General features: G+C 58.6%; 107 protein-coding genes, 2 tRNA genes and 2 pseudogenes (2 of these 111 only partly in view). 38 read left to right on the top strand and 73 right to left on the bottom strand.

The features are described from left to right. The 11 genes from GOQ28_RS04335 to GOQ28_RS04285 form a co-directional block, all read right to left on the bottom strand. Nucleotides 1-679: the 5' portion of an amidase gene (locus tag GOQ28_RS04335; RefSeq protein ID WP_160355566.1), read on the bottom strand. The gene continues 638 nt to the left of window position 1, outside the view; only the first 679 of its 1,317 coding nucleotides appear in the window; it begins with the start codon at nt 677-679; its stop codon lies beyond the left edge, outside the window. Between the two features lie 45 nt (nt 680-724). Continuing rightward, the gene (locus GOQ28_RS04330; RefSeq protein WP_160355565.1) at nt 725-2,035 is read right to left on the bottom strand and encodes an amidase; all 1,311 of its coding nucleotides are present in this window, start codon (nt 2,033-2,035) and stop codon (nt 725-727) included. 11 nt (nt 2,036-2,046) lie between these two features. After that, nucleotides 2,047-2,247, bottom strand: coding sequence for a hypothetical protein (locus GOQ28_RS04325; protein WP_160348848.1), 201 nt, complete (start codon nt 2,245-2,247; stop codon nt 2,047-2,049). A gap of 46 nt (nt 2,248-2,293) precedes the next feature. Continuing rightward, complete coding sequence (locus tag GOQ28_RS04320) at nt 2,294-3,700, bottom strand: amidase (protein ID WP_160355564.1); 1,407 nt, start codon at nt 3,698-3,700, stop codon at nt 2,294-2,296. A 42-nt stretch (nt 3,701-3,742) separates the two neighbouring features. Next, complete coding sequence (locus tag GOQ28_RS04315) at nt 3,743-4,771, bottom strand: ABC transporter ATP-binding protein (RefSeq protein ID WP_160348846.1); 1,029 nt, start codon at nt 4,769-4,771, stop codon at nt 3,743-3,745. After that, nucleotides 4,768-5,778 (bottom strand): ABC transporter ATP-binding protein, encoded by a 1,011-nt coding sequence (locus GOQ28_RS04310; RefSeq protein WP_236844223.1) that lies wholly within the window; start codon nt 5,776-5,778, stop codon nt 4,768-4,770. The genes GOQ28_RS04315 and GOQ28_RS04310 overlap by 4 nt, the downstream gene beginning before the upstream one ends. A gap of 124 nt (nt 5,779-5,902) precedes the next feature. After that, on the bottom strand, nt 5,903-6,799 hold the full coding sequence (locus GOQ28_RS04305) for an ABC transporter permease (protein ID WP_160355563.1): 897 nt from the start codon (nt 6,797-6,799) through the stop codon (nt 5,903-5,905). A gap of 12 nt (nt 6,800-6,811) precedes the next feature. Next, complete coding sequence (locus tag GOQ28_RS04300) at nt 6,812-7,735, bottom strand: ABC transporter permease (protein ID WP_160355562.1); 924 nt, start codon at nt 7,733-7,735, stop codon at nt 6,812-6,814. Nucleotides 7,736-7,753: 18 nt separating this feature from the next. Next, nucleotides 7,754-9,355, bottom strand: a complete 1,602-nt coding sequence (locus tag GOQ28_RS04295) for an ABC transporter substrate-binding protein (RefSeq protein WP_236844213.1) — start codon at nt 9,353-9,355, stop codon at nt 7,754-7,756. A gap of 97 nt (nt 9,356-9,452) precedes the next feature. Continuing rightward, nucleotides 9,453-10,898 carry an amidase gene (locus GOQ28_RS04290; RefSeq protein WP_160355561.1) on the bottom strand — a complete coding sequence of 482 codons (1,446 nt, stop codon included), beginning with the start codon at nt 10,896-10,898 and terminating at the stop codon, nt 9,453-9,455. Further along, nucleotides 10,895-11,128, bottom strand: coding sequence for a hypothetical protein (locus GOQ28_RS04285; RefSeq protein ID WP_160348842.1), 234 nt, complete (start codon nt 11,126-11,128; stop codon nt 10,895-10,897). Before GOQ28_RS04285 ends, GOQ28_RS04290 begins: the two co-directional genes overlap by 4 nt. 234 nt (nt 11,129-11,362) lie before the next feature. Between GOQ28_RS04285 and GOQ28_RS04280 the strand changes: the two genes are divergently transcribed. Beyond that, nucleotides 11,363-12,073, top strand: coding sequence for a TetR family transcriptional regulator (locus GOQ28_RS04280; protein WP_160348841.1), 711 nt, complete (start codon nt 11,363-11,365; stop codon nt 12,071-12,073). Between the two features lie 40 nt (nt 12,074-12,113). On the opposite strand, the gene GOQ28_RS04275 is transcribed toward GOQ28_RS04280, so the two are convergent. The 4 genes from GOQ28_RS04275 to GOQ28_RS04260 are packed head-to-tail and all read right to left on the bottom strand — an operon-like array spanning nt 12,114 to nt 16,079. After that, nucleotides 12,114-13,481, bottom strand: a complete 1,368-nt coding sequence (locus GOQ28_RS04275; RefSeq protein ID WP_160355560.1) for an LLM class flavin-dependent oxidoreductase — start codon at nt 13,479-13,481, stop codon at nt 12,114-12,116. Nucleotides 13,482-13,491: 10 nt separating this feature from the next. Continuing rightward, a complete protein-coding gene (locus GOQ28_RS04270) occupies nt 13,492-14,220 on the bottom strand; it encodes an ATP-binding cassette domain-containing protein (protein WP_160355559.1) in 729 nt (242 codons plus the stop codon). Further along, complete coding sequence (locus GOQ28_RS04265; protein WP_160355558.1) at nt 14,217-15,074, bottom strand: ABC transporter permease; 858 nt, start codon at nt 15,072-15,074, stop codon at nt 14,217-14,219. Before GOQ28_RS04265 ends, GOQ28_RS04270 begins: the two co-directional genes overlap by 4 nt. Before the next feature lie 30 nt (nt 15,075-15,104). After that, nucleotides 15,105-16,079 carry an ABC transporter substrate-binding protein gene (locus GOQ28_RS04260; RefSeq protein ID WP_160355557.1) on the bottom strand — a complete coding sequence of 325 codons (975 nt, stop codon included), beginning with the start codon at nt 16,077-16,079 and terminating at the stop codon, nt 15,105-15,107. Nucleotides 16,080-16,453: 374 nt separating this feature from the next. Here GOQ28_RS04260 and GOQ28_RS04255 point away from each other — a divergent pair, with 374 nt between their 5' ends. Further along, nucleotides 16,454-17,527 carry an Ldh family oxidoreductase gene (locus GOQ28_RS04255; RefSeq protein WP_236844212.1) on the top strand — a complete coding sequence of 358 codons (1,074 nt, stop codon included), beginning with the start codon at nt 16,454-16,456 and terminating at the stop codon, nt 17,525-17,527. 80 nt (nt 17,528-17,607) lie between these two features. On the opposite strand, the gene GOQ28_RS04250 is transcribed toward GOQ28_RS04255, so the two are convergent. The 5 genes from GOQ28_RS04250 to GOQ28_RS04230 all read right to left on the bottom strand — a co-directional run bounded on the left by GOQ28_RS04250 (nt 17,608) and on the right by GOQ28_RS04230 (nt 23,239). After that, complete coding sequence (locus GOQ28_RS04250; RefSeq protein ID WP_202109617.1) at nt 17,608-18,327, bottom strand: cysteine hydrolase family protein; 720 nt, start codon at nt 18,325-18,327, stop codon at nt 17,608-17,610. A 21-nt stretch (nt 18,328-18,348) separates the two neighbouring features. Next, entirely contained in the window at nt 18,349-20,007 is a 1,659-nt protein-coding gene (locus GOQ28_RS04245) for an amidase (protein WP_160355556.1), read from the bottom strand. 45 nt (nt 20,008-20,052) lie between these two features. Then, entirely contained in the window at nt 20,053-21,045 is a 993-nt protein-coding gene (locus tag GOQ28_RS04240; protein ID WP_160348834.1) for a Bug family tripartite tricarboxylate transporter substrate binding protein, read from the bottom strand. Nucleotides 21,046-21,121: 76 nt separating this feature from the next. Beyond that, nucleotides 21,122-22,303 (bottom strand): CaiB/BaiF CoA transferase family protein, encoded by a 1,182-nt coding sequence (locus tag GOQ28_RS04235; protein ID WP_160355555.1) that lies wholly within the window; start codon nt 22,301-22,303, stop codon nt 21,122-21,124. Nucleotides 22,304-22,372: 69 nt separating this feature from the next. Continuing rightward, the gene (locus GOQ28_RS04230) at nt 22,373-23,239 is read right to left on the bottom strand and encodes an HpcH/HpaI aldolase/citrate lyase family protein (protein ID WP_160355554.1); all 867 of its coding nucleotides are present in this window, start codon (nt 23,237-23,239) and stop codon (nt 22,373-22,375) included. 95 nt (nt 23,240-23,334) lie between these two features. Between GOQ28_RS04230 and GOQ28_RS04225 the strand changes: the two genes are divergently transcribed. Continuing rightward, nucleotides 23,335-24,222 (top strand): LysR family transcriptional regulator, encoded by an 888-nt coding sequence (locus GOQ28_RS04225; RefSeq protein WP_160348831.1) that lies wholly within the window; start codon nt 23,335-23,337, stop codon nt 24,220-24,222. Between the two features lie 92 nt (nt 24,223-24,314). Here GOQ28_RS04225 and GOQ28_RS04220 read toward each other — a convergent pair whose 3' ends face one another. Further along, nucleotides 24,315-24,809: a GNAT family N-acetyltransferase gene (locus tag GOQ28_RS04220; protein WP_160355553.1), complete on the bottom strand. Its 495-nt coding sequence runs from the start codon at nt 24,807-24,809 to the stop codon at nt 24,315-24,317. Nucleotides 24,810-25,118: 309 nt separating this feature from the next. On the opposite strand from GOQ28_RS04220, the gene GOQ28_RS04215 reads away from it, so the two are divergent. Next, a complete protein-coding gene (locus GOQ28_RS04215) occupies nt 25,119-26,027 on the top strand; it encodes a Hint domain-containing protein (protein ID WP_160355552.1) in 909 nt (302 codons plus the stop codon). Nucleotides 26,028-26,051: 24 nt separating this feature from the next. Here the strand turns inward: GOQ28_RS04215 and GOQ28_RS04210 are convergent, their stop codons facing one another. The 4 genes from GOQ28_RS04210 to GOQ28_RS04195 all read right to left on the bottom strand — a co-directional run bounded on the left by GOQ28_RS04210 (nt 26,052) and on the right by GOQ28_RS04195 (nt 31,493). Further along, complete coding sequence (locus tag GOQ28_RS04210; RefSeq protein WP_160348828.1) at nt 26,052-27,323, bottom strand: M28 family peptidase; 1,272 nt, start codon at nt 27,321-27,323, stop codon at nt 26,052-26,054. A 35-nt stretch (nt 27,324-27,358) separates the two neighbouring features. Further along, the gene (locus tag GOQ28_RS04205) at nt 27,359-28,333 is read right to left on the bottom strand and encodes a Bug family tripartite tricarboxylate transporter substrate binding protein (RefSeq protein ID WP_160355551.1); all 975 of its coding nucleotides are present in this window, start codon (nt 28,331-28,333) and stop codon (nt 27,359-27,361) included. A gap of 559 nt (nt 28,334-28,892) precedes the next feature. Beyond that, nucleotides 28,893-29,813 carry a LysR substrate-binding domain-containing protein gene (locus GOQ28_RS04200; protein WP_160355550.1) on the bottom strand — a complete coding sequence of 307 codons (921 nt, stop codon included), beginning with the start codon at nt 29,811-29,813 and terminating at the stop codon, nt 28,893-28,895. 78 nt (nt 29,814-29,891) lie between these two features. Beyond that, nucleotides 29,892-31,493: a 4-hydroxyphenylacetate 3-hydroxylase family protein gene (locus GOQ28_RS04195; protein WP_160355549.1), complete on the bottom strand. Its 1,602-nt coding sequence runs from the start codon at nt 31,491-31,493 to the stop codon at nt 29,892-29,894. Nucleotides 31,494-31,891: 398 nt separating this feature from the next. Between GOQ28_RS04195 and GOQ28_RS04190 the strand changes: the two genes are divergently transcribed. The 6 genes from GOQ28_RS04190 to GOQ28_RS04165 all read left to right on the top strand — a co-directional run bounded on the left by GOQ28_RS04190 (nt 31,892) and on the right by GOQ28_RS04165 (nt 37,793). Then, nucleotides 31,892-33,250, top strand: a complete 1,359-nt coding sequence (locus tag GOQ28_RS04190; RefSeq protein WP_160355548.1) for an amidase — start codon at nt 31,892-31,894, stop codon at nt 33,248-33,250. Between the two features lie 73 nt (nt 33,251-33,323). After that, a complete protein-coding gene (locus tag GOQ28_RS04185) occupies nt 33,324-34,385 on the top strand; it encodes a TRAP transporter substrate-binding protein (protein ID WP_160355547.1) in 1,062 nt (353 codons plus the stop codon). Between the two features lie 71 nt (nt 34,386-34,456). After that, complete coding sequence (locus GOQ28_RS04180) at nt 34,457-35,020, top strand: TRAP transporter small permease subunit (RefSeq protein WP_160355546.1); 564 nt, start codon at nt 34,457-34,459, stop codon at nt 35,018-35,020. 11 nt (nt 35,021-35,031) lie between these two features. Continuing rightward, nucleotides 35,032-36,393 (top strand): TRAP transporter large permease, encoded by a 1,362-nt coding sequence (locus GOQ28_RS04175; protein ID WP_236844210.1) that lies wholly within the window; start codon nt 35,032-35,034, stop codon nt 36,391-36,393. 48 nt (nt 36,394-36,441) lie between these two features. Continuing rightward, nucleotides 36,442-37,146 (top strand): isochorismatase family protein, encoded by a 705-nt coding sequence (locus GOQ28_RS04170; protein ID WP_160355545.1) that lies wholly within the window; start codon nt 36,442-36,444, stop codon nt 37,144-37,146. Between the two features lie 62 nt (nt 37,147-37,208). Beyond that, complete coding sequence (locus GOQ28_RS04165) at nt 37,209-37,793, top strand: isochorismatase family protein (RefSeq protein ID WP_160355583.1); 585 nt, start codon at nt 37,209-37,211, stop codon at nt 37,791-37,793. A gap of 10 nt (nt 37,794-37,803) precedes the next feature. Here the strand turns inward: GOQ28_RS04165 and GOQ28_RS04160 are convergent, their stop codons facing one another. Further along, the gene (locus GOQ28_RS04160; protein WP_160355544.1) at nt 37,804-38,592 is read right to left on the bottom strand and encodes a GntR family transcriptional regulator; all 789 of its coding nucleotides are present in this window, start codon (nt 38,590-38,592) and stop codon (nt 37,804-37,806) included. Between the two features lie 177 nt (nt 38,593-38,769). Here GOQ28_RS04160 and GOQ28_RS04155 point away from each other — a divergent pair, with 177 nt between their 5' ends. The 4 genes and pseudogenes from GOQ28_RS04155 to GOQ28_RS18740 all read left to right on the top strand — a co-directional run bounded on the left by GOQ28_RS04155 (nt 38,770) and on the right by GOQ28_RS18740 (nt 43,172). Beyond that, nucleotides 38,770-39,648 carry an HpcH/HpaI aldolase/citrate lyase family protein gene (locus tag GOQ28_RS04155; protein ID WP_160355543.1) on the top strand — a complete coding sequence of 293 codons (879 nt, stop codon included), beginning with the start codon at nt 38,770-38,772 and terminating at the stop codon, nt 39,646-39,648. Between the two features lie 37 nt (nt 39,649-39,685). Next, nucleotides 39,686-40,885 carry a CaiB/BaiF CoA transferase family protein gene (locus GOQ28_RS04150; RefSeq protein ID WP_160355542.1) on the top strand — a complete coding sequence of 400 codons (1,200 nt, stop codon included), beginning with the start codon at nt 39,686-39,688 and terminating at the stop codon, nt 40,883-40,885. A gap of 159 nt (nt 40,886-41,044) precedes the next feature. Beyond that, nucleotides 41,045-42,154: pseudogene (locus GOQ28_RS18580) on the top strand (YjgN family protein). Then, nucleotides 42,138-43,172, top strand: coding sequence for a M48 family metalloprotease (locus GOQ28_RS18740; protein ID WP_160355539.1), 1,035 nt, complete (start codon nt 42,138-42,140; stop codon nt 43,170-43,172). The pseudogene GOQ28_RS18580 and the gene GOQ28_RS18740 overlap by 17 nt, the downstream one beginning before the upstream one ends. A gap of 104 nt (nt 43,173-43,276) precedes the next feature. On the opposite strand, the gene GOQ28_RS04130 is transcribed toward GOQ28_RS18740, so the two are convergent. The 9 genes from GOQ28_RS04130 to GOQ28_RS04090 form a co-directional block, all read right to left on the bottom strand. Further along, nucleotides 43,277-43,963, bottom strand: coding sequence for an HpcH/HpaI aldolase family protein (locus GOQ28_RS04130; RefSeq protein ID WP_160355538.1), 687 nt, complete (start codon nt 43,961-43,963; stop codon nt 43,277-43,279). Next, nucleotides 43,960-44,886: an NAD(P)-dependent oxidoreductase gene (locus GOQ28_RS04125; protein ID WP_160355537.1), complete on the bottom strand. Its 927-nt coding sequence runs from the start codon at nt 44,884-44,886 to the stop codon at nt 43,960-43,962. The genes GOQ28_RS04130 and GOQ28_RS04125 overlap by 4 nt, the downstream gene beginning before the upstream one ends. Nucleotides 44,887-44,892: 6 nt before the next feature. After that, a complete protein-coding gene (locus GOQ28_RS04120) occupies nt 44,893-45,879 on the bottom strand; it encodes a Bug family tripartite tricarboxylate transporter substrate binding protein (protein WP_160355536.1) in 987 nt (328 codons plus the stop codon). Nucleotides 45,880-45,931: 52 nt separating this feature from the next. Further along, nucleotides 45,932-47,161: a thiolase family protein gene (locus GOQ28_RS04115; protein WP_160355535.1), complete on the bottom strand. Its 1,230-nt coding sequence runs from the start codon at nt 47,159-47,161 to the stop codon at nt 45,932-45,934. Next, nucleotides 47,158-48,702 (bottom strand): class I adenylate-forming enzyme family protein, encoded by a 1,545-nt coding sequence (locus tag GOQ28_RS04110; protein WP_160355534.1) that lies wholly within the window; start codon nt 48,700-48,702, stop codon nt 47,158-47,160. Before GOQ28_RS04110 ends, GOQ28_RS04115 begins: the two co-directional genes overlap by 4 nt. A gap of 57 nt (nt 48,703-48,759) precedes the next feature. Continuing rightward, entirely contained in the window at nt 48,760-49,554 is a 795-nt protein-coding gene (locus GOQ28_RS04105) for an SDR family NAD(P)-dependent oxidoreductase (RefSeq protein WP_160355533.1), read from the bottom strand. Nucleotides 49,555-49,558: 4 nt separating this feature from the next. Then, entirely contained in the window at nt 49,559-50,539 is a 981-nt protein-coding gene (locus GOQ28_RS04100) for a Bug family tripartite tricarboxylate transporter substrate binding protein (RefSeq protein ID WP_160355532.1), read from the bottom strand. Between the two features lie 61 nt (nt 50,540-50,600). Next, complete coding sequence (locus tag GOQ28_RS04095; protein WP_160355531.1) at nt 50,601-52,328, bottom strand: thiamine pyrophosphate-binding protein; 1,728 nt, start codon at nt 52,326-52,328, stop codon at nt 50,601-50,603. An 8-nt stretch (nt 52,329-52,336) separates the two neighbouring features. Beyond that, a complete protein-coding gene (locus tag GOQ28_RS04090; protein ID WP_160355530.1) occupies nt 52,337-53,155 on the bottom strand; it encodes a hypothetical protein in 819 nt (272 codons plus the stop codon). A gap of 170 nt (nt 53,156-53,325) precedes the next feature. Here GOQ28_RS04090 and GOQ28_RS04085 point away from each other — a divergent pair, with 170 nt between their 5' ends. Together GOQ28_RS04085 and GOQ28_RS04080 are read left to right on the top strand one after the other, a co-directional pair. Then, nucleotides 53,326-54,075 (top strand): IclR family transcriptional regulator, encoded by a 750-nt coding sequence (locus tag GOQ28_RS04085; protein WP_336603735.1) that lies wholly within the window; start codon nt 53,326-53,328, stop codon nt 54,073-54,075. Nucleotides 54,076-54,218: 143 nt separating this feature from the next. Then, nucleotides 54,219-55,019 (top strand): IclR family transcriptional regulator, encoded by an 801-nt coding sequence (locus GOQ28_RS04080; protein ID WP_160348804.1) that lies wholly within the window; start codon nt 54,219-54,221, stop codon nt 55,017-55,019. 56 nt (nt 55,020-55,075) lie between these two features. Here GOQ28_RS04080 and GOQ28_RS04075 read toward each other — a convergent pair whose 3' ends face one another. The 9 genes and pseudogenes from GOQ28_RS04075 to GOQ28_RS04035 all read right to left on the bottom strand — a co-directional run bounded on the left by GOQ28_RS04075 (nt 55,076) and on the right by GOQ28_RS04035 (nt 66,016). After that, the gene (locus tag GOQ28_RS04075; protein WP_160348803.1) at nt 55,076-56,059 is read right to left on the bottom strand and encodes a Bug family tripartite tricarboxylate transporter substrate binding protein; all 984 of its coding nucleotides are present in this window, start codon (nt 56,057-56,059) and stop codon (nt 55,076-55,078) included. A gap of 47 nt (nt 56,060-56,106) precedes the next feature. Further along, the gene (locus tag GOQ28_RS04070; RefSeq protein WP_160355528.1) at nt 56,107-57,756 is read right to left on the bottom strand and encodes a class I adenylate-forming enzyme family protein; all 1,650 of its coding nucleotides are present in this window, start codon (nt 57,754-57,756) and stop codon (nt 56,107-56,109) included. A gap of 2 nt (nt 57,757-57,758) precedes the next feature. Then, on the bottom strand, nt 57,759-58,565 hold the full coding sequence (locus tag GOQ28_RS04065; RefSeq protein ID WP_160355527.1) for a citryl-CoA lyase: 807 nt from the start codon (nt 58,563-58,565) through the stop codon (nt 57,759-57,761). A 147-nt stretch (nt 58,566-58,712) separates the two neighbouring features. Continuing rightward, complete coding sequence (locus GOQ28_RS04060) at nt 58,713-59,966, bottom strand: DUF2254 domain-containing protein (RefSeq protein WP_160355526.1); 1,254 nt, start codon at nt 59,964-59,966, stop codon at nt 58,713-58,715. A gap of 145 nt (nt 59,967-60,111) precedes the next feature. Continuing rightward, entirely contained in the window at nt 60,112-61,239 is a 1,128-nt protein-coding gene (locus tag GOQ28_RS04055; RefSeq protein ID WP_160355525.1) for a Fic family protein, read from the bottom strand. Nucleotides 61,240-61,394: 155 nt separating this feature from the next. Next, nucleotides 61,395-61,616: pseudogene (locus GOQ28_RS04050) on the bottom strand (aldehyde dehydrogenase family protein); the annotation flags it as partial. Between the two features lie 406 nt (nt 61,617-62,022). Beyond that, entirely contained in the window at nt 62,023-63,642 is a 1,620-nt protein-coding gene (locus GOQ28_RS04045; protein WP_160355524.1) for a hypothetical protein, read from the bottom strand. Between the two features lie 45 nt (nt 63,643-63,687). Next, nucleotides 63,688-64,494: a hypothetical protein gene (locus GOQ28_RS04040; protein WP_160355523.1), complete on the bottom strand. Its 807-nt coding sequence runs from the start codon at nt 64,492-64,494 to the stop codon at nt 63,688-63,690. A gap of 79 nt (nt 64,495-64,573) precedes the next feature. Next, nucleotides 64,574-66,016, bottom strand: coding sequence for a hypothetical protein (locus tag GOQ28_RS04035; RefSeq protein WP_160355522.1), 1,443 nt, complete (start codon nt 66,014-66,016; stop codon nt 64,574-64,576). Nucleotides 66,017-66,646: 630 nt separating this feature from the next. Here GOQ28_RS04035 and GOQ28_RS04030 point away from each other — a divergent pair. The 10 genes from GOQ28_RS04030 to mobF all read left to right on the top strand — a co-directional run bounded on the left by GOQ28_RS04030 (nt 66,647) and on the right by mobF (nt 75,644). Then, nucleotides 66,647-67,024: a nucleotide pyrophosphohydrolase gene (locus GOQ28_RS04030; protein WP_160355521.1), complete on the top strand. Its 378-nt coding sequence runs from the start codon at nt 66,647-66,649 to the stop codon at nt 67,022-67,024. 3 nt (nt 67,025-67,027) lie between these two features. Next, nucleotides 67,028-68,023: an HNH endonuclease gene (locus GOQ28_RS04025; protein WP_236844209.1), complete on the top strand. Its 996-nt coding sequence runs from the start codon at nt 67,028-67,030 to the stop codon at nt 68,021-68,023. 5 nt (nt 68,024-68,028) lie between these two features. Continuing rightward, nucleotides 68,029-69,849, top strand: a complete 1,821-nt coding sequence (locus tag GOQ28_RS04020) for a DNA/RNA helicase domain-containing protein (RefSeq protein WP_160355520.1) — start codon at nt 68,029-68,031, stop codon at nt 69,847-69,849. Between the two features lie 8 nt (nt 69,850-69,857). Continuing rightward, on the top strand, nt 69,858-70,067 hold the full coding sequence (locus tag GOQ28_RS04015; protein ID WP_160355519.1) for a hypothetical protein: 210 nt from the start codon (nt 69,858-69,860) through the stop codon (nt 70,065-70,067). Between the two features lie 239 nt (nt 70,068-70,306). Beyond that, nucleotides 70,307-70,582, top strand: a complete 276-nt coding sequence (locus GOQ28_RS18785) for an EexN family lipoprotein (protein WP_160355518.1) — start codon at nt 70,307-70,309, stop codon at nt 70,580-70,582. A 6-nt stretch (nt 70,583-70,588) separates the two neighbouring features. Beyond that, a complete protein-coding gene (locus GOQ28_RS04005; RefSeq protein WP_160355517.1) occupies nt 70,589-71,611 on the top strand; it encodes a type IV secretion system protein in 1,023 nt (340 codons plus the stop codon). Between the two features lie 335 nt (nt 71,612-71,946). Next, nucleotides 71,947-72,285 (top strand): mobilization protein, encoded by a 339-nt coding sequence (locus GOQ28_RS04000; protein ID WP_160355516.1) that lies wholly within the window; start codon nt 71,947-71,949, stop codon nt 72,283-72,285. 16 nt (nt 72,286-72,301) lie between these two features. Beyond that, nucleotides 72,302-72,496 carry a hypothetical protein gene (locus GOQ28_RS03995; RefSeq protein WP_160355515.1) on the top strand — a complete coding sequence of 65 codons (195 nt, stop codon included), beginning with the start codon at nt 72,302-72,304 and terminating at the stop codon, nt 72,494-72,496. A gap of 11 nt (nt 72,497-72,507) precedes the next feature. Next, the gene (locus GOQ28_RS03990) at nt 72,508-72,783 is read left to right on the top strand and encodes a hypothetical protein (RefSeq protein WP_160355514.1); all 276 of its coding nucleotides are present in this window, start codon (nt 72,508-72,510) and stop codon (nt 72,781-72,783) included. After that, nucleotides 72,780-75,644 carry a MobF family relaxase gene (gene mobF, locus GOQ28_RS03985; protein WP_202109616.1) on the top strand — a complete coding sequence of 955 codons (2,865 nt, stop codon included), beginning with the start codon at nt 72,780-72,782 and terminating at the stop codon, nt 75,642-75,644. Before GOQ28_RS03990 ends, mobF begins: the two co-directional genes overlap by 4 nt. A 7-nt stretch (nt 75,645-75,651) precedes the next feature. Here the strand turns inward: mobF and GOQ28_RS03980 are convergent, their stop codons facing one another. The 7 genes from GOQ28_RS03980 to GOQ28_RS03950 all read right to left on the bottom strand — a co-directional run bounded on the left by GOQ28_RS03980 (nt 75,652) and on the right by GOQ28_RS03950 (nt 85,202). Further along, complete coding sequence (locus tag GOQ28_RS03980; RefSeq protein WP_160355513.1) at nt 75,652-75,963, bottom strand: hypothetical protein; 312 nt, start codon at nt 75,961-75,963, stop codon at nt 75,652-75,654. Nucleotides 75,964-76,015: 52 nt separating this feature from the next. Next, nucleotides 76,016-76,270: a hypothetical protein gene (locus tag GOQ28_RS03975; RefSeq protein ID WP_160355512.1), complete on the bottom strand. Its 255-nt coding sequence runs from the start codon at nt 76,268-76,270 to the stop codon at nt 76,016-76,018. Between the two features lie 103 nt (nt 76,271-76,373). Next, nucleotides 76,374-77,147: a helix-turn-helix domain-containing protein gene (locus tag GOQ28_RS03970; RefSeq protein WP_160355511.1), complete on the bottom strand. Its 774-nt coding sequence runs from the start codon at nt 77,145-77,147 to the stop codon at nt 76,374-76,376. 610 nt (nt 77,148-77,757) lie between these two features. Beyond that, nucleotides 77,758-78,159, bottom strand: a complete 402-nt coding sequence (locus GOQ28_RS03965) for a hypothetical protein (protein ID WP_160355510.1) — start codon at nt 78,157-78,159, stop codon at nt 77,758-77,760. Between the two features lie 168 nt (nt 78,160-78,327). Beyond that, nucleotides 78,328-81,939, bottom strand: a complete 3,612-nt coding sequence (locus GOQ28_RS03960) for a YobI family P-loop NTPase (RefSeq protein WP_160355509.1) — start codon at nt 81,937-81,939, stop codon at nt 78,328-78,330. Nucleotides 81,940-82,292: 353 nt separating this feature from the next. Continuing rightward, the gene (locus GOQ28_RS03955) at nt 82,293-83,993 is read right to left on the bottom strand and encodes a hypothetical protein (protein ID WP_160355508.1); all 1,701 of its coding nucleotides are present in this window, start codon (nt 83,991-83,993) and stop codon (nt 82,293-82,295) included. A gap of 33 nt (nt 83,994-84,026) precedes the next feature. Then, nucleotides 84,027-85,202, bottom strand: a complete 1,176-nt coding sequence (locus GOQ28_RS03950) for a dsDNA nuclease domain-containing protein (protein ID WP_160355507.1) — start codon at nt 85,200-85,202, stop codon at nt 84,027-84,029. Between the two features lie 150 nt (nt 85,203-85,352). Here GOQ28_RS03950 and GOQ28_RS03945 point away from each other — a divergent pair, with 150 nt between their 5' ends. Then, complete coding sequence (locus GOQ28_RS03945; RefSeq protein WP_160355506.1) at nt 85,353-85,916, top strand: hypothetical protein; 564 nt, start codon at nt 85,353-85,355, stop codon at nt 85,914-85,916. A gap of 116 nt (nt 85,917-86,032) precedes the next feature. Here the strand turns inward: GOQ28_RS03945 and GOQ28_RS03940 are convergent, their stop codons facing one another. Next, nucleotides 86,033-87,100: a site-specific integrase gene (locus GOQ28_RS03940; RefSeq protein ID WP_160355505.1), complete on the bottom strand. Its 1,068-nt coding sequence runs from the start codon at nt 87,098-87,100 to the stop codon at nt 86,033-86,035. Nucleotides 87,101-87,243: 143 nt separating this feature from the next. Beyond that, nucleotides 87,244-87,328: transfer RNA gene (locus GOQ28_RS03935), tRNA-Leu, on the bottom strand. A 312-nt stretch (nt 87,329-87,640) separates the two neighbouring features. On the opposite strand from GOQ28_RS03935, the gene GOQ28_RS03930 reads away from it, so the two are divergent. Next, nucleotides 87,641-88,078, top strand: coding sequence for a hypothetical protein (locus tag GOQ28_RS03930; RefSeq protein ID WP_160355504.1), 438 nt, complete (start codon nt 87,641-87,643; stop codon nt 88,076-88,078). A 4-nt stretch (nt 88,079-88,082) separates the two neighbouring features. Here the strand turns inward: GOQ28_RS03930 and GOQ28_RS03925 are convergent, their stop codons facing one another. Next, a complete protein-coding gene (locus tag GOQ28_RS03925) occupies nt 88,083-89,477 on the bottom strand; it encodes a uracil-xanthine permease family protein (RefSeq protein ID WP_160348781.1) in 1,395 nt (464 codons plus the stop codon). A gap of 213 nt (nt 89,478-89,690) precedes the next feature. On the opposite strand from GOQ28_RS03925, the gene htpG reads away from it, so the two are divergent. Further along, the gene (htpG, locus tag GOQ28_RS03920) at nt 89,691-91,595 is read left to right on the top strand and encodes a molecular chaperone HtpG (RefSeq protein WP_160355503.1); all 1,905 of its coding nucleotides are present in this window, start codon (nt 89,691-89,693) and stop codon (nt 91,593-91,595) included. Nucleotides 91,596-91,773: 178 nt separating this feature from the next. On the opposite strand, the gene GOQ28_RS03915 is transcribed toward htpG, so the two are convergent. From GOQ28_RS03915 to GOQ28_RS03905, 3 genes are all read right to left on the bottom strand, one after another. Continuing rightward, a complete protein-coding gene (locus GOQ28_RS03915) occupies nt 91,774-92,739 on the bottom strand; it encodes a Bug family tripartite tricarboxylate transporter substrate binding protein (protein ID WP_160355502.1) in 966 nt (321 codons plus the stop codon). 112 nt (nt 92,740-92,851) lie between these two features. After that, the gene (locus tag GOQ28_RS03910) at nt 92,852-93,322 is read right to left on the bottom strand and encodes a DUF3237 domain-containing protein (RefSeq protein ID WP_160355501.1); all 471 of its coding nucleotides are present in this window, start codon (nt 93,320-93,322) and stop codon (nt 92,852-92,854) included. Continuing rightward, nucleotides 93,319-94,581, bottom strand: a complete 1,263-nt coding sequence (locus tag GOQ28_RS03905; protein WP_160355500.1) for a flavin-dependent oxidoreductase — start codon at nt 94,579-94,581, stop codon at nt 93,319-93,321. Before GOQ28_RS03905 ends, GOQ28_RS03910 begins: the two co-directional genes overlap by 4 nt. Before the next feature lie 242 nt (nt 94,582-94,823). Here GOQ28_RS03905 and GOQ28_RS03900 point away from each other — a divergent pair, with 242 nt between their 5' ends. Then, nucleotides 94,824-95,240: a MarR family winged helix-turn-helix transcriptional regulator gene (locus GOQ28_RS03900; protein WP_442862075.1), complete on the top strand. Its 417-nt coding sequence runs from the start codon at nt 94,824-94,826 to the stop codon at nt 95,238-95,240. A gap of 19 nt (nt 95,241-95,259) precedes the next feature. On the opposite strand, the gene GOQ28_RS03895 is transcribed toward GOQ28_RS03900, so the two are convergent. The 4 genes from GOQ28_RS03895 to GOQ28_RS03880 form a co-directional block, all read right to left on the bottom strand. After that, nucleotides 95,260-95,880 carry a glutathione S-transferase family protein gene (locus GOQ28_RS03895; protein WP_160355498.1) on the bottom strand — a complete coding sequence of 207 codons (621 nt, stop codon included), beginning with the start codon at nt 95,878-95,880 and terminating at the stop codon, nt 95,260-95,262. 9 nt (nt 95,881-95,889) lie between these two features. Further along, nucleotides 95,890-96,471 carry a 1,6-anhydro-N-acetylmuramyl-L-alanine amidase AmpD gene (ampD, locus tag GOQ28_RS03890; protein WP_160355497.1) on the bottom strand — a complete coding sequence of 194 codons (582 nt, stop codon included), beginning with the start codon at nt 96,469-96,471 and terminating at the stop codon, nt 95,890-95,892. Nucleotides 96,472-96,551: 80 nt separating this feature from the next. After that, nucleotides 96,552-96,809, bottom strand: a complete 258-nt coding sequence (locus GOQ28_RS03885; protein WP_160355496.1) for a PP0621 family protein — start codon at nt 96,807-96,809, stop codon at nt 96,552-96,554. A 1-nt stretch (nt 96,810) separates the two neighbouring features. Continuing rightward, nucleotides 96,811-97,653 (bottom strand): cytochrome C assembly family protein, encoded by an 843-nt coding sequence (locus GOQ28_RS03880; protein ID WP_160348772.1) that lies wholly within the window; start codon nt 97,651-97,653, stop codon nt 96,811-96,813. Between the two features lie 177 nt (nt 97,654-97,830). Here GOQ28_RS03880 and ffh point away from each other — a divergent pair, with 177 nt between their 5' ends. Further along, nucleotides 97,831-99,240: a signal recognition particle protein gene (gene ffh, locus GOQ28_RS03875; RefSeq protein ID WP_160355495.1), complete on the top strand. Its 1,410-nt coding sequence runs from the start codon at nt 97,831-97,833 to the stop codon at nt 99,238-99,240. A gap of 196 nt (nt 99,241-99,436) precedes the next feature. Here ffh and lysM read toward each other — a convergent pair whose 3' ends face one another. The 5 genes from lysM to trmB all read right to left on the bottom strand — a co-directional run bounded on the left by lysM (nt 99,437) and on the right by trmB (nt 102,896). After that, a complete protein-coding gene (gene lysM / locus GOQ28_RS03870) occupies nt 99,437-99,883 on the bottom strand; it encodes a peptidoglycan-binding protein LysM (RefSeq protein WP_160355494.1) in 447 nt (148 codons plus the stop codon). 163 nt (nt 99,884-100,046) lie between these two features. Then, nucleotides 100,047-100,754 carry a class I SAM-dependent methyltransferase gene (locus GOQ28_RS03865; RefSeq protein WP_160348769.1) on the bottom strand — a complete coding sequence of 236 codons (708 nt, stop codon included), beginning with the start codon at nt 100,752-100,754 and terminating at the stop codon, nt 100,047-100,049. Between the two features lie 223 nt (nt 100,755-100,977). Further along, entirely contained in the window at nt 100,978-101,178 is a 201-nt protein-coding gene (gene thiS, locus GOQ28_RS03860) for a sulfur carrier protein ThiS (RefSeq protein ID WP_160348768.1), read from the bottom strand. Nucleotides 101,179-101,187: 9 nt separating this feature from the next. After that, on the bottom strand, nt 101,188-102,129 hold the full coding sequence (pip, locus tag GOQ28_RS03855; RefSeq protein WP_160348767.1) for a prolyl aminopeptidase: 942 nt from the start codon (nt 102,127-102,129) through the stop codon (nt 101,188-101,190). 2 nt (nt 102,130-102,131) lie between these two features. Continuing rightward, nucleotides 102,132-102,896: a tRNA (guanosine(46)-N7)-methyltransferase TrmB gene (gene trmB, locus GOQ28_RS03850; RefSeq protein WP_160348766.1), complete on the bottom strand. Its 765-nt coding sequence runs from the start codon at nt 102,894-102,896 to the stop codon at nt 102,132-102,134. Between the two features lie 75 nt (nt 102,897-102,971). Here trmB and GOQ28_RS03845 point away from each other — a divergent pair, with 75 nt between their 5' ends. Further along, nucleotides 102,972-103,874: a LysR family transcriptional regulator gene (locus GOQ28_RS03845; protein ID WP_160348765.1), complete on the top strand. Its 903-nt coding sequence runs from the start codon at nt 102,972-102,974 to the stop codon at nt 103,872-103,874. 3 nt (nt 103,875-103,877) lie between these two features. Here the strand turns inward: GOQ28_RS03845 and GOQ28_RS03840 are convergent, their stop codons facing one another. Continuing rightward, on the bottom strand, nt 103,878-104,540 hold the full coding sequence (locus GOQ28_RS03840; RefSeq protein ID WP_160355493.1) for a glutathione S-transferase: 663 nt from the start codon (nt 104,538-104,540) through the stop codon (nt 103,878-103,880). A gap of 259 nt (nt 104,541-104,799) precedes the next feature. On the opposite strand from GOQ28_RS03840, the gene GOQ28_RS03835 reads away from it, so the two are divergent. From GOQ28_RS03835 to GOQ28_RS03820, 4 genes are all read left to right on the top strand, one after another. Then, the gene (locus GOQ28_RS03835) at nt 104,800-105,993 is read left to right on the top strand and encodes a CaiB/BaiF CoA transferase family protein (protein ID WP_160355492.1); all 1,194 of its coding nucleotides are present in this window, start codon (nt 104,800-104,802) and stop codon (nt 105,991-105,993) included. Beyond that, the gene (locus GOQ28_RS03830; RefSeq protein ID WP_160355491.1) at nt 105,990-106,937 is read left to right on the top strand and encodes a hydroxymethylglutaryl-CoA lyase; all 948 of its coding nucleotides are present in this window, start codon (nt 105,990-105,992) and stop codon (nt 106,935-106,937) included. The genes GOQ28_RS03835 and GOQ28_RS03830 overlap by 4 nt, the downstream gene beginning before the upstream one ends. A gap of 111 nt (nt 106,938-107,048) precedes the next feature. After that, nucleotides 107,049-108,035: a Bug family tripartite tricarboxylate transporter substrate binding protein gene (locus GOQ28_RS03825; RefSeq protein ID WP_160355490.1), complete on the top strand. Its 987-nt coding sequence runs from the start codon at nt 107,049-107,051 to the stop codon at nt 108,033-108,035. Nucleotides 108,036-108,116: 81 nt separating this feature from the next. Further along, nucleotides 108,117-108,190 (top strand) — tRNA-Gly (locus tag GOQ28_RS03820). Nucleotides 108,191-108,271: 81 nt separating this feature from the next. On the opposite strand, the gene GOQ28_RS03815 is transcribed toward GOQ28_RS03820, so the two are convergent. After that, complete coding sequence (locus GOQ28_RS03815; RefSeq protein ID WP_160355489.1) at nt 108,272-109,819, bottom strand: hypothetical protein; 1,548 nt, start codon at nt 109,817-109,819, stop codon at nt 108,272-108,274. 338 nt (nt 109,820-110,157) lie between these two features. Between GOQ28_RS03815 and GOQ28_RS03810 the strand changes: the two genes are divergently transcribed. Together GOQ28_RS03810 and GOQ28_RS03805 are read left to right on the top strand one after the other, a co-directional pair. After that, on the top strand, nt 110,158-110,400 hold the full coding sequence (locus GOQ28_RS03810) for a hypothetical protein (protein WP_160355488.1): 243 nt from the start codon (nt 110,158-110,160) through the stop codon (nt 110,398-110,400). 135 nt (nt 110,401-110,535) lie between these two features. Beyond that, a complete protein-coding gene (locus GOQ28_RS03805) occupies nt 110,536-111,198 on the top strand; it encodes a GntR family transcriptional regulator (RefSeq protein ID WP_160348798.1) in 663 nt (220 codons plus the stop codon). Between the two features lie 120 nt (nt 111,199-111,318). Here the strand turns inward: GOQ28_RS03805 and GOQ28_RS03800 are convergent, their stop codons facing one another. The 5 genes in view from GOQ28_RS03800 to GOQ28_RS03780 are tightly spaced (at most 27 nt apart) and all read right to left on the bottom strand, a layout consistent with a single transcriptional unit that may run on beyond the window. Further along, nucleotides 111,319-112,242 carry an ornithine cyclodeaminase family protein gene (locus GOQ28_RS03800; RefSeq protein ID WP_160355487.1) on the bottom strand — a complete coding sequence of 308 codons (924 nt, stop codon included), beginning with the start codon at nt 112,240-112,242 and terminating at the stop codon, nt 111,319-111,321. Between the two features lie 27 nt (nt 112,243-112,269). Further along, nucleotides 112,270-113,022, bottom strand: a complete 753-nt coding sequence (locus tag GOQ28_RS03795) for a sulfite exporter TauE/SafE family protein (RefSeq protein WP_160355486.1) — start codon at nt 113,020-113,022, stop codon at nt 112,270-112,272. A 17-nt stretch (nt 113,023-113,039) separates the two neighbouring features. Next, a complete protein-coding gene (locus GOQ28_RS03790; protein ID WP_160348756.1) occupies nt 113,040-113,318 on the bottom strand; it encodes a 2Fe-2S iron-sulfur cluster-binding protein in 279 nt (92 codons plus the stop codon). 3 nt (nt 113,319-113,321) lie between these two features. After that, nucleotides 113,322-113,642 carry a ferredoxin gene (locus GOQ28_RS03785; protein ID WP_160355485.1) on the bottom strand — a complete coding sequence of 107 codons (321 nt, stop codon included), beginning with the start codon at nt 113,640-113,642 and terminating at the stop codon, nt 113,322-113,324. Between the two features lie 22 nt (nt 113,643-113,664). Continuing rightward, a protein-coding gene (locus GOQ28_RS03780; RefSeq protein WP_160355484.1) for a 2Fe-2S iron-sulfur cluster-binding protein crosses the window boundary here: on the bottom strand, nt 113,665-113,908 show its 3' portion. The gene runs 56 nt beyond the window's last position; 244 of the gene's 300 nt are visible here — the last part of the coding sequence; the start codon falls outside the window, past its right edge — the gene reads right to left on this strand; its stop codon occupies nt 113,665-113,667.

The raw sequence follows: 113,908 nt of genomic DNA, 5'->3' as shown, positions 1-113,908 counted from the left end.
CGCGGCCCAGCAACTGAAAGGCATCGGCCACCAACTGCAAGTCTTCCACGCAGCGGCCATACCAGCCAATGGTGTCCAACGTGGCGGAATAGAGTTTGGCGCCTTCGCGGCTCACGGCACCATGCGTTGGCTTGATGCCATAGATGCCGTTGTAGGCGGCCGGTCGGATATGCGAGCCGCCTGTCTGGGTGCCGAAGGCGAGTTGCACTTGCTTATCGCCCACAGCGGCGCCCGAGCCGGACGACGAGCCGCCGGGCGTATGGGCGAGGTTATGGGGATTGCGCGTGGCAGCCATGCGTCCACCTGAGGCGAACTCTACCGTGTCGGTCTTGCCCACCACCAGCGCGCCACTGTGTCGAACCACGGCGACGCAGGCGGCATCTTGGCCACTTTGATGCCCTTCGTATAAGGCTGAGTTCTGCTGTGTGGGCATGTCATAGGTTTCGATCACGTCCTTCACGCCGAACGTCAGCCCATGCAACGGACTGAGCGCGGGCGTCTTGTCGAGTTCCCGCGCACGCCGGATCACGAGGTCCTCATCAACATAGCTCCAGGCCTTCACGATGGGGTCGCGCTCGGCGATGCGGGCCAGGGTGGAACGCGCGAGCTCTTCGCAAGACAGTTCTTTAGCGGCAATCAGGGCGGAAGCTTCGGTGGCCGTCAGTTCGTAGGGTTGCATGCTGATTCCTTATCAGTCGGACAGGCGATGAGTGAAGGCGGTGCATCAAGAAAGCGTTATGGCGGCATTGCTGTCGAGCGCGGGCACACAGGCGCGGGCGATCTCCAACAGTCGGGCATCGCCGGTTCGCGGCCCGACGAGTTGCACGCCCAGAGGCAGGTTGCGCGGACTGCGGCCCACGGGCATGGCAACGCATGGTACATGCAATAGCGTCCACACGATATTGAAGGTGTAGTTGCCAGTAGAAGTAAACCCTTCCGGGGCTTCGCCGGGAGATGCTGGCGTCATCACCACATCGAGCTCGTCGTCGAACAAGGCGTCGAATTGCCGCCGGCACGCCGCCGCCAGATCGTAGGCGGCGGCAAGACCTTGGGGCGTGATGCCACGCGCGTTGGCCGCGATATCGCAAAAATGCCCGTGGAGCATGTGAGCTTTCGGACCCAGGGTTTCGGAAAAAAACGCGGCTCGGCCTTCCCCATACAACACGGTTTCGTGCGCGTTCGGCAGGTCGTTAAACGGCGCGGGCAAAGTCAGCTCCTTCACAATCGCGCCGGCCGACTCCAGCTGGAATGCGGTTTGCATCAGGGCAGCCTGCGCATACGGATCGGCGGCCGACCAGGAAGCGGTCATACATAGTCCGACACGCAATCCCTTTAGCGGGACCGGCATGCGTTGCGACATGCCCGGCAGCGCGAACGCCTCGGCCACCAACGCCAGATCATCGGCCGAGCGCCCATACCAGCCGATGGTGTCGAGCGAATGCGCGTATAGCTTGGCGCCCTCGCGGCTGACCACACCGTGCGTTGGCTTGATGCCATAGATACCGTTAAACGCCGCAGGGCGAATGTGAGACCCGGCCGTTTGTGTGCCGAACGCCAGCTGAACCTGATGGTCCGCCACGGCGGCGGCCGATCCGGACGAGGTTCCGCCTGGCGTGTGCGCCAGGTTGCTGGGATTGCGCGTGGCTGGCATGCGGCCACCGGCGGCGAACTCGACCGTTTCGGTCTTGCCCACCACCAGTGCACCGCTATGGCGTACGACCGCCACGCAGGCGGCGTCTTGCCCGCTTCGATGGTCGACATAAAGCGATGAGTTCTGCTGCGTGGGCATATCGGCCGTCTGAATCACGTCCTTGATGCCAAAGGTCAAGCCGTGCAGCGGGCTGACGGGCGCGGTCTTGTCGAGTTCTCGCGCGCGGCGCAGCACGCGGTCTTCGTCGATATAGGTCCAAGCTCGGACGATAGGGTCGCGTTCGGCGATGCGGGCCAGGGTGGAGCGCGCCAGTTCCTCGCATGACAGGTCGCGGCTGGCGATGAGCCGGGCGGCTTCGCTGGCGCTGAGCTCATAAGGTTCCATGGTGACGCCCCTTATTCTTTCGGCATAGCGAACGTCAACGCGGGCTCGTGATCCTTGCTCGGCATGCGGGGGATACCCATGCCAGTCGCGGAAACGGTCGTGGATAGCTCGTGCATGCGCAACAGCTGCGGTTCGGACAGCGTCAAGCCGAAACGTCGGCAATACGCCTTGACGTCATCGAGGGTCCATTGGGCTAAAGGTTCGGCATTCATGATGGTTGGATCTCAAGAAGTGCTGCGATAGGGGCGCGCGAGGGGCTTAAAGCGCGGGACGGCGGCTGCGCCAGTCGGTGGCGCGTTCGTACGCACGCGCCACCTTGTACACGGTGCTTTCATCAAAATAACGGCCGACGATCTGCGCATTCGTGGGCAGCCCTTGTTCATCAAAACCCGTGCAGACCGACATGCCAGGATGCCCTGACAAGTTAAACGGCGGCATCGCTGTATCAGAGGTGAACGCCTTGACTTTGTCGGGGTCGGCAAAAGGAGGGGCGACGTGAAAGGCGCCGGGCAACACCAGCGCGTCGACGCTATGGACGAGGGCATCCAGCGACTTTGTCAGTTCGCGGCGTCGCCGTTGCGCGGCAACGTAGTCGACCGCGCGCGTCATGAAGCCGGACATCATCTTTTCACGCAGCGCCTGGCCCATTTCGGCATTGCGCTGCATGAAGTCCTTTTCATGGATCGAAAGCGATTCGGTCCAGTTGATGACGGCCCCGGTCTGACGGTACTCGGCAATCGCCGAAGGCAGGGTGACTTCGACAATACGTGCGCCTTCGCGATGCAGGACCTCGATCATGGTTTCCATTGCCGAACGGTTGCTCGCATCGAGCAAGTTGTTGGCCTCGCCCAGATCGCGCACCACGCCGATCGTCATCCCGCGTATGCCCGCGTCTAGCCCCGCTACGAAGTCCGGCACCTCCGCGTGCGCGCTGCCCGGATCTTGGGGGTCATAGCCGGACATGGCGCGCAGCAGCAGAGCGCTATCTTCCACTGTCCAGGTCAGCGGCCCGGCGACGTCCAACGAATAGCAGTTTGGCAAAATGCCATGGCGGCTGACGCGGCCATAGGTGGGCTTCATGCCTTGCAATCCGCATGCGGCCGCGGGCAGGCGCACCGACCCGCCGGTGTCCGAACCCAGCGCCATCATCGCCGTACCCGCGGCAACCGAGGCGCCCGCACCGGTGGAAGAACCGCCGGTGAAGTGATCCACATTCCATGGGTTGCGTGCGGGCTCGAAGGGCAAGTCGAAGTACACGCCGCCATTGCCCGTCCCGTATTCCCAGGTATTGAGCTTGCCGAGCAGGATCGCGCCGGCCGCCTGCAGTTTGTCGATGGTGGTCGCGTTGTACTCGGGCACATGATCCATCAGCACGCGCGAGGCCCCGCACGTACGTACGCCCTGCGTGTAATAGTTGTCTTTCACCGCAAAAGGCAGCCCATGCAAGGGGCCTTTCCAACGGCCGGCCTGGATATCGGCCTCGGCCTGCCGGGCGGCCGCGCGCGCGGCGTCTGCCATCACCAGTAGATAACTATGGATTTTGTCGTCCACCGCCTCGATGCGTGCCAGATAGGCCTCGGTGAGTTCGACCGGAGACAGCTTGCGCGACTGAATGAGGCGGCTAGCTTCGCCCGCCGAGAGGAAGTACAGCTCGTTAGCAATCATGGAAAGGTAGCGCTCCGTAAAGTGAAACCTCGTCCGTGGGCGTCAGGCCGCGGGCGACAGGACCGACTCGGTGGCCACGCGGGTGGCGAGATCGGCGGGAAAAATGCAACGTGATTGATGGCCGGCATTGCCGAGCAGGGGAGGCACACCGATGTCGCACGCCGGGGTGTGCCGCGGGCATCGTGGCGCAAACGTGCAGCCGGGCGGCAACGCGGTCAGATCGGGCGGCGCACCGGGGATCGAGGCCAGGTCCTGATCGCGCAGGCTTTCCGAGACGGTCGAGTTCAACAGGCCTTGCGTATACGGATGGGCAGGGCGATCCATGATGTCCGTGATCGAGCCCGTTTCCACAAAGCGGCCCGCGTACATGACGGCCACCTGGTCCGCGACTTCGCACGCGACGCCCAGGTCATGCGTGACAAAGATAGTGGCCATGCCCAGTTCGCGCTGTAGTTCGCGCAACAACAGCAGCACCTGAATCTGCACGGTGGCATCCAGCGCGGTCGTCGGTTCGTCGGCAAGCAATAGTTTGGGCCGGCACGACAGCGCCAGCGCGATCATGGCGCGTTGACGCAAGCCACCCGACAATTCATGGGGATAGGCCGCCAGCCGACGCTTTGCCGAAGGCACCTGGACCAGCTCCAGCAGTTCCAACGCGCGGCGCATCGCATCGGCTTGGCTTATGCCCTCATGCTCGCGGACCGTCTCGCTGATCTGTTGCCCGATGGTGTAGACCGGATCCAGCGCGGTCAGCGGCTCTTGAAAGATCATCGAAATCAAGGGGCCGCGTATCCGACTGAGCTGATTGCGCGGCAGGTTGAGAACATCGATGCCGCCGACTTCGATCCTGCCGCCAAGTTGCGCGGTGGGGGGCAAGAGTCGCATCAGCGAGCGCATGGTGACGCTCTTGCCCGAACCCGATTCGCCTAACAGGCAAAGTACTTCGCCTTGTTGTAGCGAGAACGACACGCCATTGACCACGGGGACATTCATATCGCGCGAGATGAATCGCACGGACAGATCTTGGACCGTTGCCAAGGGAGCGGAAGTGTTTTGCGGGATTGAGGTCATTGCCGCGCTCCGCTAACAGGATGACTGGCCAGGCCAGGCTCATAGGTCAGGGGAAAGTGGCAGGCCGCGACATGGGACACATCGCTGGGTGCAGAGGCCAGCGCGGGCGCTTCTTGCGCGCACAGCGGTTGCGCCTGCGGGCAGCGCGTGCGAAAGCGGCAGCCGCTGGGGGGATTGATCGGGTTTGGCGGGTCTCCTGTCAATGGCGCAATCTCAATACGCTTACGCGGATCCATCGACGGACGCGAGGACAGCAGCGCGCGGGTGTAGGGATGTCGTGCCGCGGTATAGATCGCATCAACCGGTCCCGACTCCACGACCTGACCGAGATACATCACCAACACCCGATCGCTGATATAGCGCACCACATTGAGGTCGTGCGAGATAAAGATATAGGTCAACCCCAGTTCCCGCTTCAGTTTGCGCAATAGATTAAGCACCTGCGCTTCGACGGATTTATCCAGGGCCGATACGGATTCATCGAGGATCAGTACACGTGGCGCCATGGCCAAGGCACGGGCGATGTTTACGCGCTGGCGTTGCCCGCCGGATAGTTCATGAGGATATCGGTTCGCGAAGTTCGAGGGGTCCATGCCCACCATGTCTAGCAACGAGTCGCTGCGTGCACGCGCCTGCGCACGCGACAGTCCCGTTACGCGCGGACCATAGGCCACGCTTTCTCGGATGGTTAATCGCGGATTGAGCGATGCGTAGCTGTCTTGAAACACCATCTGCATATTGCGCCGCATGTCGCTCACGCTCATGCCGCGAATCGCGTTGACTTCTTCCCCATCAAAAATCAGCGATCCCGCATCCGGTTGAATCAAGTGCATCAAGAGCCGCGCGGTCGTTGACTTCCCACAGCCAGACTCGCCCACAATGCCTAGTGTTTCGCCTTTCGCCACGGTAAAGTCCACCCCGTCCACCGCGCGCACGACGGACCGCTCGCCGCCAAACGACTGGGCGCCGATATCGAAGTGTTTCTTCAGCCCCCGCACGATCAGCATGGGCTGAGCCGGACCGCCCCGATCGCGCGCTTCGCTATAGCCGCTATCCAACGGTTCGTCTTCGGTCTTGACCACAGATTGAGCCATGAACGCAGCGGGTCGCGTATAGATCATTGTTCTCTCCTTAAGCCTTGACGTCCATGGCGTTGCGCAAGCCGTCGCTCATCAAGCTAAAGCACATCGACGTGATGAAAATCATGATGCCGGGCAGAATGGCGGTGACAGGCGCCACATAAATGGCCTGGCGCAAGGTGTTGAGCATGAGCCCCCAATCCGCGTTCGGCGGAGTCACGCCCAATCCCAGAAAGCTCAACCCCGATGCGATCACGATGCTGACGCTGATAAGGCTCGAGGCATAGACCAGGATGGGCCCGAGCACGTTGGACAGCACATGGTTGAACAGGATGCTTAACGTCGATGCGCCGGTTGCGCGGGCGGCCTCGACATAGTCCTCGTTACGCACGCGTGTCGTGACGCTCTCGGCGATACGGGCCACGGCGGGGATAAAAACCAGCGTTAGCGACACAATGCTGTTGAGCTGTCCGGCGCCCAGTACTCCAGAGATCGCCACAGCCAGCAAAACGGACGGAAAGGCATAGAACACATCGATACATCGCATGATCACCATGTTCCATCGCCCGCCCAGAAAGCCCGCGATGATGCCCAGCGAACCGCCTATCAGCGTGGCCAGCACCACGGGCACGAAGCCCGTGAACAGCGACGAACGCCCACCATAGATGAGGCGCGACAACATATCCCGCCCGAGTTCGTCCGTGCCTAACAGATGCCCTTGAAAACCGAATGGCTTTAGCCGGCGCACCATGCTTTGCTTGAACGGATCGTCCAGCCCGAGCCAGGGGGCGAAGATCGCGGCCAGCACGATAATCAAGAGAATGCCGGCACAGGTGAGCGTGACGGGATCGCGCGTCAAGCGGCGTCCCACGGTTTGCCAGAATCCTTTACTGGGGCGGCGGAACCCCGAGGCCGGGATCATGCCCGCCGTAGCGACTGCTGTGCTCATGAGTCAGCTTCCTCAATGACGTTTTACGCGGGGATCAAACAGCATCTGCAAAATATCGACGAGCAGATTCATCATGACGAACAACATGGCGAGCACCAGAATCGTGCCCTGCAGAACGGGCAGGTCGCGCGAGAAGATCGCGGCATTCATCAAGAACCCGGTGCCCGGCCACGCGAACACGGTCTCGACGAGGATGGAGCCGCCCAACATCTGCGCGAACTGCAGGCCCATCACGGCCAGTACCGTCGGCGCTACGTTCTTGACCACGTGACGCAGCACCTTGGCGTCCGACAGACCCTTGGCGTACAAAGTCTGGATGAATTCCTGTTTGCGTATCTCGATCACCGAAGCCCGCACCGAGCGCGCAATAATCCCCATGGGAATCACCGCGAGCGCGGTGGCTGGCAAGATAATGTGCGACCAGTCCGGCGGGCCCATGCCAGAGGCTGGCAGCCAGTTCAAGCCGACCGAGAACACCACCACCAGCACCATCCCCAGCCAGTAATGCGGGATGGACACGCCCGCGATGGCTACGCTGGTGATCGCGCTGTCCACGGCCCGCGAACGTGCATACCCCGCGATCGCTCCCAGGCTGCTACCCACGATGAACGCCAGCGCGATCCCCGCCATTGCCAGAATCATCGAATTGACGAGGGCGGGGCCAAGCTCCTGTGTCACGGGTCGACCGGTCTTGATGGACTTGCCCAGATCGCCGACCATCACTCGGCCCAGCCATTTCAGATACTGCACGGGCAAGGGTTGATCCGCGCCGTAATCGGCCTTGATCTGGGCAATCGCCTCGGCCGACGCGCCCTCGGGAATGATCGAATCGATGGGGTCGCCCGGTGCGAGCTGCACCAGGGCGAAACACACGATAGACACGCCGAGCGCGATCGGCAGTGCATACAGCAGACGACGCAGGACATAGCGCAGCATGGCTTGGGCCCTCGATGATTACTCGACCGACACAGGCGTCAGGTCCTGGAACCAGCTTTGTGCTTGCACAAAGCCCTTTACCTTGGGACTCATGGCGCGTGGGTTGAGGTCATGCACGACCCATATCCACATGGCCTGGTCCACCATACGCTCATGCAGTTTGGCGAGGATCTGGTCCTGTTTGGCGGGATCGAACTCGTTGAACGCCGCCTCGACCAGCTTGTCGGCTTCAGGGTCCGAGAATCCGCCCCAGTTGTAGCCTTTGGGCGGGCGTTGCGTGGAGCCGGATGTCCCCATCAGCCCGATGAACGGATCCCAATATCCAAAGCTATTGTTGATCCCATGTATGCCTTTGTTCACCGGGTCATCGGAGCCCGCGCGTCGTTGCGAGCGCAGCGTTTCCCATTCGAGTACGACGAATTCCACGTCAAAGCCCACGGCCTTCAGGTTTTCCTGGATGAACTCGTTCATGGGTAGCGGCTGCATCTGGCCCGAGCCCGCGGTCGAGATCGCGAACTTGACTTTCAATGGGCGGTCGGGCCCATAGCCGGCCTCCTTCATCAACGCCAAGGCTTGCTCCGGGTCATACTTGATTTTGAAGTTGGGATTGCCGAACCAAGGATGATTGGGGTCGACCGCGCCTTGCGCGGGCATCGCCGTTCCTGCCAGGAATTCCACCAGCCCTTCACGGTCGATGGCGAGGTTGGCGGCCTTACGGATGCGCAAATCTCGGAAGGGTGAATCCGGCGAATAGCTCAGCTGATAGGGCCAAATATGCGGATAAATGTTGGTGACGATATTCATGCCCGCCGATTTCAGACGCGGAATGGTGTCCGGCGGCGGCGCTTCGATCCAATCTACTTGCCCGGATAACAAGGACGCCACTCGCGTGTTGGGATCGGGCATGGTGTAGACCACCAGGCGATCTGTCTTGGGAACGCGGGCGGGATCCCAGTAGTTCGGGTTACGCACCATCTCGATACGTTCGCGTGGCACCAGTTTGTCCATCATCCACGGGCCCGTGCCGGAAGGCTTGTTGGCAAATTTGGTCCAATCCTGCCCGACTTCCTTGAACCGCTCGGGGCTACTGATCATTACCCCGGCCATCATGTAGGGAAACACCGAATCCGCCTCTTTGGTGACGATCTCGACGGTCATCGGGTCCACCACGCGATAGGAGGCGACATTGAGCACATATTGGCTAGCCTGCGCGGCCTGGGCCTGATCGAATTGCACCGCGTCACGCTTGAGGACTTTGTCCAGGTTCCACACGACGGCTTGCGCATCGAAGGCTGAGCCATCATGGAACTTCACCCCAGGGCGTAGTTTGAACGTCCACACCTTATGTGTCTCGGGATCCGACTCCCAACTCAACGCGAGACCCGGCGCCAATTTGGCGGGCGCGTCGGCGCGTGACAGATCCCAGCGCACCAGCGGATCGTATAGCGTATAACCCACAAAGCGCTGGCCTTCGGCGCCCTGGCTCGGCTGCCCCGTGGTCAGCGGAACATCGGCGGTGGTCGATGCCACGCGCAACACTGACTCGGCATGCGAACCCGCCATCGGCAGGGCCATGACAAGCGCCGCGCATACGGAAAGGGTAAAGCGTTTGATCTTCAAGGTGGTTCTCCTGTGATCGGATCAGAAGGGCAATACTTTCCCGAGGCGCATGCGTGATGCGCCTGACTTGTAGCGAAGAAGGAATCAATACGTGGGTTTAAGCGGCTCGCGCCTGCTGTCGTGCTTGTTTGGCCTCGCGCGCCAACGCCTGCACATTCGGGCGCCGTTGTCGCCACGGCGTGGCCTTCTCGTACGCATCGCCGGCGCGCAGCACGGTGGCTTCGTCAAAGAGGCGGCCCACAATTTGCAGCGACAGCGGCATCCCGTCGCCATCAAATCCATTGCATACGGACAATGCCGGATTCCCGGACACGTTGAACGGCGCGGTATAGCTCAGCGATTCGAATAGCGACTCGGGGTTGCCTTCCTGCAGCAGGCCAGCGGGCTCATTGCAAGGCAACACCAACAGATCGACTTCGCGCAACACGTGTTGCGTGGCTGCCGTCAGGCGCGCTCGCATGCGCGTGGCCTGTACGTAGTCTTCCGCCCGCAGCAGCGCGCCGCCCATGATGCGATAGCGCAGGCTGCTGCCTAATAGATCCGGCCGCGAGCGTAACGTGGCTTGATGAATGGAGAACAGTTCCGTCATCGCGATGACGCGCTTGCTGTCGTTGAACTCGATGAGCGGCGGCAAGGTCACCGTACGCACGGTCGCGCCCAGGTCCTGCATCACGGCGAGTGCGTCTTGCAATGCCTGACGATTCGGCGTGCTGATCGGCGCTTCTTCATCGATCCATTGCCATGGTACGCCGACGACCAACCCGGCGAGGTCACCGCAAAGCGCGTCCCGATAGTCGGCGGGCACAGGCTCGCGTGCACTGCCGGGGTCCTGTGCGTCATAGCCCGAGATGAGGTTCATCAAAATCGCGAGATCTTCGCTGGTCCAGGCCAGTGGCCCGACGTGGTCGTGGCTAAAGCAGTTGGGCAGCACGCCGCGACGACTGACGCGACCATACGTGGGCTTGATGCCCGCGATACCGCAGGCGGCCGCGGGTTGACGTATCGAGCCGCCCGTATCCGAACCAATAGTGGCCAGACAAAGCCCTGCCGCCACCGCGGCGGCCGAACCCGATGAAGATCCGGCGGGATGACGGGAGGTATTCCAGGGGTTATGCGCGGGCGGACCGAGTACGTCCCACGACGGGCCGCCGTGGGCGAATTCCCACGTCGTGGTCTTGCCCAGCAGCACGCCGCCCGCCGCAGCCAGTGCGGTTTGCACCTGACAATCCGTGGCAGGCACATGATCGGCCAGCGAACGCGATTGCCCGGTCGTCCGGATGCCAGCCGTCTCGAAAATGTCCTTGAGCGTATAAGGAATCCCGTGCATCGCGCTACGCGGACCATCGCGCATGATCTGCGTTTCGGCCTCGCGCGCTTGTTGCAAGGCCAGATCCGGTGTGGGCGTGAGGAAACTGTGCAGTGCATCATCCACGGCGGCCTGGCGGTCCAGGCAAGCCTGCGTGAGCTCGACGGGGGAAAGCGCCTTGTTGGCGATCAGATCGCTGGCCTCGGCGATCGTGAGAAAAGTCAGGTCAGTGCTCATCGCGTTTCCCCCGATAGCTCGAAGGCGCGGGGATCAAACCGATGGGCGGGTTCTTCATCGTATCGGTAATCCCGATGAACCCTTGCGCTCATGCGTTTCACGAAGCGATATGCGTCGCGCAGTTCAGACAGGTACGGCTCGGTCAGCTCGAAATCCGCTTGCGCGAGCAAGACGGATAAACGATCCTGTCCAATCCGCTCTGTCTCGGAAGACGAGAGGAATTCAGACATGCTAGCCCCTTGTGCTGCCCGCGCGGCCGGTGGTCCGGCTCATCCATCGGGCAACTGTTGTGTGCACTGCCAAATTCAAACTGTTGTTTAATGCTATCCGCGTTTTGTGCGATGCACAAACTAGGGTTTGTACTGAAATTGTGAGAAGTTTGCGTAAAAACCGCGCTCGGCTGCGCTTTCGATCTCTGTTTATACTGATCGGATAAAACAACTGATTTAATCGTGGAGCGGCTCGTGACCACAGTTGCGGTAATGCATACCTCTCGGGAGGACCCCGCTGGCTTGCCGGCCGCCGAGCGTATCTTGCTGGCGGCCAAGGAACTCGTCGCGCGTAAAGGTCCGTTCGCCACCACCGTACGCGATATTTGCGAGGTGTCGAACGCCAATGTGGCGGCCGTGAACTATTACTTCGGTTCCAAGGACGCATTGGTGCGGCAGGTGCTGCTGGCAATCCTCGAGCCGGTCAACATCGAGCGCAGCAACCTGCTGCAGGCGGCGCGCGAACGGTATGACAAGTTGCCGATACCCGTGCCCGTCATTCTCGACGCGTTGTTGCGCCCGCTAGTGCAAGCAGAGCGATCCGCCGATGGCGGCCGACTGTTTCTCCGTATCGAGAACCATCTGCGTGCCATTCCCGACAGCGAATACACCTTGTTTGTCGGCGAGCAATTGAACCACTATGCACAGATCTTTCTAGATGCGATGGCCGAGGCGCTACCGCAATTCACGCGAGCGGAACTCATCTGGCGATACGAGTTCGTACGGGGCTCCGCCTTGCATCTGCTGTCGAACTGCGATCCGTTGTCGCAGAAGTTTCGCGTGCTCAAGCATGCGGGCGGCATGATCAATGTGCATAACGATGAGCTCGTGCTGCGCGAATTGATTCTGAGCGCGATGCTCGGTTTGAGCGCGCCGGCTGCGTGGACGGATCAGGATGTGAAATAGAACATGCGTCGTACGCACGGCGCATGTTCTGAATTGATAGTCAGGCGGCTGCGAGATCCTCGGCGGTCTGTGCATCGCGTTGTGATCCGCTATGCACCGGTCCCAACCCAAAGTGCGACCGCAGCGTATCGCCTTCATACTCGCTGCGAAAAACCCCTCGTTTGCGCAATAGCGGCACGACTTCCCACGTGAACAATTCAAATTGACTATGCAAGATCGGCGGCATCACGTTAAAGCCATCGGCTGCGCCCGTCTCGTACCAGTCGACAATAATGTCTGCGATCTCTTCCGGCGTCCCGGTAGCAGTAAAGTGGCCGCGCGCACCGGCCAGCCGTTTCAACAGTTGGCGCAGCGTCAGCCCTTCGCGCAACACCATATCCACGTAGCCCACCACACGGCTTTTGGATGCTTCCACTGCATTGGGGTCGGGGAAGTCCGTGCGAGTGAGCTTGCGATCTAGCGGGATGCCGGAGAAATCGTGTCCGCCAAAGCGATTCGACAAGCGTGTCAATCCCACCTCGGGGCTAGTGAGATCATTCAGCTCTTCCCACACCTGCTCAGCTTCATAACGTGTGGAACCGATAGCCGTGCTAATGCCGGGCAGGATGAGTATGTCTTCGGGTCTGCGCCCCAAAGCGGACGCCTGCGATTTGATGTCGCGATAGAAACCCTGTGCCGATTCCTTGTTCGTATGTGCGGTGAAAATCGCCTCGGCCCAGCGCGCGGCGAATGCGCGGCCGGTGTCGGATTGCCCTGCCTGGATATACACCGGCCGTCCCTGCGGGCTGCCCGCGATATTCAAGGGCCCACGCGTGCGTAGATACTCGCCTTCGAAATCGACGGGTTGAATCAACGACGCATCGTGGTAGACGCCCTTGGCGCGATCATCCAACACGGCGCGCGCAGGGTAGCTGTGCCACAGTCGGTCCACCGCTTGGAGAAACTCCTCGGCGATACGGTAGCGTTCCCCATGCTCGACATCCTGTGCCAATCCATAGTTTGCGCCAGCCTGTGGCGCCCAGGACGTCACGATATTCCACCCGGCGCGGCCTTTGGATATATGGTCCAGGGACGCGAACTGGCGCGCCAACGTGTAGGGATGACTATACGTCGTCGAAACGGTGCCGATCAGCCCTATGCGTTCGGTCAACGCGGCCAGCGCGGATAACAGCGTTAAAGGCTCCAGTCCATTTGACGGTGCGCTGCGCGCACCCGTCACGGCCACCAGCGAATCGGCGAGGAACACCGCATCGAACTTCGCTTCTTCGGCAATGCGCGCGGACTTGGCGTACAGCTGCAAATCCGTCAGCGCGAGCGCGGATGCGTCGGGGTGACGCCATGCGCTTTCGTGATGGCCGCGCGACATTAGAAAGAGGTTAAGGTGCAGTTGTCGTTTCTGACGAGTCATGGCGTACCTGTTAAATGACGGCGGTTTCGACACCCAGGCTGCGCAGCAGGGTCAGGCGCAAATGGGCGAAATCGGATTGGTGAGGCTGACGAGGATGCGACAGCGTGATTTGGTGGTCTTCTCGGATGCGTCCGTCCTTTAGCACCAGGATGCGGTCGGCCAGGAGCAGTGCCTCGTCCACATCGTGGGTGACCAGGATGACCGTGGGCCGGCGTTGTTCGACGAGTTCAAACAGCAGGGCCTGCATACGTAGTCGCGTCAAGGCATCCAGCGCGCCGAAGGGCTCGTCGGCCAGGAGCAACTCGGGTTCACGCAATAGCGATCGCGCCAACGCCGCCCGTTGCTTTTGCCCGCCCGACAGCGTGTTGGGCCATACGTCGGCCTTATCGCCCAGCCCCACGGCTTGCAGCATGCGTGGCACCGCCACAAGGCTATCGGTACGCCGCAATCCCAGGCTCAGGTTGTCGCCCACGCTCAGCCAAGGCAACAGGCGCGCGTCCTGAAAAAGTACGGATACGTTGTCCGGCGCGTTGATGGTTCCCGATCGCGTCGCATCCTGATCCAGGCCGGCGAGCGCGCGCAGCAAGGTCGTCTTACCCGAGCCCGACTCGCCCAACAGCGCCACAAACTGCCCCGGCTCGATGCGCAGTGAGACCCGATCGAGAATCGTGTTGCCATTGAATGCGCGCGACACATCGCGCAGCACGACCGGCGTGCGAGAAAGTTGTTGTGCGTTCACGATCCTAGGGTCTTCCGATAAGAGAGTACGCGGGACTCGATAAGCCGCATGACGGCATCCGAGGCCAGACCCAGAGAGGCATAGACAATGATGCCCACGACGATGATGTCGGTTTGTCCCCAATCGCGGGCGCGATTCATGAGATAGCCGATGCCGGTTTGAGTGTTGATCAGTTCCAGCACCACCAGCGCGGTCCAGCATAGGGCCACGGCCAAGCGCAGCGCGACAAAGAAGCCGGGCAGTGCCGCGGGCAGCGCGACCTTGCGGATGAACTCGCCACGCGTCAGGCCCAGCGTCATGGCGAGCTCTACATGTCCCATGTCGATGCCGCGCAATGCCGCATGCGTATTGATATAGATAGGCACCAGCACGGCGGTGAAAATCAGCGAGACCTTCATCGCTTCGCCAATGCCTAGCCAGATGATCGCCAGCGGAATCAGAGCCAGCGTCGGAATCGCGCGTTTAACCTGCACAATTCCGTCGATAAGGGCCTCGCCCGTACGCGTCAGGCCTGAAAGCAGCGCCAGCACGACGCCCACGATCACACCTAGTGCAAGGCCCGTATAAGCACGCGCGGCCGAAGCGAGAAAGTGCGCCGACAGTGTGCCATCGGCGAGCATTTCATACCCCGTGACCAGCGCGGTGGAAGGCGCAGTCAGGGTTTCCGGCGCCAATAGACCAAGACGCGAAGCGAGTTCCCACATGGCAAGCAACAGCAAGGGGCCGAGCAATCTCCAACCTGGCGGCAAACGTGCCGGCACCAGATTGGAGGGCCGAGGCGTTGGCTGGGCTTGTGCGCTACGCGGCGTGGAATGCGATGCATGGGGCAATTCACCGACGAGTGTCTGTGCCATGTTGGTTTCCTTCTAGCAATAGCTGCGGCTTTAACGCGAAGCCGTAATGATTTCGTCGTAGGTGTCCACAAACGATAGTCGCGCGTCGAAGCGCTCCTTGATGGCGCCGGCCTGATACAAAATATCGATGAGCTTCTGATGATGAGGAATGGCTTCCTCCGAGGTCTGTAGCACCAGCGGCGATTGGGACGCCAAAATGGTCTGCGTATCGTCAGGCGAGATGCGCTGGAACTTTATGTAGTAATGTTTGCCCCATTCCGCTTGATTCGCATTGCTCCAGGTGGCGGCGCGTGTGAACGCAGCAATGAACTCGCGTAAAGCCGCTGATTTTGCGGGGTCGGCCAGCACATCCGGGCGGGCGTAGAAATAGCTCGTCGAAGGCAAGATGTTGCGCTCTTGCGGATCACGCACAGGTGAGGCGCCGACCTGTTTCGCCAGGCGGGTCACATGCGGCTCTTGCAGCACCGCTACATCCACCGCGCCGGATCGGATCGCATCGGGCAGATCGGCGACGCGCAGATGAACCAGCTCGACGTCGGATAACCCCAGCCCCGCGCGATTAAGCGCCTCGATCAGATAGACCTGGCGGCCCGAGCCTTCGATATAGCTGAGCTTCTTGCCCTTTAAATCGGCGAGCTTGTCGATGGTCAGCCCTGGGCGCGTCGTGAGGATGTACTGTGCGCGATCGCGCGTGAAGCTGGCCACGATAGGCAGTAATGTCCCGGCGGCGCGTGCTTGTATCGGGGGTGTATCGCCCACATAGGCGGCATCGAGCGCGCCCGCGCGTATGGCTTCATAAATCGCCGGGCCGCCAGCGAAGTTCGGCAGCTCCAGATTTAATTTATCGCGCTCGCCACTGGCTTGAAGTAGATTGTGCACCAGTTCGCTTTGATCCGCGATGACAAGCTTGGTGCCGGCAGGTGTGTTCTTTGCCCGTGCGCTCGCCCACGGCAGCGCCGATCCGAGTCCGAGTAAAGACAAAGAAAGAAAGTTGCGTCGTTTCATTCGCTGCTGAATTCCATGTATCGCCCACGGGGGGCGGTGCAGTAGTGAATGAAATGATAGGAACGCGCGGCGCAAACAACAAAGTTCCATTCGCTATATGTATAAAGGAATATTGTTATGCGCATGGGCCGTCACTACGATGGCGGCTACAGGCTCGGATCGTTTAGTGAAACGAAACCGCGCCGGGCGACGCGGTTGGCGCGAATGCCGCTCTATTCGCGGCAGCTTGCCCGCCTCCCAGGAATATTATTATGGCGCCTTCGTTCTCGGCGGCATGTCGCGCGAGAGATTCGACAAACGCTTCCATACCGAACTGACACGGTCAAAGCAGTGCGTCGCCCACCGCGGTACCAAAATCAATACATGAAGTGAAGATGTCCATGCGATCCATGAGTGAACTGGCCAATACGCCGTTGTCCCCCGAGGCATTAAAAAGCTTCGCCACCGCAGTCTACGAACGGGCAGGCGTTCCTGCCAACGATGCCGATCTCGCGGCCGATGCCTTGGTACAAGCAGATTTATGGGGACATCAGTCGCATGGGCTGCTACGCCTGGGCTGGTATTACGCCAGGCTGAAATCCGGCGCCATGCGTGGAGTGACGCAACTGGACACGGTGACCGACGCGGCTGCGATGGCGGTCTTGGATGGCAATGATGGCGTCGGACCCGTAGTTGCCCAGCGCGCCACGGAAGAAGCAGTGCGCCGCGCCCGCGCGCATGGCGTGGGAGTGGTCTCCGTGCGCCATTCCAACCATTTCGGCACCTGCATGTATTTCACCCGCTGGGGTGCGCAACAGGGCTGTGCCATGCTGATGATGAGCAACGGCGGGCCGAACATGGCTCCTTGGGGCGGGCTGCAAAAGAAAATCGGTACGAATCCCTGGTCGCTCGCCGTGCCCGCCGGCCGCCATGCGCCCATGGTCATGGACATCGCCAACTCCGGCGTGGCGCGCGGCAAGATCTATCTCGCGAATAATCGCCAGGAACCCATCCCAGACCATTGGGCGGTGGATGCGCAAGGCAACCCCACCACAGATCCCAAGGAGGCGCTTAAAGGTTTCATCCTGCCCATGGCGGGTCATAAAGGCTATGCGATTGGCGTCATGGTGGATGTGATGTCCGGCGTCCTGTCCGGCAGCGGCTTTCAGGATCAAGTGCATGGCCCCTATGACCCCGTCAATCGCAGTATGGCCGGGCATTTCATCATGGCCATCGATATCGCACGCCTTCAACCCATGGCCGAGTTCAACGAGAGAATGGAGGCATACATCGCCTCGCTCAAAAGCGTGCCCGTGGCGCCGGGTCACGGAAAGTCTGCTACCCGGGCGAATTGGAGGCCGATGCCAACGAACGCAATCGGCGTGTCGGGCTGCTATTGCCCGCCGATACGCTTAGCGATCTGGCGCGTGTTGGGGCGGAAACTGGCGTGCCCTTTGAGGACTTCGTGAAAGCGATGTAGTGCTCAGGGGCTTGGGCAGTACGGCAGACGAGCGAGAGATCGCCTGCCTGCCGCTTGCGCAACAGCACCTTAAACGTGGCTGGCACGTCGTTCCCGGCGCTGCCCGATATCACGCAGATAGTCCAATACCTCCTCTACCGATACGACATCAGCAAACTGTCTATCCATGTCGAATAAGCTGATGGCGTGGGAGACAGGGATGCGGTCGAAGACCGCTTCCTGAGGCACAATGGTGCGGAAATTGTAGGAAGAGGCGTCGAACACCGTGGCGCGGATGCAGTTGCTGGTCGCGCCACCGACCACGATGACGGTGTCGATTTGACGGTCGACCAAGTAGCCCAGCAGCGGCGTACCGTGGAACCCGCTGGGTTTTTTCTTGACGAAGACGAGATCGCTTGCGCCGGGCGTGAGCTCTGGCGCCAATTGTGCCCCCGGCGTGTCGGCCAAACACCAGTGCGGGCTGTCGAGTAGGTCGCGTTTGCGACCATAGATACCAATATCTTTACCATTCGGGTCAAGCTGAAATAACGTAAAAAAGCAGGGAACGTTGTTCCCCTGTGCCGTTTCGACGACACGTTTAATCTGTTCTAAAGCAGTACGACCGACGGCCCCGCAGCTCGAGGGCCACTCTGAATCTTTACCTTCCTCCCCCACCATATAACGTTGTGCATCGATGACGATGATGGCGGGCCGCTCGCCATAACCCATGCGGCGGGCAAAGCGGCCACGTTCCAACACGGCCCTATCGGTTTCGCCTAAATACTGATCCCAGATCTTCATCGTCATCATCCAATAATCGTTAAACGCGGATCATGCCCGCGACATCTGATGTGCGAACGCCAATAGACGCGCCTCGCTGAGCGGGCGACCAATCACCTGCGCGCCTACTGGCATGCCATTGCGGTCTAAGCCGATAGGTATGCTGAGCACCGGCACTCCCAAATAGCTGAACGGCCGGGTCAGGCGCGTGATCTGCGGTACGACGCCAAACACACTGCCTTTTTTCTCCATATCGGCCTCGCTGCGCAAGGGCACGGGGATCGGCACGCTCGGGCACAGCAGGATGTCGTGGTCCGCCATGGGTCCGGCGAGGAACTCTTCCAACACGCGTGCTCGCACCAATAACGATTCGAGGTAGCGAACGGCAGAAACATGCAGGCCAGGTTCTGTGCGCGAATACACGGCCTGCGAATAAGCATCCGGTGAGCTGCGCATCCATTGGCCGTGCAGTGTCGCCGCCTCGACCTTGGAAATGATGTCACCCATCGCATAGCATGCCGCCAGCTGCGGAAAACTGACCTCGCGTACCGATCCGAAACTTCGCTCGGCGCGTTGTACGAAGTCGGTAAACACGGCGGCGATCTCCGGATGGCAGGCGTCTGCCTCGGACAAACCTATGACCGCGATACGGCTTTTCTCCGCGGCGCTATCAAGCAATGCGGAATAGGCCGGTACCGGCGCAGGCAAGGTCGATGGATCCTTTGCATCCCAGCCAGCCACCGCCTCTAGCACGATGGCGCAGTCTTCTGCCGTACGCGCCAGCGGCCCCGGGCAATCCAGCGAGAAGGCGCGCGGAAAGCAACCAGCGCGAGAAATGCGGCCATAGGTGGGCTTTAAACCATACAAGCCATGTACCGAGGCCGGCAGACGAATCGATCCACCCGTGTCGCTGCCCAAGGACCCAAACACCGCGCCCGAGGCGACCGCGGCGCCAGAGCCGCTGGACGATCCGCCGGAAATGCGTGAGGGGTCCAGCGCATTGCAGCAGTCGCCAAACGCCGGATTCTGTCCCGTGGGACCTGCCACCATTTCGTTTAGATTGAGTACGCCTAGCGTAATCGCACCGGCCTGGTTCAAGCACTGTATTGCATGCGCGTCGGTTGTTGCGGGCACAGCGGGCCGTGCACGTGAACCGATCGTTGCCGCATGACCTTGGATCTCAAAACAATCCTTGTGCGCCAGAGGGATACCATGCAATGGACCGCGCAGCTCACCGCGTGCGCGCTCGGCATCGGCCGCGTGCGCCTGGGCCAGGGCTTTATCCGCCCAGATCTCGATAAACGCATTCAGCGTCGGTTGACATTCGGTCGCGCGCGCCAGGGCCTGTTCGGTCAATTGCACCGCGCTCAGTTCGCCGCTGGCCATTCGACGTGCAGCCTCGGCTAACGACATAGGCTCACCCGCCGGGACATGCGTACGCGTGGCGACCGCTACCGCCTCGTTCGACGTATCCTGTTGCTGCAACAACGATTGCAGAAAGTCCGCAGGCTGGGCATACGGGCTGATGCTGCCGGCGCTCGCACGTACAGCACTGTTCAGACGGTCCAACTCGGCCGCCAAATCCTCGGGCTCGGTGCGCGACCGGATACCATGCAGCTCTGTAGTCGCCGCCGCGACAAACTGCGCGGCGGTCTCCTTAAACGCGTTCTGCGGTTCGTCGTGCGCGCGCACGGCAGGGGTAGGGCTCATTGTTACTCCTACAAGGCCGAACCTCGCCGGCCCTTATCGTTATTCTTATTCGACGCGGATGCCCGCTGCCTTGGCGGTTTCCGTCCATTGATCTACATCCGAGACCAACAGCTTTTGCAGCTCCTCAGGTGTCGAGGTAGTCGGATTCGCGCCCATGGACTTCAGAAACTGTGCGAACTCCGGCGTTGATACCGCTTTCTTGATCTCTTCATTGAGCCGGTTACGCGCGGTCTGGTCTACGCCCTTGGGCCCGAATACACCCCACCAGACGTTTACGTCATAGTCCAGCCCCGTGGCTTCTTTGACGGTGGGTACGTTGGGGAAATCCGGATTGCGCTGCGCGCTGGTGAAAGCCAGTTTGGGGAGCTGATCGGTCGGCGTGCCGGCGATGGACGCCATAGTGGTGATGATCATGTCCAGGCGTCCCGCCACCAGATCCATTTGCGCGGGCGAAATGCCTTTGTAGCCCACGGTCTGCATTTTCACGCCGGCCTTGTTGGCGAGCAGTTCAGTGGCCATCTGCGAGCTATCGCCCAGCCCTGCGCTGCCGAAATTGATGGCGCCGGGATTGTCCTTCGCGTACTGCAGCAACTCCTGCATATTCTTGGCGGGAAAGTCCTTGCGGGTCAGCACCACAAACGGCGCGCTGGCCACCAGGGACACCGCATCGAAAGCGGTCTTGGCGTCATACGGCGTTTTCTGCACGGCGGCCGAGGTGGCCAGCGAGCCGGAAATAAACAAGAACGTGTAGCCATCTGGTGCTGCCGAGGCGACATAACCCGCGCCCACGACACCGCCTGCCCCCGCGCGATTCTCGATAATGAACGTCTGCCCAGTGCTCTTGCTGATGCTGTCGGCCAGCTTGCGGGCGATCACATCATTACTGCCGCCGGGCGCGAAAGGAACGACCAGTCGCACAGGGCGCTCCGGCCATTGAGCCGCGGCTGCTGGACTGATGGTGGCGAGGTTAAGTGCGGTGCCCATCGAACCCAACAGCGTCAGGCAGGAGAGGACTTTGAGTGCTGCGCGTCTATACATGGTCATGCCCCTTTTTAGTATGTACCTCTGAACGAGGTGAATAAGTGTCCTGTCCCCGGAGCAGGACACATGTCCGCTAAGCCAGCACCCCTTTGTCGGCGATGGCTTTCTCTATTTCGGCCTCGGTGTAGCCCAGCTCGCGCATCAACTCGCGACTGTGTTGACCCAAGCCCGGCGCGCTGCGCAGCTGGCGTCGCGCGCCGGCCTGACCAAACGAAATTGGGTTCGCGATGGTCTTGTATCGACCAAACGCCGGATGCTCGTGCTCGCCGACTAGCCCCTGTTCCTGGACCTGCGCGTCCTCGAAAACATCCTCGACCTTACGCACGACCGAGCAGGGGACCTGATCGCCGAACAAGGCTTCCCATTGCGCGGCGCTCTTCGCTTGCAGGGCCTCGCGCAGCATGGGCACCAGCTCATCGACATGCGCGGCACGCTTTTTCACTGTGTCATAGCGCTCGTTCTCGGCGAGCTCCGATAGCCCGATCAGTTGACAGAGCGCGCGCCAGAAGTGCGGCGTATTGGCGGAGATATACAGATGGCCTTCGCGTGTCGGGTGGATGCCCGTAATGCCGCCCGAGCGCATATCGCGGTTGATATCGCGTGGTTCGTTCTCTGCCACGACCAGGCGCGCCGCCTGCATCGCGAGCGCACTGCTTAGCAAGGATACGCAGACGTGTTGGCCCGCGCCGGTTCGTTCTCTTTGAAACAGCGCGGCGGTGACGCCATTAGCCAACATGGCCGCGCCGTAGTAGTCCACCACCGAGCCATAAACAATCTGTGGCTGCTCAGGTGTGCCTTGCGATGCGCAGATCCCCGTGCGAGCCTGCAGCACCTGGTCATAACCCGCACGGCTGGCTAACGGTCCGCTTTGACCATAGCCAGTGAGCGAGCAATAGACCAGCCGGGGATTCAGTTCGCGCAGCGTGTCATAGTCAATGCGTAAACGCGGCGGCACCGAGGGACGGAAATTGTGCACGATGACATCGGCCTCGCGCGCCAGGCGGATGAATACCTCATAGCCCTGCTCGCTTTTCAGATCCAGGCAGATGCCTTGCTTGCCCCGGTTCACGCCCAGAAACGCCCGGCTTTCGTCGGGCAGGGTAGAGGGGTACTTGCGCAAGTTATCGCCTTCGGGAGGCTCGACTTTGATGACCTCCGCGCCCATATCGGCCAGCAGATTGCAGCCGTAAGGGCCAGCGATATAGGCGCTCAGGTCCAGGACCTTGATGCCGGATAAAGGAAAGTCGCCGCTCATGATGTTCGCTTAACTCGCAAGAAGAATCGGAGGGTGTTGGACACCGGCGTGTGTGATGCTGGGGTTAGCTCAGGAAGACGTCTGCGCCAAAATGGCGCGCGCGCGGGCGATGAAGGGTCCATCGATCATCTTCCCATCCAGCATATAAGCGCCATTCACGTCGTTTTGCTCTGCCGATTCCACGACCTTGCGTGCCCAATTGACTTCATCTTCCGTGGGGCTGAATACTTCGTTGGCCAGCGCCACTTGGCTGGGATGGATGCAAGTCTTGCCCAGGAATCCGAGCTGCCGGGCGCGCCAGGCTTCTTGCCGATAGCCCTCCGCATTGGCGACGTCGGTATAAGCCGTGTCGAAAGCAATCTTGCCTGCCGAGCCCGCGGCGAGGCGCATCGCCATCATGACGGCATGCACGTTCTGCGCATCGTGGCGCGCAATGCCCAGCGGCTCAAAGAGATCGCCCAGGCCCAGCTGCAAGCCCCAGACCTTCTCATGGGCTTGCGCGATCGCGGCCGCGTTCAGCATCGCGCGAGCGGTCTCGATATTGGCCAATACGCGCAGCTCAACCTGGGCTTGAGGCGTGCTCGCCTGCGCTTCCCGACCCTGCAGCAGGCCGATGAACTGCAGCAAATCCTCGACGGTTTCGGTTTTCGGGATGTTGACAATGTCCACGCCTGGGGCGCAAGCGGCGACCAGATCATTCTCGGTATGGCCGGTATCCAGCGCGTTGACGCGAACCAGAATGCTCTTGCGGCCTTCCTCGCGCAGATTGCGGAATTCATCGGATGCAAAAAATTTCGCCAGCTCATCGCGCGCGTACTGTTTGCGCGACTCCAGCACGGCGTCTTCCAGATCGAAGCAAATTGCGTCGGCTTGGCTACGCAAGGCTTTGACAAATAACTCGGGACGGGAGGCCGGTACGAATAGTTTGCTACGCATGGGGATCTCGACTCTGAAAGTTGGACTCATAGTACCGACCTGCGGCATGGCATGATCTGCTTGCGTATATGATCAGACGATAGTTATCCTATCGTATGAACACGCGTTTACTCCATACGTTATTGGCGGTGCACCAGCATGGCTCCATGGCTGGTGCCGCGCGACGGCTGAATCTGACGCATGGCGCGGTCGCACAGCAGATCCGTGCGTTGGAAAACGAGCTGGGCGTGAGCCTCGTGCGCCGTGCGGGCAAGGTCGTGCACCTGACGCAGGCGGCGCATCGCATCCTCGACACGTCGCAGCGCATTCTGGACGACATCGACGCGTTGGCGGCGTTGGCCAACACCAATGAACTGCGCGGAGAATTGCGGTTGGGCTCAGGCAATACCGCGTTGGTTGGCAAGATCCCGAACATCCTGGAAGTCCTTGCGGCGCAATACCCCGAGATTCACGTCAGCGTGGTCTCTGGCCAGTCCTCGGACTTTCATACCCAGGTCGAGCGCGGGGCTCTGGATGCCGCGATTGCCATGCAGCCCATGTTCACGCCCTCCAAGGGCCTGGGCTGGCATTTGCTATGGGAAGAGCCCTTTGTGCTTATCGCCTCGCGTCAGCACGAGGGAGTGGACCCGCATTTGCTGCTGGAGCGTGTGCCCTTTATTCGATATCACCGCGATAGTTGGGCCGGTCAGCAGATCGACGCCTACCTGAGGCAGAACAATCTAAGGCCGCGCGAAAGGTTCGAGCTCGCTTCGACCGAAACGATTACGCGGCTGGTGCATAAAAATCTTGGCGTGGCGATCGTTCCGACCGCCTGGAATCAATGGCAAAGCGGCTCGATTATCAGCATGCCGCTGAAGACCCCTTGCAAGCCTCGTTGTTTTGGCCTGATATGGCTGCGGTCTTCGCCGAGGTTGCAGTTGATCGAGGCGTTTCTGAAAGCGGCGGTCATGGCCCATCGCGCCGAGGAAACCGCCAACGCGTAATCTCGTCACCGCGCCACGTCCGCGGCGTGGCGCGGACAATAGGCGGGAACCAATGACACGATAGAAATTCTATGGGTTCATGACTCCGATACCTAGGGGTTGGCCCTCCGCATCATGTAGACAGCATCGGCACCATAGCTCGCCAACTTTACTGCGGCCACATCCGAACACGGTTCAAAGCCGAATTTGCTCCAGAAAGGCGCCGTGCCGTAGACGGAAATCAAGCCCATGGTCGCAAATCGGTCGGCCAGCCGCAGCAGTGTCTCAATGCCTTCTACCGCATAGCCACGGCCACGCAGAGAGGATGAAACGACAAAATCATGCAGGTATAACTCGTCGGCGTCGGCCGGCACCTGCTCCGGCGCAGTATTTAGCGCCGGCGGCGCGGCGTGCCGGATCGGGTGCGCGAATGCATAGCCCTGAATGTCGGTATCGTTGGTCAGCACTAGGCACCCTTCGGGATAAAGCCGCAAACGCCTTTCCTGCGTCTCGCGGCTTTCAGGCAAAGTGGGATGCACCACTTCGGAGAGCGCCATCACCGCATCCAGATTGTTGCGCTGCATCGGGCGCCAGATAAACGAATCCATGTCTTCAAATCCCTGAACTTGGGGTCATTGTCAGCCTTGTTGTTTTCACGCTGCAAGGCGTTTTTTGTGGGGTCTTACTTGCTAGAATCGCGCCACATTTACGGCTTGTCCTTCTATATCGGCAGAAAGCAACTGGCGTTAAGCATCATTGCCTGGCGAGGCCGGAAAAGGACATTTCACCACCCTTAATACGTACGCGGTGCTCAGGGGGGGCGGGTGACTGATACGAAGTCAGTCAACGCGCACCTATGCAGGTCGGTTCTTGCCTTCGCGCGAGTATTGTCGTGCACGACATATAGAAGGATATCTGTGGCAGTTTTCGAAACAACTGGGTGGTATGTCGTAGAGTACGACTACTCCGCCGAGCGGTACTTTATCCGTAGTGAATTCCAAGTGGATTCCACTTCTGTCACGAATTACTCTGTGGACAACGTTTTCGACGTAAATCAGTCTGTCTACGTAGTGTCTTCGGCTTATCAGCAAAATGAAACGATCGTCGCATTTACCAGCGACGGCATTGTTACCCGCAACATTGAGGGTGACTACACCCTCGTAACGTCTAACGTGTCGTATCGCGAGAATCTCCCTTTCGATACTAACACCGCGCCGTTCACGCCGGTCTGCTTCGTTAAAGGCACACTGATCGCAACCGCTCAAGGCCCCGTCGCTATTGAGTCACTAGCAATCGGCGACAAGGTCATTGGCAGCACCGGGCCGCGCACGGTGAAATGGATCGGCTGGCGGAACTATCACGCCGTGGCGTTACGCACCCCCGAGCAACGCACCAACTGTACGCCCGTGCGCATTCGCGCCGGTGCGTTGGCCGATAACCTACCCAGTCAAGATCTGCGCGTCTCGCCGTGGCATCACATCTATATCGATGGTGTGCTGGTCCGTGCAAAGGACCTGATCAATGGCAAAACGGTGGTGCAGGAAACCCAGGCACAAGAGTTCACCTACTACCACATTGAGCTGGATCAGTTCGACGTCGTCCAAGCGCATGGCGTGTACTCGGAATCGTGGGCGGACGGCGGCAATCGCGACTTCTTCCAGAACGTGGATGTGACCGCGCTGCGCCCCGAGGACAAAATGCGGCGCACCGCGCATCGCCCTGGATTCAAAGCCTTGAGGAAACCGGCCGAGATCGCTGTCATTCATGAGCGGATCGCGGCGCGGGCGGATATGTTGTCCGCCGCGCTGGATACACTCGCGGCCTGATGGCTTAGTGTCGAGCGGGAGGGGTCAATCGCGCGCAGCCAGGGCATCCAGCTGCGCATCGCTCATCCCCAACGCCACATCCGCCAGCGCGCAGGTGACCGCCAGCGCCTGCCGCAGTTCGCCTTCGGCAATGATGGCCGGCAAGTCGCCTGCCGACAGAATGTTGTTCACCCGGGAATCCGGCTTGCCAAAGCCCGCGGTCAGTCGCAAGGCGGGAATCCCGTTGCGCGCGAAATTGGCATGGTCCGAGTTCGGCATCAGCGGCAGCCATGTACTGACCGGGATGCCCGCCAGCGCTGCCGCCTGATTCACGACCGGCTCCAGAGCCGGGAAATCGCTGATCATCGCCGTGAGCGACAGATCGCCGGCCACCGTGTCCAGGTTGATATCAAACTTGATGCGAGCGCGCTCGGCCGGGTCCATGTCGGCCAGATAGCGGGCGGATCCCGCTAGCGCCCATTCTTCGGCACAGAAGAAACAGATACGCAGACTAGGCGTATCCGGACCGACCTTGGCCGCCAACGCCCGAGCGGCTGCCAACGCCGTGGCCACGCCGGTGGCATTGTCCAACGCGCTGACACCCAGATCGTGTCCGTCCATATGGGCGCTGATCACGATGACGCTGTCACGGCCACCCGGAATTTCGGCAATACCGACGCTGGCTTGCGAATCCAACAGCTCTTCGCCCTGGATGACCAGGTTCACCCGCGCGGCGCCCTGGGCGGCAGCCGCGATCAGACGCTGGGCGCTTTCATAATCGGTATATGCCGCCGGAATACCCACGCCATCACGAGGCCGCCCGGACGAACCGGATAGCAAGCCCTGGCCCGGCACGTTGTTGGCAATCAGAAAGCCGACCGCGCCCGCTTGCAGCGCCATGTCGTACTTGCGGCGCCGATGCACATGGTCGCCGGTGAACGGAAACTCATGGCTGACGAGCACGATCTTGCCGCGAACTGCATCGCCCACGCGTTCGAAATCGTCTGGGCGACCACGGCCAAGATCGATGACCTCGGCCTCCAAGCCCGCCTCGGGCGTATTCTGCGACCGCAGTAACGCACGCACGGGGAGGGATTCTCCTTGGAGCGTCAGACTGGCCTGAAGGCAGCGCCAGCCGTCGTATGGCACCTGGAGATGTTGTACGACCGGCGCGTAGGGACGCAACTGCTCCAGCGCCCACGCCATCGCGGCATCGTCTTGCCCGCTGCCGGACATGCGTCCTCCAAAAGCGCAGATCGATTCAAAGTCATTCATCAGAGCCGCATCAGCGGCGGCGGCTTGCTGCCAAGGTGTCATGTCGTGATCTCTTCTGGATGTGAACGCGTGTTGGATTATTCGAACTTGATATTGGCGCGTTTGATCACATCGTCCCAGCGGGCGAAGTCTTCAGTCACCATGCCAGAGAGGGCTTTGGCGCTCGAGTCCGCGGGTGCGCTCACGCCCAGACTGACCAGCCGTTGCTGCACCGCTTCCGACTGCATGACCGTTTTCATCGCGGCTTCCAGACGAGCCAGCGCGTCGGCGGGCGTGCCAGCAGGTGCCATCAGGCCCCACCAGCTTTGCACCGTCATATTGGGCACGTTGAGCTCCGCAAAGGTTGGCACATCGGGGGTGTCCTTCATGCGCTCGGGTGAGGACACGGCAATCGGCTTGATCTTGCCAGCCTGATACAAGGCCGCAGCCGTCGGCATGGTGGTAAAGCTGGCCTGAATCTGGCCACCGGCCAAGTCGTTCGCCGATGCCGAGGCTCCCTTGTATGGGATGTGGACCAGTTCGGCGCCGGTGTTCTGCATGAAGAGTTCGGCCATCAAGTGCGTCAACGAGCCGTTGCCGCCCGAGCCAATCGAAACCTTGTTGGAGGAATCTTTGGTGGCCGCTACCAAGGCGGGCACGGTCTGCGCCTCGAAACCCGGATTCACGAACAAATACAGTGGCGATACGCCCAGCAATGCCACCGGCGTAAAGTCCTTGCGTGCGTCGTATTTGACACGATCCGCGTAGAGCGCCGGGACGATGGTGAACGGCACGTCGGCCAGCAGCAAGGTGTAGCCATCGGGGGCTTCGTTAGCGACGTAGGAGGTGCCAATCATCGAGCCCGCACCCGCGCGGTTTTCGACCACCACGGGCTGACCTAGTTCTTTGGCAAGCTGATCGCCAATGCCGCGCGCGAGCACATCCGAGCTGCCGCCGGCCGCGTACGGCACGATGATGCGCACGGGCTTTTCCGGGTAGGCGGCTTGAGCCGGCGTCGCGGCGGCGAGCATGAGGGGGAAGAAGGAGCAGAGCAGGGATTTGAGCTTATTCATCTGAATGACTCGTAATGCGTGACTAGGTGCAGGTATTCTGGCGAGGCGCTCTGATCTGGGCAAAGGATATATGGGCAAGCGCTATTCCAGTATGGAATACCTTGGGGGCGGCTTCGGTTGGGTTCTTTAGGCGCGGGAGCCGGGCAGAAAAGGGGCACCGGCCCTGTCGCAGCGGCTCGGCCCACGAGCAGGGGCCTCGGTCCCCTTCGGGGACTTCCCGCCGCTCAACGGGCCGGTGCCCCTTTTCTGCCCGGCTCCCGCTTGCGTTAGCGTTAAGAGGACGAATTCAAATCCAAATTCATGTTGCGGTGGATGGAAGTGAGGCATGTGCTTCAGTGCGTATGCGTAACGGCATGCTTGAAGCGCGGGGTCATACCTCAGTGTGAGTCCGGGGGCGGTGTGCGTGGGCGGTGCCGGCCCGTAGAGCGACGGGAAGTCCCCGAAGGGGACCGAGGCCCCTGCTCGTGGGCCGAGCCGTTGCGACAGGGCCGGCACCGCCCACGCACACCGCTCCCGGACGGCTAAAGAACCCCACCTCTGCAGAGCAGACAGAGATAAATCAGGAGACCAACTCGCGAATTTCCCGATTCATCTGCCCAGCACGTTGCGTCAGCCATTCACAAAAGGCATCCACATACGCCCCACCCACGTTCGGCCGCGGTCTCATCAGGTAATAGCCATAGCGACTTTCCACCACTTCCCCTAACGGCCGCACCAGCGTGCCAGCCCGTAATTGCTCGCGCACCAGCACCATTGGCACAATCGCCGCGCCCAGTCCGTGCATCACGGCAGGCAGCAGGACAGAAAACCCTTCGTATTCGGGCGCCTCGCCCGCGCTCGGGCCCGGCCAAAGTGGCGCGATTTCGGCACGCCATTCGTCCCAGCTATAGCCGCGCTGCGCTCGCCGCAGGAGTGGCACCTGATTTAAGTCTTCAATCATGCGTATCGGGCAACGCGCCAGCAACTGTGGGGCGGCAACGAGCGTCATTTCGTGTCCGCACAGATACTCCGCCGACATCCCCGCCACATGGCCGGTGTGCAACTGGATCTCGGCATCGAAGCGTTCGACTTGATCGCGGCCGTAGAGCAAGCGCGGACGGATATTGACGCGCACACCCGGATGCAGCGCGAAAAACTCGGACAGCGTAGGAATCAGGCACGAATGCGCGAATGACGGAGAAACGGCGATATTGAGCGCGACGCGTGACATTGGATGCGCAACCAACGCGTCCGCTTCATCCAGCAGCCTTAACGCCGCGCTGACGCGTTCGTGATAAATCGCGCCCGCATGCGTCAGGCGCAGGCCATTGGGCAGGCGTTTAAACAGTGCGACGCCTAGCCGCGATTCCAACGCACCGATATGCTTGCTGACCGCGCTTTGTGTAATGTTGAGCTTGTCCGCGCAGCGGCTGAAATTCAAGGTGCGCGCCGCCGCCAGGAAAATGCGCAGCGTGACTAGAGAATGGCGCGAGCCCTTCATGGTGTAACGAATCCCGGGAATGCATGAGTCTTAGACCCTGATAAGGAATTGTACGCGGCGGGCCGGCTGCGCCCGCGCTCAACCTCGGAGCAATGGACGCATGATCGCTTGGCCGGGCGCCGAGCAACCCTGGTCACAGCAGCGCCCCGGCTGTTTGTTGCGGGTGATCGCGCGCTGCGGATCATCCTGATTCAATACGCCGCGATCGAGCAGGCGTTCGACTAGTTCGACTTTGCTGCCTATCGGGTAATTGCGATAGATCTCCTGCTTCATGGCCGCGGGTGATCCGCCTCCGTGCAGACTAATGATCGAATACCAGCCCGCTTGATATGAAGCGGTCAGGTCTTCCATGAAGCGGGCGACCTGAATTCGTTTGTCATAGGGGACGGCGGGATTGGCCTGCAACATATCGCTCAGGCGCCCGGCAGTCTCGGGATTGTGGTCTTCGTCGGGTCCTGGCAGGGCCACGATCAAGCCACCGGACACCTCGTGGGCAAGGCGATGCATGTCGTAGATCTGGGTAGCCAGCATCAGCTTGCCCACGTTGGCAAAGACCGTCTCCGGCATGAACGACTGACTGTAGGCGTCCTGGGTCCCGTAGACGCTGGCGGCCACGCCACACGCATAGAACCCCTCGACAATCTTGATCAGCTCCACCATGGGTTCTTGCAGGCTGGCTTTTTTCTCCGGGTCTAGTCCGTTGGCCTCGCACATCAACGCGCCCGCGCCGATCAGCAAGTCGCCGAACCCGGCTCGCGCGGCGATACAGCTGTGGCGATGGTGATTCGCATACGCATAGGTCATGGCGCCCGAATGTTCCCACTCGTTGGCGTAGAACACGCGCTCCCAGGGCACGGTGACGCGATCGAAAATCACCACCCCAGTGGATTGTCCGTACTTTCGGGAAAATAGCGCGTCACCGTGTTCGTTTTTCTCGCCTGGCCGACCGGCAGGGCGCGCCACGATGGTGATACCTGGGGCGTCGATAGGCACCGCACAGCACACCGCGAAATCGGTATCCGCCTGCGTCATGTTGCGGCACGGCATGACGAGTAATTCGTGCATATATGCCGCGCCCGTGACGATGGCTTTCGTTCCAGAAATCACGATGCCTTTGGCATTGCGTTCGACAATATGAACGTAAGTGTCTGGATTGCTCTGCTGATGGGGCCGGCGCGAACGGTCGCCTTTCGCGTCCGTCATCGCAACGCCAATGGCCAGGTCGTTATCGTGCACGTGATCCAGATAACTCTGGAACCGCGCACGATGTTCGGTGCTCCCTCGTGCGTCGTCGATACGAGCCGATACCTGCGCGATCGCGTTGAGCGCATCGTGGGTCAGATAGCGTTGGGCGCAGCCGGTCTCCTGACATAGCAATCGAACCGCTTCGAGCTTATTCAGCAGATCGCCGGCGGACTCGTTGATATGCAGCATGCGTGGCACCGTGCTGTCACCCTGGCGGGCCAGCATGAGCGGGGCCACCGCCGGATCGTGGGCCATATCGTAGGTCACGGCCAGTGCATTGACCCCCGGCGCTAGCGAGGGTTCGTCGGCCACCGATTCCACACGACGTCCGTCCACGTAGACGACCGGCTTATAGCGACGGAGGGATTCGCGATATTGATCTCCGGTCATTAGGCCCGAGGTACCAAGCGACGCATGATGGGCTGAGTCTTGCATGAGGTTGTCTCCAGAGTGGCGCGTGGGTGGCTGCGCCGGCTACCGCATTCTTATAGGTAATCCGTCTCTATGGTGCTGAGAGTAACGGTACAACGGGATAAATGAACGGACAAGGTATTTCGGGCCTAAGCGCCGCAAGCGCAGTCATGGTTACACGTCGTCCCGTCTTCGCCGTCTATCACTGCATGCCAGTCAAACCCTATAAAACCTGGGGTTTACCACTAGCAAATCCGTTTTGGGATAAAGACTTCGAAGACCGAGGCTTAGGGGTTTTCTCTAGTCTGGAGAGTATGTTCGACTTATGTTGTTGCCGCAAAAAATCTTTGCTGATAGGCTGAATGTACGTACAACCTGTCTTGCGCTGTTTTTCCCTTTTGACTTCCCTCGAGGCGAACTTCATGGTTCAGGTGAACATTCCGACAACGTCGGAAGCAGCGGTTAAACAATGTATTGAGAACATCGAGAGATGGAATCCCCACATCAACGCGATTGTCACGCTCGATGCGGAGACGGCGCTGGAGGCAGCACGCCGTGCGGACGCACTGACGCAATCCGGTCGAGCGAGCGGTCTGCTGCATGGCGTACCGATTCTCGTCAAAGACAACATTGACACTGCAGGTCTGCGCACCACGTATGCGTCTGGCTTTTTTAAGGACCACGTGCCTGACCGGGACGCTACCGTTGTGCGACGCTTGCGCGAGGCGGGTGCCATCATCCTGGGCAAAGTAACCCTGCATGAATTCGCATTCGGCGTACGCTCGAACAACCCAGTCATCGGTCAATGCCGCAATCCTTGGAACCCGGCGCGCATACCGGGTGGCTCCAGCGGCGGATCGGGGGCGGCGATCGCCGCTGGCATGGCGCCATTGGCCTTGGGCACCGATACCGGCGGATCGGTGCGGGTGCCCGCTTCGCTGAATGGCGTATGTGGTTTGCGCCCCACCGTGGGGCGAGTGTCGAATCATGGTTGCATGCCTGTCAGCGCCACGCACGACACCATCGGTCCTTTGGCGCGTACGGTGCCGGAGCTGGCCCGCCTGTTCTCCGTGATGGCAGGCTTCGATCCGCATGACCATGTCAGCGAACGCCAAGAAGTGGGCAATCTGCTCGTCGATATGCACGCGGGCATCAAGGGCCTGCGGATTGGCATTCCCAGCAATCATTACTTCGACGGCGTGGACAGCGAGGTCGCGTATGCCGTCCAAGAAGCCATGCGCGTGCTGGAATCGTTGGGTGCCATCATGGTCCCCATCACCGTAGACGGCGCGCAGACCGCGCATGCCTACGCCACCACCATGATCTACTCCGATGCCTGCGCCGTGCACGAGGAACGGCTTGCACAGCCCGACGAGCGCTGGTTACCCGCCACGCTGGAGCGCATGCAGATGGGGCTGCAATACACCGGTCGTGACTACGCACGCGCCCTGCGGGCTCGCGAGGCTTGGTGTCGGTCCCTGGAGGATGTCTTCAGTTCGGTCGACGTCATCCTCAGTCCCACCTCGCCCACGGTCGCGCCACCCATTGAAGACGGCCGCAGCCTTTTCGAAGCCACGCGCGCCGTGACGCAGAACACCTATGCAGGCGCGTTCGGCAAGCTACCGGGGCTATCGGTGCCATGTGGTTTTTCTTCTGATGGTATGCCGATCGGCCTGATGCTCGAAGCCGCGCCTTGGCGCGAGGCGACGCTTTTCAGGGCCGGCGTCGCTTATCAAAACCAAACCGACTGGCATCTGCGTCAGCCCGCTCTTCCTGCTTAACCCCATCCACCCGCTTGCTATCCGCGCGTCGCGCGTGCGCGGGCGCTTGTAGCTTTTCTTCAGGAGTTACAGTATGGCATTCGCTTTCCCCGGTATCAGCAAGCTCGCCGTTGCGGTGAGCACCGCCTTGGCCTTGCTCGCGACCACCCCAGTGCAGGCAAAAGACCCGACTGTGAATATCAAGGTCGCGGGCATGTTCGGTTCTAACTTCAAGCCCATCGGTGCTCATGTCAACGACATGGTCGCCAACGTGCGCGCGGCCACGGATGACACGGTCAAGATGCGCTTTTTCGAGCCCGGTGCGCTGGTGCCGGTGATGGGCATCTTCGACGCGGTATCTTCGGGTTCTGTGGATGCCGGTTTTGTCGGTATCGGCCTCTATATCAACAAAGAGCCGGGTCTGGCGCTCTATAACGCGGCGCCGTTCACACCCGAGTTGTCCCAGTTCCTTGCCTGGATCTACTACGGCGGCGGTCAGCAGGTGCTGGACGAAGTGCTTGAAAAGCACAATATGAAGGCCGTGTTCTGCGGACTGCTCGCACCGGAAGCAGGAGGCTGGTTCAATAAAGAAGTCAATTCCCTCGATGACTTCAAGGGCCTGAAAATGCGTATTGGCGGTCTGGGCGCCAATGTGCTGGAGAAGATCGGCGTATCGACGCAAGCGCTTGGCGGCGGCGATGTGTTCCCCGCGCTGGAACGCGGTGTCATTGATGCGGCGGAGTTCTCCAACCCAGGCATGGACGAATCCATGGGCTTCGATCAGGCCGCGAAATATTACTATTTCCCCGGGTGGCAAAACCCGGTCAGTCCGGAATGGCTCATCATCAACAAAGCGGTCTACAACAAGCTGACCGATAAACAGAAGAAAGCCATCGATGTGGCCTGCGGCAACGCAGTGGCCCGCAGTATCGCCGAAGGCGAAGTGCTCAGCATGCAGGCGGTCGAACGCCTGCGCGCCAAGGGCGTCGATATCCGTCAGTGGAAGCCCGAGGTCGTTCAACAGTTGAAAGATCTATGGGTGGAGGAAGCCAACCGCTTGGCTTCCACCGATCCCAACTTCAAGAAAATCTGGGAGTCTCAACAGAACTTCCGCCAGCAGCACGACAAGCTCATGCAGCTACAGAAACTGCCGTAACGGCGTAAGCCACACGAGCGGGAGCCGCGCGGCTCCCGCACCAAAGGGTTCTGTCCAGAGTAGGTGGGTGCATGGATTCTCCGATTGCCGGGAAGATTGACCGCTGCGTGACCTTCATCGGGATGGCCGCCGCCTGGCTGTTGTTCGCGCTGACAGCGGTGGTGTGCTTCGATGTGATTACCCGAAAGTTTTTCGTCTTTCAGTCCACGTTCTTGCAGGAGCTGGAATGGCATCTGCACACGGTCATCTTCTTCCTGGCCATTCCCATGGCCTATCTGCGTGGCATCCATGTGCGCATCGACATTCTCAGGGACCGCATGAGCGATCGCGGCCGGGCCAAGCTGGAGCTGATTGGGCTCTTCCTGCTGGCGATCCCATTCACCCTGTTCCTGCTGAAATACGGCATCGACTTCGTCGCGCAGTCATACGCGCAGAACGAAGGCTCGACCTCGATGCAGGGTATCCATCATCGCTGGATCATAAAATCTATCATTCCTATTGCGATGCTGCTGACGCTCTTGTCGTTGATCGCGACGGTGATACGCGGCGTGTTGTTCCTGGCGGGTAAAGGCCCCGTCCCAGAGGCATTCGCGCGAAAAGAAATCGCTGCCGTGGCGGTGGAGGAAATTCGATGATGGATTTCCTCATGTCGCATATCTCCATCCTGATGTTCGTCGTGCTGGCGGCGTTGTTCTTTTCCGGATTTCCGGTCGGCTTTGTGCTGGGCGGCGTGACGATATGGTTTGGCATGCTGGGCTGGGCGTTGGATATGTTCTCGCCCACCGAGTTCTTCAACTTCATGTATCGGATTTGGGGTGGGGCAGCGGACAATATCGTGTTGATCGGCGCGCCGCTTTTTATCTTCATGGGCATCTTGCTGGAAAAGAGCCAGATCGCCGCTGACCTGCTGCGGTGCCTGCAGATTCTGCTGCGCCGTGTCCCGGGCGGGCTGGCGCTGGGTGTGGCCATCATGGGCACCATCATGGCAGCGACCACGGGGATTATCGGCGCATCCGTGGTCATGCTTTCCATGTTGGCATTGCCCGCCATGCTCAAGCAAAAATACGATACTGGTTTGGCGACCGGTATCGTCAGCGCATCTGGCACCCTGGGTATTCTGATACCGCCGAGCATCATGCTGGTGATCATGGGCGACATGATGCAGATCTCCACGGGAAAGCTATTTCTCGGTGCGGTACTGCCCGGACTGATGCTATCGGCGTTCTATGTGATCTACATCATCGCGCTGGCCTGGTTCAAGCCGCATCTGGCGCCGCCCTTGACCGACGATGAATGGGAATCCGAGGGCGAGTCCTTGACAAGTCTGGTGCTTCGCGCCTTTGTGCCGCCGACGGTGCTGATCGGGCTGGTACTCGGTTCGATCTTCATGGGCTGGGCAACGCCGACCGAGGCGGCAGGCGTGGGCGCGGCCGGGGCCATCGTGCTGACCATTTTCTCCGGCCGCTTCAGTGTTCCGCTGATGACCGACGCGGTGCGCACTTCAGCGCTCACGATCGGGATGGTGTTTCTTATCATCATCGCCGCGGCGTGTTTCTCCTACGTGTTCCGTTCGTTGGGCGGCGACGACGTCATCCACGAGATGCTGGATTCTGCCGGGCTGGGACCTTGGGGCGTGCTGGCGCTGCTGCTGGTTGGGGTATTCCTGCTGGGGTTCTTCTTCGATTGGCTGGAGATCATCCTGATTGTCGTGCCGATCTTTGCGCCCATCATCGCTGGTCTGGACTTCGGCGATCATTTGCCGGGCAAGGTCGAGGCCATCTACTGGTTCGCCATCCTGATTGCGATCAATCTGCAGACCTCTTTCCTCACGCCGCCGTTTGGCTTTGCCTTGTTCTTCGTGAAAGGCGCCGCGCCGCCCTCCGTGCGCATGGAGCAAATCTATAAAGGCATCATTCCGTTCGTGATGCTGCAGGTATTGGCTCTGATTATTGTGGTCACGTATCCCGACGTGGCTCTTTGGCTACCGAGAACATTACTGGGCAATTGATCAGGACACTAAGACTAGCCGTTTCGAACTCGACAACTGGGTGATGCCATGATGAAGAAAGCTTGGGAAGACTATCTGACAGAAGAGGATCGCGCCACTTTGGCGCGCGGTAAATGGGGCCAACAGATCAAGCCGGGCACCCGGCCCGCGATCGTGGCTATCGATGTCCAGAACTATATGGTGGGCCCCAAGGAGGGCGGCGACGAGGCCTATCCCTACAGCTGCGGTCAGATCGGATGGGACGCTGTTAAAGCGTCTGGCGAAATCATCGCTGCTGCCCGCCGCGCCGGCGCGCCGGTCATCTTTACACGTTTCGCGCTGGACCCCTCTGGTAACGACGGCGGCCTTTTCGCGCAAAAGGTCGGCAAAGGCGAGGGCGAATACGCCTTCGTCGAGGGTACCTTTGGTTCCGAGTTCGTCGCCGAAGTCGCACCGCAGCCCGGCGATATTGCGTTCACCAAAAAGAAGATGAGCGCTTTCTTCGGCACCCCGCTGCAGGCTTATTTAACCGATTTAGGCGTAGACACCATCATCGTCCTCGGCGGATCGACCAGCAACTGCGTGCGCGCCACCGTCGTCGATGCGGCACAGTCGAACTACAAGGTGCTGGTGCCCAGAGAGGCCGTGTTCGATCGTCTGCCGCTTTCGCATGCGGTGTCCTTGTTCGACATGGACCGCAGCTGCGCCAATGTGATGAGCAAAGATGCAGTGATCAGCTACCTGGGTCAGCTGCCTGAAGCCCGCGACCGATAACCAGCCCTGCGCGCAACCTGTCTCGAAAAGGAATCGTCGTGGATATCTACGCCAAACAAGGGATGGGCCAGCGCATGGGCTTTGGCCACCGCCCGGCGCTGTTGATTATCGATTTTCAAAACGCGTTTGCCGATGAGAATTTCTTTGGTGGCTACAACATCGGTGATGCCATGGCCAATACAGAGCGTTTGCTCCAAACCTGCCGGCAAACGCAGACGCCCGTGGCTCATGTTCGATTTGCTACCTCCAACGACGGTTCCGATATCGGGCCATTCGGAATGAAGGTGCCACGGCTAAAGGACTTGGTCGATGGCGACCCCGCGGCCGACATTGTGGCTGCACTGACCCCGCTAAAAAACGAGTTTGTCTCCACCAAGCGTCATGGCTCCGCGTTTTTCGGGACGAATTTGCACACCTGGCTGACCTCCAAAGGCGTCGACACGCTTTTGATCAGCGGTTGTGCGACCAGCGGCTGCGTGCGCGCCAGCACCGTCGACGCATCGGCCTATGGGTATCGCCCGATGGTCGTGGTTGACTGTGTTGGTGACCGCGCCCAAGCCCCGCACGAAAGTAACTTGTTCGATATGGGGCAGAAGTACGCGGATCTCGTGTCGTTGGAAGAGGTGCAAGCCTATCTGGCAGGCTAGGGCGGCCGTTTTACTCGTCGAGCTTGCTGTGTATGCGCGTTGTCTGGGTATAGCGTCCGCTCGGGTAGTAACCCAGTGCGATCTGGACTAGCTCACCGCGGCTGTCGTAATAGTGACGAATGATGGACAGCGCAGCCTGTCCAGGCGTGGCGTCCACGAGTTCGGCGATATCGTGATCCAGGCTGTCGGCCGTGAGTTCCTGGCGGACTTCGGCGATACGCACACCATATTCGCGCTCGAGCACCGCGTAGATGGGCTCACGCATATGTTTAAGCTTTTTTAGCTTAGGCGCGTACTTCGGTTGTACGTAGACCTTCAGAAAACTCAGAGGACGCGGTTGATCGGGTAAACAGCGCAGGATCTCCATATGCAGCCATTTCGCTCCCAGCTCACACTTTATCATCTTGACCAGATGACGGTCGGCCGTCACCGTGGACGTGCTAAGGATATGCATCTCGGTTTCGGTAGCGAACTCCAGCAGGTCCACCAGCGAGTTCAAACCGCTCATCATCCAGATCTTGCCGGGCTGAGTACGGACAATTGTTCCGATGCCCGCGCGCGCTTGTATCAGCCCTTGATCCTTCAGCTCGCGCAGCGCCTGACGAATGGTATGGCGGCTGACCTGAAAGCGGTCTACCAGCATTTCCTCGGTCGGCAGAACACTGCCTACCGTGTACTTTCCTTGCTCGATTTCTTTCTGCAAGGTGTGCGCCACCACGACATAAAGCGGCTGACGTAATGCGAGATCCTGCTCAGATTTGGGGCTTGAGATGCTTGACTGTGCAGATGTTTTTTTCATTGGTAGCCCTTCTGGGTTGCTTCCGTGTGCTTGTCCTGTCAATGCGACGGGTCATCTCGTACCGGATGAGTTCGGCACATAGCTAAATACTAGCGTGTTTGCGTTGACGAGGTTCGACAATCCCCCTATATTGTCCGTACAAATCTTAAATGTACGCACAAACGCCGAGGAGACACGATGGCAATTTTCAGGACGTTCTTGTTTGCTCCCGCCAACCATCCCAGACGGGTAGAAAAGGCCTTTCAGCTGGGCGCGGATGCGGTGATTCTGGATCTGGAAGACGCTTGCGCCATCAGCGAAAAGGTGGCTAGCCGTAGCAAGGTGGTCGAAGCCATGCAGCGTTCGCGCTCGTGCCTGGGTTATGTGCGTGTTAATCCCCTGAGCACCGAGTTCGCGTTTGGCGATATCTATGAAGTCGTGCAGCCCGGGCTGGATGGCATCGTTTTGCCCAAAACCGAGTCGTCGCACGATATCAAGACCGCCGAGTGGATGATCAGCTGCCTGGAGAAAGAGCGGGGGCTTCCCGTAGGTAGCATCGATTTGATGCCCTTGATCGAGACCGGTCGCGGCATGGCCAAGATTGGCGAGATTTTGTCGTGCGAATCTCGCGTGCGGCGCGTTGCCTTCGGCGCGGGCGACTTTTGTCTGGATATGAATCTGCAATGGTCGCGCGACGAAGAGGAGCTGCAGGCTTATCGGAGCCAGGTGGTCCTCATGTCTCGTCAGGCGGGAAAGGAACCGCCCATCGATACGGTGTGGATCAATATCCAAGATACCGAGGGCTTTGCGCAGTCCTCCAGGCGCGCGCTACGCATGGGATTCCAAGGGAAATTGTGCATCTACCCTGACCAGGTAGCCGTCGTCAACGACGTGTTCTCCCCCACCGAAGAGCAAGTCGCTCGTGCCCGCAAAGTCGTCGCGGCCTTCGAGCAAGCGGAGAAGGAGGGCAGTTCTTCATTCCAGCTGGACGGTCAATTCATCGACTATCCCATTCTCTATGCCGCTCAAAAACTACTCGCCGTACACGAAAAAGTCGTGAGCCAGCGCGCGAAGTGATCTGACACCTACGGAGGACAATGTGGTTGCTACTGCTATGAATATCCAGCCCCTTGATGGTTTAAAGATCATCGACGTTTCAAGCTTTCTAGCCGGCCCGTTCTGCTCGACTCAGCTCGCTGAGTTCGGCGCTGACGTGATCAAGATCGAAATGCCCAAGATCGGGGACGCATTGCGTCGTTTCGGCAGCATCACGCCCGAGGGCGATTCGCTGCCCTGGCTTTCTGAATGCCGCAATAAGAAATCGGTGACCTTGGATCTGCGTACGCCCGAAGGTGCCGAGTTGCTTAAAGAGCTCGTGCGCGGCGCGGATGTGCTGGTGGAGAACTTTCAACCCGGTACGCTGGAGAAGTGGGGCCTGGGCTGGGACGTCATGAAGGAAGTGAATCCAAAGCTCATCATGGTCCGCATTTCTGGCTATGGCCAGACCGGGCCCTACAGCCCACGGCCCGGTTTCGGTCGGATCGGCAATGCGTTCGGCGGCCTGTCATTTCTGGCGGGGTATCCCGATCGCCCGCCCGTGACGCCGGGCTCGGCCACCATTCCTGATTATCTGGCGGGCCTGTATGGCGCGGTGGGGGTGCTGCTTTCTCTGCAGGCGCTGCAGAAAACGGGCAAGGGCCAATATATCGACATCGGCCTGTACGAGCCGATTTTCCGTATCCTGGACGAGATCGCGCCGTCCTATCATATGAAAGGCTATGTGCGTCAGCGCATGGGCCCGGGCACCGTCAACGTCGTCCCGCACAGTCATTACCCCACCAAAGACGAGAAGTGGATCGCCATAGCCTGCACGAGCGACAAGATCTTCGAACGCCTGGCGACCGCGATGGGCGTTCCGGAATTCGGTGGAGAAGGGAAGTGGGGCACCATCAAGCAGCGGGATGCCGATCGCGAGAACGTGGACAACTACGTCACCGAATGGACATTGAAGTTCAACCGTGACGAAGTGATTTCGATTTGCGAGCAGTTTCAGGTGCCTTGCGGTCCGGTTTATTCGATCGACGAGATTTTCGAAGACCCTCAGTACAAGGCGCGCGAGAACATTGTCTATATCAAAGACGCCCATGGGCGCGAGCACGCGGTGCCTAACGTCGTGCCGCGCTTGAGTGAAACGCCCGGAGGTATCAAGTCGTTGGGCCCGACGTTGGGTCAGCACAATGATGAGGTATTTCGCGAACGTTTGGGCTTGAGCGAGGAGCGTATTGCTGAACTCAAAGAGAAAGGGGTGATTTGATCCGGCGGGCGGCAGGGTCCATCGCGTCGTATGCGTCGCCTCGTGCATCGGCGCGATAGGGAGGTAGTCCTATTCCTTGTAATATCGAACCTGTCCCATAATCGTGGCGGAGCCTGCTAGCTAGAATCAGCGTTCCTTTTCCAGCCAAAAGGCGCGCAGATGAGTCCGTCAGGCTCCTCCAATTGCTCTACATCCGATTGGGATACATCAAGCGGATCACAGCCGTTGCCCATGCAGTTCCACGGCAAGGCAGTCGGCTTTTTCCGCATCTGGCTGGTGAATCTGCTGCTCACTATTGTGACCTTGGGGATCTGGTCTGCCTGGGCCAAGGTGCGCACGAACCAATGGTTTCTGCGTCATACCGTGGTCAATGGTCACGCTTTCGATTATCACGCCACTGGCCTGCAGATCTTCAAAGGGCGGTTGATGGCTCTGATCGCCATTGCCGCCTATTCCGCGCTGGTTTGGCTGTGGCCCTCGCTCGAGTGGGCCGCCTTTATCGCTTTGATGTTGGCGTTGCCCTGGGCGATCAATGCGGGCCTGAGCTTTAATGCCGCCATGACCTCATGGAGCAACGTCCGCTTTGGCTTTCGCGGCCGATATGGCGGCGCGGCGCTCGTTTTCCTAATCATGCCGATCGTCGCGGTATTCTCATGCGGGCTATTGGCTCCATTGTGTTCGCGCATGTCCGCGCGCTATCTGGCTAGCGGCTACGGCTATGGCAACCTCGCCTTTGCGACCGAGCCACGGCTGAGCGCCCTCTATGCCGCCTTGGGGCGTAGCGTGTAGGTGTTCATCGCCACTGTCTTCATGGGCATAGGTGTGGCGTTTCTGACGGGCTTGTTTCCGCCGGGAGCGATGGCGCACATCCATAGTCATTTCGATCCCGTCAATCTCATTCTGAGTTTTTGGTGGGTGATTCTCAGCGGCTACATCGCCCTCTTTGTCGCGGGGCTTTATTACGGCGCTAGCGTGCATAACGAGATCCTTAACGGTACGACAATCACGGGTGGCCATCGCCTGGAAAGCCGCCTGTCGCCCTTGCGCTATGTCTGGATCATTGTGTCGGGCTTGCTCGTCGCCTCTGCCGCGCTGACGCTCGCCTATCCATGGGCGCGCGTGCGCCAGTACCGTTATCTGATGCAGAACATAACGCTACTGGCTGCGCCTGGACTCGACGAAGCGGTATCGAATCAGCAGAACGCGCCGGGCAGTTTCGGCGGGGAGTTCAGCGAGCTTGAAGGCTTCGCCAGTGCAGCGCTCTACTGAGCCCTGCACGTTGCGAGGCCGGCTTTTCCGGCCCAACGCGGCTTCCTATCGTGCTGCCTCGATCACGCTTCAGCCAGGCGGCTCGTTGCTACTGGACGACGGTGAGACAACGCGCGACCTGCCGCCAGGATCATTGCGGTGGTCCAGCCGCATGGGCGAGACCGCCCGACGCGCCACGCTCCCGGACGGCTTCGTATTCGAGACGGACGACAACGATCATGTTGACACGTTGGAGCGTACGTTCGGGCGGCGCAGCGTCGGCTTGTGGCATCGGTTGGAAAACCTCGGTGCACCGCTGCTCGCTCTGGCCGTCCTGGGCGTACTTGGTTTTTTTATCGGATTGCGTTGGACCGTGCCGTGGTTTGCTGACGCCGCCTCGCGATTGGTTCCCCAGGCCGTAGAGGCCCGGCTCGGCGGTGCCGCAATGGATACGTTGGATAGCGTGGCCTTGCACCCTAGCGAATTGCCAGCCAAAAAACAGCGCGCCATCCTCGCCGTGTTCGATGAGCTCTCCAGCCACGCGGATACAAAGTCTGGCACGCTGAAGCTCGCCTTCCGGCGCGGTGACAAGCTGGTCGGTGCCAACGCGATAGCGCTCCTCGGTGGCCAGATCATCGTCACCGATGAACTGGCGGACCTGGCACAAACGCCAGACGCCCTGGCAGGGGTGCTTGCTCACGAGATTGCCCACGTTGAACTCCGACACGGCATACGCCGCCTGGCGCGTGTCGCTGGCCTGTCGGCCGTCGTGATGTTGATGACGGGCGACCTGTCGAGCATGACGCACGACATGGGCGTGCTAGGGGCGGGCTTGTTCGACCTGGGGTATTCGCGTGGGTTCGAGCGCGACGCTGACGCGCGTGGCGCGGCTTTGATGCGGCAGGCGAATCGCGATCCTGAAACATTGGCGGTGTTGCTGGAAAAGCTGTCGGAACGCAGCGCCAGCGGAGGGCCGAGCTGGTTATCGAGTCACCCGCGTACGGAGGAGCGCGTGCAATGGATCCGAGAAGGGCGCTGAAACAGAAGCAGTCTTAAATCGGAACCGTTGCCCTTTTCCCCATACTACGATGGATTTCATCCACGCATTTGAAATGAGTGCTGACCTATTCCCAACGGCACAACCTAAACCGGCAGTCCCGCAGCGAGACGCCAATGTCGCACGCCGAGCGACAAAAACTCATTCACGTGTGAATACAACATTGTGACTCCCTGAGACTGCCAGTAGGCCATATCGTTTTCCTTGACCAGAAAGCCCGCCGTGCGACCGCGGGCGACGATCCTGGACACGACGTCCTGTAGCTTAGCCTGCACGGCAGGTTGCGAATAATCACCGTCATACCCCATGCTCTTGGCAAGATCTACCGCGCCCACAAAGAAGCAATCGACCTCTGAAAGGCTCAGAAAATCATCGAGTTCCTGCACCGCCGGGACGGTCTCGATTTGAACGATGATTACTTTGCGTGCGAAGGTAGAGGGGGACGCGTATCGGATATCCGCGATGGCACGCTGGGCCTGATCCGCTGTATCCAGCCTGGGGATGACGAGCCCATCCACGCCTCGCATGATTGTGCGTTCGATGATCCATGGCTCAGGCGACGGAATGCGGGCGATAGCGCCTACCCCATTGGACTGCGCGGCGCGGCCCATGTACTCAACGTCAGCGTAACTGAGGTTGCCTTGTTCACAGTCGAACATGAATGCGTCGATCCCCAGACGCGATACCACATCAACGACGCCAAGACTTGGATGGTTCACGTTGATTAACGACACGGTATCGCCGTTCCTGAGTTTGTCTTTGAATGTGCTCATTGTTCATCCGAGAGTGCTCTGGCCGCCTGATAAAGGTCGAATAGTTCCGTATCACTATGAGGCCCCATGCCCGATTGCGCTGCACGGGCTAACACCGCGCGCGCGGCCCGCGAAACCGGGACGCTCGCGCCGAGAGATTGAGCCGACGCTAGCGCAATGTCGAGGTCTTTCAAAAACGTGTCGATGCTGGCGTGCACTTCATGGTCGCCTTGGGTCATGCGCGAGGCGCGATTCAAGAACATCTGTGACGCTCCGGAGCTGCACCCGACGACCTCAATCAGCTTGTCCAGCGCCACACCTGTTCGCGCGCCCAAAGCTAGCGCTTCCGCCGTCAGGACGACGTGACTGGCGGCCAGCAGGTTGTTGATGATCTTGATGGTGGATGCCACACCCGTCTCGCCGACGTGGTGTATTTGAGCCGCACACGCGGACAGGTAGGGCATGGCGCCTTCGAGCGCCGCCTGACTGCCCCCCGCGATAACCGTCAGCGTGCCGGCTTGTGCCTTGCGACGTCCACCGCTGACCGGGCCGTCCAGAGGCGTTAGCCCGTATTCGGAAAGACGCCTTGCACATTCGCGCATCACGTCTGCCGGTATAGTGCTCGCGATCCACACGACGCCTGCGCGCGGCATTGTGTGGACAATGCCCTCCGGTCCAAACAGCACCGCTCGCACTTGCGTGGCGTTGCTCACCATGATGATGGCACATTGCGCCGAGGCCGCCGCTACCGCAGGCGATGCGCACATCTGCGCCCCACGCATTGCGAGGGCGTTCGCCGCTTGCGGGTTGGGGTCCACCCCGCGCACATCGAAGCCGGCCCCGATGAGCCGGCAGGCCATCGCCTGCCCCATAATGCCCAGTCCGATGCAGGCAACGGTTTGGGGGTCGGCAGGGCATCCGCTGTCTTCCCTCGAGCTCATCATTGCGCCTTAATCCACTTTGGCGCCAGCGAGGTCGACGATCTCCTTCCAGCGTGGAATCTCGGTCGCGAGATGCTTGCGCAAGTCGTCGGGCCCCTCTACTTGCGGGTCCGCCCCGATCGCGACCATCCTGTCGTGCACGTCTTTCTGAGAAACCACTTTTTTGAGCTCTTCATAGATGCGCTGTGTGATCGCTTTCGGCGTCTTGGCGGGCGCCATCAGTACAAACCAGCCTCCGATCTGGTAGTCCTGCAACCCTTGCTCCTTCATTGTGGGCACGTCAGGCAGGATGGGGGATCGGGTCTCGCCCGTTGTCGCGATAGGCTTGACCATGCCAGCCTGAATTTGCCCCTGCATCGCGGTGATATTGTCGAACATCACCGCGACCCGCCCCGCCATGAGATCGTTCAAACCGGGGACGTTACTCTTGTAGGGGATGTGCGCGAGCGGAACGCCGGATTGCTTTACAAACAATGCGCCGGCCAGATGGCTGGTGGTGCCATTGCCGGAAGAAGCATAGGGATACTTTTCGGGATCGGCTTTGGTCAGCGTGATGAATTCCTGAAGGTTATTGGCCGGAAACTTTCCTGGCACTGCCATGACAAACTTGTTCGTGGCGATCAGCGCGATAGGCTCGAAATCGTTGATGGCGTCATAGGGGAGTTTCGAATACAGCACAGGGTTGATGCCATGTGTGGAACTGCTGCCCAGCAGGATGGTGTACCCGTCCGGGGTGGCCTTGGCCACATCTGCCGTGCCGACGCTGCCGCCCGCGCCGGGTTTGTTCTCGACGACGATCGGTTGGCCCAAACCCTCTGACATCTTCTGGGCCAGCATGCGTCCCAACACATCGGTGCCCCCGCCCGCGGCGAACGGAATCACCATCCGTATCGGACGTTCGGGCCATTTCTGTTCAGCCGATACGGCGGGCGCGGCGGAAAGGGCCCCCACCGTCATGGCGACCATCAGTGATGCTATGCGCAGATAATTTTGCATGTCTTCCTCCTGGCTATCATTGTGGTTGTGAGGTTGGGGAGCAGGCTGGCGTCTAAGCCGACTCCACGACCAAGGCATCGCTTTGTCCAAATCCTCCGCAGATCGCAGCGATGCCACGCTGCTTCTTGCCGGCCTTTTCAAAGCCCGACAGCAGTGTCATGACCAGGCGCGCACCGGACGCGCCCAGCGGATGGCCGATCGCCACGGCACCGCCCCACGGATTGGTCCGCGATCGGATCGTCGCCAGATCGGCCTGCGATCCCTGGCTGAGAACCTGCGTGCTGACCAATGCCGTAGCGGCATAAGCCTCGTTAATCTCTATCCGGTCGAAGTCCAGAATGTCGGCGCCTTCGATCGCCAACAGTCGTTCAATGGCCGTGGCGGGTAGCGATGTACCTGACGTGGGGCCGCCAGCGGCTTGCGCGTACGAGGTGATGTGGCCTAGTACAGGCCAGCCGCGTTGCGTGGCGAAGGCTCGGGTGCTCAGCACCAGGAACGCTGCGCCGTCGCTTAGGCCCGGGGCATTGCCGGCAGTGATCGTGGGGCTTCCATAGACGGTTTTTAACCGCGCGAGTTTGGATGGTGTCGTGTCGGGTCGCGGGCCTTCGTCGACCGTGACTCGTGTGAGTTCCGCGCCGTTAGCCACCTCGATGGGTACGATCTCGTTTGCAAAGGCGCCTTGCTCCAGTGCCTCGAAATAGCGTTGATGACTTTGGGCCGCCCAGGCGTCTTGTTGCGAACGATCAACGCCGAAGCGTTCGGCCTCTTCGCCGGAATACACGGCAATGGGCCGGTCCACTGCATCCCCCCCCAGAATCAATGGGTCTTTCAATTGGACAGAGCCGGGCCGGATGCTGCGTTGACGTGGCAGGTACATCGGCATGTTTGACAGGCTCTCCATGCCGCCGGCAATCGCCACGTCCTGTAGTCCCAGCATGATGTCTCGTGCGGCTTGCGCGATGGCGGTCATGCCCGAACAACACGCTCTGTCGATACCGACGGAAGGAAGCTCCTGAGCGAGCACGGATCGCAGCACGGTTTGGCGCGTGACCGTCAAGGCCGCTGCCCCAGCGAGCCCGATCCCGCAGTACGCAGCTCCGATATCCGCTGCCGGAATTCCGGATTTAGTTAATAGCGCATTGATGACTTGTGCTCCCAAGTCGGGCAGTGTCAGGGGGGACAACACGCCACCGAAACGCCCAAAAGGCGAACGCGCAAAGGCGCACACGACGACTTCGCGATCGGGACACCCTATACGAATTGCACCGCGGGTTTGTGTCATGCGACAGGCTCCTTGTTATCACCGGACTGCAAACTGTCGGCATAGTCGCGCTGCAGTCGTCGTTTATCGATTTTTCCGTTGTTGGTCTTAGGTAACTCAGCAACGAGCCGCCATGCACGCGGCGTTTTGATGCCTAGAATGGGCCGCATTGCGGCCGCCAGCGTATCGGCGGTCCATCGCTCGGGTTGATCCTGGACCACATAGGCCACTGCGATCTCACCCCACGATGCGTCAGGGTGCGCCACCACGGCAGCTTCGAGCACGCCGGGCAGGGCAGTCAGGTGCGATTCGACCTCGCTGGGATAGATGTTGAAGCCGCCGCAGATCAACATATCTTTGCGCCGGCCAACCAGCCGTATCAGACCGTCCTCGTCAGTGGTCGCCAGATCGCCCGTCCATAGCCATCCGTCTCGCACCGTCTCGGCGGTCAGGTCCGGCTGTTCCCAATAGCCTTGCATGACGTGTTCGCCGCGAATAGTCAGCTCGCCGATTTCTCCAGACGCCACCGGATCACCACGTTTGTCCCGTACGACCATCTCCACGAATGTGTAAGGTCGACCGATCGCGCCATGTCTGAACCTCAGCTCGCCGTCCGCATCGCGCAGGATATGGTCCTCGGGCGGCAGGTGCGCGCAGGTCATCATCGCTTCGGTCTGGCCGTAGTTCTGCCATAGGATGGGGCCAAAGACCTGCCATGCCCGTTCCAGCGTATTCGCGGGAATGGCTTCCGCTCCATAGCCGATAAAGCGCAAGCTTTTAAAGTCCCGGCTATCCAGGTCCGCCAGAGTCAAGAACCGGGTCAGGAAGGTGGGAACGCAGGTAAATGCCGTCACCCGCTCGCGTTCAATGGTATCGGCCAGATTCGCAGGCGTGGGCGGTGATACGATGATGTTGCGCGCGCCCCGCCAATACCATGGCGCCAGATAGGCGCCGCTGGAATGGGTCATCGGTCCGACATAGGCAACGACATCGTCGCGGGATAGCGGTCGGTCCACCAGCATATTGCGGTAGACCGCTGCCCAATTGCCGTGCGAGAGCATGACGCCTTTAGGATTGCCCGTCGTGCCCGAGGTGTAGTTGATGGTCGCAAGTGTATTCAGGCTCGCCCGATGGAGTTTGTCCGGGGCGATGCAATGGCTGATGAGTGACGCCCATTCGTCGGAGGTGATAGGTATGCGGTGCACGCTATCGTTGAGGCCGGCGGCGGCAACCGTCGCTGCGCATTCCGCGTCATGGACCAACGCCGCCGCATCACAATGTGCAGTCAATGTTGCTAGTTCGTGTGCGGTATAGCGGAAGTTGACCGGGACGCGAACCAGGCCCGCTCGTTCCAATGCGAACTGCAGCATCACGGCTTCCGCCCGGTTATGCATCATGACTGCCACACGTGAGCCCGGCTCGTACGCGTTGGCCAGCCCGCTGGCGAGGCGGTCGACCAAGGCCTCGAACTCCCGATATGTCCATTGCCGCGATCCGTCGATGATCGCGATGCGATCGCCGTGGCGGTGCGCGGCCTGAGACGTCCATAGCGAAAGATTCATAAAATGTGGTTCCTGCTTTGGATTTTCATTTCCGTGGACGAGGCTCGTATCTGTGTTTCATCGTCCCGCGCAACTCTTGCCGCCATCGACGGGCAGGCATACACCGGTGATGTATTTGGCCTCGTCCGACACCAGAAAGAGCGCGGCGTGTGCCACATCCCATGCATCGCCCATCCTTCCCATTGGCGAAGCCGAATTTCTTTTCTGCCGCATGGCTTCGATGCTGTTGAATTCGCCCGCGATCTGCCGGTAGATCATGGGGGTGTCCATGACGCCAGGCAAAACCGCATTGACCCGTATGCCTTGACTGGCATACTGCACCGCCATCGCGCGCGTCAGTTGATTCAATCCGGCCTTCGCGGCTGCGTACGACGGGTAAGGGTAGTGATTGACCTGAATGGAGGCGAGCGACGAGATGTTGACGATCGCGCCGCTATGCTGGGCTTGCATCACCGGCAAGACGTGTTTGCAAGTCAGGAACACCCCGGTTAGATTGGTGTCCAGGACGCTGCGCCAACTTTCCTCCGAGGCCTCCACGACGTCCCCCATCGCTGTGATGCCGACGTTGTTATGCAGAACGTCGATGCGGCCGTGATCGCGCAGCACGGTATCTACCACCGCCTTGATGTCACTGGACACGGTGATGTCAGCCCGCAGTGCGGCGCAGACGCCTCCCTCGTCAAGGATGATGTCGCGGGTGCGTTCGGCTGCCACGAGGTCCACATCGACGGCATAAACAAGCGCGCCCTCGCGGGCGTAGAGCGCGGCCGCCGCCTTGCCATTACTCCAGCCATCTTCGCGCGAGCCGGCGCCCATCACGATGGCTACTTTCGATGCCAGTCGTTGCATCATGAGGCTAGTCCAACGCGATGTTGCCGAACTCGGCGACTTTCTTCCACTTTGCCACGTCGTTGCGCACCATCTCGCCGAACTGCTCAGGTGTGTCAGCGATGACATAAGCGCCCAAGGCCTCGTAGCGGCGCTGTGTCTCGGGGTTCTTCAGCGCGCGCACGGCGGCGGCGTTCAATTTCTTCAGCACGTCATCGGGCAGTCCCGCAGGCGCCAGCAAGCCATTCCACATTTCCGCGTCGTAATTCGGCAAGCCGACTTCCGCTGCTGTCGGCACGTCCGGCAATTGCGCCAGCCGTGATTTGCCCGCCACCATGACTGGAATCAGATTGCCCGCCAGCATATGCGGCATGGAGGAAGCCGCCGTGTCCCAGATCATGTCGACCTGCCCGCCGATGACGTCATTCAATGCCGGCCCAGTGCCTCGATACGGCACGTGCGTGATATCGAGTCCTGTCAGGGATTTGTAGTATTCCATCGCCAGATGCGTGGCACCGCCGTTGCCCGATGAGGCATAGGTATGCTTCTTCGGTTCGGCCTTCAACGTCTCGACAAAAGATGGATAGTCCTTGCCCGCAAACTTCTTGTTCACCGCGATCACGCCCGGCACGCGGATGATCTGCGTGATGGGCGTAAAGTCTTTGTACGCGTCATACGGGAGATTGCGATAGACCGCCGAGTTCGTGCCGTTCGTGCTCGATGTGCCTAATAGCAGTGTGTATCCATCGGGCTTGGCGCTCGCTACAGCGCGCGCGCCGACCGTCCCACCCGCGCCCGCTTTGTTCTCTACCACGATGGTCTGGCCAAGCTCTTTCGACAGGGAGTCCGCCAATATGCGTCCCACCACATCGGACGTGCCGCCAGGCGGGAAGGGCACTATCAGGGTTAGTGGCTTATCCGGATAGCTGGTTTCGGCGGCCGTCGTGGTCAATGACGCGGTCATGGCGAGTACCGCGGACGTCATGGCAAACAGCGTTTTAGTTTTCATTGTCTATGTCTCCTTTGGGGCGGGTACTGCCGCTCGCCTGGGCGGCCAGCGGTGTTAAGCGTTATGCGATGCGGTCGCCGGGCTTGACCTTCGCTGCGCGGTTATCGACTCCGGGTAGCATCTTGGCCGGGTCCCGTGTGACGACGATATCGATCACGGTCGGGCGATCCGTGCATTGGGCGGCGGCATCCAGCGCGCTGCGCAGTTCTGCGGGATCTTCGACGCGGATACCCTGGCATCCCAGCGCGCTCGCCACGTTGGCGTAATTGGTGTCGTTCAGATCCGCTGATTGATAGGTATCGGCCCCGTACATCAGGTGTTGCAGCGCCTTGACGTAGCCAGACGCCGCGTTGTTGACGACGAGCAAGGTAAAAGGCAGCTTTAAACGCACCGCTGTTTCCAATTCACCGAGCGACATATTGCAGCCGCCATCGCCCGTCAGGCTGAGCACGGGCTTGCCGGGCGCGGCCAGGGCGGCACCAATCGCGCCCGGGATGCCGTACCCGATCGACGCGAAGCCGCGATCCGGCACGAAGTGTCGTCCCGGCTGCTTCGTGTCGAACAAGAGCCCGCCCCAGTGCGCGGCAAAGCCGCCGTCTGCAATCAGATACCCATCTGCGGGTAGCCAGGCATTAATCTCGTGCAGTAGCCGGGCCATGCCTACCGGCCGCTCATTGGACTCCAGTCTTTCTTTGACGGAGCTGCGCCATTCCACCATACGCTTGCGCGTCTCGATTGCCATATCGTCACGACGTTGGTCGTGACGCAAAGACAGCACCTGCGCTTGCAGCTCCGGCAGTGTCGCCTTGATATCGCCCCAGAGGCGTACTTGCGCCGGTGTCGTGCGTTCCAACTCTTCTGCCACGATGTCCAGATGAATCAGCGGCGTACCCGCCGGAATCAAATCAAATCGGCGTGTGGCGATTTCTCCCAGTTTGCAGCCGACGACAAACAGACAGTCCGCGGCGGCAATCAGGTCATTGGCAATCCGGCTATATCGGCCGAACAGGCCTGCATTCAAATCATGCGTGCATGCGATGGCGCCTTTGCCACTGAGCGTATGCGCGACAGGGACGTCCAAATTTTCCGCGAAGGCTTGCACGGTTTCGGCGGCACCGCTCAGGTGTACTCCGCCTCCACATAGCATCACCGGACGACGGGCGCGTGCCAGCAAGTTCGCAGCCTGCTGCAAAGTTTCCGCATCCGGCCGGATGCGTAGCGACGGCGTCTGATTGACGAAAGATCCTGCCGTAAATTCAGACATAGAAAACGTGTGCGTGGCATGCGCGATGTCCTCTGGCACATCCAGCACCACCGGCCCCGGACGGCCCTGTGTCGCCACCGCGAACGCGCGTCTCACCAGTTCGGGAATGCGTTCGATGCGTTCTACGCGGATCAGCTCCTTGCTGATGGGGCGTAATACCTCGATCTGACGCGTCTCCTGCGTCATGTTTTTCCAAGAGTGGGCGCGGTGCGAGTCGCCCACTTGCACGACGAGGGGTGTGCCGGCGTTCAGGGCTTCCACCAGCCCTGTTACCAGATTCGTAGCGCCAGGCCCCAGCGTTGCATCGCAGACGCCGACGCGGCCGGAGACCTTTGCATAGGCGTCCGCAGCAAAGATCCCACACCGTTCGTCGTTGATCAGATAGTGGGTCATGCCCAGCCGCCGCACGGCATCATAGAAGGGCAGCATCTGAAATCCACCCATCCCGAACATGGGGCCTACCCCGTGGGCGGCGTACATGCGTGCGATGGCTTCACCGCCGGTGATTTCAATGGTTTCGGACATTTTGGAATCTAGCTCCTGTGGGTGTGCCCGCCGAGTTGCAGCGATGCATAGAAAGACTTCAAAGAATCGCCAGGGCGCGCACCCAATTCACGGGCGGGCGCGTTGGCTCGCGAGATGATTCCCTCGTCGTAGCAGGATCGGGAATCGCCGATACGCGCACTGTCCGCGCTGACTGTCACGGCGGCGATGCCACGTGCTTCCAGGCGTGGCAAACGGCTGTATCCTGCGTCGTCCTTGCCTCCACCTGCGTCATGAAACGAGATCACCGGCACCTGCACACGCACGCTATCGGTGCCCGAACTGGCGAGCAGAGCGCCATGCGACGCTGTTACGACCAGTGCATTCGCATCGGCATCTTCCAGCAGCGAGACTGAATCGATACCGATGACTTTGCGGTGGCCTACGTTCGCCAGTTCATACCTGGCTTCTTCTGGCTTTACCGCATCCGCCACCGCAGCATGCGTTCCTTGCGCGAGCAGCGTAGCGGCATCCGTCACCGACATGCCTATCATGCAGCCACGCAGCCGGGCAGTCTCGTTGACGTGACTCAGTTTGCCGTGATCACGTGTATCCGCACCGTCCCCGATGCGTGCGGACCAGTGATCGACGGCGGCTGCGGGAATACCGCAGTGCTGCAGGTATTCCAGACCCGCAATCCCAGCAGCGTCCTTTCCCACGCCCGCGTTATTCAAAAAGATCGCGGTCACGCCGGCAGCGGCGGCGAGATACGCCGGGTAAACCCCGCCGTGCGAGGCCGCGATTACGACGTGGCCACGGTGATGCGCCGTCAGCTTGGTCGCACTATCCAGAACAGTTGTCTCAACCACATCAACTCCATTAGGTGGAGTACTCTTTATTGGAAAACTGCGGACTACTGGGATAGATTCTAGTAATCACCACCGGGTACGGCTATGCACAACTCCACCATATGGAAGTCACAAAGATGAAGAAAATGGGTGACCCAGTGTCGCCAAGGGGGCTGACAGGCGCGCAGAGCGTGTCCAGGGTCTTGCAACTGCTGAAGCAGGTGGCCGCCGCGCCGCCGCGCGGGGCGGGGCTGAGCGACCTGGCGACGGCCAGCGGATTGCCGCAGCCGACCGCGCACCGGATGCTGGCCGCATTGCAGGCCGAGGGATTCGTTTATCAGGATCCGGCGTTGCGAACCTATGGTTTGGGCAGAGAAGCGTACGTATTGGGCATCGCCGCCGCGCGTCGGCGTGGCATACGTGAATTCGCCGAGGCCGGACTGCAACGCATCGCGACCGAAACCGGCGACACCGCATATCTGTCCATGCGCTCTGGCGACGATGCAGTCTGCATTGATCGCAAGACCGGTGACTTCCCGATCAAGATCCTGACGCTAGAGCCAGGGCATCGCCGGCCGCTCGGGCTGGGCGCGGGCAGTCTCGCGCTGCTGGCGTTTCAGCCGGCAGAGGAGATCGACAGTATTCTCGGCAGAAATCATGCGGGCTTGCATCCAGCGTACCCCAGCCTGGATGTGCTGCGCGAGGACATCGCCACGACGCTGGAAAAAGGCTATGCGCTCAATCCTGGACGCATCATTCCCGAGATGGTGGGTGTAGCCGTACCGGTGTTGGATGCACAAGGTACAGTGATCGCTGCGTTAAGCGTGGCCGCAATACGATCCCGTCTGTCTGGCGCCAATCTGAAGCGCGTGATCGGCGTGCTGTCACGAGAAGCACGACAGCTTCGCGCGGATATGCAAGCGGGTGGGACGGTGTATTGACGATCGATGCCACCGTCACCCCCGGCTGACGTGGTGAGCCGGCTGAGCGCCGTCTTCAACAAGACCATGCGGACGCCCAAGCGCGGCCGCGTTGCGCGCTGTTCGACTACGTTCGCAGGCGCATCGCCTCGTATAATGCGTGCATGGCCCTCGATGACTCCCACCCCGATTTCGTTAGCGCCCTCGCACGCGGCATCAGTGTGCTTTTAGCGTTCACCAGCAACACCCCTGAAATGACGCTCAGCGAGGTGGCGGCCAAGACCGGGTTGACGGCGGCAACCGTGCGCAGGTCCCTTCTGACCTTGATGGCGCTGGGCTATGTTAAGCAAAACGGTCGCCGTTTTGTCTTGACGGCGCGGGTACTGCAACTGGGGGCCGCGTTTGTTGAATCCATGAACCTGAATCAGGTCGCGCAGATCTATCTGCAGGATATCGTGGACGTGTTTCACGACGCGTCGTCGCTGACCGTGTTGGATGGTAATGACGTCGTCTACGTCGTGCATATCCCTAGCAATCGGCCGGCGCGATTGCGCCAACATGTGGGCGCGCGTATGCCCGCGCATGGTGCCTCCACTGGCTACGTCCTGCTGGGTCACTTGCCCGACGAGGAGCTAGAGGCCTACCTGAGCGGAGCTCCGTTTCCTGCCTTTACCGATAAAACGCCCGTCACTCGTGACGAGGTACGCGCTCTGTGCATGGCGGCCCGCGAGAACGGCTATGCCATCGCCGAGGATGCCATAGGCCTGGGCACTATCGCGATTGCCGTGCCGATTCGGGATCAGCAGGGCCGCGTCGTTGCGGCCATCAACTGTTCCGCCGACTCGACCAAGGTCACGCGCGACAAACTCATCGAGACGCGGCTTGAACCATTACAGAGGGCGGCGCAGCACATCAGCGAACAACTGATCCGCTACCCCGCCCTGACGGTGTCCGTACTCGGTTAACACCGGCTCCCCGCATCGATACAGGCCTTCTGTACGATGCGGGTCAGCCTGTGGGCTTACTCGATCGAGATATCGGCCGACTGTGCGACCGCCTTCATGCGCTTGATCTCTTCCGTCATACGGGTCTCCATTTCCGCGGGCGTCATCTTCAGCGGAATCGTGCCCTGCGCGATCAGGCTTTTAGAGACTTCGGGGTTGTCCAGAATCTCGGCCAGCGCCGTGTTCAGCTTATCCACGATGGGCTTGGGCGTGCCGGCCGGCGCGAAGAAACCGTACCAGCTGCCAATGTTCAGGTCAGGGTAGCCGGCCTCCGTAAAGGTCGGCACGTCGGGCATCATCGACGAACGTTCTTCGCCGGAAATCGCCAGGACCTTGATCCGCTTGTCCTTCACGTGGCCCTGGATGGTGGCCAGCGCCGGGAACGTGAACAGAACCTGATTGCCCACCACGTCAACCACGGCGGGCGACGAACCCTTGTACGGCACGTGGGTCACGTCCGAGCCCGTGACGGTGTTGTAGATCTCGCCCATGAAGTGCGGGTGGCTGCCCACCCCGAAAGAACCATAGGCAAATTTCTTTGGATTGTTGTTGGTATAGGCCTGCAGTTCCTTCATGTTGTTGACCGGCGTATCGGCATTCACGGCCATACCCAGGTTCAAGTAGCACACCGTGCCGACCGGGGTCAGGTCTTCCAGCTTGTACGGCATGTTCTTGGCGACTGCAGGATTCAGCACGAATGTCGCATCGTTGGTAAACAACACCGTATAGCCATCCGGCGCGGAGCGCGCGACGGTGGCCGCGCCGATGCCGGTGTTGCCACCCGCGCGGTTCTCGACCACCACAGGCTGGCCGAGCTTTTCCGACAGGGCCTTGCCCACCAGACGCCCGATGATGTCAGTCGCGCCGCCCGGTGCGTACGGGACGATCATTTTGATGGGCTGCGATGGATAATTTTGCGCATACGCGCTGGGCGCGGCAAGCGCGAAAGTCGCCAATGCCAAACCGCTGAGTGCCTTATGCAGGGTGTGGATCTTGATCATGTCTTCCTCCGTGATGACTGTCGATGTATGAGGCAAAGGTGCGCGATTTACCGGACGGCATCACCGCGTCGTGTTGTATGTGGAACGATTTGAATCTTCGTTGCGCGTTTAAACAGCTGTGAATCTGCTTTAAGTTTGAACTTTTCTACCCGTTGCGTCGGTGTCTTGGGCAATGCCTCGACAAACGCCACATATCTCGGGATTTTGATGGGCGCGAGCTGCTGCGCGACCCATTGACCAATATCTTCTGCAGTGGGGTGCTTTTCCGGACGTGCAACCACCACAGCAAAGATGTCTTCCTCTCCCAACTCGGCGGGCACGCCGATGACAGCGGCTTCCAGAACATCGGGGTGGGCGCTGATGACGCGATCGAGTTCCGCGCCCGCGATGTTTTCTCCCCGGCAGCGGATCACATCGCGCTGGCGCGCGACAAACCAATAGAAGTCGTCCGCATCCCGCCACACCAGATCGCCCGTGATGAACCAGCCGTCATGGAAGGCGTCTGCCGTGCGTTCGGCATCGCGGTAATACCCCTGCATCACCGTAGGCGTACGAACCAGCAAAATGCCATGTTCGCCGATACCGACTTCTTCGAACCGCTCGTTCACCACTTTCAGTTGTGGCTGCGGATAGTCGGGCGACAGGTGCGGCGATATGCGTCCCATACTGCCCAGCTTGCGCGGGCCGGGGAACGGATTGGATATCGCGCCGGGAATTTCCGTCATGCCGTAGCATTCGATCAGATCACGCACGCCAAATTCATCGTTGAAAACCCGGACCAGGTTTTCATCCAACGGCGCGATGAACATCTTCGTCATGCAATGACCGGGCCGGAACTCGCTGCGATCACGCTTAATCAAAATCGATGCTGCAGCACCGATCAGATTGCACGTCGTGGCACGCGTTTCATGAACCACAGACCAAAATGTTGACGCCGAAAAACGGCTGCTCAACACCAACGTTGCCCCGGCGGCCAACGTCCCGCCAACCGAATAAAACAGCGCGTTGATATGAAACAGCGGCAGCACGCATAGCGCCCGCTCGTCCGGCTGCAGGTGCATCCGCACCACGAAGCCTTCGGCAGTCAGCACCACGCCCCGTTGCCCGTGCATCGCGGCCTTGGGCGAGCCCGTCGTCCCAGAGGTGTAGATGAACAAACAGGTCGCATCGCCGCTCGCCTCATCGGCGGGGATCGCGTCCGTCGGAGTAATCTCGTCGCCCATGGCAGGCACGCCGATAGCATTGTCCTCAGACTGATTCAGCACGATCCAAGGCTGCGGCGACATCTCGCGGCAAGCCTCCTGCGCACGCTGCCAGTTGCGGGGTGAACACACGATGCCCGAGACCTCGGCGTTCGACAGCGCATAGCGCGCTTCGGACACGCCAAAGTCCGGATTCAACGGCACCATGATGGCGCCGATCTTTGCCACCGCGAACAGCAGAATGACTGTCGTGGGGTGGTTTTGCGAAAATACCCCCAGTCTGTCGCCCGCTTTGAGGCCGCGCTTGCGCAACCAGGCCGCCGTCTGATCGACCGTCTGCCCGAATTCGGCATAGGTCCAGCGCTGATCCTCGTATTCCAGAAACGACTTGTCTGGTACGGCCGTGATACGGCTTTGCAGCAGCGACGATAAGGAATAATCGTGGGCAGGGTAGAGCGCCACGACCTCTTGCGGTGAAAGCTTATTCGCTGCCATGACTATTCCGCCGCCGTGTCGGTGTTTTCAGCCGGCTCGTAACGCACGCCGGCCTCGGCACGCGCAGCGAGCTTAAACCCCAAACGGGTCTCTTTTTCCTCATACAGATGTGCGATCAACGAGCCCGTGCGTGCCACCATCGGTATGCCTAGCAGCGCGTGCAGCGGAAAACCGGCATCCAGCAACACCGCAGGAATCGCAGCCGACACGTTCATCGGCAATGCACGCCCGTAAGCTGCCTCTAATGTTTCCTCCACCGCTAGCAAGGCATCCACATGTCGGCCTGCCGTGCCCAGTTCGCGCGCATACGCCAGCAAACGGGTCGAGCGCGGATCTTCTTCCCGATGAATGGGATGGCCGAAGCCAGGCACAGGCTGGCGCGCTGTTTTACGCTGGCGCAGCAGTGTCGCGGCGGCGTCTGTTAATGAGACGTTCTGCGAATCCGCATACGCCAGAATTTCCGCGAAGAACTCCCCCGCTTCCGATGATGCGCCCAGGATCACGGGGCCACACCCCAGCAGGCCCGCAGCCACGGCGCCTTGCATCGCGTTCGGAGCGGCGGCGTACGTCATCCGTGCCGCCTGGATAGACGGGACAAAGCCATGTTCCGCAATGGCGACCATAGTTGCGTCGGCCAACTTGACCAGTTCCGCCGAAGGCTCCTTGCCCGTCAAGAGGAAGAGGAAGTACGCCGTATAGGACATTTTGCCAATCAACTCACTGGCCAAGTCCTTGCCACGCACCGTGACGCGATCCGGTTCCACCTTTGAAATAGCGGTGACGCCTACCTCTTTATCCTGCCCAGCCATGCTGTCTCCTAGTGTTTTTCGGGATACGAAAAATAATTCGTATCCCGAAAATGAGTGTAGAGCAGTTGAGGCTTTTCGTAAATAGGGAGTAGGGTGCTCGAAAGCCCCGGCTAAGAACCGGGTGGTAGTCGCGGTGCCGGTCGCTCGTTAGCCCCCGGGCATATACAAGGCCCGCAGACGGGCCCGATCTGCCTCAAGCGTCAGAGCAGCCTCAGCCCGGTCACGCGCTTCGTGGGCCATTGCCAGCGCCGCAGCGCGGTAGGCGCTATCGCCCCAACGACTCAGCGCCAACAGCGATTTCTGTAAACGCAGCTGCACCTCGATGAGCCCGGCGCCATCCCGGCCCAACAACATGAAAGCATCTTCGAACAGGTCATCGGTGCGCAAAGCCGGTACATGCACGCGAGGATAGACAGGCTCGATATCCGCGGATTCGCAGGACGCCGCCCAGAGACTCATCAATCGAGTCATGCGACCAATGACATCGATAGCCGTGCCGGGGTCATTGGTGGCTGGCGACAAGGCCCGCGACCCGATTTCGCTCATCACCGACAGCGCGAAGCGGGGATCCTGGTCGAAGCTGCGCTCAGTGCCAATGGTGATCGCCTTGAGCAAACGTTCCTGTAATTCGGGGCTCTCTTCCTCAGTCGGTGCCTCGGCGAGCCACGCGACCGGCGTATCCGAATAGACAAACGTCCCGGGTAGAGCATCCACATAGATGTCCTGATCGATGTCTTCGGCAATGGTTTGCAGCGCGCCCACGTCGATGTGCTGTACGTACCCGATCACGGGAGCGGTAATCGGATATCCGTTTGCGGGTAGATCGACCATGCGCCGACCCCCGAGATAGGGAGCGCCGAGTCGATCGACGATGGACCGCTCGGCGGCCTGCTCGACGCGCGCCGTGGTTTCACCAACGCGTCCGAAGCGCGTCAGGTGATCGATCCAGCGCAGCAGCGACGCCACGATCAATACGATCACCCCCACGGTAATCACAAAAAGCACAAAGCGTCCGCGATCACCATAAGCACCCGTACTGAGCACCACGATGCCGACGATACCGAACAGAAATGCTCCGATGAATGTAGACAGCACCGTCTGCGTCAGCCGATCCTCTATCAGCAGGCGAGTGGCGCGCGGGGTGACGTTCGTGGTTGCCGCCCCGAAGGCCGCTGTCATCACGCTGAGAGAGAACGTGGTGACGGCTAGCATGCTTGAGGCGATGATATTAAGAATGGTGCCTACCGCATCGGCGCCGATATTCGTGGGCAGGTCCCAGGGGATATAGCGTTCAACCAGCGCGGCCATAATGGCGGCGGCAACACCCAGCAGCCCGATGAGAGTCGCACGTAGCCAAAGGCGTTTTCCGAGTCGATTCAAAATCCAGCGCCAGCGCGACATAGGGGCTCCTTCATTGGATAGTCTTGGGCGTAACAGGCATCGGCGATGCGGTTATGAGACTCTTCTCGCGACGAAGTCGTGCGGTTCACAGGGCGACCGAGGGTGATGCTAGCATCCTCCAAGGACGTAAAGAGGTGACTTGTGCTTATGCTTGCCCATGGAACTGTCGGATTTGGTAGCTTGTGCTGCGACCGCCAGCGTCGGTTTTTTGTAGAACACCTCGCTGTAGCAACTCTGTGATGTCACGTAAAGCAGTGTCTTGAGAGCATTTGGCTAGCGCTGCCCATTTACTAGTCGTCAGCTTGCCTTCAAATCCATCCAACAGACGATTCAGCACCTTGATCTGCCGCTCATTCATCGGAATGGTTGCCGCATGCTGCCAGAACTTTGCCTTGGCGAATACTTGATCGAGAACGCCATGGGCGTGTTCGATGGCTTTTAGCAGGGTGGACAGAAACCACGTTAGCCACCGCGTCACATCCATGTCGCCCTTTTGCGTGCGTTCTATGATGTCGTAATAGGCTTTGCGTTCCCGCTGGATCTGAGCAGATAAACTGTAAAAACGTTGGGGGCTGCCGTCGGCGCGGGTCAGCAGCAGGTCGCCAATGGCACGCGCAATACGGCCGTTGCCGTCATCGAAGGGGTGCAGGGTGACAAACCAGAGGTGGCCTAGGCCAGCGCGAACGAGAGCGGGTTCTTTCGGTGAGGCGTCATTCAACCAGTCTAGGAAACGTGCCATCTCCGCTGCTAGCCGGTTCGCGGGCGGAGCCTCGAAATGCACCTTTGCCCGACCGATGGAGCCTGAGACGACCTGCATGGGACCGTTACTGTCATCCCGCCAGTGGACTACCTTGATCGCACTGATGCCAGAATAGCCTGTGGGGACTAGTGCCGCGTGCCAGCCGAATAGGCGCGCGGCAGTAAGAGGCGCCATCGCTTTGCTGGTGGCGTCCAGGATCATGTCGACGATGCCGTCAACGTGACGGTCTGCGGGGGCCAATGCACCGATATCGACGCCTAAACGACGTGCGACAGAGGATCGGACCGAGGCGACACTGAGCGTTTCGCCTTCAATGGCGCTGGTCTGGACAACGTCTTCGGTCAGCGCCGCCAAGCTGGCTTCGGCGCGCAGGGCCATTCCCACGTCTGCCAGGCGGCCAAGCAAAAGACCTTGAGCACGACTGACGGCCGCCAAAGGCTCTGCCAGGGCGGCCAGGTCGTAGCACCAATCAGGCCAGTGCGGCGATTGCCAGATGTATTCACCGTATTTCATGCGGTGATCGTGGGGGCGTTTTAGGGGTTCGTCAAACCTGATACAACGTTGCGGGGTAACGCGCGGCTGGTTTGGCCACGCTCATTTAACGCACCAGCATGCCAGCGACGGCCTCGGATTCCGACAGATCACCCTTGTTACGCCAAGCCCTCGCCTCAGCGGTCCAGCCCGCCCATCAGCACGTACTTCACTTCGACGTATTCCTCGATGCCGTAGAAGCTGCCTTCGCGCCCATAGCCGGATTGCTTGACGCCACCGAACGGCACTGACGCCGTGCCGACCGACCCGGAGTTCAGGATCACCATGCCCGCCTGGATATCCCGGGACATGCGGAATGCCCGCCCGACGTCTCGCGTACAAGCATAGGCCACCAAGCCATCGACAAATACTAGGGATTTTTAAGTGGTGCCCGGGGCCGGAATCGAACCGGCACGCCTTGCGGCGGGGGATTTTGAGTTGGCTTGCGAAGGTGTTTGTCTAGGGAAATGGGACGAAGGTGAGTGTAAGTATAAACAGCTGAAATTATTTTAGAATCAGCAGGTTAGCGTATTTTAACTGAATTGATAAGAACTGATCACTGTACCTGAGCTGTACCGAAATTTCGGTACAGCGCTATAACCGTCGGCTTTTATACGAGGGCCGCTATTAACTTGTGGGCGATATATTGGCTGTCAGCACATTCAAATATGGACATTGGCCATGATTCAGTTATGCATCAATGGCGTCATAGCACGTATGAAAACTGAATTCTTGCTAGTCTAAATCTGTGTGTAAAGAGCGTACTTAGTGGTTACCCTCGAGAGCGGCTGAGAGCTCCTCATGGAAGGAGCGTAGTCGGGCGCGAAGTACCGGGTCTTGCTCGTTGAAGCATTGCTGTAAGGCCGCGAGATATGGAGGTTGCTCCTTGGTGCCATAGGGTTCAATAAGGTGCGTTCGCATCACTTGGCTTAGGGAGGCCAAATGCTCGTGTTGGTCAATGTTACGCAACGTTGTGAGTACCACGTAAAGCAAGGCTTGCTTGACTCGATGGCTTACACAAGACGACGTTATGATCGGATGGATGACACGGCCAATGGCTTCCGCAGCCTCGAAGGCAATGTATATATGATCTCCCTCTAGTTGATCAGGAGTCAGTCGATCACCAGATTTTGTTAGGGTTTCGGCGTCTATGATCCATACCGCAGTAGCGGAAACAACTTCGTACAACAAGTAGGCCAGTGGAGTGGGAAATTCATGGTTTTCATCGTCTGGCCGAACTTCGCGAGCACGGTCAACTAGACGGCTGGCAATATGTGGCATGTAGTGAAGCCACAAGTGATCGGATGCACGCTGATGTAGTCCTTCCAGCACCATAATTCTAAAGAACCAGATGCCCGCATATACAGGGTCGCGGTACTTCCCGACCTGTTGAAATGTCAACAGACGTCCATTTAGCTTCTTATGAAGAGTTTCGTCTGTGTCAATTCTCGCAAGAACAGCTTCGCCAACAGATTGGTAAACTCCCAGACGAGCGGCCACCCTGATATCGCAACAGTAAAACCGCAATAGGCGGTTTTCTTCAGGAAGCGCCAAGCGGTGTCCCCCCTTACCGAAGTTGTGACTGTTCTTGAGCTCGTGGTAGAGGATGCTGGACCCATTAGCTAATAATGCGTCAAAGAATTCGTGTTGAAAGCTCTCTTCCATGAGCGTTGCGCATTCCATTACTTTCATGCAGAAGTAGGGGCGTGCGATGGCAAGATGTGTAGTAAGTTCGCGTGACGAAAGCAGTCGCCTTAAAATAATCTTGGCGCGGTGCTGCGACCACAGAGACGGGCTAATTAGGTCTGCTGCCCATCTACGAAACTCCAACCATTTACACAGCACGCCGCTGCTGGGCTTATCTTCTATCCGAACAAAGGCCCCGTTTTGGTACGAAACTTGATAACGAGGAGACTGCGGACGAATACAATCTGCAAAACGACTGCGCACGCTGTTTGATGAGGCGATTTCTAGTGCGGAGTCGAGATGGCGATGTAATAACTCCGCAAGGTCCTCGAGTCTCCCTGCGTGCAATAGAGACGTGGTGAGATCATCGAATAGTTCGAGATTCCAGCGTTTGAGTTTAGTCCTGTTTGCTCGAAAATAAACATAGGCGGCGAGGGCGAGGAACAGTAGATACTGAGTAGCGCCTTTGTCGAAGCCCCACAGCCATGGCCCGAGGATAGGAAATCCTAGCGCTGTCAGCACGGGCTCGAAGAACAAGGCGTGGATGATGAGTAATGCGGACCAGATGACCAGCCAATCGAACCAATGCAAACTCAATCGAAAGCTGAGCCTCGCGGTGTTTGGCACGACCGCCCATACCGCAGCGATTAAGCCCAGCATGGTTAGCAGTGCGCTAGTGTCGATTCCGACGGGATTCATGGACCACAACTACTTAGAAATGGAGGACTGGAGAAGGTAGAAAGGTTAATCGGCTAGTATTGGTTGGACGCTAAGTAGTTCAGCTACGGCCTCAAGCTTTTTCTTAGAAAAATTCCAGGCGTAACTTCCTTCGCGAGTTTTAATCCACTTGCCACCTAGTTCTTTTAGCTCTTCTTTTAATAGCTTGGTATCGCCTCGGACTACGAATGACTTGTCCGTGTAATCTTCCAGTGAGGCAGTAGCGCCGCTGGCATTGCTCCGCTCTGTCTTTAGTGGAGAAGCGGCTGCCAGTTTCGTCGATTCTTTGGCTTCTCTAACCACTGAGGCAGTTACCACCGTTCCCACCGAAATTCCTCTGGTAACGATGGTGAGGTGACGTGAAAGCTTTGTTTTTAATTGCTCGATCGAAGAGTATTCTTCTTGTATGCCCTGATTACGAATGCTTTTCTTGAAATTCTCGAGCTTGTCGAGCTGGGTTTTATCTATCTTGCTCGGTTGAACTGGTGCATCTGAGTAGTAGAGCATTACAGGCTTTTTCTGCTTGAGAAACCATTTTATTTCCTCAACTGTTCCGCTGTCCTCGACTCCAGTAGGAGAGCCGAGACGAGTCCAAAATGCTCCGATAAGCATGTCGCATGACTTTACTACCTGTTCGTTAATTATTCCTTGTGGGCGATTTCCCATGCTCGGCGCGCTGTGAGATTCCCACATCACTGGCAGGAGTACTTTTCCCGTACTTTCAGAATGAAGCGCGTTCCACTCGTGCAAGCTTTCTGCTATAGCTTGACGCTCGTCAGGCACATCCGAAGGTGATGCGATTAGGATATTAAACACAGTTGCTGAATATGGCATGCTTCTTCCACCTATCTTTTCTTATCTGTAGTTATTGCTGCGTGAAGTTTCTAATCGAACGCTATATAAAAAACTTGTGCTACCGTTTGCTTGCCGACCTTTGAATATTCCCATCGATTATTACAATCTCCGACGGATTAAGGCCTGCTTTGATGGCGGTAGATCGAGCGTCGCTCAATCCTTTCATTTTTATGGGTGTAAGCCCCCCAATATCAATTACGACATAATGTGCTTGAATTGCGCCTTCGGCAGCTCGATAGGCGTTCACTTGTTTAGTGTATCCATCTACAAGCTTGGAGTTTGTAGAGCGCTTTAACTCTAGAAGTACTTTTGAGTTTGCACCATTGGATACTTTGAAATCAACCGGACCGGCACCGCCGTCAGACTCTGGCGAAATATCAAGGTCATTTGCGTCACAATAGGACAGTGCAACTGCGTACAAGAGGCGCTGCATAGCCTTTTCAAGGCGTGCATTCTTTTGCTTATCATCCCACAACTCTTTCCAGAGTCCACGGTCCTCTATCAGGTTCTTAAATTGTGCAATTATTGCTACGACGACTTCGTCTACCTCGGCAAGATCCAGTTTTCTACCTGAGTACTTGTGTAGATCAAGTGGTTGGATTCTAGATATGTTCCTGCGAATGTCTGCCGGGTATATTTCGCCACGATGATCGTTCGCTATGTCATAGGGCTCATCAGCAGCATATTGAATAAGCTCCAATAGAGTATCGAAAGATTTTTTACTTCGCAGGGCATTTCTTAGGACTTCTTCTTTATCGCGCCGGGTCTTTGCCTTCCATATTTCACCAATATGAGCGTTTACCCGTTCCCGTAAATCCTCGGTTTCTCGGGCTGCCGCGCTTACAGAGCTCCAATCAGATGCGATAGGCAGGTCTCTAACAATGTCAGCAGGAACTAGGAGAATTGGTTCCGTCGGTTTCAGTGGATTGGGTGGAAGATCATAGCTGTTACCCTTGATGTCAAAAGACTTCGTATCTATTTTGATGTGAGTGCATGTTGAGGTCGTAAATCGCGCAAGACATTCAATGATGATATTGGTAGTCATATCGCTAATTCGATCAGCACCAACGCTGTCCTCGAACAATGCAAGAGCAACGAAGAGATTCGGATTATTAACACCTAAGCTAACAACCTCCTTGGCAGTAGAGATTAAGCTCTCCGCCAGTTTGTCGCCGAATCCGGAACCGCTGGTGCCTGCTGAGTAGCCGAGGTGGGTGTAGCCGATTTCGTGGAACGAGATTCTTTTCTTTGCGGCGCGCCACGCCGCGTCATTGATCGCTGTTGAGGCTGTTAGAAGTTCGATCAGCTGATGAAATCGACTCTCATATGCCGCACTCGCGCATTCACGAAAATCTTTGTTTGTTGATTCGGCCAAAAGGAGTGGGTCGATGAATAGGTTCGTATCACAGTTGAGTGTGACGTCTATTGCACCGACTTTTTTGATGACGTCCTGATCAATGCCCCAGGCCATCGAGAGCGTAATTGGTTCATCCGTAGTCATGCAAATTGTCCCTGTGATCGGTGCAACAAAGAAAACAGCAACGGCCTCTCCTGTACTAGGACCAAGCACTTCAACTTCTTCGTATTGGCACGCCTTGAGCGCCTCGCAGCATCACATCGCGGTCGAAAAAGTCGTCTAAGCTTATCTCGCCATTGATGAAGCACCGGGATATGTGTCATCAACTGCGCTCAGTATCAGATAAAGTTTATGTAGTCTCAGTTCGTGCTCATCGTTGTCAGCCATGAGATCCTCTTCATTGAGAGTAACTTTATATTGCAATAAGTATAATTGTTTTTTAACTCTGGCCCTAGAGCAAGATGCAAAATAGTCCTACTCTCTCCGCAAATTATGCCGACTGATGGCTGCAGAAGAGTCATTTCGGTACTCCCTAAAGAGGCTGTGCTGATCTGAGTTCTTCAATCCGGCCGGAGGAAACTCGGGAGTAAGGCTACGGCCCCAAGAGTCCTGATCCTAAGCCGAGCTTGAGGCCAATGTATGGCGAGTCGTCAGCTCATCGGCGTTGGGCGGAAATACCCGCAGTCATACGTGTCATGGCCCCTCTGAACTGGAAACATCACACGTTATTATTGAAAGTATTTGGCCTTATAGAGTTGACGTATAGGATTAGAGATGAGTAATAACGTTTCCCAGACTGAGACAGATCAACTTATTGCGCTACGCAAAAGGATAGACCTGTTTTCAGAGGTTAGGAATTGGGGCAAATATCACACCCCCAAGAATCTGAGCATGGCCATGAGCGTGGAAGTCTCTGAGTTGATGGAGATTTTCCAATGGCAAGATGGCGCTGAAGGCTTTTCGGCGTTCTCGGACCAGAAGAAAGAGGCTGTCGCTCATGAAGTCGCCGACGTGTTCATCTACCTGATGCGCTTTTGTTCCGTCACGGGCATAGACCCACTGAAGGCAGCCGAGGAAAAGCTCAAGCTCAACGATCTGAAGTACCCGGCCGACGTGGTGAAAGGGCGCTCTGATAAGTATTCTGACTATTGAGCCATGCGTCAGATTTTCGTGTTTACGGCGGGAGATAAGAATGCTCGCGCCCACCTGAAAGACTCGATCCTCAATCCTGTGCCTTTCGACTGGATGAAAGAGGCGTTGGGGCAAGAGCAGACGGACTATTATCGGTCAATCCTGCCTGGCGAGGATGGCTTTTACGCCTGGGGAGCTGTACCAGGGCCAGTGAATCAGCGCACCTGGAAGTCTATGCAAGCTGGAGACCTGGTGCTGACGGTGTACGACAATCAGTACCAGTTTCTCTCTTCAGTGGTCGGCAAGTTTATCTCCCCAGAACTGGCAAGCCGAATCTGGCGGCATGACGATGAGGGTAATACTTGGGAGCAGATGTATCTGCTGAGCAAGCCTCACGCCATCGAGGCCGGTGTGATGAGTGAGCCCGTCGTTAACTATCTGAACAGAGGCTATCGAGGTTTCACCCGTATTTCGGACGATAAGGTCAAAGGAATTCTCGGCGCCTACGGAACCTTGGAGCAGTTCGTCCAGCAGGTCTTCCGTAGCCGCATTCCGAAATCGTATATTGAACTCGAGCTAGAGCAAGCCAAAGTTGAGGCTGACGCCGCTGTTGTCTTTGACCCAACGGACATGGCGGACGGTCGTAAGAAGATAATCCGGGAAGTCGTACGTCGCCAGGGGCAACCCAAGTTTCGTCAGGACTTGCTCATTGCCTATGCTGGCAAATGTGTAGTAACGGGTTGCGACGTGGCGGCTGTACTTGAGGCCGCTCATATTGCCCCCTATCTGGGCGCTGAATCCAACGCTGTGCAGAACGGACTGTTGTTGCGTGCGGACATTCACACGCTTTTCGACCTCGGTCAACTCAAGATTACGCCGGAAGGTAAGGTGCAGCTTCATGAGGGGCTCTTTGGTACCATCTACGAGCAGTACGAGGGAGTTAGCATCCGTCTACCAGTTGACCAGACCCAGTTCCCGAGTTTGAAAGCTCTGACACTGAAGTACAACGTAGTTCTTTAAGAAGCATGGCAGCTCTGGCAACCCTCACGATCAAAGATTTTTGCAAGCGAGCAACGAACCAGGATTTTGTTGATCTGTTAGTTCAGCGCTTTGGAGAGGTCTTCGACCAAGGTAGTGTCTCTCCTCAAGAGATGGCATCGTGGAAAAAGTCTCTCCCTGCCTTGGCTAGGTTATTGGAACCTCTGTCTATAGACGGCCATATTCTGATCGAATATCCCATGCCGTTGGGAACACGGAGGGCTGATTGTTTGCTGGTAGGAGACGATGCGGCGGGCCAGACGCATATCATCGTGATCGAGCTTAAACAATGGTCCCAAGGCAGCGTGACCCTCAACGAAACCTTTGACATGGGATGGTTAACTGTCGATGCGCACGAACCATATTGTGCTGACCACCCTTGTGAACAGGCTAATGTGTACAGCACGGCACTTGAGCAGTTGTTGGACTACGGCGACCTCGCTCCGAAGATACATGCCGTGGCATATCTGCACGAGTACCGGGAAATCGAGAACGACCTTCTTAGACGCCCTCAGTTTCAAGACCATCTACGTCACGCTCTCCTGGTAACCCGCGATATAGGTCGTGAGGAGGTTGTCCAACTATTAGCGAAGCTGCAGATGCCCAGTGAGAGATTGAATCGCCTTACGGCACCTAAATTGAGATATTCAAGCTCGTTCATTGCCAACTTTAGCGATAAGCTCAATTGCAGCGCTCTTTTCGATCCATCGCCAGAGCAGATCGAGATTTTCAAAGACATAGTCGAAACTTTGGATGCTGTTGAGGGGCCAACATGTGTCATCATCAATGGCATCGTAGGTACAGGGAAAACTGTGCTTGCAATGTTGTTGATCAGACACTTGATGGAGCGAGGAAAGAATCCCAGGTATCACGTCCGGTCAGCTGCAATCAAGGCTTGTGTCGAGCAATTAGATTTCTATTCTGACGGAACTGCAGAGACGGAGTATTTGGTAGTCGACGAAGCCCACCGTCTGGCCAAAGAGCGACTGAAACGACTCTTGCGGAACAAGCGGCTTGCGGTCTTTTTCATAGACGATAACCAGTGGCTGCATCCCGACGAGACATGCCGCAGCCATCACATCCAGGACGAGGCTGCCCGTGCCGGTATGCATATTCTCGAGCGAACTCTAGTGAAGCAGTTGCGTTGCGAGGATGCTGGTAAGTACCTACAGTGGGTGGATGGTTTTCTGAATCATGGTGAGCTTGAAACACTAGAGTCGAACGAGCGTTATGAGGTACTTCTGGCCGACTCACCAGAAGAGATGGTGCAGTTTCTGAAGAACCGGGCTCAAGGCAATACGACCTGTCGTGTGGTCGGCGGATACTGCTGGCCCTGGAATACCTTTCGCACGCCAGGTCGAGGCTACGATATCGAAATCGGCGATTGGAAAGCGCGTTGGAATGCCAATGGAGCCTATGCAGAATGGAACAGAGGCTTTGGTTTGATAGCAGAAGTGGGAGCCATCTATACGGTGCAAGGCTTTGAGTACGATTATGTGGGCGTGTTGATTGGAGAAGATCTCGCTTTTGTGGATGGAAAGGGCCTTCGCGTGCGGCCGGCGGCCCAGCAGTACAAGCAGCTCACGGAGACTTTGAACAGGCTCAACTTGCCAGAGGAGCAAAAGCGGCATGAATTCGCCCGTGCCGTTCGAAATATCTACTACGTTCTCATGACGCGTGCTAAGAAAGGTGTGGTTCTTTATGCAGCAGATTCAGGGTTGCGGAATGCCTTAAGAAGGTACATAAGAAGCGATCCCGCCCAAGGTTGTGCTCCCTTACTCTCGGAGAGTCGGCGCGGCATCATCTGAAAGTTTGATTGAGTATTGCTGCTGTTGTCCGTATTCACGGTGTCGTGACTATGGATAAAAATCGTGAAAACAATGAGGGCGCTTTTGGATTGTGCAATCCAAAAGCGCTTTGTATTTTGGCAGTGTCAGTAGCTGTAAAGAAAATATTTACAGCTATTGACAAGCAATTGATTTTAAAAGAAAAAATTGACTTTCCTTGTTTCTCTGTGGCATTGTAAAAGCTATCACAAAGCCATTAATTGGAGAGCACGATGAAAGGTCAATGGGTTATCGCGCGGATACAGCCAGAGGGTTTTATGCAAGCGCCATTCTTTATCGGGGAAGACGCTGGGAGTATGAATTGGGGAGGCCCTGAAGAAGCTTTTCGGTTTACAGATCTTCGGCACGCGCGTCGCCTTGCGAGACGAGATCCGGAGAACACAGTGATTTTTGAGATTCTGAAAGGGTGACCTCCCTAATGAAGAGATCACCCTTTCGTTCTGGCGTACCGACACGCCCTGGAAATAGGGGGATCTCGGTATACCTCCTAGTTGTCGTGCTTGTTGGGTGTGGCGAGGCAACAAACTCAGTCGAGCACTATGCCGAGCACAAAGATGAGCGAAGCGTGAAGCTTCAAGAGTGCCGCAGTAACCCAGGAGAGCTACGGCACACTCCAAATTGCGTCAACGCGATGCGTTCTGAGGCACAAGAGGACTTCAGTTCGACGAACAAAGGCATACCGAAAGGCTGGTAAAGATCAATGTCAGCGTTCAGGATTTTCGACAACTTCTTTGGCAAGTTCGACGCTGCCACGACAATGTTTGCGACAGATATATCCAGCAAGCTTATTGCAACCCTGACACCCGTAATTTCGGTTGGGTTGGCGCTGGGGTTTATCGTCTATGCGCTGGCAATCATTCGTGGGGTGGTTGATCATCCTATTCCCGATTTCCTTTGGCGTTGTTTTCGAATCGGCGTGATCGTTTCGATAGCTACTGCGGGTGGGTTGTATCAAACTCAAATAGCGGATGTCATTACATCTACTCCAGACGCGTTGGCGACTGCTCTCAGTGCCAATCCTGGTAATACGGACACCGCGGGAAATATGCTCGATAACGCTGCGGGAGCAGGTCTTGATGCCGCTTCAAAGGCATTTGAGAAACAAGGCTGGTTCAGTGCCGAGGGCTGGCTTTATGGCGCATTCGGTATTGTTATTAATCTCGCCACAGCGGTGCTTGTGGCAATCGGTGGTTCGTTCATCATTCTTGCAAAAGTGGCATTGGCCGTTTTGGCCGCATTAGGACCTTTCTTTATTCTTGCTTTGCTATGGCAGTCCACGGCTCGATTCTTTGAAATGTGGTGTGGGCAGGTTCTCAATTATGGTCTGCTTGTTGTACTGACCTCTATCGTGCTCATGCTCATTATGGGTATCTTTGGGGGCTATATGGTTAGCTTTGATCTTGATGGACACACAAACGCAGCATATGCGTTGGGTGGCACTGTCATTATTGCGACTGCATCTATAGTTTTGCTGCTGCAGCTTCCGTCGATTGCTGGCGGGTTGGCAGGAGGAGTCGGTCTTGGCTATATGTGGGAAATGCGCATGCTGCGGTCTGCGATGGGGAGCTTTGGCCGCAAAGATAAAGATGGCCAAATCTCTGGACGCTCAGGTATAGCGGGAGCATCACGCTTATTGAGTGGTGCGGGTGCTGCTGGTGCTAAGCGCGCCTGGGGTACAGGCAAGAAGATCGGTGGTTATGCGCGAGGGAAACTGGGCCGGTAAATGCACCATGATTGCATCATATCTGCACCATCCGCCGCAAAGCTGCATCATATTTGCACCATCCCTGCACCATATTTGCATCATCGTCATCGAGCGCTGCTCGATGGATAGGTTTTGACCTTCTGGATGGCCATTTTGGCCATCCAATAGCCTCCTTAATTTCCTTAACAAGGCTATACACAATACGCACCTTGCGGTGTGGATAACTGTTTGATTATTAATGGGGAAATCTAAGCTCCCCAAATTTCTTCGTAGTGCTTTGCATCTACAGAATTTTTCGGTGCCCCAGAGAAGTCGTGATGTTCTGCACTACCGCACACACTACAGGAGGCTGAATGGCCCTAGGAACACCTATTCATCTCAGATTGAGTCCAGCCAAGCAGCTTGCCTATGAAGAAGAGGCGGCTCGCGTGAACAAGCCGCTGGCTACCTATCTACGCGAACGATTAGAAACTGGCGATGCATTGATTGGAGAATTTACCGCGCTGCGTAGCGAAATCCGAGCAGGCCTTGTGTCTGGACAACATGCGAATGTCATGATTACTCGGCAAGTAAACGATGCGCTGCTGCTGGAAATGGTGTTGTTGCTGCGAGAGCTGGGGGGACCGGAGAGGATGAAGCGTACCCACGCGGAACTGAACCGTCAGGGTGTGAAAGCCTGGACACCGAGTTAAAGAGGGGAGGGATGGTTTGATTGAACAAACAGTGATTCGAACGGTGATTTCTGGAGAGTTGAAAGCAGAGTTTGTCGAGGCAGTTAGGGCAAATGATCGTATCGCCAGTCAAGTTTTGCGCGATCTTATCCGGGAATACATTTATCGCAATTCGAAAGGAATTTCTTGGGAGCCCGGGCGTGAGAAAAAGCGCCTGGATCAATCAAATTGACGGAGTGCAATATGGCCGAACGTAATTCGAAATCAATAGGTTTCACCGAGCGTCTTCGCTTGAACGCCGAACAAGGGTTCTCAGCCCTTTTCCTGGTAATGGGTGGCCTCTATATGGCAATACTATTGCTGCAAGCACGAGAGATTCTTGAGGGAATATTTTCCGGTGATATGGGGTCGGGAAAGCTGCTTTTGATGGGTATCGTCATCGGTGCACTTTCTTGGCTTCAGTGGCGATATCGTCATGTCGTCTATCCAATGCATCGAAAGTTGAAAGCAATTGATTGAGTATTGTCGTCATGCTCAGCCACAAGGTTCTAACGCGGCAGGACATCGGCCGCGCCGCCAGTTACTACGAGGATGGTGCGGACGACTATCACGCAAAAGATGGTGAGTCGTCTGAGTGGCAAGGAAAGGGGGCCGCCAAATTGGGTCTGCGCGGTGAGATCGATCGTACGCGATTTCGAGAGTTGTTGGCAGGGCAGATTGCACCAGACGTCCGCATTAGCCGTGCCGCTACGCGTCAGGACTCAAATATCCGGATAGGAATTGATCTGACCTTTTCCGCACCAAAAAGTGTTTCTCTGCAGGCGCTGGTGTCAGGCGACATTGAAATCGTTAAAGCTCATGACAGGGCCGTGGCCCGGACATTGGACGTGGCGGAAACACTTGCACAGGCACGGGAGAAGGTAAAAGGAAAATCACGAATCGAGACAACGGGGAATCTCGTCATCGCTAAATTCCGCCATGAGACGAGCCGTGAACGTGATCCGCAGCTTCATACCCATGCAGTCATTATGAACGTGACACGGCGAGCGGATGGACAGTGGCGGGCGCTCAAGAATGACCAGATTGTGAAATCGACACGCTATCTCGGCTCTGTTTATAACAATGAGTTGGCAGAAGCACTGCAGAAGCTCGGTTACCGCTTGCGCTTTGAACGAGGCGGCAATTTCGAACTGGCCCACATCGAACGGAGTCAAATTGAAGGCTTCAGCCAGCGTAGTGAACAAATCAAGGAAAGATTGGCGGCGAAGGGGTTAACTCGTGAGACGGCCAGTGCTATTGAGAAACAGCAGGCTGCCATGCAGACGCGGCCTAAAAAAATGATGGCAGAGCGCGAAGCGCTTCGTACCGAATGGAAGGAGAAAGCAAAGGATTTAGGAATCGATTTTCACCGCCGGGAGTGGTCAGGAGCAGGACCCGAACGTGGCCGCACCGAATTAGGGGCGGCTGATCGGCGAGCATTTGTTCCCGCTGATGAAGCTGCAAAACGGGCCGTGCGTTACGCCGTCAATCATTTGACCGAACGCCAGGCAGTCATGGGGAGCCGCGAACTAATAGATACGGCCATGAAGCACGCTATAGGCGGTGCTCAACTTGCGGACATCCAAAGGGAAATCGCGACGCAGACAGCATCCGGCTATCTTGTTCAGGAACAGCCCCTATACCGGCCCGCAGGACAGACTGGGCAGGGCGATGCACAAGGTCAGACGCGAGCAGAGTGGATTGCCCGGATTGAGGCCAAGGGAGTCCAGAGCATCGCTGCTCGTGACCGTGTCGATACGGCGATCTTGCATGGAGGCCTTGTCGCGAGCGAAGCTCGATACACGACGCAAACCGCACTAGAGCGAGAGAAGCACATCTTGCATATCGAGCGGGATGGGCGTGGGGCTGTCGCTGCCATCATGCCCTCCGAGATCGCCAGTGCACAACTGGCCAAAACCAACCTAAATACCGGGCAGCGCCAAGCCGCCGAACTGATGGTATCGAGCGACAATCGGGTTATCGGCGTACAGGGGTTTGCTGGCGTCGGCAAAAGCCACATGCTCGAGACGGCGAAAGGCATGATCGAAGGGCAAGGCTACGCCGTGCGCGCTTTGGCTCCCTACGGGAGTCAGGTCAAAGCCTTGCAAGAACTCGGTGTGCAGGCAAACACGCTCGCGTCGTTCCTACGGGCCAAGGATAAAGACATTGACGCAAAAACCGTACTGGTGATCGACGAGGCGGGTGTGGTCCCAACCCGCCAGATGGAGCAAGCCTTGAGGCTCGCCGAAAAGGCAGGTGCACGCGTGGTGCTCATGGGTGATACGGCACAGACGAAAGCGATTGAAGCCGGACGACCATTCGACCAGTTACAGGCGGCAGGAATGAAAACCGCCCATATGGACGAAATCCAGCGTCAAAGGGACCCCATGCTGAGAAAAGCCGTTGAACTGGCAGCCAAGGGCGATACGTCGAGCTCGCTCTCCCGAATCGCAGATATTATCGAGATCAAAGATCATTTCGAACGCCGTGCAGCCATCGCCTCTGCGTACACCGAACTCGAGCCGAAGGATCGTAATGAAACGATCATTGTTTCCGGTACTAATGAGGCTCGGCGCGAAATCAACAAGATTGTGCGCGAAAACATAGGTACGGCAGGCCGGGGTAAGGAAGTTGATACGCTCATTCGGCGCGACACTACTCAGGCCGAGCGCCGATTTTCCAAGAACTATCAGGTAGGGGATCTGATTCAACCTGAAAAGGATTACCAGAGGTCTGGGTTGCAACGTGGCGAGCTGTATCGGGTGGAGGACACGGGCCCGGGGAACCGCCTCACCGTTCGCTCAGAGCGGTCTCATGAGGTGATACGGTTCAACCCTCTGACACATAGCAAAATTTCAGTCTACGAATTGGATAGGACCGAGTTGTCGCGTGGTGATGTCGTGAGGATCACACGTAATGACGCCTCTTTAGACCTAGCCAATGGTGATCGTTTCAAGGTTGAAAACGTTAATGCGGGGACGGTGACACTGGTCAGCGATACGCGCCGTGTGGATCTGACTACGGATAGACCGCTGCACTTGTCTCACGCATATGCAACGACGGCTCATAGCAGCCAGGGTTTGACGGCTGATCGTGTTTTGATTGACCTTAATACCGAGAGTCGTACGACTGCCAAGGATGCCTACTATGTCGCTATCTCTCGTGCTCGATTTCAGAGCCGGATTTTCACGAATGACCGGGAGAACCTGCCGACAGCGATCATGCGTGCAAATGCGAAGTATGCAGCATTAGATCTCGTGCGTGGAAGTTCAGATTCGTTGTGGAGTCCTCGTGCACCTCAACAGGATAAGGAAAGCGCGAAAGCATCTATGGAGCGTTGAGCCCAATTCAATACCTATCTCGCTGCTTGTTTTTAAATCTGGCACGTGCCGCTATTTTTCGAGCAAGGGCTATATATTGAGTGTTGCCGGTTTCCGTAGCATCTGCGAGGAAAACCGCTATGTCCTCCTCTGTGGTCAATGAGTTGGCAGGGTCGTAAGGTGTGAAGCGTTCGGGGGATGTGGGTTGATCCTCGTATTCCGCTTCACTTGCCCAGCCAGCAGAAGCTGCCTGGTTCATTTCCTCAATGGTCGCGACTGTCGTTGTTTTTCCCTTGAGAATCCCCAAAAAACTATCGATGCTGCTGGTTCTTTTGGTCATAGCATTCCCCATGCACGAGTTTAGGGAGCTTGGAATGGGCGTCTGGTGTGGTCTATATGGAATTCTGACGACCGTCGATTTCGGCGCCGAAGCGCTCCACTGCCTCTTTCAGATGATCCAAGAAGGTTTGTGTCTTAGGGACTCCGACTTGGTCAACTGAATACTGTATCAAGAGTTCGCCCAGACCTGCCATTAGTATTTGAGCAGGTATGCCAGGATTTTTATTTGAGAATTGAATCAGATCCTCTATCAGGATGCCTCGTAGGTGTTGAACTTTTTCGCGGTAAGTTTTTTCGACGTTATCCATGCGTGTTTCCTTGCGATTGATTAGCAGTGAATTTTTAAGCGGTACGTGGGACGAAGCAGCCCATCCATCGAGCGTGGTCCAGGCTTGTCATCCCCTGAGTGCTTTAGGCTTGCTTTCGTGTCGGAGGTAATAGCATGAGCTTCAGTTCTTCCAGGCGCCTCCTTCCCTCTGCTTTACTGGTGGCTTGTGGTTGCACCTCATTCTGAGGCATAGCTTGCCTCGAACTATTCGCCGCGACGTTCTGGGCATACGTGGGATAAAAACTACCTGCACGGCTTTTCTTGAGGATCGCTCGAAACCACGATACGCGGGATGATCGAATGACACCAGCATTCATCGCCCCTTGAAGCTCATCGAGCAGCACTTGCGAGCTCGGGTGGCTAGGAATAACTTCCTTGATTGCTAGAACTTCGGCCTCGCTCAGACCACGAGGAAAACTCAACGCAAACGTCGGTTGTGGTGGTGATTTAAATGATGGGTTTACTGGTGGTTCAAGGTCTGACACTGCTGTGTCCAGCTCCCCTGGACATGACTTTGTCATAGCGGGGGTGACTTCTGTGGCAGAGGGGGGCTGACATGGCTCTGTCAGGGATGACAGATTGTCAGGGTACTTATCCACAGCCAATTGGTAGACATTGGAGGTCTGTCGTCCATTGGGATCGAATCGTTTTGTGACCTCGAGCAAATTGATCTGCACGAACTTGTTGATCCATCGTCGTATGGTACGTTCCGACAAGTTGCACTTGGCAGCGATTGTTTTGACTTTCAGCCAGCTCTGACCCTGATCATCGGCGGAATCCGCCAATGCGAGCAGGATGACTTTGGCCGTGGGCTCCAAGCTTAAAGTCCAGCCCCAATTCATCGCTTTGATACTCATTCTTCGCCGGTCCCCTGGTCAATGACGCGAGAAAGCTCAGTTATGCTGAATAGGATTCGACGTCCGATACGGCGACGAGCTGGGCGAAGCTGTGTAGCGACGGGGTTATCACCTGAGAGCGTAATTCGCAGGCCGTCAGGGCTTCTGTTCAAGAGATGGGCGACTTGTTGAAGCGTCAAGAGCGGAGTGCCAAACTGCTTCAGCAACAATTCCTCTGTAGTCATCGTGCAGTCCTCGTGTGTTGGAGTAACTGCAGACTAATTTGCTTGGTGCGTTGTGTAAATAAATCGACGGTGGTGCAAATGTGATGCAAAAAAGCGAAGAAAAAGGGTGGATGGTGCAGATTTGATGCAAATAATCGGTCGTTCAAAATCTGGGACAAGTTCAATGGTGCAATTGTGATGCAAGTATGGTGCGGTTATGGTGCAGCCCGACAGTTTGTTATTGTTTCTATTGATAAATTTCAGATACAGAAAAGAGAAGAATTCAGTACGTAGTGGGCTTCGTCTTTCGGTTTTTAGGCCACGGAAAGTTTTCGCCATACGGACTTTTTGATTGTGCGGTATTTCTTTTTGTTGAAGTTTTGGGTGCTTGCTATTTTTGTCGGGCGTTAGTCGATGTGTCGACGATTTAGGTATCTGTAAACCAAACCATACACCGCTAGATACGCCAGTGCTACTGCCGCCTTAACCCAATGATGTTGATCCCCTGTCCTCGTCGCTTTCCATAATTCCGAAAGCCCCACAACGAGGAAGAGCAGGATCACAAAAATGATAAAACTTCGAGATTCCGCTTCGAGTTTGCGGAGGATCACATAGATCAGTAAATAGGCCACCGGTAAAAGCAGGCCGAAGGCGAGGGCAGGGCCTATGTCGTCACCCAGCCATTTGAGCTTCTCCCCTAGATACCCCGCGCCGAACAAGGGGGCTATCAACAGGCACATAATCCAAAGTATGTAGAAGAAACCCGTCCTAGTCGGGTAAAGGGAATCAAAGTCGCTCTTCTTCTGCATGGCCTATGATGGCTTGGTTCGTGCAGTCGAGCAAGCTCGAACGGTGGTTCGGAGGCAAATGCCGTCATTTGCGAATGGCAGCTTTCGGTCAAGAGCAGCCGTTCGAGGTACGGATCTTCGGCAAGGTACCGCTTACGCCGAGACAGCGTGGAATTTGGAAGCCGCTTATCAACTTCTATAGAGATTCACTCTTATATCGTCGATAAAGAGGCGATCCTCACCCCATGATGAGATAATATTTCTTGATTCGAGCCATTTGACAAATTCCAGATTCTCGGGATTTTTCTTTAGCCTGGGAGTTTTGTACCCTGTTTTTATTTCGGAATATGGCTCCGGTAGGCTAGCTAAGACGTTACGCACGTCGTCATCACTCATAAGAGAGTGATATTTATTAAAGAGTGCAATTTGTATCGCTATAGGTTCGGAATATTTTATTAGGGCTTGGGCGCTATTCCCATCAAGTTTGGATATTATGGCGTCTGCGCTATTAATAATTGGGCCGATTAGTGCTGATCGCTCAGGAAGGTCCACGAGCGCCTCCAGGTCCATCAGGTCGACTATCTTGAGCTTGGCGACATTATCAATGTCAGATCGTAAAAGATCCTCTCGGAAGTCGTCGTCGAGTGCAAAGCCGTTGGGATTTGCCAGATATTCGTCGCTGTTGGCAGCGACGAATAGCACCTGCAAATCCTTACTGTCAGCGAGCGCATCGAAGCTTTCCTTAGTGAATGTGATTTTTCCTTCGGCTATCAGTATTCGACGCTTGCTTGGTTCCAGTCCTTCGGGCAGCTTTTTGAACGGCTTCGGCAGAGCGTGGGCATAATCTTTGTAGGCGGCATCAGACAGCGAACCCGCATTGATGAGGAACTGACGCAGCGTCAGTGAGTCCGGATTGCTTGGTATGGGATGTTGTAGGATAGCCGTACGGACAACATCTCGATCAAGATATCCAATCAGGCTATCTGCCTCAAACCCGTCAGATTCCATGAAGGCGAGACAATTCATCCAGGTTGCTTCAATCGCATTTAGCTGGAACAGTGTCGCGTGCAATTTCTCAGGCACACCCTCTAGAGTCGGTAGTCGGGTTGTCTGCCTTTCAAGAAACGTCCGAAGATCATCTTGATCAAGTGTATTCTGGCCAAGAATGGCTAGAATGGCGGGAACATCCTCCTCTGAGTTTCTTTGCAACTCTAAAAGAATATCGCGCAGGTAAAGATTGAAATCACGCTCCACTCTCTTCATCAAGGTTGCGTTATTCGTTGAACGGATGGCGGTGAAGTTTCTCTCGCGCATTGACTTGAGATCGTTCTGCCCCAAAATCTCTTGATAGACATATTCCAGGTTCGTTATCGTGAGCCCGTACAGCCCCTCCTGGAACATAAAGCGTACAATTTCAGAGTGTTCTTTGATCGCAGCTAGATCTTGGACCTCAAAGTCGAGGCATTCAAGGCGTTCCGGTGCTAGTTCAGGCAAGTGCACCAGAATTTCTGGAAGGTTCGCAGCAACAAATTCTGATAATTCATCAAAGTTCCTGGCGAGCGTTTTGAGCGAGCTTAACGGTAGATTCGCGATCAGTTGGGTAACGTGAGAGATATTGTTGGGGCTGGCAATGGCAGTTGGTACAAGCTTGTTCCAAGCATTGACTAATCCTTGAAGAAACCCTGAAACTTCGAGGCCGCCGGTGTAATACGCACTGAAAAAATCTTCGCAGCTCTCGAATTCAGAGGAGAGAAGCTCGAAAAGCTTCTGTGCTTGATCAAAGTAGAGACTCCGATCATTCAGAAGGTTATCAACGAGCTTAACGTTCAAGACATAGCTCTGCCGGAAGTCCTCATCTCGCATCGCAGCGATGACCTCTTTGGGATTGTCGAGCGGAAAATTCGGCTCAGGCGTGACAAATGCTCTTATTTGGATGAGAAACCTGTTGTCATTGGGCGACAAACGGCCTGAGTGAAAAAGTGACGTGTATTGGTAGTAGGTGTCGTCGAGATGGCCTTCTAAGATCAAAAAGCGGGCCAGTTCTCCATTCTCTTCGAAACCTTTGAAAAGCTCCTCTACGTGGTCGGCATTTAAACGCAACAGCTCATTGAGCTTAGCCATGCGAAGTGCTGGGATCTTCAATCTGAGATCATCTAGTCGGCCCAGCATCTTTTTCTTATTATCAGCCAACTTACTTTCGATCTCATCCCTGCGTTGCAGGTAGGATTTTAGAGGGGCCCTCTCAGTTTGCAATTTGGAAGAATCGACCACACTGGAGGTACCATTGGGATAGCGGCAAAATAGACGAGGCGTATCAATGAGCTGCTCGAACGCATCATGGCCAACTAGTTGAACAAGCGGAATCCATGTCTGCCGATCATGACTGACGCTAATAGCACTCTCTGGGAGTTTCTCAATCAGAGCCATAGCGTAGATTTGCCGCAACTCTCTCAGATCCAAAGGCGTCTGTTGCTCGGCGACTTCAATTCGCTTTTCTAATTCCGCGATCTCGGCCCGGCAGCCGGTTTCGCCTTGCCTAATGAGCTCATCTTGGCGATTCAATACTGCGGCGAAATTCCCGGCGCCGCGGTGCAATTGCTCAAAATCCCGTGGATAGACGTTTTTATAGATCAGAATCGCGAGAAGCTTGTTAGCGTCATGCAGATTCTCTCCATCAGTTTCCAAATTGGCCACATAAATGGCGTATTCATTAAAGATATTCTGAATCAACCTCAGGTCGTTCAGGTAACGTGAGACCTCTCTTAGAAACTGCCGATCGAGACGTTCATCGAGCGAAAGCCTCCTCCCTTGCTCCAATACCATATCGATCGAATTTGACGTATTGATGATCGGTATGACGGGAATAATAAATTCGAAAAACTTGGTTCGATCGGTGTTGACAAACATGTCGTCGCGCAACGCGTAGAGGAACCTGATAGTCCGTTTTACGCCCGCATTCTCGTTTACGAGGCTATTAATTTCGCGCAACGTGACGAAAATCTCGGTGTCGTTGAATCGATCTAGATCCTCGATGATTACAAGGTCGTAATTGGTTGATTGGAAGAAGTAGAGTATTTCGTCTAAATGACGATTCAGTATTGATGTCTGGTCGTCATGTGCTGGCCTTATCTCAACGTCCTTCAACGAGATGCTCTTGAGTGACAGGCCGAAGCTGGCAACGTAAAAGTGGTGCAGTGTCGCCCAAAGGAACGTTACTGCAAACGCGCAGATCCCCAGGTTGAATCCATTGCTGAGCGCGAGCGGAGTGAAAAAGGTGCCGCTCACGATATCTGCTCGCCGACTAAACACATACCAAAGCGCGAGAATTCCAAACGTTATATAAAAAGACTTAAATATCGACCAAACACCAGGCGACTGAATTCTCTTGAACCGTGACAGCGGGAGTTTGTTTGTGTCAGCACCATACAACATCTGCTGCAGAATACTTCTCTCAATTTCCTGACGGCTGACCTTCTTGCCTTCCGAATCAGCCTCGGGTACGAACGCGGCGAGAGAGATATGAAGCGCAGGTCGCCGATACTTCTTCAAGAAGGTTTGGATGATGCTGCTTTTTCCCGAACCATAGGGACCTGTTAGAGCAATATTGGCAACCTTCGTATTGTTCGTCGCAAACAGAATCGCTTCGGAATATACGCCGGCGTTGTCTGCCTTATCAGTTGGGGCGAGGTCCACAAACTTCGCTTGGATGTCAGCGGAGCGATCTTTGCTTTCCAGCCAAGACAAAATTCTATTGAGACTGTTGGCAAGTCCGTGCATTAGGGAGATGATGGTTTTTATCATACGATGCTGGACAAACTAACCTTTGAAAGTCGGGTTGCCTTCCTCCCCGAATATTTTGATGTCACCGAGGATAACTCGGTTCCTGTCATTGAGGCCTTTTTCGATGCGCTTGACCGGGGCCGGATATTATTTGTGCCCATTTTATGTAAGTTTTCTACTGCTAATGGATGTTCGAAGTTTGGACGATCGAAAGGCCGCTTTGAGTCGAGAGCGACCCTTCGCGAATGCCCGTTTTCGACCCATAGCTGCCGTTCGAGTTTCCATGGCTAATGTTCGCTTTGCGCAAGCGGTCATTTGATCGAAGCTGCGTCTAAAGATTTATGCAATCGACGCCAGAGCACGAAGATCGACCGTTAGCTCTGAGAAAGGGGCGCGTCGTACATCTTCTTCAACAACGGCTCCATCAACTTTTCCGTTTGCTCCCACTCAGCTTCGGTAAGCATGCTGTATCTCTCTGTCAGCGTCATCTCGTGGTCGAACTTGAGGTCGATAGGTGTTTCCAAGCCAACGATAAGTTGCATGCCGGCGGGCAAGTCCTTCGCGATGAAACTTAGGACGGCAGGAAGGTTAAAGTCGTCTTGCGCTTGCTGGTTTGGCGAATCGATGACTACCGGGACGTCGTACGTGCCTTCCTTGCTTTGCACGGTGCGCCAAATGGCGGCGTAGTAGGCGAGGATCGAGCGAGGTCCGCCACTGCCCGAAAGAGAGGGGCGGGACGCCAGTTGCATCGTTTTGGTCGTTACCGAGTGCAGTTGCAGAGCGATGCGGCCGGCCGCGTAATGTTCTCGGAACTCGGCCAAGATTTTCTTCGTGCGCTTGGGAGAACGCAGTTCCTTCATCCTTGTTTCAAGTGCGTCGACGTTAAGAACCACGGCGTCGATAGCCGCCTGAATCTGCTTGCGCTCGGCCTCGAACGTTGCGAATGCGGACTCAGCGCCGAGGCTTCCGACGACGTCCTTGAATTTCAGCTCGCCCTTGCGCGAGTCCAGCAAACGAGATATGCGCTGGTAGTTTTCGTTAAGTGAGCTTAGCTCGGTGAAGACCTTCTGAGTACGCTTTCGAACCTCTGCGGCATCTTCTCTCAGGCGTGCGGCGAGCTCGCGAAGGACGCGGGCATCCTCTGCGAACTCCAGCAAGTCGAGGAACGGTTTTTCGTGCTCCGCGTGACACGTCGGGCAGATGAGTGGCGCCGCGCCGTCCTTGAGCAGGTATTTGGCATCGCTGTCGTGTGCAGCGAGAGCGCTGTCCGCAAGATGGATTTGATGGTCCAAGCTGTTGAGAAGCTCTTGCTCGCGGACTGCACTACTACGTAGCACTTCTTGTCGAACGTTGAGCTCATTGACCTCTTTGGTCAGCAGTTCAATCTCGGCAGCAAAATTATCAGCGTCGACTTTCGGTCCAGACAGCGGGACAGATCTGCTGAAGCGATCTATCGCACGTTCGAGTAGTCGGTACTCTTGTCGGTGTTCGTCTAGAACCTTGGAATGTTGGGACTTTTCGGCACTTGCCGAGTAGTACTCCGGTGGGCATACGCCGGTGAAGTACTCAAGAATCGGCTTAAAAGGTGCGTTGAAGCGCTTCATGCCGCTGAACGTGTTCCATTCAGCCTGCCAGCTTCCGTCCTGGTTCACGTAGAAAGGTGCGAAGAAACACGCTGGATCTGCAGGGACCACTTCCGCCTGCTTCTTGTCAGAGAAAACTAAATTGAAGTCGGTTATCTCACAAAAGCGTCTGGACCAGTCGCCGAACTTGGATGTGGAGATGAGCAGATTGAACGTTGCATCAAAGAGCGCGCGCCGCCCATCCTGGTGGAGGGCGAAGTAGCTCCGGCCGTCTACTGAGAACTCGAGTAGCGACGCAGCGTTTTCGTCCCATTGTTCGAGCTTTCCCTGTGGCGTCGCGCCTAGCGTCTCAAACAAGCTGCGAATCAGCGTCGTCTTGCCCGTGTGGTTCCTCCCCACTAGCAGGTTCCTGCTCGGATGAAACTCCACGTGACGAGCCTTCTTCTCGCGATGAGAGAGAAGCCAAATGTTTTTGAATCGGAAGCGATGCATAGTCTTTTGTTCTCAGGCTTCGGACGAGGCGTCTTAGTTCTGGTCCACGCATTTCGTTATGGCTCTCATGACAAACCGGGCAACCAGGTCGTTATCGCGCTGTGCGCCGAATTGGGCCTTGAGCGCGGTTAGGGCGGCCTCAGTGTAGGGCCGAAGTTTGGATATAGGCGGATTTGACGCGAGCCATGCATCGCTGAATTGGTCGATTTCGCGGGATAGGTCAGTCCCCCCGCTGAGTCGATCTTGCTGGGCTCGCGTGGCTGCGACGCGGATCGACGAGATGGTCATGAAGTCCACGCCTTCAGCTTGAAGTTGGTTCAAAAAATCGTTAAGCAAGGCGCTGCGGTCGGGCACGGCCTCGAGGGCTGCTAGAGCACCCATGAATGCTCTTCGCGAAAAACCGCGTTCTTTGACAAGCTCGTCGAATGATTGGCAGCAGTCTGTTCCACGCGTCAGCGGCGAAATCTTCATCACCAAAGACTCTACGAAGGCCCTCGCCTGGCCGGCATGTGATGGGCTGCGCTCGATTAGCAATTCAAGCGCTGCGGCAATCGCCGGTGCATTCAGATTGTCGGGATGTATAGCGACCTTCTGCAGCTTCATCCGAGTCAAATCAGGTGGCGAACCGTCTGTCGACAACGAGGCGAAAGCGTCGGTCAGCAACTGAACATGGTCGGCAGCCAAGTCTGCGAGTGTGCAGGGCAAAGTAGTAGCTGCGGATCCGCCTCCTGCAAGTGGGAAGTCGCAGCCCGCGTTTGAAAGGAATACGCCTTCGACAGACAGCGCCGTGAATGCGTTCAGGCTGAGTTGTAGCTTGCCGAGTGCGGAGCCTTGGACCTTCTTGAAGTCCAGCGCCTTTCGAGTTGCGGCGGGGGCTTTGGTGGGCTTCTTTGGAGCGGTCGATGCGCCCTTGGGAGCGACCGTACCTGTGAGCACAGACCAGCTCCAAGTCCCGGCGTCCTTCTTCTTGACTTGGTAAACCCTAGCCCGTGTTGGCTCGGTCGCAGAATCTAGTTCTGCAACGTCCTGAACGGATTCAAAGAGGAGGAGGAAATCCGGCTCATTGGCCTTCTCCAACTCCACCATCCGGACGACAGCCCACCAGCGCGCAAAGTCTACGCCCTTGGCTCCGTGCCCACCACCGGTCTCTGAGTACTTCGGATTGTTTGCGACGGACAAAAGCTCCGTCGCACCTCTGATTCCGTTCAAGGCCCCCTCCTAAGTCGGCTTCGTTTACGTGCAGGAGTTCTTTGACGCGCTGCCTATCATCGTGGATCAATAGATTTATGTAAAGTCTTGCAACATCCTACCTCGTTATAAACCACGATGTTGGATCTCGAAATCTAGGAGGAAAGAGGCATGAAAGACGATTCAGATCCGTCGTACGCCAAAGAACTCGCCGAGATGGAAGCCTGGGACAGGATGCTCTGGCTTGCTCAGGCCTACTTGGAGGCAAGCGAGGCGTTGTGCCACGCGATGCTCGATGGAGGATTTTCATCTCAGTACTCGTCGAGCCGAGTCGTCCTTCATATAGCTCGCCAGGGTATTGAGCTCTTTCTCAAAGGAGCCATCGCCGCTCATGGCGGGGCGCCTGAACACCTTGGCCACAACCTCAATAAGCTGTACCGAGAATACCGGCGCTTTTACCCAGAGCTTCGGTACCATTTCGAGGTGCCGCGCCAGTTTTTGGTGTCCCTGAACGAGGAGCTGTTTCCTGAAGATACCGACGCATTCCATGGAGTATTGGACCAGCGCCATCGGTACGCGACAGATAGAAAGGGTGCTTCTTTCGCTATTCCGGAGACTTTCGACCCGGTGACAATGAAAGAAACGCTTAGCGAACTTCGCCGCGTATTCCAAGTTATCGAGTGGGTCGAGTTACGGCCTTATCTAAAGGCGGTGCACGGGAAGGGCGGGAGTTGACGCACGACTTCAGGTGTCTGTGCCCCAAGATATGGGTAGACAAATGCCCGGTTCTCGCCTGACGCGGTCGTTCGCGGGGATTAATTAAAAGGCTGCTTCTGGCCGAGACCGGCCATTTATGACCCAAGCTTATCCAGCTTTTCTACCAAATCCTCAGCCCGCAAATGCGTATACCGTTTCAGCATTTGCATAGACTTGTGCCCGCTGATTGCGGCCACTTCTTGATCTGATAGCCCTGCTTCCACTAATCGGCTAACAGCTTCGTGTCGCAGGTCATGGAATCGGAAATTCACCAAGCCAGCGGCTTTCTTTGCATCAGTCCACGCCTTGTCAAACAAATAAGGTCTTCGCAGACCGTCTCGCCCCGGCTCACCAAAGAATACTAGATCTGTCTCAGCTGGCCGAATTGGATTGTTGATGGCCGATTGAAAGGCGACTGTAGCTGCTCTTGTCAAAGGTACAGTTCGGGGGGATGAGTTTTTGGTGATGTCCAGCCTTACGATTCGCTTCTGCAAGTCAACCTGGCCAAGCCGCAACCCGCCGATCTCCGATAGCCGCATCCCCGTTTCCAAAGCAATACGAACGATCCAGCTAAACATCGGATTCGAGTACGCATCTACGGCCGCCAACAGACGGTTATTCTCTGCTGGTGTCAGCCGTCGATTTCGCCCCGCACCAGGAGACGGTCTGCGAATATTGGCTACAGGGTTGGAGGGGAGGCCTATACCCCATTCCTTGATTGCTACAGTGAACAGGTGGCTGAGGAGTGCTAGTTCCAGGCGTACTGTGTTGTTGCTGCGCGGAATGATCTTGCCGCTATCGTCAGCATCTCCCGCTAGCCGAGTGTCGCGGAACTGGGCAACGATTTCAGCGTTGAGGGCGGCCAGCGAGTATTTGCCAAGGTGCCTGATCAGAACTTGCGCTTTCTTGTGTTCTCCTGTCTGCGTTGAGGCGCGTTTGGTTGGCGTGACTTCTTTGAGGTAACGGGTCAGGGCTGCTTCTACAGTCATGCGTTCCGCCGGCGCGCGCTGGATATACACGCCGCGCACCATCTCGTCTTCCGTGCGGCGTGCCCAGTCCTCCGCGTCGCGCTTGGTGCGAAATGTTTTGGCCGTGGTTGGCCAGCCGGTCTTCCGAATGAGCGCTTTCCAAGTGCCCGAGGATGTCTTAACGATAGTAGCCATGTGTTTGAAAGCTCCGGAAAATGCACGCGGTGCTTCGCCACTGTACTGAAACTGTACCTGGCTCACAAACTTGGAAAATCCCCCAGAGACGGGGAGAGGCTTTGAATCCAGCTAAATGCCTGTAAATACGAGGAAATTTAGACTGGTGCCCGGGGCCGGAATCGAACCGGCACGCCTTGCGGCGGGGGATTTTGAGTCCCCTGCGTCTACCAATTTCACCACCCGGGCTAGGAGGTCGCGAGATAGTCTGATGACTAACTGCGGGAGATGCGAAGACAGCGATTATATGCTGCTTTTTCAAAAAAGTCAGATCCCTTTAATTTTTCGCCTGAAGACATCTAACGTTGCACCGGTCGCAGTAGAATCCTTTCGCTTCTGGCGGTGTGGTGCCCGCGACGTCTACCTGACGGTCCAGGGCTCGCGCACTGGATAAAGCCGGACATAGATCCCGGATATCCCGTCGTTTCTCCATCACCGCCGACCGCTCAACGCCACGCCGGTTCACCTACAACTTCAACGACTATGACGCGCAGCACATTGATGTCACCACGCCGCTTTGCTCTGGCCGGGTTGGCAACGCTGATGCTGGGCGCCTGCTCGACCTCACCCAAGGCCCCCGCTACAGCAGAGGCCACCGGCCCCGTCGCCTATCTGGCGCCCAAAACCAGCGGAAACACCCTACGTGGGCCGGGCAGCGGCCGAGCGGTGCTCGAGTTGCATGTGATCGAAGGCCGCGACCACGTTAAGCAGATCGCCCAGTGCGACCAGATTTACACGGGCGCGGCACTAGGCGGCGGCACTGCCCGCGAACTCCAGGTCGTCCTATGCGACGGCGATTTCAACAACGACGGGGAATATTCCCTGATCAGCGAACCGGGCGTGGTCATCGTGCGCCGCAAGCCCGATGGCGGTATCCCTTATACCGTCCTGGAATACCGCCTGCGCGACACACAAGCCCGGGCAATCGCAAAGAGATAGGCCGTTACGCCCGGCTCTTCTCCGGCAAGAACCAATTCATCACCAGCGCACAAATCCCGCCAGTCGCCACGCCCGACTCCAGCACGCTGCTCAACCCACGCGGCAGATGCGACAGAATCTCGGGCACCTGCGACACCCCCAGCCCCAAGGCCAGCGATACCGCGATCACCAGCAGCGCGCGCCGATCCAGCTGAATCCCGGCCAGGATATTGATCCCGGCCGCCGCGACAGCGCCAAACATTACCATCGCGGCACCACCCAGCACGGGCTCGGGCACCGCCTGCAGCGCGCCCGCCACGGCGGGGAACAGACCCAGCACCACCAGCATCCCGGCAATCCAGATGCCAACATGGCGGCTGGCGATCCCGGTCAGCTGAATGACACCATTGTTCTGCGCGAAAACCGAGCTGGGAAACGTATTAAAAATCCCCGCCAGCAACGAATTCACGCCGTTGACCAGCACGCCGCCCTTGATCCGCTGCATCCACACTGGCCCTTCGACCGGCTGCTTCGACACCTTGCTCGTCGCCGTCACATCGCCAATCGCTTCCAATGAAGTCACCAGATAGATGATCAACATCGGCACAAACAGCGACCAGGAAAAGCCCAGCCCGAAATGCAACGGCACCGGAATCTGAAACAGCGCCGCCTCGCGCGCACCGGTGAAATCCAGCCGTCCCATATACGCCGCCGCGATATACCCCACGATCAGCGCAATCACCAGCGCGGTGCTGCGTATCCACAGCACCGGCAGGCGGTTGAGCAAAATGATGGTGCCCAGCACCAGCCCGGACAGAATCAGGTTTTCCCCGCTGGCAAAGGTGCCATCGCCCATGGCCGAATAGCCGCCGCCCATGCTGATCAAACCCACTTTAATCAGCGTCAAACCGATCAGCAGCACCACGATGCCGGTCACCAACGGCGTGATCAGCCGCTTTACAAAGGGCAGGACCCGGCTGATGGCGATCTCGACAAAGGACCCGGCGATCACGACGCCGAACATGGTGGCCAGCACCGTTTCCACGGGGGTGCCCGTCTTGACCATCGCCGAGCCGCCCGCAATCAGCGGCACGACAAAATTAAAGCTTGTCCCCTGCACGATCAGCAGCCCCGCGCCCAGCGGGCCGAAACGGCGGCACTGCATATATGTGGCAATACCCGAGACCACCAGCGACATCGAGACGATCAAGGTGGTGTCGCGCGAACTGACGCCCAGCGCCTGGCAGATCAACAGACCCGGCGTGACGATCGGCACCAGGATCGCCAGCAGGTGCTGCAGCGCGGCGACAAAGGCAACCGGGGGCGATGGCCGATCATTCGGGCCATAAACGAGGTCGTGAGTAGGGGTGTCCGCGCCGGAGGCCGGACGAGCTGTAGCGGCTAAGTCAGGGGATTGCATGAAAGGAGTTGCCGCACAGGCGGCGAGAGAGGAATTTGCGGAATTTTAACGGCTCCCGCCGCAGCCCTCCCGCCAGGGTCTTGAAAACCCACCGGCGACCCCCATGTGAATGGGGTTTCTCGGATTCCGTCGCGGCTGAGCCCTCGAGGTAAGTCTTCGGGCCAGCCGCCGGAAACCGCCATTTTCACTCTTGTTTTTCTGACCGCTAAAACTATGAGCCAAACCGCCACGTCTTCCACGTCTGAAACCCTGGGATTCCAGGCCGAGGTGAAGCAGCTGCTGCACCTGATGATCCACTCGCTCTACAGTAACAAGGAAATTTTCCTGCGCGAGCTGGTCTCTAACGCGTCGGACGCTTGCGACAAGCTGCGTTTCGAGGCGATTGACCGCCCCGAGCTGATGGAGGGCGATAGCGAACTGGCGATCCGCGTGGACTTCGACAAGGCGGCGCGCACGATCACGATTTCGGATAACGGTATCGGTCTGTCGCGGGACGAGGCGATCGCCAACCTGGGTACGATCGCGCGTTCGGGCACGCGGGAGTTCTTCTCGCAGCTGACCGGCGACAAGCAGAAAGACGCACAGCTGATTGGTCAGTTCGGCGTGGGTTTTTACTCGTCGTTCATCGTTGCGGACAAGGTCACGGTCGTCAGCCGCCGCGCCGGCGCCGCAGAGAGCGAGGCGATCCGCTGGGAGTCGGACGGTCAAGGCGAGTTCAGCATTGCCTCGGCGGATAAGGCCACCCGTGGCACCGATGTCACGCTGCATCTGCGCGCCGATGAGGACGAGTTCCTGAACGGCTGGAAGCTGCGCGAGATCCTGCGTCGCTATTCCGATCACATCTCTTTGCCGATCCGCATGTTCAAGGAAGACTGGGATTCGGAAAAGAGCGAACAGGTCAAGACCGAAGAACTCGAAACCGTCAACCAAGCCAACGCCCTGTGGACGCGTAACAAGAGCGATGTGACCGAAGAGCAGTATCGCGAGTTCTATAAGACCGTCTCGCACGACTATGACGACCCGCTGGCCTGGACGCATAACCGCGTCGAAGGCCGCAGCGAATACACGCAACTGCTGTATATCCCGAAACACGCGCCCTTCGATCTGTGGGATCGCGATGCGCGCCGTGGGGTGAAGCTCTACGTCAAGCGTGTTTTCATCATGGATGACGCCGAGCAGCTGCTGCCGTCGTATCTGCGTTTTGTACGCGGGGTGATCGATTCGGCGGATCTGCCGCTGAACGTTTCGCGCGAGATCCTGCAAGAAAGCCGCGATGTGCGCGCGATCCGCGAGGGCTCGGCCAAGCGCATCTTGTCCTTGCTGGAAGACCTCGCCGAGAACAAGCCCGAGGATTACGCCACGTTCTGGACGGAATTCGGTCAGGTGCTGAAAGAGGGCACGGGCGAGGACCGCGCCAACCTGGAACGCATCGCCAAGCTGCTGCGCTTTGCGTCCACGCATACGGGCGAGGCCATTCAGAACGTGTCCTTTGCCGACTACGTGTCGCGCATGAAGGAAGGTCAGGACAAGATCTACTACGTCACGGCCGACACCTTCGCCGCCGCGAGCAACAGCCCGCACCTGGAGATCTTCCGCAAGAAGGGCATCGAGGTCCTGCTGCTCTCCGACCGCGTGGATGAATGGATGTTGTCGTACCTGCGCGAGTTCGATGGCAAGTCGCTGGTGTCCGTGGCCAAGGGTGGCCTGGATCTGGCCGAGCTGGCGGACGAGGAAGAAAAGAAACGCCAGGAGGAAGTCGAAGAAAGCTTCAAGCCGCTGGTCGAGCGCCTGAAGGAAACGCTGAAAGATCAGGTCAAGGACGTGCGTGTCACGCTGCGTCTGGTGGATTCGCCGGCTTGCGTGGTGGTGGGTCAGAATGAACTGAGCCCGCATCTGCTGCGTATGCTCAAGGCCGCCGGGCAGGAAGCGCCGGACGTCAAACCCGTGCTGGAAATCAACCCCGAGCACGCCTTGATCGCGCGTGTGCGTGATGCGAGTGATACCGACTTCGATCAGTGGGCGCGCTTGTTGCTCGATCAGGCCTTGCTGGCCGAGGGCGCGCAGATCGCGGATCCGGCGGCGTTTGTGAAGCGTTTGAATGCGTTGCTGCTGAAGTAAAGGATGCACGCTGCATTGCGCAGCGTGGATAACGAGACGCCCCGGTCGGCAAAGATCCGGGGCGTTTTTATTGGCTATCGGCCTAGTACAGTCACCGCACGTGGCGCACGATCCAGGCGTTTTGACCCGTGCATGGGGCTAGTTGGGGAATTCAGCCAGCCATGCCCCGAGCCAATGGCTAGTTCGCCTTGAAGCCCGTTGCCTTCACCACCTCGGACCAACGCTTCGCCTCGCTATCGAGCAGTTTCTTGAGATCCTCGCGGCTGGAGGCGACCACGATGAAACCCGCGTCCTTCAACGTCCGGGCGGCCTCTGGCGCTTGCAGCGCGGCGGCACTTTCTTTCTGCAGGCGATCAAGTACCGCGTCCGGCGTGCCTGCCGGTGCGAACAGTGCGAACCACGCGCCGAAATCCACCTTGTCGTGACCTTCCTGAGCAAAGGTCGGAACGCCGGGCAGGGCATCCGAGGGTTTGGCGCCCGTGATGGCGAGCGCGCGCATCTTGCCGCCTTGCACCTGGGGCGCCGCCAACGCGGTCGTGACAAACGCAGCTTGCACGTTGCCAGACACGAGTGCGGTGACGGCGTCGCCAGTGGAGCGGTAGTGCACAGGCTCGATCTTCATGCCTGTTTCGCGCGCGAACAGTTCTGCGCCAAAATGCCCCGGTGTTCCCGCGCCAAAGGTGCCAAAGTTGACGCGGTCTTTTGCGTCCTTGCCCGCTTTGACGAAATCAGCGAGTGTCTTGTAGGGCGAATCCGCCGGCACCACCAGTGCGAAATCCGCGCGCACGACTTCGGAAATCGGTGCGAAGTCTTTGGCCGGATCGTAGTTCAGGTTGTCGTACGTGGCCGGTGAGATGCTGATCGAACCCACTTCTCCCAACAACAGGGTTTGGCCATCCGCCGGGCTACGGGCCACGGCCTGCGCGGCGATCTGCCCGCCCGCGCCGGCGCGGTTTTCCACCACAACGCTTTGTTTTAGCCGCTCGCCCAGCTGTTGGGAAAGCGTGCGTGCCACGATGTCAGGGCCGGTTCCTGGCGGGAAACCGACGTTGAGACGTACCGGTCCATTCGGATAGTCGGCCAGCACGACGGTGGGCAAGCACAGCAAGGCCGTAACGAGCAGTCGGCGCAAAGGGGATCGCATGATGTGTCTCCGTAGCAAGTGAGATAGCCAGTACTTTGCTGGCTGCTATAGGTGTTGAGATGAAGAAGTGGCGTGGTGGTAGCAGTGATCGCGGTTTGGGGTATCAGCCCGGTTAACCCACTCGATAAAAATTCAGTTCTACATGATCTGGGTAGCGCGCGCCGGTGCCCACGAATAGTTGCTCTTGCAACCAAGCCAGCTCGGGCGCAGCGGTTTCAAATCGCGGGTAGGTACGAAAGTAAACGCGAGCGGGGTCCACGGCTTCGCCTTGCGCGAGCTTCGCGGTGTCTTCCGCGCTACATGTGCGGATGCCAGTGTTCTCGACATAGACGCGATGGCCCTCGGTCGTCTCGATCACATAGCGTGCCTGGATATCGGTGTAGGTCGCCGAACGTACCGATTGAAAATCCGCCCCGCCCGGTAAGATCGTGCCGTTGAGCAGCGGGCCGGAGACATTCCCGCCCAGGATGGGGATGATGCGGCGGCGGCCGCTAGGCGTCTCGCCCACTTCTTGTGGTGGACCCACATAGACGTGCAAGGTGGCGATGTGTTCCAGCAAGGGGGCGGTGGGCGTCGTCATCATGTTGCTCCGGTGGATCGGCGTAACGCGGCGGGGTCAAAGCCCGCCAGTTGTTTATATCGTAGCGAGATGGCTTGCAAGGTCTCTTGCGGAATGATGTCGTTGATGTGGGCAAAGCCGTCGGGGGCGCGGTCTTCGGCCATTTGCATGACCTGCTCGGGGCCGTTCAAGCGATTGCGCAGCACGATGCCCGCCGTACGCGGCAGACGTTCTGCCTCGTATTCCAGCAAGGCGGTCTCCAAACCGCGCAGCGCGCCTTGGCGCACTTGCGCCAGGCAATCGGCCAGGCAGCGCGCATCCAGTATGGCTTGTGCCGATCCGTTTGACCCGATGGGATACATCGGGTGCGCGGCATCGCCCAACAGGGTCATGCGCCCCTTGGTCCAACGTGGCAGCGGATCGCGGTCCACTAGCGGGAATTCGTAGATTGCCTGCGCGCCATCGATGATGGATGGAATGTCGATCCAGTCCCAACGCCAGTCCGCGAATTTATCGGCGAAGACAGATTTATCCACGCTGCGGTTCCAGTCCGTGGCGGGCAGCGTGGCATCCGGGATGGCGAGCTCGGCGATCCAATTAATCAGCGAGCGGCCCTGGCGATGCAAAGGAGCCGAAATGGGATAGCAAACGAATTTCTGGTCCTGGTGCCCCGCCATGAACATAGTGCGGCCGTCAAGATACGGATCGGCCTCGGTCACGGCACGCCATAGCATCCGGCCCGAGAAACGTGGCTCGTCGCCGGTGGGGTAGAACTGTTTACGCAGCGCGGAATGAATGCCATCGGCGCCGATCACCGCATCTCCCGTCACGGTATGCAGCTGGCCGTCATGGCGGCTGCGAAAATGCGCGCGCGCCGTGGCGCCGTCTTGCTCGGCGGACTCCAGCACCATGCCCGTGACGATCGCGTCTTCGCCCAGGCGCGCGCGTACTGTTTCTGCGAGCAGGATCTGCAGTTCGCCCCGGTGGATGGAAAATTGCGGCAGCGGATAACCCGCATTCAGACCGCGCGGCTCGCGCCAGATCGGTTGGCCAAGCTTGTTGTAGTAGTGCAGCTCGGATGTCTGGATTCCGCGCGCTGCCAGCGCGTCGAGCAATCCCAGGGGTTCGAGCTCATTGACGGCGTGTGGCAGCAAATTGATGCCCACGCCCAAGGGGCGCAGCGTCTGGGTGCTTTCATAGACGCGGCATGGAATGCCTCTTGCATGCAGCATCAAAGCGAGCGTCAGCCCTCCAATGCCGCCGCCGGCGATTACGATATTCATAGCCTCACTCCAGCATGCGGGTAGGGCATGCTTGTTTGAATCTTATATTGTTATGAACCATAACAAAATCGCGGGAATGAGCGGCACTGGGACTAACCCGCAAACCGCGATGGCGCACGCCGCGCGTCTGCGGTAGTGTGTAGGTCCTTTGTATTTTGCATGTAATTATGTCCAGCGCTTCAGCATCAAGACCACGGCGGCCGCAAGCCCGTGGCGAGGCTTTTGACCCTCATGTTCCCGGCGTGAATTACGGGGCACTGGACTCTCTTGTGGGTTATGCGATCCGGCGCGCGCAGATTTTGATTTACGAGGATTTTCTGGCGGCGCTGGAGCCTTGGGATATCACGCCGCAGCGGTTTTCGGCGCTCACCCTGGTGGCGAAGAATCCGGATCTGAAGTTGACGGATCTGGCGCGCATACTGGGCATCGCGCGGTCTGGCGCGGTGCAACTGGTGAATCAGCTGGAGGCAATGGGTTATGTCACGCGCAGCGAGGTCAAGGAGGACAAGCGCGCGTATGCGCTGACGATGACGGCTGCCGGGCGACGCGCGCACGCCAGCATTACGCAGGCAGTACGCGCGCACGATGATCGCATTAGCGCGAGCCTCAGCACAGCGGAGCGTGAGCAGCTCTTTGCGCTGCTCGCCCGGCTGGGCTGATGGGTCAACTGCGTTTGACTCAGGAGAGCGGCAGTACTAGCACGCCCTGGGTGGCGGGGCGCGTCATCAGCCGGCGATACCACGTGTTCATGGCGGGCGTTTTGGGGCGCTCGATCGGCAGCGAAAGCCAGCGGTGCGCCACGCAGCCCAGAACAATGTCAGCCATGGTCAGATGGCTGCCGACGATGTATTCCTTTTGCTGCAGGGCGTCTTCGAGGATTTGCCCCAGCTGATTGGCTTTTGCCGTCGATGCCTCGATCGCGGCCGTGTCGCGTTGATCTTCAGGAGTACGGATCAAGCCTAAAAAGGCGGGCACCATGGCCGGCTGCCATTCCGTGGCTGTCCAGTCCATCCAGCGATCGGCCTGCGCGCGTACGGCGACATCGGTGGGCCACAGGGCGCCTTCACTGTATCGCGCCGCCAGATAGCGCACGATCGCGTTGGACTCCCACAGGATCAGTCCGCCATCGTCGATGACCGGCACCTTGCGATTCGGGTTCATCGCGCCATATTCGGGCGTGTCCAAACCGCCGAATTTGCCGCCGACTTGTTCGGCCGTATGCGGCAGCGCCAACTCGCGCGCCGTCCACAAGACCTTTTGTACATTGACCGAACTTGAACGTCCCCAGATCTTTAGCATGTTGATTCCTTAATATTGGCCGGGCAGCTGCCGGCGCAGAAAGCCAGTCAAGCGCCCGAAACGGGTCCATTGAAAAGCGGGCCCCGGATCGGTCTTGCGGCCGGGGGCGATATGTTCGTGGCCACGCACCGCGCGCAGCGGGTAGCGCGCACGCAGCGTGCGCGTCAATTTGGCCAGGCTCGTGTATTGCGCGTCGGTATAGGGCAAGGTGTCCGTGCCCTCGAGTTCGATTCCTATGGAAAAGTCATTGCAGCGCTCGCGGCGTTCGAACCGCGATACGCCGGCATGCCAGGCGCGCTTGTCAGCGGCGACGAACTGCACGACTTCACCGTTGCGGCGGATGAAAAAATGCGCCGATACGCGCAGGCCTTTTAGTCGTGCGAACCAGGGATGCGCGTCGTAGTCCAGGCGGTTAAGGAACAGCCCCGCGACATGCGGGCCACCGAATTCATTGGGTGGCAGGCTGATGTTGTGTATGACCAGTAGAGAAACCGTCGTCCCGGCAGGGCGGGCGTCGCAGTTGGGCGAGGGCAGCAGGCGCACGTTCGTCGCGGGCCTGAGCCACCCGTGTCGATCTAAGCGAAAAGACATGGATGCGGCTCGTTATGGATACGTAAGCCTCATTATGCCTGCCTTGACTGCCGGTTCAAGGGGCCGCCAGGATGACTCGACTAGCGCTCGCCGAGTCGCGCGTGTTCCTGGCTGCACCAGGTCTTGCCATCAAGTAGCGTGGCTTCGGATCGGGGCAGGTGAATGCCGCAATGCGCGCAACGCACCATGGATTCGACCGGCCCCTGCCCAGGCTGGCGGGCGGGTGGCTTTGGGGGGGATTGGCGCGTCGTGTGCCGGGTGCTGTTGCGGGCAGCCACGATACGCATCACCATCATGACGGCCAGGATGACGATGACCCAGATTAGCAGCTTGCCCACTTCAGCTCCGTTGCAAAATGACTTCCAGCACGAAACGCGTACCGGTGTAGGCCAGAATTAAAAAGCCGAAACCGGTCAAAGTCCAGCGCAACGCGACGCGGCCACGCCAGCCGCGTATATGGCGTCCCAGCAGTAATACGCCAAAGGTCAGCCAAGACAGCAGGGTGAAAACTGTTTTGTGATCAAAGGGCAGGATCTTGCCAGTCAGCTCCATCGACGCGACCGAGCCGGTAACCACAGCCGCCGTCAGGACCAGAAAGCCGATCCAGATGACGCGAAACAGCAGGCGTTCCTGCACCAGGAGCGGCGCCTGGGCGTCCAGGACTCGCCCTAGCAGACTGCGGTTTGCGGGCGTCTCCAGCGGGCGATGCAGATGCCGGTCCAACAGCGCCATCAGCAGGGCATGCAGCGCGGCCACGGTAATGAGCGCATAGGCGGCCAAGGCGATCAGCAGGTGGACGCGTATCGAACCATCCTCGGCATGCGGCACGCGCACGCCGTCGGGAAAGATCGCTGCCAGCACACACACAATCGTGGCCGCGGGCAGCAGCAGCAACTGCAGGCCGTCGATTCGCACCACAAAGCTTTCCAGCCAGAACACCACCATGCCCAGCCACACCGTCGCCGACAGCGCCAGCGCCCAGCCTATGGTCAGATGCGAGCCGCCCAGCATGGATTGTTGCAGGGCCACGCCCTGCAGAACCAGTGCGCCTAGCAGGCCCAAGCGCGCTACCTTGCCGGTTTTCTCGACGCGGCCGGCTCCGCGCAGGCGCTGCCAGAGGGCTGTGCCGAGCACGGCATAGGCCAGGGCGGCGGCTGCGTGAAATACAATGCCTAATGACATAAAAACCGTTGTCTGGATGGGGCCTCTCCGGCGCCGTGCGCCACAGGGGCAAAAAGCCCGTCGTCGCGCCCGCGCCTGGCTGCCCTCTACGGGGATTGGTACCTCGGGGGGTGGCCCAGCGGGAGTAGCCCGCCCGGGTCACCGTTCAATCAACTAGTGTAAGCGGAAACGCCTCTCATGCTCGATAACCTGACACAACGTTTGTCGCGCGTCGTCAAGACGCTGCGCGGCGAAGCCCGCCTCACCGAAGCCAATACGCAGGAGATGCTGCGCGAAGTGCGCATGGCGCTCCTCGAGGCCGACGTGGCTCTGCCTGTCGTGCGCGATTTCATCGCGCGCGTGAAAGAGAAAGCCTTGGGCGAGGAGGTCGTGGGTAGTCTCAGTCCTGGCCAGGCGCTGGTGGGCGTGGTCAGCAAGGAGCTGACTTCGCTGATGGGCGGCGATCTGGGCACGGGCGCCGGCGAACTCTCGCTGGCCGTGCAGCCCCCCGCCATTATCTTGATGGCCGGTCTGCAAGGTGCCGGCAAAACCACCACGACTGGTAAGCTCGGCCGCTGGCTGGCCGAGGGCAACCATACCCAAAACGGCCGCAATAGCGGCAAGAAAAAGGTCCTGACGGTCAGCGCCGACGTGTATCGCCCGGCCGCTATCGATCAGTTGAAAGCCGTCGCCGCGCAGGCGGGCATCGACTTTTTCCCCTCCGATCCCAGCCAGAAACCAGAAGATATCGCGCGTAATGCCGTAGACCATGCCCGCCGTCATCACTATGACGTGCTGATCCTGGATACCGCGGGCCGCTTGGGCATCGACGAAGCGATGATGCGCGAGATCCGCGCGCTGTACGATCTGGTCAATCCGGTCGAGACGCTGTTTGTCGTGGACGCGATGCAGGGCCAGGATGCGGTCAATACCGCAAAGGCTTTCGCCGACGCGTTGCCGTTGACCGGTGTGGTGCTGACCAAGCTGGACGGCGATGCGCGCGGTGGCGCCGCGCTGTCGGTGCGCCATGTCACGGGCAAGCCGTTGAAGTTTGTCGGGGTGTCCGAAAAGCTCGACGGCCTGGAGCCATTCCATCCCGACCGGATGGCGCAGCGTGTGCTGGGCATGGGCGACATCGTGTCACTGGTCGAGCAGGCGCAGAAGAACATCGACATCGCCGAGGCGCAAAAGCTCGCGACCAAGCTCAAGTCGGGCAACAAATTCGACCTGAACGATTTCCGCGAACAGCTCGGCCAGGTGAAAAAGCTGGGCGATATGGGCTCGCTGCTAGAAAAGCTGCCCGCGCAATTCCAGCAGGCCGCCGGTCAGCTGCAAGGCGGGCAGGCTGAAAAGCAACTGCGTCGCACCGAAGGCATCCTGAATTCCATGACCCCGGCCGAACGCGCCAAGCCCGAGCTGATCAAGGCGTCGCGTAAACGCCGTATCGCAGCGGGCGCCGGCGTGCCGGTGCAGGAGGTCAATCGTCTGCTGTCCCAATTCGATCAGATGCAGGGCATGATGAAGCAGATGAAAAAGGGCGGCATGGCGAAAATGATGCGCGCCATGGGCGGCTTGAAGGGCCTGGGACGCTTTGGCGGCTTACGCTAACGCTGTCCGTGCGGTGGTGGGGCCTGTGCTGCAGCGAGGCAGCGCGGGTGCCGCTGTGGCAAATGCGGATGCAAAAAAAGACGGCCAGACCGGAGTCTGGCCGAATTGACCGGCGCGAGCGGGGATAGTCCGCACCGGTACAAACCGGCAGCGCTGCGGGGGCTGCCAGTTTGAACGGATTTGCTATCGCAAGGGTTTATTGCAGGGGCGGAATACGCAGCACCTGACCGGGATAAATCTTGTCGGGGTGCGTCAGCATGGGCTTGTTGGCCTCGAAGATGACCGTATGCTTGGCGCCTTGGCCCGCGCCATAGTGCGCCTCGGCGATTTTCCAGAGGTTGTCGCCTTTCTTCACGGTGTACATGGTGGCTTCTGGCGTCGCCTGCTTGGCGGTGAGCTGATTGTCGACTTGGGCCACGCCAACCGTGTTGCCCAGCGCCAAGGAGATCTTCTCGGCCTCTTCCGTCGAAGCCGCCTCGCCGGTCACGGTGACTTTGTCGCCTTCGACCTTGATGTCCAGACCATCGGCGTTCAGGCCGTGCTTGTCCAGCTCCTTTTTCAACTCATCTACCGATGCCGCTTGGGCCTCGTGCGCGCCGAAGAGTTTCTCACCAACGTCCTTGATAAAGCTCAGTAGACCCATTTCGTTCCTCGCCCATGTTTAGGCAATTTTAGTGCCAGATTCGCCGCAGATCGCGTGATATCGCACATCCGCATGCCATTGGAACCTTCATTATGGGCCGATTTGCATGCCTAGATGTGGCCGTTTGCCGTAATAGGGTAACAAATTGTATGACGTCGTCGAATCAGACGCCTGCCGCAGTCCGACGCGTCAGTTTCCACACATGAGCGGGCGGTACGTTCGCGATTACCGTTTCAACACGGCGTGCGCGCAAGTTCAGGCGGTCCAGCACCCGCAGCGGGACGGGGCAGCGCGGGCCGTAGGTGAACAATATCAGCGCGCCTGCTGGCCGCAGCTGCGCAAAGGTACCCCTCAGGATGCCGATCTGGGCTTTGAGCGGCATGTTGAGCAATGGCAAGCCGCAGATCGCGACCCCGGCCAAGCCATCGACAAATAGCGGGACATCGGCCAGGCGTGCAGCGTCGCCTTGGTAGACGTACGCCTCGGGAAACTCCTCGCGAAGTTGGCGTGCGAACTGCGGATCCATCTCGACCAGGGTGAGCTGGGCTTGAGTAAAGCCTTTTGCGATAAGGGCTCGGGTAAACGAACCGGTTCCCGCACCTAGCTCCAGACAAGGGCCGTCATTCGGTTGGAGGTCACGCGTCATGGCGGCGGCCAACCGCGCGCTGGAGGGCAGTATGGCGCCAATACTCTTGGGATTCGCACGCCAGGCTCGGACGAAGCGCACTCTTTCGGCAACCCAGGCGTGGCGATGCAGGCGCCGAACTACCTGGCCCGTCGCGCGCCGTCCGGCGCCGCCTGCCATGCGCAGCAGGCGAGCGCCCGCACCTTGAGCGGCCAAGGTATCTTCGGTAAATAGCTTGCGCAGCATATGGACTCCTCTGAAGGGAGCCGGCGCGTGGGAAACCGTCGGTGTTCCGGCGCCGGTGACAACCCAGGCGCCAGCGTACTCCTTAGAGGTTCTGGCGCAAGGGGGTCACCGGTGCCGGTAGCTCAGCGTTGAACATTTATGCACTCTGTAGCGTTGACGCCTAGTGCGGAAACGCTTGGTCACCAATGCGCGTCGCCGCTTGCCGCTTACGCTACAGGGAAGATCAACCCCCGCCCACGGCCACGACGATCTCGACCTGATCGCCATCTTGCAGCTTGGCAGCTGTATGTTGGCTCTTGGGTACGATCTCGCCATTGCGCTCGACCGCGACGCGCTTGCCGGCATAGCCGAGCGCTTCCAGCAATTGAATGACAGTGGTGTCGGCCGCGCACTCGCGTGCGGTGCCGTTTAGCATGATCTGCATCAGGGCTCCTTATCGGGTGGCGTAGGCATCGGTGGCGGCGATCAGGCGCGCGAGGATGCCAGGTTCATCGAAGGCATGGCCGGCGTCGGGCACGATATGGAATTCCGCCTCGGGCCAGGCGCGGTGCAGCTCCCACGCGGTGCGCGCCGGGGTGCAGATGTCATAGCGACCCTGCACGATGGTGCCCGGGATGTGGCGCAATTTATAGGCGTCGCGCAGCAGCTGGCCGTCTTCCATAAAACCGCCGTTCACGAAATAGTGGTTTTCGATCCGTGCGAAGGCCAACGCGGCGCGATCGGCCGCATGGCTTTGCTGATGCCGGGGGCTGGGCATGAGTGTGATGGTGCTGTCTTCCCAGCGGCTCCAGGCCTTGGCCGCGCGAAGTTGCTCGGCCGGATCATCGCCCGTCAGGCGCTTGTGATAGGCGGCAATCAGGTCGCCGCGTTCTTCGGGGGGAATGGGTTCGAGGTAGGCCTCCCAGTGATCGGGGAACAACCACGAGGCGCCTTCTTGATAGAACCACTGCAGCTCGGCGCGACGCACGCCAAAAATGCCGCGCACGACGAGTTCGCTGACGTGCTCGGGATGCTTCTGCGCATAGGCGAGCGCCAGAGTCGAGCCCCAGGAGCCTCCAAACACCAGCCAGCGGTCCGCGCCCATGACTTCGGTGCGCAGGCGCTCGATATCGGCGACCAGATGCCAGGTCGTGTTGTTTTCCAGACTGGCATGGGGCGTCGACCGGCCGCAGCCACGCTGGTCCAGCAACAGCACGTTATAGCGCTTGGGATCAAACAGTTGACGGTGCACGGGCGCGCAGCCGCTGCCCGGCCCGCCATGCAGAAATACCGCCGGCTTGCCCTGCGGGTTGCCACAGAGCTCCCAATACACCTGATGGCCGTCGCCGGTGTCCAGCATGCCCTGGCGATAGGGCTCAATGGCAGGATAGAGCATGGTTACTCGACTCGTTTAAAAATCAGATCCCACACGCCATGACCCAGCCGCAGCCCGCGTGTTTCGAATTTGGTTTGGGGGCGGTAGTCGGGACGCGGCGCGTAATCGGCGGCCGTGTTCTTCAGTAGCGGCTCGGCGCTCAAGACTTCCAGCATTTGCACGGCGTAGTCCTGCCAGTCCGTGGCGCAATGCAGATACCCGCCCGGCGCGATACGGCTGGCCAGCAGGGCGACGAAGGGCGGCTGTAGCAAGCGGCGCTTGTGATGGCGTTTCTTTGGCCACGGGTCGGGGAAATAGACATGCACGCCAGCCAGACTATTGGGCGGGATCATGTCGCGCACCACTTCGACCGCGTCGTGCTGGATGATGCGCACGTTCTTCAGGCCGGAATCTTCAATGCGACGCAGCATGGCGCCCACGCCGGCGTTGAAGACTTCAACGCCCAGGAAGTTGTCGTCGGGGCGGGCGAGCGCGATTTTCTCGGTGGTCTCGCCCATGCCGAAGCCGATCTCGAGCACGGTCGGCGCGCTGCGCTCAAAGGGCGCGGCCAGATCGATACGCTCGGGCGTGTAGCGCAGGGACCATTTGTCCAACAGTTGCTCCAGCGCTTCGCGCTGACCTTGTGTGATGTGGCCACGCCGATGGACGAAGCTGCGGATATGCGTGGCGCCGGGGCTGTTCGGTGCCTGGGTGGCCGGTTCCAGCGCGGCGCGGGTGGTGTCGGACAAAGGTGCCGTGTCCGGGGATTCGGGGGTGTTCGTATTCATGGGGTGGATTGTAGTAGGGCCGCAGACGAAATGTTGCGCGCCGGGCAGCGCCCGATGTGAGGTAGCATCTGCGGCATGAATGTCTCGCGTTTTGACCTCACGACTTTAGCCTTGTTTGCGGCCGTTGCCCGGGCGGGCAGTATTTCGGCTGGCGCGCGTCAGTCGCATCTGGCGGTGGGGGCGGCGAGCAAGCGGATTTCCGATCTGGAGGCCGCGTTGGGCACGCCGTTGCTGTACCGCAATCCCGCCGGCGTGGCCTTGACCGACGCGGGGCAGGCCTGTCTGGCGCATGTGCAACGGGTGCTGCACGAAGTCGAGCAGATGGCGGGCAGTTTGTCCGATTTCGCGCAAGGGGTACGCGGGCAGGTGCGGATCGCGGCGAATACCTCGTCATTGACGCAGTTCCTGCCCGAGGATCTGGCGGGCTTCATGGACGAACATCCCGCTGTGCGCATCGATCTGGAAGAGCAAAACAGCACGGATATCGTGACCGCTTTGCTGGAGAATCGCGCCGATATCGGTGTATTTGCCGACCGTACGCCAGCAGAAGGCTTAAAGACCGCGCGCTATCGGCCCGATGAGCTTGTCTTGATTGCACCGCCTAGACACCCCTTGGCAGGGCTGTCCCGGGTGGCTTTTGTCGATACGCTGGACTACGCCTATGTGACGCTGCCACCGACCACCTCGCTGGCGCTGCGCTTGCATGAGGAAAGCCGTCGGCTGGGCAAGGCGATGCGTCTACGGATCCAGGTGCGCAGCTTCGATGTGCTGTGCCGCATGGTGGTCGCCACGGGTGGTGTGGGCGTGCTGCCGCGTATCGCTGCGGAACCCCATGCGCGTTCCATGTCGATCCGTTTGATCCCGCTGACCGACGAATGGGCGCATCGTTGGCTCTTGATCGGCGCGCGCGATGTCGAGGCGCTGAACGTGGCGGCGAAATTGCTTTGGACGCACTTGCACCGTGAATCCGTGCAGTGAAGATCAGCACTGCGGGGGAAACGTCACGGTTTCCGTGCCTGCCTCCCAGGCTGCATATTTGTGCATGATGCGCTGAAATAGCACGGTAGACAGGAAAACCTTTAACCATCGCTGCAGCCCCGGCCATGGCTGTTGATCGAACCATTGCGGTTCTATCTGCGCAAACTGACGCACAAACGGGGCAATAGCCATGTCCGCCAGGCAGGGGTGTGGGCCGAAGAGGTAATCGGTGCGCCTGAGGCGTTCATCCCAAGCGCCCAAGATTTCCCCGGCCGCCGCGCGATGGGTGAGGGGGTCTACGTTGTCGTAGCGTACCGGATACTTGTAGCGGTCCAGATGGGTTTTAAACGGCCCATCGCATTGTTCGATCAGGGCATCGTATTGGGCAGCGGTATCAGGGTCGGCGGCCAGCCAATGCTGCGGGTCATGCCGGGTAAGCGCCCAGCGCATGATATCCAGGCTCTGATCGATGACCGCGCCGTCGGGCAGCACGAGTACGGGTACGGTGCCTTTGGGCGAGGCGGCCAACAATTGCGGCGGTTTGGCGCGCAACACGACCTCGCGCAGTTCGCAGGGTTGCTCGCTGACCGCCAGCGCCAGACGGGCGCGCATGGCGTAGGGGCAGCGGCGAAACGAATAGAAAACGGGCAGTTCGAGAGCGGTCATGCGAGGTCGCAGGCAAGGTGGTGCGTGACAGAGAAAAGTATCACGGCCGCGCTTTTCGCTCGTGCGCGGGCCATTGCGGGGAAAGGTGTGCGCAAGGTCGGGGCGGCGCTACCGGTGCAGCATGGCAGTGACGCGTGCGTGTCCCGCCAACCCAGGGGCTTTTCCATTTGCAGAAACCCGTTTCGCGTAACAATCATTCCCAGCCCACCCACTTTCGCGCACACTGCCGGCCTGGGAAAACCGCTTTCAAGGGAATGGCATGGCAGGACAGATTTTGGCCGGAATTCGCGTGTTGGAGCTGGGACAGCTGATCGCGGGTCCGTTCGCGGCGAAAACCTTGGCGGACTTTGGCGCGCAGGTCATCAAGATCGAGCCGCCCGGACAAGGGGATCCGCTGCGCAAATGGCGGCTGCTGCATGAGGGCACCTCTGTCTGGTGGGAAGCGCAATCGCGCAACAAGCAATCCGTCTGTGTAGACCTGCGCCAAAAAGAGGGCCAGGACATCGTGCGCATGCTGGCCGCGGAGGCGGATGTGCTGATCGAGAACTTCCGTCCCGGTACCATGGAAAAGTGGGGCATGTCATGGGACGAGCTGCACAAGCTCAACCCCCGCCTCATCATGCTGCGTGTGTCCGGCTACGGTCAAACCGGCCCCAAGGCGCGTGAACCTGGGTTCGCCGCGATCGGCGAGGCCATGGCGGGCCTGCGTTATCTGAACGGCGAGCCCGGCCGCGCGCCGGTGCGTGGCGGGTTGTCTCTGGGCGATACGATTGCCGGGCTGCATGGCGCGCTGGGGGTGATGCTGGCCCTGTATCAACGGGATGCCCGTGGCGGCGAAGGGCAGGTGATCGATGCCGCGCTTTATGAGAGCTTGTTCAATCTCACCGAGAGCCTTTTGCCGGAATACACGGTGTTCGGCACGGTCCGTCAGCCGTCGGGCGCTTCCTTGCCAGGCATCGCCCCATCGAACGCGTATCTATGCAAGGATGGCTACGTCTTGATCGCGGGCAACGGCGACGGCATCTATATGCGACTGATGTCACGCATCGGCCGCGACGATCTAGGTCAGGATCCGGCGCTCGCGCACAACGACGGTCGCGCCAAACGCGCGCAGGAGATCGATGACGCCATCAGCGCATGGACCATGCAGCGCGAGATCGACGAAGTGCTGGCGGCCATGCGTGAAGCCGATGTGCCCTGCGGCCGCATTTATAACGTGGCGGATATCGCGCGCGATCCGCATTACCGTGCCCGCAACGCGATCGCGCAGGTGCAGGCCGCCAGTGGCATACGAGTCGAAATGCCCGCGGTATTCCCGGTCCTGTCCGACAACCCCGGAGAGATTCATGATCGGGCCCCGACGCTCGGCGAGCACACCGACGCCGTGCTCGCGGAGGCAGGCCTGACCGAAGAACAACGCGCCATATTGCGCGCACGTGGAGTGATTGCATGAACACCGGTGCATCCCGTATCGAAATCAATGAGGTCGGTCCCCGCGATGGGCTGCAGATCGAAAAGGCCTTCGTCCCGACAGAGGAAAAGATAGCGCTGGTCGATGCGCTGTCCGATTGCGGTTTCGCTCGCATTGAAGTCACGAGCTTTACCTCGCCTCGCGCGATTCCGGCGCTAGCCGATGCGCAAGAGGTGATGCGCGGCATCCGTCGCCGTCCCGACGTCATCTACACCGCGCTCGTGCCCAACGTGCGCGGTCTGGAGCGCGCCGTCGAGGCCGGGACGCAGGAGATCAATCTCGTGATGTCCAGCAGCGAGACGCATAACCGCGCCAATCTGCGCATGACCCGCGCGCAGTCGTTGGAGGAGCTAACCAACATCCTGCGTGCAGCGCAGGGCACGTCCACGCCGTGCAATGTGTCGCTGTCAACGGCGTTCGGTTGCCCGTTTGATGGCGATGTGTCGGCCGAAGAGGTGCTGCGTCTGGCGCACGAGCTCGTGAACGCAGGCGCTGCCGGCATCACGTTGTGCGATACGACGGGCATGGCCTATCCCACGCAGGTGGCGGCGTTGTGCGAGAGAACACTGCGCGAATTTCCGGGGTTGCCTATCACGATCCATCTCCACAACACGCGCGGCATGGCATTGGCCAATGCGATCGCCGCGTGGCAGACAGGGGTGATTCGCTTCGATGCGGCAGTCGGTGGACTAGGAGGGTGTCCCTTCGCGCCGGGTGCGAGCGGCAACGTCAATACCGAAGAACTGGTGCATATGTTCGAGTGCATGGGCGTGACCACCGGCGTGACGCTGGACCCCTTAATGAATGTGGTGCGCGGATTGCCGCAGTTGGTGCAGCGGGAGTTCTCTACGCCGTTGCTGGCCGCCGGCCATCGCCTCGCCACGCATCAACCTCCGGCCTGGCTTGCGGAGAAATTCGGCGCATAACGAGCACGCCAATCAATTGTTGTACCGGGGGCGATCAAGCGTGTGTATCGCTTCCATTAACACCGCGACATAGACGCGGGCAGTATCCATAACACTTATCAGGAGACAACCATGACGGTGTCCTTTATCTTCAAACCGCTGCGCGCCGGCGTCGCCGCTGCGCTGACGGCCATCGCGTTCAGTCCCGCCGTGGCATCGGCGGACTATCCCGATCGTCCGATTACCCTGTTGGTGCCGGCCGCGCCCGGCGGCACCACCGATCTCGCCGCGCGTCTGATTGCTCAGCCTTTGGGCGAAGCGCTCAAGCAAAGCGTCGTGGTCGAGAACAAGCCCGGTGCTTCTGGCAGCATTGCATCGCAAGCCGTGGCCAAGGCCGCGTCTGACGGCTATACCTTGCTATTGCAATACTCCGGCTATAACGCGATTTCGCCGCACGTGCAGCCGACGGACTGGGACCCAATCAAGGATTTCGCGCCCATCGCGAATATTTTGTCGGCGCCGCAAGTCATCGTCGTGCGGCCGAGCCTGCCGGTGAATTCGCTCAAAGAGTTGATCGAATACGCGCGCGCCAATCCCGACAAGCTCAACTATGCGTCCTCTGGCAACGGCGCGCTGCAGCATGTGGCGACCGAGCTCTTGAAACAGATGGCAGACGTCAAGATTGAGCATATCCCCTATAAGGGGACCGGCCCGGCCTTGAACGATCTGCTCGGTGGCGCCGTGGATTTGACGATCACCACACCGCCACCCTTGCTCGGCCATATCGCGGCGGGCAAACTGCGCGCCCTCGCCGTGACAGGACCGAAGCGCTTGGCCTCCTTGCCCGACGTACCCACCGTGGCAGAAGCAGGCTACCCCGATCTGCTGGTTTCCTCATGGTTCGCGATGTACGCGCCGAAGGACACGCCAAAAGCCATCGTCGACAAACTGGCCGGCACCATCGAAGGCATCATGAAAACCGATGCGTTCCGCAAGAAAGCCGAAGAGCAGGGCGCGGAAGCCGACTTCATGGGCCCGGCCAAGCTGGCCGAGTACACCCAGGAGGAATACGACCGTTGGGGTAAGGTGGTGAAAGCGGCCGATATCAAGGCCAACTAAGCCGCCCGGCTTCGCGAGGGTTCAATCCCAAGCTATAATTCACACCCTCTGCCGCACCCACGGGTGCGGCACGACACCCGAGCGGGTGTAGTTCAATGGTAGAACGGCGGCTTCCCAAGCCTCAAGCGTGGGTTCGATTCCCATCACCCGCTCCAATCCCATTTTGTATTGCCATCGGCCCAGGCTTACGAGACATGCTCTGCGTAGCAATGGGCCGTCGGCGTTTGCGCGTGTTCTTATGCTACGGGGCTGCCCCAGAGCGTGACTGTCACCACCGCCGCTAGCAGCAGCCCACAGACCACCGGAATCAGCAGTGCTCGCGCGACTTCCAGCACGGGTACTCTCGCAAAGCCCGCCACCGCGATCAGCGACGACCATGCGATCAGCGTGCCGCCGCCCGTCCACACCGCGCCCATCTGCCCGAGCGCGGCCAGCGCCGCAGGGTCGATGCCCGCTGCCGGACCCAAAGCGCCGGCTACCGTGCCCGTCAATGGCAGACCCGAAAATCCCGATCCGTCGATGCCGGTGATCATGCCCATTAACAGTACGCCCAGCGCGACGAGCAGCTGGCTATCCGGTATCCATTGCTGGCCGGCCTGTACGAGCTCGAACAGCAGGTTCGGCACGGGTTCTCCCGGCGGGATGCCCAGGATACTGCCCGCCGTGCCATCGGATCCGATAAAGAAAAAACCCGCGATGGGCAATACCGATCCCATTGCCTTGAAGGCAAACACGAATCCATCGGTGAGATGGTCCGCCGCCAAGTCCAGCGTTTTGCGGAATCCTTCGGCCGCCATGGTGGCCCAGATCATGAGCAGGGCCGCAGCGCCGCCAATGAGCATCGCGGCTTCGCCACCTTTGAGTTCTGGTGCGCCGTCGATCAATTTAGGCGCGATCATCACCAGCACGATCAGCAGAAACGTCAGCGGCGTGACGATCGCGAACAGGCGTGATGCGCGCGTATGCGCGTCGCGTCGCAACTCGGCTTCAATCTCTTCATCGGTTGCGAGTTCATGTTCGTGTGCGGTACCGCGTGCGATTTCCGCTTTGTCGAATGGTCCGGCACCGGGCAGCGGCCCCTGGTTCAAGCCGTTGGGCGTGAGCTCCCAGCGTTCCAGCAGCGCGTCACTGCCAGGCTGGATAAAGCGACGGATCTTCCAATAAGACAGCGCGAGCGCGACGGCACCCACGACGAGAGATAGCACCAGGGCTCGGTCGCCTACCAGGGCGGCGCTCAGACCGCCGGCCGCCTTGGCGCTGATCCCCGGGGCAACACCGATCACATAGTCCGAAGACAGCGCCATGCCTTGGCCCGCGATGGCGATCGCCATGGCCCCGGCCAGGGGCGGCAGACCGGCGGCGATGGCTGCCGGCAGCAGTACGGCGGCCACCAGCGGGACGGCGGGCGTGGGCCAGAAGAACAAGGAGATCAAATAGGTGACCAAGGCCAGGATAAAGAACGAGATGTGCCCGTTGGTCATCACCGCCCGAAACGGCCGCACCATACGTACGTCCGAGCCGATGTGCTTGAGCGAATTCAATAGCGCGGTCATCAGCGCAATGATCAGAAAGATATTGAACAGCTCTCTGGCCGCCGTCATGCTGGCGCTGAAAATACTGCCGATGCCGGCAATCAAGCTGCCTGACCACGCGAACGCGACGACGGCAGTCGCGATGATCGAAGGGACCACCACGTTGGCTCGATAAATCATTGTGATGATGATCACCACCACGCCGGCCAAGTAGGCCCAATTCGCCGGTCCTATGGCGATCGTTGTATCCATGACAGCTGCTCCCCGGATGATAAGTAGACTATTTGTATACAATATACATTCTGGTAGGCAAAATCCCCTGGTATTTACCCGCAAAAGGCCGTCGGATCCCGAGATGGGGGAAGGGCGTGTGGCCGAAAAATTAACAATCGGTATACAAATTGGCGGATTCGGGTGCAGTGAAGTGCGATGACGGTGCAGATTTCCGTGCTTTTGCGGCGAAAATGCATCGTTTCGGGGCCGTATGTCCCAATGAAGGGATACGGTATCCGGATAAACCCTTATAATTAGGGTATTCCATGATTAGCCGCCTGACACGTGTCGGGCTGGCAATGACTCTACTTCCTGCTATGACCGATTCCGTATTTGAATTTATGAACCCGAACCGCGATCCCCGTCGGCTGACCGAGGGATGGAATACGCTGCGTCAGGCGCGCCGCCCCGGCCTGATTGCTCGACTCGAGCGCGCATTTGTTGGTTGGCAAGAAGCCCGTCTGCGCTCCCTGTCGCCAGAGCGCCTTTGGGCGCCCGCCATGCAAGATCTGCGTTCTTTCGCGGAGATCCGCCGCGAACGTAACGCCGCGACGCGCTAGATCACGCCGCCGTTGGGTCGTATCGGCTCGACACATGAATCCATATCCGTATACATTAGCCCATTGAGTAGTGCAGCCGGCGCGGATTCTTGGCTCCATGCGTCGGAAGCCAGAGCGGATTAAAAGATGGACACCATGCAAAGCACGACGCCTGTTGGCGGAGACAATCGAATTGGGCTGACTCATTCGCCGTTGACGCAATTGGTCGTGGACGCGCTACGAGAAAAGATTCTGAGCGGCGCGATCGCGCCCGGCGAACGTCTGGTCGAGGGCCGACTCTCGGAAGAGTTCTCGGTGTCGCGTATGCCGGTGCGAGAGGCGCTGCGTCAACTGGCGGCTTGCGGATTGGTCACCATCGAGCCGCGCCGTGGCGCCTCGGTGACGCAGTTCGAGCGCGGGCAACTGCGTGAGCTGGTCGAGGTGCGCGCAACGCTCGAGGCGCTGAATGCAAAGCTCGCCGCGCAGCGTCACGACCCTGCGCAGATCGCGGATCTGGAAAAGCTGCTTGCCGAGGGCACGCGCTTGGCCGCCCATGCCGATATCGAGACACTCTCGCAGCTGAACCGCCGCTTTCACGAAGGGCTAGGCCGCGTCGCCGCCAATTCCGTGCTGCAGGAAGTCATGCTGTCGCTACGCGACCGTACTGCCGTGCTGTTCGCACCGTTCAGTGCGGCGCGCGCGCAGCAGAACTGGGAAGAGCACGCCGCGATTCTGCGCGCGGTCATCAAGGGTGATGCGGAACTCGCGAGTTTGCTGGCCGCTCGTCACGTGTATAACGCCGCGCAGATGGAGCCTTGACGGCTCATAGCTGATAGTTCATACAGATGGAGCCTTGGAGGCTCCATCTCGATAACCGCTTGCAGTTTACGCATCGCAGCGATCCATGACGCCAGGAGCGGCGCGACACCGCCCGGCTCGCTAAATGCCCTTTGCGCCTTGCAACCGCTGATAGGCCAATCCTGCAAGCGCCACATCTTCGAGTCCGACTCCCACCGCTTTGTATAGCGTGATGTCGCTGGCGTCTTGCCGCCCCGGGTGTGCGCCAGTGATCAAGGCGCCGAGCTCCACTGTCCGACCATCGATGCCTAAAGTCGTATCGGCTAATACCAAGTCGCCCGCTTCACGAAAGCTTTGGGGCAGCCATTCGACCGCGATCAATGCCGCCCGTGCAAGCGCGGTGTCGTCGAGTTCGCGCGTGTCGGGCAGGCTGGATCCAATGGCGGCGACGAATGTTCCGGGTGCCAGACGCGACCCATCGAATAGCGCCTCGCGTGAGCGCGTCGCGGTCACCACGATATCGCTGTGCTCGATGGGTGCCGGGTCAGCGCTGCGACGCACCTCGACGCCACAGTCGCGTTCCAGTTCTTGTAGCAGCGCATCGCTGGCCCAGGGATCCGACACCGTGATGCGCTCCAAGGAGTAGGCGCGCGCCAGCTGCCGTGCATGCGCTTGGCCTTGTACGCCGGCGCCATACAGCATCAGCCGCCGACTGTCCGGGCGTGCCAGGTACGAGGCCGCCACGACCGTGCTGGCGGCGGTGCGCAGGCGGGTAATGGCGTTGGCTTCCAGCGTGGCCAAGGGACGGCCGTCTTCGGTGGAGAACAGCAGAATGACGAAGTCGAACTTTCCCTTGATGGTGGTGTAGACCTTGGCACCCGCGACCCGCAGGCCGGGGATGACGGCGCCCATGGTCGACAGTTTTACGCCACCGGCCTCGGTGCGTTCGCGCGTCTGCATGGCGGCTTCGCCTTGTCCAAAGCAGGCGAAGGCTTCGCGCAAGACTTGCTGTGCGGCGGCAGCGTCGATGAGTTCATCGACCATCGCATCAGTGATATGTAGCATTGTTAGTTCCTTGTAGTCAGGTGCGGCTCAGTCGTTTAGCAGCACTTGAATCAGAACGCCGGCGGCACCGAGTGACGCGATGGCCAGCAAATATCGGCGTATTTTTTGTTGGGAAAAACGTTTGGCCATTGGCGTCGATAACCAGAAGCCGGCGCCCATCCAGGGCAATAACGCCAGACTGATCCACCATTGCGAGGACGACATGCGTCCCGCCCAGCTCAATGCACCCAGCGAGACAATGGTGCCGATGAAAAAAACGATGCCCAAGGTCGCGCGTATCGTGGCGGGACGCAGGCTTTGCATGGCAACCGCATAGGGCGGGCCGCCCGCGCTGGTGATGGTTCCCATCAAGCCCGATGCCACCCCCGCGACGGCGAGATTCGACATGCTGGGGCGAGCACGCCAGCCGATGAGACTCAACGCCACGCCAGTCAGGATCATGAGCGCGAACATAAGCGACATGGTGCGCGTACTGAAATAGGCCAGGCAACCCGCCGCGAGCACGGTGCCCGCGACGCGCCCGGCCAGCGTCGCGCCAGCTATGCGCCAGTCCATCGCAGGACGTTCGCGTAAATAGGCTAACAAGGCCAGTGGCGCGCCCACGGCCAGCAAGGGGCCGGGCACCAACTGCGGAAAAAGCAGCGCCGCGATGGGCGCGCAAAACATCGCGTAACCCAAGCCGCCGATGCCTTGCAGCCAGGCGCCGGCAGCCACCATGAACCCCATGCCCAGGTAGACGTTCCAACTGAGCTCGTGCGTCAGCTGCGACACGCTTTGCATGACAGCCACGTCGCGCGCTACCAGGAGACAGAGATATCGCCGTGAACAAAGGTCTGGCAGGCCAGGCGTCGACCCTGAGCCAGTTGTTCTTCGGTGAGATGCTTGCGTTCTTTGGGTTTAACGTCATCGACGTTTTCGCGGCCACTGTCGATGGTGCATTTGCAGGTACCGCACAGACCCCCGCCGCATTTGAAGGGGATGCCGCCCTGAGCGCGCAACGAAGCACGGAGCAGGTTGGTTTTTTCGGGGAACTCGGCGGTCTTGCCGTCGTTGGTGGCGAATGTGATGCGGATCATGAGTCAGGCCTGTTTAATGTGGCTGGTAGCGCTAGCGGGTTCAAGGCGTGCGTCGAGTCCGCCGTAAGAGCAGAGCTGATCCAGCTCGCGTCGCGCGGCCTCATAGCTGTCGAAGCGCTCGAGGAATTTCGAAGGCACGACGTTAATCACGCCGCTTTCGTCTTCCTCGATGACGCGTACGCGCGTCTCCTTATGCAGCTCGCCGATTTGGAAGCAGGCGCGCAAACGACCGCACAAGTAGTAGTTCCATGCTTCGAGTACGGTGATGTCGTTGCCGGCTTCGGTTCGATACTGTCCGGGCTTAGAAGTCAGAATGACGTACATGGGGAATGCTCCCGCCGTTGGTTCAGGCTGTCGGTTCTTGACGCAGCTCGATGTCATGCTCGAGCCACAGTTGGCAGGCCAGGCGATAGCCTTGCTCCAGGCGGTCGCCAAGCTGTTTCTTCTCTTTCCAGTTTGGCGGCGGCAAGTGTTCGGCGCCGGCAAGCACTTCGCATGCGCAACGGGCGCACTTGCCCATGCCGCATTCATAGCTCAGATGCGGGTAGGGGAATTGTTTGATTCCCGCCCGGACGACCAGGTTCGATCCC

Source organism: Bordetella sp. 02P26C-1 (assembly GCF_009763255.1).
Lineage (GTDB): Bacteria > Pseudomonadota > Gammaproteobacteria > Burkholderiales > Burkholderiaceae_B > Bordetella_A.
This window is presented reverse-complemented; position numbering and strand designations above follow the sequence as displayed.

Bases quoted from the DNA above. Each gene is read 5' to 3' on its own strand.
- pip (WP_160348767.1), bottom strand. From the start codon at position 102,129: ATGCTCTATCCTGCCATTGAGCCCTATCGCCAGGGCATGCTGGACACC.
- GOQ28_RS04225 (WP_160348831.1), top strand. From the start codon at position 23,335: ATGAACACGCGTTTACTCCATACGTTATTGGCGGTGCACCAGCATGGC.
- GOQ28_RS04170 (WP_160355545.1), top strand. From the start codon at position 36,442: ATGATGAAGAAAGCTTGGGAAGACTATCTGACAGAAGAGGATCGCGCC.
- GOQ28_RS04125 (WP_160355537.1), bottom strand. From the start codon at position 44,886: ATGATGAGCTCGAGGGAAGACAGCGGATGCCCTGCCGACCCCCAAACC.
- GOQ28_RS04025 (WP_236844209.1), top strand. From the start codon at position 67,028: ATGCGTCAGATTTTCGTGTTTACGGCGGGAGATAAGAATGCTCGCGCC.
- GOQ28_RS18785 (WP_160355518.1), top strand. From the start codon at position 70,307: ATGAAGAGATCACCCTTTCGTTCTGGCGTACCGACACGCCCTGGAAAT.
- GOQ28_RS04205 (WP_160355551.1), bottom strand. From the start codon at position 28,333: ATGAATAAGCTCAAATCCCTGCTCTGCTCCTTCTTCCCCCTCATGCTC.
- GOQ28_RS03830 (WP_160355491.1), top strand. From the start codon at position 105,990: ATGAACACCGGTGCATCCCGTATCGAAATCAATGAGGTCGGTCCCCGC.
- GOQ28_RS03905 (WP_160355500.1), bottom strand. From the start codon at position 94,581: ATGAATATCGTAATCGCCGGCGGCGGCATTGGAGGGCTGACGCTCGCT.
- GOQ28_RS04190 (WP_160355548.1), top strand. From the start codon at position 31,892: ATGGTTCAGGTGAACATTCCGACAACGTCGGAAGCAGCGGTTAAACAA.
- GOQ28_RS04035 (WP_160355522.1), bottom strand. From the start codon at position 66,016: ATGACTACGGATGAACCAATTACGCTCTCGATGGCCTGGGGCATTGAT.
- GOQ28_RS04150 (WP_160355542.1), top strand. From the start codon at position 39,686: ATGAATATCCAGCCCCTTGATGGTTTAAAGATCATCGACGTTTCAAGC.
- GOQ28_RS04275 (WP_160355560.1), bottom strand. From the start codon at position 13,481: ATGACTCGTCAGAAACGACAACTGCACCTTAACCTCTTTCTAATGTCG.
- htpG (WP_160355503.1), top strand. From the start codon at position 89,691: ATGAGCCAAACCGCCACGTCTTCCACGTCTGAAACCCTGGGATTCCAG.
- GOQ28_RS04195 (WP_160355549.1), bottom strand. From the start codon at position 31,493: ATGCAAGACTCAGCCCATCATGCGTCGCTTGGTACCTCGGGCCTAATG.
- GOQ28_RS04045 (WP_160355524.1), bottom strand. From the start codon at position 63,642: ATGAATCCCGTCGGAATCGACACTAGCGCACTGCTAACCATGCTGGGC.
- GOQ28_RS04240 (WP_160348834.1), bottom strand. From the start codon at position 21,045: ATGTATAGACGCGCAGCACTCAAAGTCCTCTCCTGCCTGACGCTGTTG.
- GOQ28_RS04230 (WP_160355554.1), bottom strand. From the start codon at position 23,239: ATGCGTAGCAAACTATTCGTACCGGCCTCCCGTCCCGAGTTATTTGTC.
- GOQ28_RS04115 (WP_160355535.1), bottom strand. From the start codon at position 47,161: ATGACACAAACCCGCGGTGCAATTCGTATAGGGTGTCCCGATCGCGAA.
- GOQ28_RS03945 (WP_160355506.1), top strand. From the start codon at position 85,353: ATGAAAGACGATTCAGATCCGTCGTACGCCAAAGAACTCGCCGAGATG.
- GOQ28_RS03975 (WP_160355512.1), bottom strand. From the start codon at position 76,270: ATGGATAACGTCGAAAAAACTTACCGCGAAAAAGTTCAACACCTACGA.
- GOQ28_RS04060 (WP_160355526.1), bottom strand. From the start codon at position 59,966: ATGTCGCGCTGGCGCTGGATTTTGAATCGACTCGGAAAACGCCTTTGG.
- GOQ28_RS04305 (WP_160355563.1), bottom strand. From the start codon at position 6,799: ATGAGCACAGCAGTCGCTACGGCGGGCATGATCCCGGCCTCGGGGTTC.
- GOQ28_RS04260 (WP_160355557.1), bottom strand. From the start codon at position 16,079: ATGAAACGACGCAACTTTCTTTCTTTGTCTTTACTCGGACTCGGATCG.
- GOQ28_RS04070 (WP_160355528.1), bottom strand. From the start codon at position 57,756: ATGGCAGCGAATAAGCTTTCACCGCAAGAGGTCGTGGCGCTCTACCCT.
- GOQ28_RS04155 (WP_160355543.1), top strand. From the start codon at position 38,770: ATGGCAATTTTCAGGACGTTCTTGTTTGCTCCCGCCAACCATCCCAGA.
- GOQ28_RS03925 (WP_160348781.1), bottom strand. From the start codon at position 89,477: ATGCAATCCCCTGACTTAGCCGCTACAGCTCGTCCGGCCTCCGGCGCG.
- GOQ28_RS04100 (WP_160355532.1), bottom strand. From the start codon at position 50,539: ATGAAAACTAAAACGCTGTTTGCCATGACGTCCGCGGTACTCGCCATG.
- GOQ28_RS03810 (WP_160355488.1), top strand. From the start codon at position 110,158: ATGACCGATTCCGTATTTGAATTTATGAACCCGAACCGCGATCCCCGT.
- GOQ28_RS04235 (WP_160355555.1), bottom strand. From the start codon at position 22,303: ATGAGCGGCGACTTTCCTTTATCCGGCATCAAGGTCCTGGACCTGAGC.
- GOQ28_RS03785 (WP_160355485.1), bottom strand. From the start codon at position 113,642: ATGTACGTCATTCTGACTTCTAAGCCCGGACAGTATCGAACCGAAGCC.
- ffh (WP_160355495.1), top strand. From the start codon at position 97,831: ATGCTCGATAACCTGACACAACGTTTGTCGCGCGTCGTCAAGACGCTG.
- GOQ28_RS03915 (WP_160355502.1), bottom strand. From the start codon at position 92,739: ATGCGATCCCCTTTGCGCCGACTGCTCGTTACGGCCTTGCTGTGCTTG.
- GOQ28_RS04185 (WP_160355547.1), top strand. From the start codon at position 33,324: ATGGCATTCGCTTTCCCCGGTATCAGCAAGCTCGCCGTTGCGGTGAGC.
- GOQ28_RS03800 (WP_160355487.1), bottom strand. From the start codon at position 112,242: ATGCTACATATCACTGATGCGATGGTCGATGAACTCATCGACGCTGCC.
- GOQ28_RS04175 (WP_236844210.1), top strand. From the start codon at position 35,032: ATGTCGCATATCTCCATCCTGATGTTCGTCGTGCTGGCGGCGTTGTTC.
- lysM (WP_160355494.1), bottom strand. From the start codon at position 99,883: ATGGGTCTACTGAGCTTTATCAAGGACGTTGGTGAGAAACTCTTCGGC.
- GOQ28_RS04315 (WP_160348846.1), bottom strand. From the start codon at position 4,771: ATGACCTCAATCCCGCAAAACACTTCCGCTCCCTTGGCAACGGTCCAA.
- GOQ28_RS03865 (WP_160348769.1), bottom strand. From the start codon at position 100,754: ATGCTGCGCAAGCTATTTACCGAAGATACCTTGGCCGCTCAAGGTGCG.
- GOQ28_RS04255 (WP_236844212.1), top strand. From the start codon at position 16,454: ATGTCCATGCGATCCATGAGTGAACTGGCCAATACGCCGTTGTCCCCC.
- GOQ28_RS03825 (WP_160355490.1), top strand. From the start codon at position 107,049: ATGACGGTGTCCTTTATCTTCAAACCGCTGCGCGCCGGCGTCGCCGCT.
- GOQ28_RS04200 (WP_160355550.1), bottom strand. From the start codon at position 29,813: ATGAAGGGCTCGCGCCATTCTCTAGTCACGCTGCGCATTTTCCTGGCG.
- GOQ28_RS04110 (WP_160355534.1), bottom strand. From the start codon at position 48,702: ATGAATCTTTCGCTATGGACGTCTCAGGCCGCGCACCGCCACGGCGAT.
- GOQ28_RS03840 (WP_160355493.1), bottom strand. From the start codon at position 104,540: ATGACCGCTCTCGAACTGCCCGTTTTCTATTCGTTTCGCCGCTGCCCC.
- GOQ28_RS03815 (WP_160355489.1), bottom strand. From the start codon at position 109,819: ATGGATACAACGATCGCCATAGGACCGGCGAATTGGGCCTACTTGGCC.
- GOQ28_RS04210 (WP_160348828.1), bottom strand. From the start codon at position 27,323: ATGACACCTTGGCAGCAAGCCGCCGCCGCTGATGCGGCTCTGATGAAT.
- GOQ28_RS03805 (WP_160348798.1), top strand. From the start codon at position 110,536: ATGCAAAGCACGACGCCTGTTGGCGGAGACAATCGAATTGGGCTGACT.
- GOQ28_RS03910 (WP_160355501.1), bottom strand. From the start codon at position 93,322: ATGATGACGACGCCCACCGCCCCCTTGCTGGAACACATCGCCACCTTG.
- GOQ28_RS03990 (WP_160355514.1), top strand. From the start codon at position 72,508: ATGGCCGAACGTAATTCGAAATCAATAGGTTTCACCGAGCGTCTTCGC.
- GOQ28_RS04220 (WP_160355553.1), bottom strand. From the start codon at position 24,809: ATGGATTCGTTTATCTGGCGCCCGATGCAGCGCAACAATCTGGATGCG.
- GOQ28_RS04030 (WP_160355521.1), top strand. From the start codon at position 66,647: ATGAGTAATAACGTTTCCCAGACTGAGACAGATCAACTTATTGCGCTA.
- GOQ28_RS03835 (WP_160355492.1), top strand. From the start codon at position 104,800: ATGGCAGGACAGATTTTGGCCGGAATTCGCGTGTTGGAGCTGGGACAG.
- GOQ28_RS04180 (WP_160355546.1), top strand. From the start codon at position 34,457: ATGGATTCTCCGATTGCCGGGAAGATTGACCGCTGCGTGACCTTCATC.
- GOQ28_RS04105 (WP_160355533.1), bottom strand. From the start codon at position 49,554: ATGATGCAACGACTGGCATCGAAAGTAGCCATCGTGATGGGCGCCGGC.
- trmB (WP_160348766.1), bottom strand. From the start codon at position 102,896: ATGAATACGAACACCCCCGAATCCCCGGACACGGCACCTTTGTCCGAC.
- GOQ28_RS03940 (WP_160355505.1), bottom strand. From the start codon at position 87,100: ATGGCTACTATCGTTAAGACATCCTCGGGCACTTGGAAAGCGCTCATT.
- thiS (WP_160348768.1), bottom strand. From the start codon at position 101,178: ATGCAGATCATGCTAAACGGCACCGCACGCGAGTGCGCGGCCGACACC.
- GOQ28_RS03845 (WP_160348765.1), top strand. From the start codon at position 102,972: ATGAATGTCTCGCGTTTTGACCTCACGACTTTAGCCTTGTTTGCGGCC.
- GOQ28_RS03930 (WP_160355504.1), top strand. From the start codon at position 87,641: ATGTCACCACGCCGCTTTGCTCTGGCCGGGTTGGCAACGCTGATGCTG.
- GOQ28_RS04165 (WP_160355583.1), top strand. From the start codon at position 37,209: ATGGGCCAGCGCATGGGCTTTGGCCACCGCCCGGCGCTGTTGATTATC.
- GOQ28_RS04160 (WP_160355544.1), bottom strand. From the start codon at position 38,592: ATGAAAAAAACATCTGCACAGTCAAGCATCTCAAGCCCCAAATCTGAG.
- GOQ28_RS03880 (WP_160348772.1), bottom strand. From the start codon at position 97,653: ATGTCATTAGGCATTGTATTTCACGCAGCCGCCGCCCTGGCCTATGCC.
- GOQ28_RS03790 (WP_160348756.1), bottom strand. From the start codon at position 113,318: ATGATCCGCATCACATTCGCCACCAACGACGGCAAGACCGCCGAGTTC.
- GOQ28_RS03955 (WP_160355508.1), bottom strand. From the start codon at position 83,993: ATGCATCGCTTCCGATTCAAAAACATTTGGCTTCTCTCTCATCGCGAG.
- GOQ28_RS03960 (WP_160355509.1), bottom strand. From the start codon at position 81,939: ATGATAAAAACCATCATCTCCCTAATGCACGGACTTGCCAACAGTCTC.
- GOQ28_RS03895 (WP_160355498.1), bottom strand. From the start codon at position 95,880: ATGCTAAAGATCTGGGGACGTTCAAGTTCGGTCAATGTACAAAAGGTC.
- GOQ28_RS03795 (WP_160355486.1), bottom strand. From the start codon at position 113,022: ATGCAAAGCGTGTCGCAGCTGACGCACGAGCTCAGTTGGAACGTCTAC.
- GOQ28_RS04250 (WP_202109617.1), bottom strand. From the start codon at position 18,327: ATGATGACGATGAAGATCTGGGATCAGTATTTAGGCGAAACCGATAGG.
- GOQ28_RS04290 (WP_160355561.1), bottom strand. From the start codon at position 10,898: ATGAGCACTGACCTGACTTTTCTCACGATCGCCGAGGCCAGCGATCTG.
- GOQ28_RS04300 (WP_160355562.1), bottom strand. From the start codon at position 7,735: ATGCTGCGCTATGTCCTGCGTCGTCTGCTGTATGCACTGCCGATCGCG.
- GOQ28_RS04330 (WP_160355565.1), bottom strand. From the start codon at position 2,035: ATGGAACCTTATGAGCTCAGCGCCAGCGAAGCCGCCCGGCTCATCGCC.
- GOQ28_RS04080 (WP_160348804.1), top strand. From the start codon at position 54,219: ATGGCCCTCGATGACTCCCACCCCGATTTCGTTAGCGCCCTCGCACGC.
- GOQ28_RS04055 (WP_160355525.1), bottom strand. From the start codon at position 61,239: ATGAAATACGGTGAATACATCTGGCAATCGCCGCACTGGCCTGATTGG.
- GOQ28_RS04130 (WP_160355538.1), bottom strand. From the start codon at position 43,963: ATGAGCACATTCAAAGACAAACTCAGGAACGGCGATACCGTGTCGTTA.
- GOQ28_RS04000 (WP_160355516.1), top strand. From the start codon at position 71,947: ATGGCCCTAGGAACACCTATTCATCTCAGATTGAGTCCAGCCAAGCAG.
- GOQ28_RS04095 (WP_160355531.1), bottom strand. From the start codon at position 52,328: ATGTCCGAAACCATTGAAATCACCGGCGGTGAAGCCATCGCACGCATG.
- GOQ28_RS04075 (WP_160348803.1), bottom strand. From the start codon at position 56,059: ATGATCAAGATCCACACCCTGCATAAGGCACTCAGCGGTTTGGCATTG.
- GOQ28_RS04265 (WP_160355558.1), bottom strand. From the start codon at position 15,074: ATGGCACAGACACTCGTCGGTGAATTGCCCCATGCATCGCATTCCACG.
- GOQ28_RS04320 (WP_160355564.1), bottom strand. From the start codon at position 3,700: ATGATTGCTAACGAGCTGTACTTCCTCTCGGCGGGCGAAGCTAGCCGC.
- ampD (WP_160355497.1), bottom strand. From the start codon at position 96,471: ATGTCTTTTCGCTTAGATCGACACGGGTGGCTCAGGCCCGCGACGAAC.
- GOQ28_RS04325 (WP_160348848.1), bottom strand. From the start codon at position 2,247: ATGAATGCCGAACCTTTAGCCCAATGGACCCTCGATGACGTCAAGGCG.
- GOQ28_RS04310 (WP_236844223.1), bottom strand. From the start codon at position 5,778: ATGCTGATCGTGCGGGGGCTGAAGAAACACTTCGATATCGGCGCCCAG.
- GOQ28_RS04245 (WP_160355556.1), bottom strand. From the start codon at position 20,007: ATGAGCCCTACCCCTGCCGTGCGCGCGCACGACGAACCGCAGAACGCG.
- GOQ28_RS03970 (WP_160355511.1), bottom strand. From the start codon at position 77,147: ATGAGTATCAAAGCGATGAATTGGGGCTGGACTTTAAGCTTGGAGCCC.
- GOQ28_RS04065 (WP_160355527.1), bottom strand. From the start codon at position 58,565: ATGGCTGGGCAGGATAAAGAGGTAGGCGTCACCGCTATTTCAAAGGTG.
- GOQ28_RS04120 (WP_160355536.1), bottom strand. From the start codon at position 45,879: ATGCAAAATTATCTGCGCATAGCATCACTGATGGTCGCCATGACGGTG.
- GOQ28_RS04285 (WP_160348842.1), bottom strand. From the start codon at position 11,128: ATGTCTGAATTCCTCTCGTCTTCCGAGACAGAGCGGATTGGACAGGAT.
- GOQ28_RS04040 (WP_160355523.1), bottom strand. From the start codon at position 64,494: ATGCCATATTCAGCAACTGTGTTTAATATCCTAATCGCATCACCTTCG.
- GOQ28_RS04020 (WP_160355520.1), top strand. From the start codon at position 68,029: ATGGCAGCTCTGGCAACCCTCACGATCAAAGATTTTTGCAAGCGAGCA.
- GOQ28_RS03980 (WP_160355513.1), bottom strand. From the start codon at position 75,963: ATGACCAAAAGAACCAGCAGCATCGATAGTTTTTTGGGGATTCTCAAG.
- GOQ28_RS04005 (WP_160355517.1), top strand. From the start codon at position 70,589: ATGTCAGCGTTCAGGATTTTCGACAACTTCTTTGGCAAGTTCGACGCT.
- GOQ28_RS03965 (WP_160355510.1), bottom strand. From the start codon at position 78,159: ATGCAGAAGAAGAGCGACTTTGATTCCCTTTACCCGACTAGGACGGGT.